Origin of the sequence: Oleomonas cavernae, from assembly GCF_003590945.1 — a bacterium.
Classification (GTDB): Bacteria; Pseudomonadota; Alphaproteobacteria; order Zavarziniales; family Zavarziniaceae; genus Zavarzinia; species Zavarzinia cavernae.
This window is the reverse complement of the sequence record NZ_QYUK01000016.1, coordinates 112,848-225,028: the sequence shown is the minus strand read 5'-3', so window position 1 is coordinate 225,028 and position 112,181 is coordinate 112,848. Positions and strand designations below refer to the sequence as shown.

Genomic DNA, 112,181 nt, shown 5'->3' with positions numbered 1-112,181 from the left:
ACCAGCCCAGGGGGATGAGCAGTGCCAGGGAGACGGCCAGGGCACCAAGGAAATCGGTCCAGTCTTCCGAGCCGCTCAGGAGCAGCAAGAGGGTCATGCCGGTGCAGAACAGGGCCATGGCGCCAAAGGCGCCGATGACCAGGATGGGGGTGAAATAGCCGTCCCCGGTCTCGATCGCCAGGTCCGGACGGGCGGCAAACAGGGCGGCGGCCAGGGCGTGGGCGAAGGCATAATAGGGCTGCCGCCCGTAGCCGCCGCCGAGCTCCAGGGGCCTGTCCTGGCCCGACAGCCAGAGGCGGACGAAGGGATAGGTGCCCGACTTGCCCTCCACGAAACCGAAGCGGGCCCTGGTCAGGCTCGCGAAAGCGATGCGGGCGGTGCTGCCGGCCTCGCCGGTCAGCAGGATCTCGCGCTCGCCCAGGGTCACCGTTACCTGGCGACCGGCAAGGCCCAGCCGGCGCAGGCGCCGGTCGTTGCGGTCGACGAATTGTGGCGGCTGCGGCATGGAAATCTCCCTCGGCCCCTGGACGATAGCCTGTCCAAGGTTTGCCACCAGCACGGACATCCATGGTATGACAGCGGCGATTGAGCAGTACTGCAGGTGGGCATGACTACGCGATACGATCTGGTGGTGATCGGCGGCGGCATCAACGGGGCGGCGGTGGCGCGCGATGCCGTCGGGCGCGGGCTGAAGGTCTTCCTGGCGGAAGCCAATGACTATGCCTCGGCCACCTCCTCGGCCTCGTCCAAGCTGATCCACGGCGGCATCCGCTATCTCGAGCAGTATGAATTCCGCCTGGTGCGCGAGTCGCTGCGCGAGCGCGAGACCCTGATGAAGCTCGCCCCCACTTGGTCTTCCCGCTGCAGTTCCTGGTCCCGGTGACCAAGACCCAGCCGCGCCCGGCCTGGGTGGTGCGCCTGGGGCTCATCCTTTACGACCTGCTCTCGGGCCGGCAATTGCTGGCCAAGACCGGTCGCCTGACCAAGGCCGAGGCGGCGGCCGTGCCCCGCCTGAAGCCGGACGGCGTGCGCGCCATCCTGCACTATCCCGACTGCTGGACCGACGATGCCCGCCTGACCCTGGAGACCCTGCTGGATGCCCGGGCACGGGGCGCCGACATCGGCAACTATCGCCCGGTGACCAGGATCGAGCCGATCGCCGACGGTTACCGCGTCACCGTGCGCGAGGACGGCCAGCCCCGGCAGGTCGAGGCGCGCTTCGTGGTCAATGCCGGCGGCCCCTGGGCCAACGACGTGCTGACCAAGATGGCCGGCGCGGCGCCGAGCCAGAAGCGCCTGCGCCTGGTGCGCGGCAGCCACATCGTGATCCCGATGCCCGAGCCGAAAGAGACCCGGGCCTTCACCCTGCAGAACAATGACAAGCGGGTGGTCTTCGTCATTCCCTGGCTGGAGAAGTTCCTCATCATCGGCACCACCGACGTGCCCCACGACGGCGACCCGGCCAGGCCGCAATGTTCCGATGCCGAGCGCGACTATCTGCTCGACTGCTACCGCCGCAATTTCAATCACGAGGTGAGTGCTAAAGACGTGGTCTGGACCTGGTCGGGCGTGCGCCCCCTGGTCGACGACGGGGCCGACAATCCCTCCAAGGTCACCCGCGAATACGAGCTGGTCTCGACCCGCCAGGGGACCGGCGCCATGGTCTCGATCTATGGCGGCAAGATCACCACGCACCGCAAGCTGGGCGAGCTGGTCATGGCCGAACTGGCCGGCCTGGGCGCCAAGCTGGGGCCGAGCTGGACCACCACCAAGCCGATCCATGGCGGGGCCCTGGGCCGCGACGACCTGGCCCGCCTGGCCCGAAGTGGCCCGGAAGCGGTGGCGCCGGCGGTGGCCAGGCGCTGGGCCTTCACCTATGGCGCCGAGATCGAGAGCCTCTATGGCATGGTGCGGCAGGATCCGGCACTCGCCCGCGAAATCGCCCCCGGGATCCCCGAGGCGGAATTGCTTCACGCGGTAACGGTCGAGGACGCCCGTACCGCCGAGGACTTCCTCTATCGCCGGACCAAGACCTTCATCCTGCTGGACGATGCCGGGCGCGACGCGGTCGGCCGCTGGTTTGCCCAGCGCAGCGCCGTGGCGGCCCAGGCGTGATTGCCCCCATTTTATCATCCCGGCGAAGGCCGGGATGATGCTGTGGAGCGGGCGATGAAACCCCTGTCTGAATTCACTGAGTCCGACCGGGCGGCGGTCGAGGTCGTACTCACCGATATCGATGACACCCTGACCCACGAGGGGCGCCTGCCGGCCGTGGCCTACGGCGCCATGGAGCGGTTGCGCGACGCGGGCGTTACCGTGGTGCCGATCACCGGCCGGCCCGCCGGCTGGTGCGACCTGATCGCCCGGCAATGGCCGGTCGACGGCGTGGTGGGCGAGAACGGCGCCTTCTACTACCGCTATGACGACCAGGCCCGGCGCATGACCCGGCGCTACTGGAAATCCGCGCAGGAACGGGCCGCCGACCGCGCCCGGCTGGACCGGTTGCGCGACGTGATCCTGGCCCAGGTCCCGGGCGCCGCGGTCGCCAGCGACCAGTTCAGCCGCGAGGCCGATCTCGCGATCGATTTCTGCGAAGACGTGCCGCCGCTGCCGCCCCGCGAGGTCGACCGTATCATCGCCCTGTTCGAGGCGGCGGGCGCGGTCGCCAAGGTCAGCTCGATCCATGTCAACGGCTGGTTCGGCGCCTACGACAAGCTGGCCATGACCCGGCATTTCTTCGCCGAAGTGCTGGGCCGCGATCTCGATGCGGTGAAGGCGCGCGTGGTCTTCGCCGGGGACAGCCCCAATGACGCGCCGATGTTCGGCTTCTTTCCCCATGCCGTCGGGGTGGCCAATGTCGCGGCCTTCAAGGACCGCATGACGGCCCTGCCGGCCTATGTGACGCCCGGCGGCGGGGGGCGGGCTTTGCCGAACTGGCGGACGCCCTGCTGGCCGCCCGCCCAGGCTGATCAGGGGGCTGATCAGGCGGCGATGGTGTGCTGCGCCTGCGCCGGTTGGGCCTTTTCGCGGGCCACGGCCGGCGCCGGCGCGGCGTCCATGGCGACCATGGCCCGGACCAGTTCCGACAGGCGCACGCGCTGGGCCTCGGGCAGGCGCATGAAGTAGTGCGCGAATTCGGCCGCCTCCCGGCTCATCGCGGTATCGGTGCCCTGTGCTGCGGCATCACCCTCGTAGAAATAGGAAACCGATACTTCCAGGGCCCGGGCGATCAGCAACAGCCGGCTGGCCGACACCTTGGAGCCGGCGGTCTCGTACTTCTGCACCTGCTGGAATTTGAGCCCCACCCGTCGCGCCAGCTTTTCCTGCGAGAGCCCGAGCAGCCATCGGCGTTCGCGAATACGGCGACCGATCTGGATATCCATCGGGCTCATCGGCATGGCGATGCCTCCAATACGGGAAAAAGACGACCCATATTGGCAGCATTTCGACGCAACGCCAGAATTTTGTCGGCGGATAGTTGTCGCGACTACCTGTCTGTAGCCCTCTCCGCCGCTTGGCGGGGGAGAGGGAGGGGACCCGTCGCGTCAGCGATGGGGAGGGTGAGGTGGTGGGTCGGGCAAGAGCGCGCTCTGTGCCATCGACCCACCTCACCCAACCCTCTCCCCCTGAAGGGCGGAGAGGGCTCTAAGTCGATCAGGCGCTTTCGGCGGCGCGGGACTGGCGCTTGCGCTGGTTGGGGTCGAGGTAGCGCTTGCGCAGGCGGATCGACTTGGGCGTGATCTCCACCAGCTCGTCGTCGCCCAGATAGGCGATGGCCTGTTCCAGGCTCATCTTGCGCGGCGGCGTCAGGCGCACGGCCTCGTCCTTGGAGGTGGTGCGGATGTTGGTGAGCTGCTTGCCCTTGAGCGGGTTGACCTCGAGGTCGTTGTCGCGGGTGTGCTCGCCGATGATCATGCCCTCGTAGACCTTGACGCCGGGGTCGATGAACATCGGCCCGCGGTCTTCCAGGTTCCACAAGGCATAGGCCACCGACTCGCCCGAGGCATTGGAGATCAGCACGCCGTTGCGCCGGCCCGGGATCGCGCCCTTGTAGGGGGCGTAATCGTGGAACAGGCGGTTCATCATGCCGGTGCCGCGGGTATCGGTGAGGAATTCGCCGTGATAGCCGATCAGCCCGCGCGAGGGCGAATGGAACACCAGGCGGGTCTTGCCGCCGCCCGACGGGCGCATCTCTTTCAGCTCGCCCTTGCGCACCGACATCTTCTCGACCACCACGCCGGTGAATTCGTCGTCGACGTCGATGACCACTTCCTCGATCGGCTCCAGGCGCTGGCCGCCTTCTTCCTTGAACAGCACGCGCGGCCGGCTGATCGACAGCTCGAAGCCCTCGCGGCGCATCTGCTCGATCAGGATGCCCAGCTGCAACTCGCCGCGGCCAGCGACCTCGAAGCTGTCGCCGCCCGGGGCATCGGTGATGCGGATGGCGACGTTGCCCTCGCCCTCGCGCATCAGACGCTCGCGGATGACGCGGCTCTGCACCTTGCTGCCCTCGGTGCCGGCCAGCGGCGAATCGTTGATCGAGAAGGTCATGGCCAGGGTCGGCGGGTCGATCGGCTGGGCGTGCAGCGGCTCGGTCACTTCGAGCGCGCAGATCGTGTCGGCGACGGTGGTGCCCATCAGGCCGGCAATGGCGACGATGTCGCCGGCCTGCGCCTCTTCCACCGGCACCCGCTCGATGCCGCGGAAGGCCAGCAGCTTGGACAGGCGGCCCTGTTCCAGGACCTCGCCGCTCACCGACAGCGACTTGACCGCCATGTTCTGGCGCGCCATGCCCGATTCGATGCGGCCGGTCAGGATGCGGCCCAGATAGGGGTCGCTCTCCAGCGTGGTCGCCAGCATGGTGAAGGGGGCGTCGATATTCTTGATCACGGCCGGCGGCGGCACGTGGCCACGACCAGATCGAACAGCGGGCCCAGGGTTTCGCGCGGGTCGTCGATATTGGTGACCGCCCAGCCCTGCTTGCCCGAGGCGTAGAGCACGGGGAAGTCGAGCTGCTTGTCGTCGGCGTCGAGATTGCCGAACAGGTCGAAGACCTCGTTCAGCACTTCGTCGGCGCGGGCATCGGGCCGGTCGATCTTGTTGATCAGGACGATCGGACGCAAGCCTAGGCGCAGGGCCTTGCCGGTGACGAACTTGGTCTGGGGCAGCGGCCCCTCCGCGGCATCGACCAGGACCACGACACCGTCGACCATCGACAGGATACGCTCGACCTCGCCGCCGAAGTCGGCGTGGCCCGGCGTGTCGACGATATTGATGCGCACGTCCTTCCAGAACACCGAGGTGCACTTGGCCAGGATCGTGATGCCACGCTCTTTTTCAAGATCGTTGGAATCCATGATCCGTTCGGCCACTTGCTGGTTGGCGCGGAAGGTGCCCGACTGGCGCAGCAACTGATCGACGAGAGTCGTCTTGCCGTGGTCGACGTGGGCGATGATGGCGATATTGCGGATCTGCATGAAACGGCGCCTTCCGGGGCACTGGCAAACAGCCCGACCCCGGCGCCTAGCGGCAGAGCCCAGGGGAAGCAGGCCAAATCTCTGTGAAAGCCGCCCCAAAGGCGGCGGCGGAGTATAGCGTCAGTTTACGGCACCGCAATATGTCAGGCCATGCGATCCGCACATGGCGCCGGGGCCTGGGGCAATATCGTGCGTCCTTCGAGACGCCGCCTCCGGCGGCTCCTCAGGATGAGGTAAGTCTTTTTGCCATAAAGGTTTTCCTCATCCTGAGGAGGGCGCGCAGCGACCGTCTCGAAGGACGCAGGATGCCGATGCCCGCCTTCATGACAGATAAGCGACGCCGGTCAATTTCTCCGATTCCTGCCACAGGCGGGCGGCCTTGGCCGGATCGAGGGCACGCTTGGGGACGCCGACCTTGCCCGGGCTCCGCGCATTTCCAGGGCGCCTTTGGGGCCGCAATAGTCCCCGCCGGCGACGTCGGGTGCGGTGGCGGCATAGAGCGTGGGCAGGGCGCCGCTGGCGGCGTCCTGGGCGAAGACCGCGTTGGCGAAGCGGGCGCCGATGTCGCCCAGCGCCCGCACCAGGGCGCTGCCGCTCATGGCCGGGCCGGCGCCCTGCAGGTTGGTGGCGGCATAGCCGGGGTGGGCGGCCAGGCTGATCGTCTCCTTGCCGGCCTGGCCCAAGCGGCGCTGCAATTCCAGGGCAAAGACCAGGTTGGCCAGCTTGGCATTGGCATAGGCACGGTAGCGGGAGTAGCCCCGGGTGCTGTTCAAGTCGTCGAGCGGTAGTTGCCCGAAATTGGCAAAGCCGCTGCTCAAGGTGACGATGCGGCTGCCGGGCGTGGCGGCGATGATGTCCAGCAACCGCCCGGTCAGGGCGAAATGGCCCAGGTGGTTGGTGCCCATCTGCATCTCGAAGCCGTCGGCGGTCTCGCGGAACGGCAGGAACATGACGCCGGCATTGTTGCACAGGATGTCCAGGCGCGGATGGGCCCGCTTGAAGCTCTCGGCAAAGCTGCCGATCGAGGCCAGGTTGGCCAGGTCCAGGGCCATGAACTCCAGGCTGGCCTCCGGGGTTATGGCCTTGATGCCGGCGATGGCGGCTTGCGTCTTGACCTTGTCGCGGCAGGCCAGGACGACATGGGCGCCCCTGGCGGCGAGGCCGGCGGCGGTGTGCCAGCCCAGGCCGCTGTTGGCCCCGGTGACCACGGCGACCTTGCCCGCAAGATCCGGAATGTCCTTCACGCCCCAGCCTGCCATGACCTTCTCCCCATCGGTTGCGGTATACTTAGGTCAGGTGATAAAGATTTTAAAGGCGTCAATCGGGCGGCAGCGGAATGAATTCGGTCTCGCCCGGCACCTGGGGGAAGCGCTGGGCACGCCAGTCTTCCTTGGCGGTCTCGATCCGCGCCTTGTCCGACGAGACGAAATTCCAATAGATGTGGCGCGGCCCGTCCAGCGGCGCCCCGCCCAGCAGCATGACGATGGCCCGCGTCTCGGCCTTCAGGGTCACGGCCTTGGCCGTCTCGAACACGGCCAGGCTGCCCTCGCCGAATTCGGTCCCGTCGCTGGTGACGCAGCCTTCGACCACATAGGCGGCGCGCTCGGCATGGGTATCGGGCAGGGCGATGGTAGCGCCCGGCTCCAGCCTGGCTTCGAGGTAGAACAGGGGCGAAGGCACGGCCATGGGTGCCACCCGGCCATAGGCGCTGCCGGCGATCAGGGTCAGGCGGGCGCCTTCTTCCTCGATCACCGGCATCTCGCTGGCCGGCACATGGGTGAAGGAGGGCTCGCCTTCTTCCAGGTCATGGGGCAGGGCGACCCAGGCCTGGACGCCGTGCAGGTGCACCACCGGCTTGTCCTCGGGCATGCGTTCGGAATGGGTGATGGCGCGGCCGGCGCTCATCCAGTTCAACTCGCCCGGCCGGATCGGCTGGACAAACCCTAAGCTGTCCCGGTGGACGATCTCGCCCGAGAACAGCCAGGTGACGGTGGCCAAGCCGATGTGGGGATGCGGGCGGACATCGGCCTGGCCGTGCGGGCCGGCATCGACCGGCCCCATGTGATCGAGGAAGACGAAGGGCCCCACGCTGCGGCGCTGGGCATAGGGCAGGATCCGGCGCACCGCAAAGCCCGGCACGATCTCGCGCCGGCGCGCCTCGATCATCAACTCGACTGCACTCATTTGATTCTCGCTCCTCGTCATGGCCGGGCTTGTCCCGGCCATCCACGTCAGGCCGCTTCGACCTGATCCCGACCAGCTTACGTTGTCTCGACGTGGATGCCCGGGACAAGCCCGGGCATGACGGAAAAGAGAGATTTTACTGCCCGACGAAGGTGGTGAATTCTTCGAGCGGCGCGCGTTCGCTGCGCAGGGAATTCATCGGATGGTCGGGGTCGCGGTAGCCGATCCCCATGCCGCAGAACAGCATCAGGTTGTCGGGGATCTTCAGGAAGGCACCGATGGTCTTGTACCAGATCGCCCAGGCCTCCTGCGGGCAGGTGTCCAGCCCGTGTTCGCGGGCCAGCAGCATGATCGATTGCATGAACATGCCCAGGTCCGCCCACTGGCCTTCCTGCATCTGGCGGTCGATGGCGAAGAACAGGCCGGTCCTGGCGCCGAACATGTCGAAGTTGCGGGCGAACTGCATCAGGCGGCCGAACTTGTCCTCGCGCGCCACGCCGACGGTTGCGAACATCTGCTCGCCGATGCGGAAGCGGCGGGTGCGGTAGGGCTCCGACAGGTTGGGCGGGTAGATGTGGTACTCGGTGCCTTCGCCCGTGGGATGGTCGCCGATGCGGGCCTGGACCTGGGCCTTCAAGTCCACCAGGGCATCGCCCGAGACGACATAGACATGCCAGGGCTGAAGATTACCGCCCGAGGGCGCGCGCTTGGCGGTTTCCAGAATGCTGCGCACCGTGTCGGCCGGGACCGGCCTGTCCAGGAAGCCGCGCACGGTCAGCCGGGTCTCCAAGGCCTCTGAGACGTTCATTGATTCCTCCCTTGACGCTTACGTCAACGTCATGGCCGAAGACCTAGCAGATCAGCGCCCGTCAGAGAAGGTGCATCCCGCCATCGATGGTCAGCGTGAGGCCGGTCAGGGCCGGGCTGTCGATGATGAAATCGAGGGCCCGGGCCAGGTCCTCGATCGTGGAACCTGTCCCCAAGGGGGCGGCCCGGAAGGCCTTGTCGAATTTCTCGCGGGTCTGCTTGCCGCCGGGCAGGGTGAAGCCCGGGGCGATGGCGGCGACGCGGATACGCGGGGCCAGGGCGACGGCCAGCAGGTCGGTCAGGGCGCCCAGGCCGGCCTTGGCGACGGTATAGGACAGGAAGGCGGGATCGGGGCGGCCGGTCACCTTGAAATCCGTCAGGTTGACGATCACGCCCCGCTCGACCTGGGCGGCAAAGGCCTGGGCCAGGAAGGCGGGCGCCGTCAGGTTGACCGCCAGATGGGCATCCCAGTTGGCCCGGGTCAGGGTTTCCACCCGGTCGTGAACGAAGCGCGCGGCATTGTTGACCAGCAGCGAGAGGCCCGGTTCCAGGGCGATGGCCCGGGGCACGAGGGTCTCGACCGCGGCGGCATCGGCCAGGTCGGCGGCCAGCAGATGGCAGGTGCCGCCGCCGGCGCGAATCGCCGCGGCGGTCGCCTGCGCCTCCTCGACACTGCCGTGATGATGCAGGACGACGGCAAAGCCCCGCCCGCCCAAATGACGGGCAAGGCCGGCGCCGATCCGGCGCGCCCCGCCGGTGACCAGGGCCGCAGGCCGCGATCCGCTCATCTGCTCTCCTTCGTGCTTTTGTACTGGGCGTTCCAAGGTTACCTTGGGCGCCGCCTGCATCCTTCAGGGGGGACACCATGCACAAGTTCATGAGCCGCGTCATCGTCGCCGGCGCCATCGCCTTTGCGCCGGCCCTGGCCTTGGCCGAAGCCTCGCCCGTCGGCAGCTACAAGGTCGTCGGCACCAATCCCGGCGGCGGCGGCGCCTACAAGGGGACGGTGACCGTGACCGAAACCGGCGACACCTACCAGGTCGAATGGGTCGTGGCCGGCCAGACCACCACGGGCACCGGCGTGTTCTATCAGGATGTGCTGTCGGTCGCCGGGTCGCTGGGCAAGGACCAGTTCGTCTTCATCATGAAGCCCGATGGCAAGGGCCTCTCCGGCCTGTGGGCCACGGTCGGCGCCAAGACCACCGGCACCGAGACCTGGGAACCGCAATAAGGCGGATCAGTGAAGCTCCACGCCGTCGATCAATGACCAGACGGGGGCCGGCAGCGCTGCCGGCCCCTCGAGGGTCGAGGTGCGGGTGGTGCCGTCGTCCAGGGTGACGGTGAAGCTGTTGGGGCCGGTCATGGCGACCTCGGTCGGGACCGGGCGGCCGCGGCTGCGCAGGATGGTGCGGGTGGTGACCTTCTCGCCCTCGATCAGGGCGACCGAGACGTCGTAGGTCCGGTCCGGCGCCGAACCGCAGTCGACCATCTTGATCGCCATGGCGACGCGGCCGTCCTGGGCCAGGTGCTCGGCCAGGAGGCTCTCCTGGCATTTGCCGTAATAGTAGATGGTGACGCCCAGGCCGGCGATCACCAGGCCCAAGGCCGGCAGGCCCAGGGCCATGAAGACATAGCGATTCCAGGGCGCCGGCAGCATGGCCCGCGCCAGGAAGGCGACGAGAAGCGCAAAGCCGAGGCCGACGAGCGCCGCCATCAACATCGGTCGAGCCTGTTCGCGGTTTGAAGGTGTCGGATCAGCCGAGCTGGAACGACATCGCCCGGACCCGGTTGCGATCGGCCTGGACGGCACAGTCGCGGAAGATCTGGACGATCTCGGCATCGGCGATGTGGGGCAGGGCTTCGCGCAGGGTGGCGACCAGCCAGGCCTGGCCCCGGACGAAGAAGGCGACCCGGTCGGCCTTTTCGGGCAGGTCCATGGCGCGGTCGAAGAAGCCGTTGGTGGCGGCCGAAGGTTCGATGCCACGGGTCTTGAGGATGCGCGCCAGCGACTGGATGGTCTTGGAGGCATCGGCCTGGATATCCAGGTACATGCCGCGCTTTTCCTGGCACTGGGCGCGGCAGGCGAAGACGGCGGCAACCTTGGCCCCGGCGCGTGTCGCCTCGATCAGCAGGTTGAGCAGGCCATCGAGCTCGGAGTCGGTCAGCGGGCCGTCGAAACGGGCGGGGGTGAGTTCGCTACCGGCCTCGAGCGCGAAGCCCGGGAGCGAAGCCGACGCCGTGGCGTGGTTGGGGTCAACAACGGTCACTTGGCTCGATGTCCTGCCTTGATACACATTGGATTTAGGGTGGCGTCGGGTGTTCACGTCGTCCACGACAGCACCCCGCTCATTCACTGCACTAAAGCACGAACGAGGGCGGTATCGAAGGGCGATAGCCATGCCCTCACCGAAGACCGCTTATGCACGGCATCCATGCACGGTGCAGGGACTTTTTAGGGAGCACAATGCCGTGCGGCGCGCCGTCGCAGCGGCCGCGCGGCGGGCTTGACGCGGCACCGGGCGAAGGGTCACTTGGGCGCCATGCGCTGGAAAATCCCCACCCTGATCATCATCATCCTGGCGGCCATCGCGGTGGTCGCCTGGTTCGAGTGGCCGGCCTTGCGCGGCCAGGATACGTCGGTCGCCACGGGCGGCCTGCCGCCGGACCACGAACTGGCGGATGCCGTGGGCGGCCCGTTCAACCTGGTGGACCAGGACGACAAGCCGGTGAACGAGAAGAGCTGGCCCGGCAAGTATCTGCTGGTGTTCTTCGGCTTCACCTATTGCCCGGACGTCTGCCCCACCACCCTGGCGCAACTGGCCGGCGTGATGAAGGACCTGGGGCCGACGGCGGACAGGATCCAGCCGCTGTTCGTCTCGGTCGATCCCGGGCGCGACAATCCGGCCGCGCTCAAGAGCTATACCTCGACCTTCGATCCCCGGATCATCGGCCTGACCGGTTCCCAGGCCGCGATCGATGCCATGCTGAAGACCTACCGGGTCTATGCCGCGCGCCGGGGCGAGGGCGAGGACTACACGATGGATCACTCCTCGCTGATCTATCTGATGGGCCGGACGGCCGCCTGAAGCAGGTCCTCACCCCCGACATGGATCCCAAGGTGATGGTGCAGACCCTCGCCAAGCTGATCGGCCCCTGAACCCTCAGGGCATGCCGTGCGCCCGGCATTGGGCGCCGATGACCTCGACCAGGAAATCGACGAAGACCCGCACCTTGGGGCTCAGGTGCCGGCCGGGCGGGTAGAGCACGAAGATCGAATGATCGGCCGAGCGGAAGCCGTCGAGGTCGAGCACCACCAGGCGGCCCGCATCGATATCCGCCTGGGCCAGGAAATCCGGCGTGCGCCAGATGCCGTGCCCGGCCACCGCGGCGTTGCGCAGCACGTCGCCGTTGTTCGCGGCCATGCGGCCGCGGATGCGCACCCGGCGTTCCTCGCCCTTGTCGTTGGTGAAGGGCCATTCGTCGCCGGTCGAGTTCAGCGAATAGTGAAAGCAGTCGTGGTCGAGCAGGTCGTCCGGGCTGTGCGGCGTGCCGCGCCGCTGCAGGTACTGCGGCGCCGCCACCACCAGCGGCCTGACCCCGCCGATGCGCCGGCCGATCAGGCTGGTATCGCCCAACTCGCTGCGGATGCGGATGCCGACGTCGAAGCCTTCCTCGACCAGGTCGACCACCCGGTCGTTCATCACCAGGTCGATGGTGATGTCGGGGTAGCGGTCCAGGAAGATCGGCAGGGTCTGGCCCAGCACCATCAGGCCGAAGGACATGGGGGCGTTCAGGCGCAGCCGGCCCCTGGGCCGCGCCTCCATCTGGCCGACCGCCTGTTCCAGGTCCGCCATGTCGTCGAGCAGGCGCACGGCCCGGTCATAGGCGGCTTGGCCCGCCTCGGTGAGGGACAGGCGCCTGGTGGTGCGGTTGAGGAGCTGCGCGCCCAGGTGCCCCTCCAGGGCCGCGACATGCTTGCTGACCGCGGCGTTGGACAGGTTAAGATCGCGCGCGGCGGCGGCGAAGGCGCCCAGTTCCACCACCCGCCGAAACACGGCCATCGCTCCCAAGCGGTCCATCGGCGCCCCAAGATCATTTCCGGATCGGAAACGATTATGTTCGAAGCCGGCGGATTATCAAAGGATTGCTGCGGCCCTACCTTCTGTTCACGAATTTCAACCCAAAAGGACTGAAGATCATGACCAAGGTGCTGGTGCTGTATCATTCGAGCTATGGCCACATCGAGACGCTGTCCAAGGCGGTCGCCGAAGGCGCCGCCTCCGTCGATGGCGTCGAGGTCAGCGTGAAGCGCGTGCCCGAGCTGATGAATGCCGATCTGATGAAGCAGTTCGGCATGAAGCCGGACCAGGAAGCCCCGATCGCCACGGTCGACGAGCTGGCCGACTATGACGCGATCATCTTCGGCACGCCCACCCGCTTCGGCATGATGACGGCCCAGATGCGCAACTTCCTCGACCAGACCGGCGGGCTGTGGATGAAGGGGGGCCTGATCGGCAAGGTGGGCAGCGTGTTCGTCTCGACCGCGTCCCAGCACGGCGGCCAGGAGACCACCATCACCTCATTCCACACCACCCTGCTGCACCACGGCATGGTGATCGTGGGCGTGCCTTACGCCGAGCCGGGCCTGACCATCCTGAGCGAAGTCTCGGGCGGCACGCCCTACGGCGCCTCGACCATCGCCGGCGGCGACGGCAGCCGCCAGCCGTCGGAAAACGAGCTGAAGATCGCCCGCTACCAGGGCGCCCACGTGGCGAAGATCGCGGCCAAGCTGAAGGCCTGATCCGCCGAGAATAAGCCCTCTCCGCCCTTTAGGGGGGAGAGGGTTGGGCGCCGTCCCCTATGCCGTCATCCCGGCGAAGGCCGGGATCCATTCTGGGGCAGCGCGCGACGTCTCAATGGATCCCGGCCTTCGCCGGGATGACGATAGAGATTACGTTTATTTCCTCAGGCCGAGGAGGCTTGAAGGGCCGCCTCGAAGCACGCAAGGTCGATGGCCTGGGCGGCGGCGAAGGCGTTGCCGATGCCGATCAGCAGGGGGTGTTCCAGGCCAAGGCCGGCCACGCCCTGGGCCAGATCGGCCAGCGTGCCGTGCCAGCGCTTTTCGTCCGGCCGGGTCACTGCACGCACGGCGATGGCCGGGGTCGCCAGGCTCAAGCCGGCGGCGGTCAGTTTGGCGACGAGATCGCCCGCGGTGCGCCCGCCCATGTAGATGACCAGGCTGGTGCGGGCATCGGCCAGGCCCTGCCAGTCGAGATTGTCGGGCAGGGTGCCGTGGCGCGAATGGCCGGTGACGAAGCGCACCGATTGCGCGTGATCGCGGTGGGTCAGCGAGACCTTGCAGGCGGCGGCCATCGCCGATGCCGAGGTGATGCCGGGGATCACCTCTACGGCAATGCCTTCGGCCTGAAGCCGGGCGATTTCCTCGCCGGCGCGGCCGAAGATCATCGGGTCGCCGCATTTCAGGCGCACCACCCGTTTGCCGGCCTTGGCGAAGCGCACCATCAGGTCGTTGATGTCGCCCTGGGCGCAGCTCTCGCGCCCGCCGCGCTTGCCCACGGCCAGGCAACGCGCCTGGGCGTGCACCAGGTCCAGCACTTCCTGGGCCACCAGATCGTCGAACAGCACCACTTCGGCCGCTTGCAGCGCTTTCAGCGCCTTGATGGTCAGCAGCTCGGCATCGCCCGGGCCGGCACCCACCAGGGTGACGCTGCCGGGCCCGCGGGCAGGCATCTCCTGCCCGGCAGGGATCCCGCCGGCGATGAGGCGAACCTCAACCGGCTTTCGCGACGGCGTGGGCATCGATCAGCCTCCCGATTTCCATGCGGCACGAGCCGCAGTTGGTTCCCGCCTTCAGGCAGGCGCCGACCGCCTCGACACTGGTGGCCTGGCCGCCGCGGATGACGGCGGTAATCTGGTTGATCCCGACCGAGAAGCACGAGCAGATCGTGGCCCCGGGATCGGCCCCGGCCTCGCCGCCGCGCCCGGCCAGGATGCGGAAGCGGGCGGCAGCATCGATCGTCGCGCCCAGTTGCCCCACCACCCAACCGCGGGAAATCTCCACCGGCTCGGGCGAGACGAACAGGGCGCCGACCAGGCTCTCGCCCTCGAAGGCGGCAAAGCGATAGCGGCCGTGGGCCTCGTCGTGATAGGCCAGAACCTCCACCGTCTCGCTCAGGCCCATCAGGCGGCGCACCCAGTCGCCCCAATCCGCCGGTACCTCGTGGCCGGCCAGCTCCAGGCGGAAGCCGCCCAGCGCCGGCGCCAGGGCCCAGTATTCGGTCTCGCCCACCGCGGGGCGATTGGCGCTGACGGCAAAGCCGTACCAGGCGGCGGCGAAGGGCGCCACCGAAACCGGGGTGAACTTGGCCTCGGGCTGGCCCGAGAGCGGATCGACATGGGCGGCGACGAGGGCATCGACCCGCGCCTTGGCGGCCTGCTGGTCGGTCCAGTGGATCGGCGCGAAGACCGAACCGACACGCTGCCGGTCGGTGATCAGCACCCGCAGCAGGGCCTCGCCATGGTCGCTGGCCACGACCGCCAGGGTCGCGGGGCGCAGGCCCAGGCGGTCGGCGTCGGCGGGGTTGATTTCGACGAAGGGCTCGGCCAGGTGGCTGGTCAGGCGCGGGGTCTTGCCCGTGCGCGTCATGGTATGCCACTGGTCACGCACGCGGCCGGTGTTGAGGATCAGCGGGCGTTGGGCGCTGGTCCGGCTCATGGGGGTACGGGGCGGGGTGGGGACGAAACGTGCCTTGCCGTCGGCGGTATAGAAATTGCCGTCGGCGAAGAAGCGGGCGCGGCTCGCGCCCCCGGCCGGCAGGGGCCACTGGAACGGTTCCAGCGCGTCATAGGCGGCCGCGTCGATGGCACCGTGGGCGCCCAGGTCGAAATCGCGGCTGCCGTCGTTGCCGTGGGCGGAAAGGGCGGCATGTTCGCGGTAGACGGCGGCGGGGCCGTCGTAGTCGAAGCCGGCAAAGCCCATGCGGCCCGCCACCTGCGCCATCGCCCACCAGTCGGGCCGGGTTTCGCCGGGGGATCGAGGAAGGGGCGCTGGCGCGAGATGCGGCGTTCGGAATTGGTCACCGTGCCGTCCTTCTCGCCCCAGGCCGTGGCGGGCAGGAGAACGTGGCCGTAGGCCGTGGTGTCGGTCTTGCCGATCACGTCCGAGACCACGACGAAGGGGCAGCGCCGCAGGGCCTCGGCCACCCGATCCGCCTGGGGCAGGCTGTCGACCGGGTTGGTGGCCATGATCCACAGCGCCTTGACGCGGCCGTCATGGACCGCCTCGAACAGGTCGACGGCCTTCAGGCCCGGCTTGTCGGCGATCGTGGGGCTGGCCCAGAACGCCTGCACCAGGGCGCGGTGCTCGGGCACGCCCAGTTCCAGATGGGCGGCGAGCTGGTTGGCGAGGCCGCCGACTTCGCGCCCGCCCATGGCGTTGGGCTGGCCGGTGACCGAGAACGGCCCCATGCCCGGCCGGCCGATGCGGCCGGTGAGCAGGTGGCAATTGATGATGGCATTGACCTTGTCGGTGCCGGCGCTCGACTGGTTCACGCCCTGGCTATAGACCGTCACCACCTTTTCGTGGCGGGCGAACAGGCGGTAGAAGCGGGTGAGCTGCTCGGGTGTCAGCCCGGTCGCCGCCTGGGCGCCCTTGATGCCGGTCGACTCGGCCACCGCCAGGGTCTCGACGATGCCGGTGGTGTGTTCGGCGATGAAGGTCTGGTCGGCCAGGCCGGCCTGCACCAGATGGTCGAGCAGGCCGTTGAACAGCGCGACGTCCGAGCCCGGCTCTAGCCCCAAATGCAGGTCGGCCAGTTCGCTGGTGGCGGTGCGGCGCGGGTCGATGGTAACCACCTGGATGCCGCGTGCCGCCTTGGCTGCGGCCAGGCGCTGGAACAGCACCGGGTGGCACCAGGCCAGGTTGGAGCCGACCAGGACCACCAGGTCGGCCTCTTCCAGGTCCTCGTAGCAGCCGGGCACCGTGTCGGTGCCGAAGGCGCGCTTGTGCCCGGCCACCGAGGAGGCCATGCACAGCCGGCTGTTGGTGTCGATGTTGGCCGAGCCGATGAAGCCCTTCATCAGCTTGTTGGCGACGTAGTAATCCTCGGTCAGCAACTGCCCCGAGACGTAGAAGGCAACCGAGTCCGGGCCATGCTCGGCAATCGTCTCCTGGAAGCGGCGGGCGACAAGGCCGAGGGCCTGGGACCATGTCGCCCGCTCTCCCTCGACGACCGGCATCAGCAGCCGATCGTCGAGACTCAGGGTTTCGCCGAGCGCAGATCCCTTGGAGCACAGCCGGCCGAAATTGGCCGGGTGATCGGGGTCGCCCTTGATGGCGACGCTGCCGTCGGCTTGGGGCGTGGCGAGCACGCCGCAGCCCACCCCGCAATAGGGGCAGGTGGTGCGGACGGTCTCGCACGCGCCCATCAGGCGACGCGCCCGGCCAGGGCGGCAACGCCCAGATGGATGCGGCCGCGCTCGGCCCGCACCGGGATGACGCCGGTGCAGCCGACATCGGCGCCGCGTGCCTGGCCGGTGGCGAGGTCGATCACCCAGTTGTGCAAGGGGCAGGTGACGCCGTCGTCGTGGACGATGCCCTGGCTCAGGGGGCCGTTCTTGTGGGGGCAGCGGTCGCGCAGGGCGAAGATCTTGCCTTCGCCGGTGCGGAACACCGCGATATCGCCGCTGGCGGTGTGGACGACACGGGCGCCGCGCAGGGGCACGTCCTCGACCGCGCCGACATCGATCCAGTCGTGAGGGGTATAGGCGGTCATTCTGCGGCCTCCCGGGGTTCGAAGTGTGCCATGGGGCGGAACTCGTGCGCCTCGGCGCCGGCCACCCGCTCGGCCCAGGGGTCGACCTGGGCGAACTTCTGCGAATAGACGAAGCGGTCGAACAGGGCCTGGCGGCGTTCCAGGTCGTCGACCACGGCGGCGCGGATCGACTCGATCCCCACCCGCTTGGTCCACTTGTAGATACGCTCGAGGTAGCGTGCCTGCTCGCGGTAGAGCTGGGTCAGGGCCACGATGACGGCCAGCGCCTCGTCTTCCGTGTCGACATGGGTCAGCACTTCCGTGCCCTTGATGTCGAGGCCCGCGGCCCCGGCAAAGTGGATGTCGTAACCGGAATCGACGCAGATCACGCCGACATCCTTGCAGGTCGCCTCGGCGCAATTGCGCGGGCAGCCCGAGACCGCCATCTTCACCTTGGCCGGGGTCCACGAGCCCCACATGAATTTCTCGATGCGGATGCCAAGGCCGGTCGAATCCTGGGTGCCGAAGCGGCACCAGTCGGTGCCCACGCAGGTCTTCACCGTGCGCAGGGCCTTGCCATAGGCATGGCCCGAGACCATGCCGGCGGCGTTGAGATCGGCCCAGACGGCAGGCAGGTCCTGCTTCTTCACGCCCAGGAGGTCGATGCGCTGGCCCCCGGTGACCTTCACCGTGGGGATGGCGAATTTGTCGGCGACATCGGCAATGGCCCGCAGTTCGCGCGGGTTGGTGATGCCGCCCCACATGCGCGGTACGACGGAATAGGTGCCGTCCTTCTGGATATTGGCGTGGACCCGCTCGTTGATGAAGCGCGACTGGTTGTCGTCGACATACTCGCCCGGCCAGGCGGCGAGCAGGTAGTAGTTCAGCGCCGGCCGGCACTTGGCACAGCCGCACGAGGTCTTCCACTCCAATTCCTGCATCACCGCCGGGATCGTCTTCAGATCCTTGGCGATGATCAGGCGGCGGACGTCGTCATGGCCGAGCTCGGTGCAGGCGCACATCGGCTGCACCGCCGCGCGGTTGAACTGGTCGCCCAGGGTGAGCGACATCAATTGTTCCACCAGGCCGGTGCATGAGCCGCATGAGGCGGAGGCCTTGGTGTGGGCGCGCACGCCGTCCAGCGTGGTCAGGCCCTTGGCGGTGATGGTCGAAGTGATCTTGCCCTTGCATACGCCGTTGCAACCGCAGATCTCTGCCTCATCCGGCAAGGCTGCAACGGCCGCCATAGGGTCCAGGGCGGCACCGCCCACGTACCCTTGGCCGAAGATCAGGGTGTCGCGCATGTCGGCGATGCAGGTCGCCTTGCGCAGCAGGTCGAGGAACCAGCCGCCATCCGCGGTCTCGCCGTACATCACCGCGCCGATGATGCGGTCGTCCTGCAGCACCAGGCGCTTGTAGATGCCCCGCGCCGCGTCGCGCAGCACGATCTCCTCCCGGTCCTCGCCCTCGGCGAAATCGCCGGCCGAGAACAGGTCGACCCCGGTCACCTTCAGCTTGGTCGAGGTGACCGAGCCGGTGTAGGCGGCGCTGGTATCGCCGTTGAGCTGGGCGGCGACCACCTTGGCCATTTCGAACAGGGGCGCCACCAGGCCGTAGCACTGGCCGCGATGTTCGGCGCATTCGCCCACCGCCAGCACGTCTGGGTCCGAGGTCACCATGTGGTCGTCGACCTTCAGCCCGCGGCCGACCTCCAGGCCCGCCGCTTTGGCCAGGCCCGAATTGGGGCGGATGCCCACGGCCATGACCACGATGTCGGCCGGGATTTCCGTGCCGTCGTCGAGGCGCACCGCCTCGACCTTGCCGTCGCCGACGATGGCGTGGGTATTGGCCTTGGTGATGACGCGGATGCCCCGCGCCTCCATGGCCTTCTTCAGCAGGTGGCCGGCGGCCGGATCGAGCTGGCGCTCCATCAGGGTCGGCATCAGGTGCAGCACGGTCACGTCCATGCCGCGCATCTTCAGGCCTGCCGCGGCCTCCAGGCCCAGCAGGCCGCCGCCGACGACGACGGCGCTGCCGCCGTGCTGCGCCGCGGCCAGCATGGTGTTGACATCGTCGAGGTCGCGGTAGGCGACCACGCCGGGCAGGTCCTTGCCCGGCACGGGGACGATGAAGGGCAGGCTGCCGGTCGCCACCAGCAGCTTGTCGTAAGGCGTTACGCTCCCGTCCTTGGCCTGCACGGTCTTTGCCGCACGGTCGATCGCAACGATCTCCTTGCCCTTCAGCAAGTCGATACTGCGCGCCGCATACCAGGCATCGTCATGGGTGACGATCTCGTCGAATGTCTTCTCGCCCGACAGCACGGGCGAGAGCAGGATCCGGTTGTAGTTCACCCGCGGTTCGGCGCCGAACACGGTGATCTGGTAGGCCTCGGGCGCATCGTCGGTCAGGTGCTCCAGCACCCGGCCGGCCGCCATGCCGTTGCCGATGACGACAAGTTTCGGGCTCATCTCAGGCGGCCTCCACCTTGTTCATGGCGTGGCGGGCATAGAGGAATTCCATCACCCCGGCGCGGGCGGCGATATAGGTCGGGTTGCCGGCCAGGGCCAGGCGGTTGCGCGGCCGGGGCAGGTCCACCGTCAGCACTTCGCCGATGGTGGCGGCCGGGCCGTTGGTCATCATGACGATGCGATCGGCCAGCAGGACCGCCTCGTCGACGTCGTGGGTGATCATCAGCACGGTATTGTTCAGCCGCGTCTGGATCTCCATCACCTTGTCCTGGAGCTGGGCGCGGGTCAGCGCGTCGAGCGCGCCGAAAGGCTCGTCCAGCAACAACACTTTGGGTTCCATGGCCAGGGCCCGGGCGATGCCCACGCGCTGCTTCATGCCGCCCGAAATCTCGTTCGGGTGGCGCTGGGCGGCGTGATCCATGCCGACCAGCTTCAGGTTTTCCATGGTCCAGGCATGGCGTTCCGCCTTGTTCTTGGTCTTGCCATGCACCTTGTCCACGGCGAGGCGGACATTGTCGTAAACGGTCAGCCAGGGCAGCAGCGAGTGGTTCTGGAACACCACGGCGCGGTCGGGGCCGGGCTGCGAGACTTCCTTGTCGTCCAGCAGGATGGCGCCGGTGGTAACCTGCAGCAAGCCGGCGACGAGGTTCAGCAAGGTCGACTTGCCGCAGCCCGAGTGGCCGATGATGGCGATGTATTCACCCTGGGCGACCTTGAGGTCGACATCGCGCAGGGCGACATAGGATCCGCGCTCGGTCTTGAAGGTGACGCCGACCTGCTCGATCGAAAGATGGCTTGCCATGACGCTACTCCTTACCGTTGGCTGTAGCTGCCGCCGAGGCGGTTGCCCAAGGCCCCGATCAGCCGGTCCAGCACGAAGCCGACCAGGCCGACCGCGATCAGGGCGATGATGATTTCGCTGATCAGCGAGGAATTCCAGGCATCCCAGATGAAGAAGCCGATGCCGACGCCGCCGATCAGCATTTCCGCCGCGACGATGGCCAGCCACGACAGGCCGATGCCGATGCGCAGGCCGGTGAACATGAAGGGCACGGTCGCCGGCAGCATGATCTTGAAGAAGAATTCCGGGCCCGACAGGCGCAGCACCTTGGCGACGTTGCGATAGTCCTGCGGGATGTTGCGGATACCGACCGCGGTGTTGAGGATGATCGGCCACACCGACGTGATGGCGATGACGAAGATGGCCGAGGGATTGGCCGACTGGAAGGCGGCCAGCGACAAGGGCAGCCAAGCCAGCGGCGGCACCGTGCGCAGGACCTGGAAGATCGGGTCGAGGCCACGGAAGGCCAGCGACGACTGGCCGATCAGCACCCCCAGCAGGATGCCGGCGACGGCCGAGATCGCGAAACCCTCCGCGACCCGGGTGAGGCTGGCGGCGATCTGCCAGAACAGCCCGACGTCGGTGCCGCCGTTGTCGTAGAACGGATCGATGATCAGTTCCCAGGTATCGGCGATGACCTTGGAGGGGGGCGGCAGGGGGGCACCGGCCCCCGGCACAGAATCTCCCACAGGCCGAACAGCAGGATCAGCATCACGACCGGCGGGGCCAGGTTGATGGCCTTGCGCTTCAGCCATGCCCCCGCCTTGGCGAGGAGCGCTGCATCGATCAGCGGCTTGCGCACCGGCTCCTCGAGGAGTTTGGCAAGCTGGTCACTATGGACGGTCATGGGTAAGCCTTCCAACTGGTCTGATTACACGGCCTTGATGGCCAGGCTGGCGAGATAGGCGGCCGGATCGGCCGGGTCGAAGGTCTTGCCGTCGAAGAAGGTCTCGACTCCGCGTGACTTGGAGGTCGGGATTTCCGCCGCCGGCGCCCCGATGGCCGCCGCCGCGTCACGCCACAGATCCTCACGGTTCACCTTGGCCACCAGGGCCTTGGTGTCCAGGTCGGCCGGCAGGTAACCCCAGCGGATATCCTCGGTCAGGAACCACAGGTCGTGGCTGGGCCAGGGATAGGAGGCGAAGTCGTTCCAGTACTTCATGATGTGCGGGCTGTCGGTCACCTTGCGGCCGTCGCCGTAATCGATCTCGCCCTTGGCGCGGCCCAGAATGTCCTCGACCGGCACCTTGAAATAGTCACGGCCGCCGACGATGGAGCACATCTCTTCCTTGTTCTCGGGCTTGTCGCACCATTGCGCGGCTTCCTGGACGGCCATCAGCAGGGCCTTGGCCGCCTTGGGGTTGGCGTCGACCCAGTCGGCCCGCATGGCGAAGGCCTTTTCGGGGTGATTGCCCCACAGCTCGCCGGTGGTCAGGGCGGAAAAGCCGATGCCCTGGTTGACGAGCTGGGCGTTCCACGGCTCGCCCACGCAGAAGGCTTCCATGGTGTTGACCTTCATGTTGGCCACCATCTGGGGCGGCGGCACGACGATGGTCGAGACATCCTTGTTGGGATCGATGCCATTGGCCGCCAGCCAGTAGCGCATCCACAGGTCGTGGGTGCCGCCGGGGAAGGTAACCGCGCACTTAACTTCCTTGCCTTCGGCCTTGGCCTTGGCGAAGGCATCCTTCAGCGCGGCCGCCTGGGTGCCGATGCCAAGGCCCTTGTAGGCGCCGGCGACCGAGATGCACTGGCCGTTGATGTTGAGGCGCGAGAGCAGGTACATGGGCAGGGGCGCGTTGCCCTTGGTGATCTTGCCGGTCGAAATCAGGTAGGGCATGGGCGACAGGATATGGGCGCCGTCGATGCCGCCGCCGGCCGAGCCCAGCTCGAGGTTGTCGCGGGTGGCGCCCCACGAGGCCTGCTTGCCCACGGTGACCTCGGTCATGCCGTATTTGGCGTAGAGGCCTTTTTCCTTGGCGATGATCAGCGGCGCGCTGTCGGTCAGGGCGATGAAGCCCAGCGTCGCCTTGGGGGTCTCGGGGCCTGCGCCCTCGGCAAAGACGCCGCGCGGGAAGGCCGCGCCGACGGCGCCCAGCAGGGCGGCGGTGCTCGAGACCTTGAGGAGGTCGCGGCGATTGATGCTGCGTGTAACGATCTTGCTCACTGCCCGTTCCTTCTCGAAGCCCCGCCTGCGCAAAACAGGCATAAAAAAAGCGCCGCACGACTGAAAACCGGAACCGATTTGGTAATCGGTACAGTTCCGTCGGCAGCGCTGCCACGTGCCCAACTCTGGGCCAGATGTTCTAAAGTCGGTGCCCGGAAGGGCGATCGCCGGTCTGCCGCCATTGGCCTGACCGGGAGGTTGAGCCATCGTTGGCTCGCACCCTATTCACTGCACACAGCGTGCCAAGTGGGCGACGATCGGGTTTTTCGTTCGATATCAGGGGGTTAGGCAGCGGGTGCCGGGGCGCAGCAGTTGCCGCCTCGCGGCGCAGTGATGCCTTATTGGCCAGCGGGCTGCTAAAAAATTGTGCAGCGCGTCATTTCTGAGCGAACTATAAGAATGCCTCACCCGCTCTATCGTCATTCCGGCGAAGGCCGGAATCCATCGTAGTGCGAGACGAGACCTTGCCGGACAGATCTCGCCTGCCCCTGCCATGGATTCCGGCCTTCGCCGGAATGACGACAGGGGCCATCAGTCGCTGATCGCGCTCGGCCCGCGGATGGCAAAGGCGGCGACATAGTCCTCGATCCGGTCGGGGTCGAAGACCAGGCCGTCGAAGAAGCCGTCAGGCCCCAGGAACAGCCGGCCGTTGGCCGTGGCCACCGGCGTCTCCATGGTCAGCGCCCCTTCGACTTTCGAGCTGGCGTTGGGCAGGGCGACGCCCAACGGCCCCAGGGCCTTGCGGTACAGGTCCGGGCGAATGCAGCGGCGCACGGTCTCGAGCGTGGCCGGCGTCAGCTCGAGCTGGCCCCAGCGCACCATCTGGCTGAAGAACCACAGGCCGTGGCTGATCCAGGGGAAGGTGGCGGCGCGGCGCGCGAAGGAACGGAACTCGGGCACCAGTTGCGGCTGCCCGGCGCCCAGGGCGATCCGCCCGGTCAGGCCGGCCATGAGCGTCGACTGGGCGACATCGAGGTAGCTGGGCGTCGACAGCAACTCGACCATTTCCTGGGTGTTCTTGGGCGAGTCGCACCACAGCGAGGCCCGGTGCATGGCCCGCAGCAGGGCGGCGGCGGCTTCCGGGTTCTGGTCGGCCCAATCGCTGCGCATGCCCAGCACCTTCTCGGGGCTGGAGCGCCAGATGGCCGTGGTGGTGGTGACGATGTGGCCGACGCCGGCCACCACGGCGGCGCTGTTCCACGGCTCGCCCACGCAATAGCCGTCGATGTGGCCGCCGGCCAGGGCATCGGCCATGTAGGGCGGCGGCACCACGGTCAGCCCGATATCGACGCGCGGGTCGATCCCGGCCGCCGCCAGCCAGTAGCGCAGTTCATAATTGTGGCTGGAATAGGGGTGGACCACGGCGAAGGTCAGCGGCGGCTTGGCCGAAGCCTTGCGGCTTTCCACCACGCTGCGCAGGGCCACGGCCATGGTCATGGGGTCGCCGCTGTTGTCGGCACCGGCCATGTTCATGCCGTGCCAGACCGCGTTGGAGACCGTGACCGCGTTGCCGCCCAGCCCCATGCACATGGGCGTGATCACCGAGCCGCCGAACGGGGTCAGGCCCAGGGAGGCGGCGATCGGCATCGGCGCCAGCATATGGGCGACGTCGAAATGGCCCAGCGCCAGCCGGTCCCTGATGCTGGCCCACGAGGCTTCGCGGATCAGGGTGAGTTCGATGCCCTCCTCCTCGGCGAAGCCGCGGATCTTGGCGATGATCAGGATGGCGGCGTCCAGCAGCGGGATGAAGCCGGCCCGGATGGCAAAGGGTTTCTCGGGTTCACCCATCACTTGTCCCCCGACAACAGTGTCGACGCGGTCAAAATACTCTGCGCCACCTCGGCGATCCGTCGGTTCTCGTTCATCGCCGTGCGCCGCAGCAGGCCATAGGCTTCATCCTCGCCGATCCCTTTGAGCTTCATCAGCACGCCCTTCGCCCGGTCGACCAGCTTGCGGTCGTCCAGGGCCTTGCGCGTCCGGTACAATTCGTCGCGCATGCGGCTGAAGGCGTTGAAGCGGCTGATCGCCATGTCCAGGATCGGTTTCAGCCGTTCCTTCTTCAAGCCGTTGACGATATAGGCGGAAACCCCGGCCTCGATCGCCGCCTCGATCATCGCCTTGTCCGAGCGGTCGACGAACATGGCGACGGGCCGGCTGATGGCGCGGCTGACCTGGAACATGTGCTCGAGCACGTCGCGCTGGGGATGTTCCAGGTCGATGAAGACCACGTCCGGGTCGGCCTCGACGATGCTGCGCACCAGGGGCAGGCGCTCGACGATCACCGTGACGTGGGCATAGCCCGCCTCGCGCAGCCCCTCCTCGATGATCGAGGCGCGGATGCGGTTGTCGTCGATGACCAGGATCTTGGTTTCGGAATCGCGCTCGGCCATGCCCCAAGCATCAATGGCCCGGGCGGGACGCGCAACGTCCGTGAACGTCGCAGGCCCAAACAAAAAGGGCGGCACCGCGCGGTGCCGCCCTTGGTGTGTGCGCGCAAGCGCTCAGTAGCGGTAGTGTTCCGGCTTGTAGGGGCCGTCGACCTTGGCGCCGATGTACTCGGCCTGGACCGGCGACAGCTTGGTCAGCTTCACGCCCAGCTTGGCCAGGTGCAGCGAGGCGACCTTCTCGTCCAGGTGCTTGGGCAGCATGTAGACCTTGCGGTCGTACTTCGCGTGGTGCTGGTAGAGCTCGATCTGGGCGATCACCTGGTTCGAGAACGAGGCGCTCATGACGAAGCTGGGGTGGCCGGTGGCACAGCCCAGGTTCACCAGGCGGCCTTCAGCCAGCACGATCAGGCGCTTGCCGTCGGGGAACACGACCTCGTCGACCTGCGGCTTGACGTTGTCCCACTTGTAGTTACGCAACGAGGCGATCTGGATCTCGCTGTCGAAGTGGCCGATGTTGCAGACGATCGCCCGGTCCTTCATCTCGCGCATGTGGTCCAGCGTGATGACGTCCAGGTTGCCGGTGCAGGTGACGAAGATGTCGCCCAGCGGGGCGGCCTCTTCCATGGTGGTGACCTGGTAGCCTTCCATCGCCGCCTGCAGGGCGCAGATGGGGTCGATCTCGGTGACCATGACGCGGGCGCCCTGGCTGCGCAGCGAGGCGGCCGAGCCCTTGCCCACGTCGCCATAGCCGGCGACCACGGCGACCTTGCCGGCCAGCATGACGTCGGTGGCGCGCTTGATGCCGTCGACCAGCGACTCGCGACAGCCATAGAGGTTGTCGAACTTCGACTTGGTCACGCTGTCGTTCACGTTGATGGCGGGAACCTTGAGCGTCCCGGCCTTGTGCATCTCGTAGAGGCGGTGGACCCCGGTGGTGGTCTCTTCCGAGAGGCCGTACACGCCGTCCATCAGCTCGGGATATTCATTGTGCATGAGGACGGTCAGGTCGCCGCCGTCGTCCAGGATCATGTTGGGGGTCCAGCCGTCCGGGCCCTTCACCGTCTGGTGGATGCACCACCAGAATTCCTCCTCCGACATGCCCTTCCAGGCGAAGACCGGGATGCCGGCCGCGGCGATCGCCGCCGCCGCCTGGTCCTGGGTCGAGAAGATGTTGCAGGAGGACCAGCGGATGGTGGCGCCCAGGGCGATCAAGGTCTCGATCAGCACCGCGGTCTGGATCGTCATGTGCAGGCAGCCGGCGATGCGGGCGCCCTTCAGCGGCTGCGAGGCGCCGTATTCCGCGCGCAAGGCCATCAAGCCCGGCATTTCGGTCTCGGCAATGTTGATTTCCTTGCGGCCCCATTCGGCGAGCGAGAAATCCTTGACCTTGAAGTCGGCGAACGTGGCCATGGGGTATCCTTGAGGGCTTAGGCGATGGCTATCCTATTACCAGCGTGGCGGCGGCGACGCAAGCGGGCAGATAAAGATATCTTTATGTCTTGATCTCCCCCCGGCGGCCGCGCCCGCCATGGCGATTCGGCCGCGGGCAGGCTAGATTGGCGCCATGATCGACAAGCTCTGGGCCATCGGCTTCACCCCGCTCGACTTCGTCGCCCTGGTGCTGTTCGGGGCGGTCTGGTTCGGTTACGAGCGGCTGCTGCACTTGATCGGCCGGCGCTACCGCACGATCAATTTCACCATGCGCCTGGTGCGCCGCCACTGGATGGAGGCGATGGTCCGGCGCGAGGTGCGCATCGGCGACGCCGCCCTGCTGGGCCATGTGATGAATTCGACCGCCTTCTTCGCCTCGACCACGGTGCTGGTGGCGGCCGCCATGGTGGGCGCCCTGGCCAGCCTGGACACGATGCAGCCGGCCATCGAGGGCCTGGATTTCACCGCCAAGACCTCCCGCGCGCTGTTCGAACTCAAGGTGCTGCTGCCGCTGATCGTCTTTGTCGGCGGCTTCTTCCGTTTCACCTGGTCGCTGCGCCAGTTCAACTACGCCATCGCCCTGATCGGCGCGACGCCGGCCCCGGGCGACACGCAGGGCAGCGACGGCATCGCCATGGCCGACCAGACCGCGGAAGTGATGACCTCGGCGGCGGAGGCCTTCAACGGCGGCATCCGCTCGTATTATTTCGCGCTCGCGTGCCTGTTCTGGTTCGGCGGCCCGCTCGCCTTCATCGTGGCGACCCTGGCCATGGTCTGGACCTTGCTGCGGCGCCAGATCAGCTCGCCGGCGGCGGTGGCGATCCGGGTCGAGGCGCGCAAGCTAACCAAGTACTGAAAAAGCAACGGGGTCGCACGACCGGCATCGTGCAACCCCGTTTTGGGGGCGCGAGGCCCCTAGCTGTCGGGTGAGGTTCAGGCGGCGGCGGTCAGCGTATGGCGGGCATGGATGGCGCCGGCCAGGGTCTTCAGCGCCAGCTCGATCTTGCCATGCACGGAAAGTTCGGCGGCCTTGCGCTCGGCCCACTTCAGGTGACGGGCCTCGAAGGCCTCGGTGGCGGAGACCACGTCGGTGGCCAGGACACGGTCGTTCTGCTTCAGCTCGATAATCATGTGACTCTCGATTCCCTAATCCTGACGGAACTGCCGACAACGGGGCCGGCACCCCCGGCGCCAGACAGGACAGAAAATCTGACCTATTCCGTCGCCATACCCCAAGAAACCCGGGCCGATGATCCCGGTTCCCGATGAATCTCGCACGCGCAATATTGCAGTGCAATATAAGGTGGCGATGAAGGCCGCTTTGGCGGCGGGGTGTGGCCGATTCAGCGCACCGGGTTACCGTTGCGCGACAGATCGTTGCGCGCCGGCCCGCAGCGCGAGAGGGCGAGGGGCGGCCGGGTCTTGCCCCGGCCGCGACGGCCTCCCCCAAGACCATCACGCGCCAACATAGGTTCGCGCGCCCGCTGCCGATCATTCACACCCGGCGTTAAAAGGCCCTTGACCTGAATCAAGGCGACCGCCGTCCAACGGCGCGACCTTGGATCCCATGCCACAGACCGCCCTTGCCCATCGCTATCCCCGCTACACGAGCTTCCCGACGGCGCCGCATTTCCATGCCGCCGTCGCGGCAGACACCTACGCCGGCTGGCTTGAGGCGCTGCCCGCGGACGAGGCCCTGTCGCTCTACGTCCATGTGCCCTACTGCGAATCGCTGTGCTTCTTCTGCGGCTGCCACATGAAGGTGACCAACCGGTTGAGCCATGTGCAGCGTTATGTCGCGGCCTTGAGTGCCGAGGCGGCGCAGGTCGGCGCGGCGCTGGGATCCAAGCGGCGGCTGGCCCATCTGCATTTCGGCGGCGGCAGCCCGACCATCCTGCCGCCCGAGGAGATCGAGCGTCTGATGGCGGCCCTGCGCGCCCTGTTCGTCATCGACGAGACCTGCGAGATCGCGGTCGAGATCGATCCCCGCGGGGTCGACGAGGCCAAGCTGGATGCCTGGGCCGCCGCCGGCATGACCCGCGCCAGCCTGGGCGTGCAGGACCTGGACCCCAAGGTGCAGCAGGCGATCAACCGGGTGCAGCCGTTCGAAACGGTAGCGGCCGTGGTCGAAGGCCTGTGCCGGCGCGGTGTCGGCTCGATCAACATCGACCTGGTGCATGGCCTGCCCTATCAGACCGTCGACGGCGTGCGGCAAACGATCCGCCAGGTGCTGAGCCTCAAGCCCGATCGCCTGGCCCTGTTCGGCTATGCCCATGTGCCGGCCATGAAGCCGCACCAGCGGCTGATCCCCGAGGCGGCCCTGCCCGGGCCGGCGGAACGCCATGCCCAGCTTCAGGCGGCCTGCGACGAATTGAGCGCCGCGGGCTACGAAGCCATCGGCCTCGACCATTTTGCCCGGCCCGACGATGCCCTGGCCCAGGCGGCGCGGGCCGGGCGCCTGCACCGCAATTTCCAGGGCTATACCACCGACGACGCGGCAATCCTGATCGGCCTGGGGCCGTCGTCGATCAGCGAACTGCCCCAGGGCTATGCCCAGAACCAGGTCGACATTTCCCTGTGGGCACAGACCGTCGAGGCCGGCCGCCTGGCGACCCGGCGCGGCATCGCGCTGCGCCCGACCGATCACCTGCGGCGCGCCGTGATCGAACGGCTGATGTGCGACTATGCCGCCGACATCGGCCGCCTGGCCGTGGCCCACAAGCTGGATCCCCGCGCGATCGAGGATGCCTGGCCCCGGCTGGCGCCGCTGGAAGCCGCCGGCGTCGTCACCCGGGTGGGCCTGCACATCGCCATTCCCTTTGCCGCGCGCCACCAGGTACAACGGGTCGCCGCCTGTTTCGACGACCGCTTCACCGGGCCCGAGGTGATGCCTGGGCCGCAGCCGCAGGCTGCCTGCGCGTAAGCGCAAGTGGACCGAGGCTGCGCCTAGGGGCGGATCCGCCGGGTCGTCGCCAGCGTCCGCCGCCATTTGGCGCGCAAGGCCTGGGGCCGTTCGGGATAGCGTTCGTCCAGGAAGGCGGCATCGGCCACCCGGTCGGTGCGGAAGTGGCGGAAATCCTGGCGCAGCTCGCACCAGGCGGCGATCAGGCGGACCGTATCGTAATAGCCGACCGCGACCGGCCAGATCACCCGCTCGCTGGCCCGGCCCTGCTCGTCGCGATAGGACAGTTGCACCTTGCGCCCGCCGTGGATGGCGGCCCGCACCGCCCCCATGTCGATCGCATCGGCCACGGCCCGGTGCGAGGGTGTCGCCATGGTCGCGGAATCGAGCACGAAGGGGCGCAGGCGTTCGGGGACCGAAGCGCCGATCTTGGCCACCAGGTCGAGCGCCGCCCGGGCCAGCGCCGGATCGCCGCGCCCGGCCACCCATTGGGCGCCCAGCACCGCCGCCTCGATCTCGTCCTGGGTCAGCATCAGGGGCGGCAGGTCGAAGCCGCCGTCCAGGACATAGCCGACGCCGGCCTCGCCCCGGATCGGCACGCGCTGGCCGATCAGGGTGGCGATGTCGCGGTAGACCGAGCGCTTGGAGGTTTCCAGTTCGAGCGCAATGGCATCGGCCGTGGTGGGCCGGTGGCTGCGCCGCAGGATCTGGATGATCTGGAATAATCTGTCTGCCCGTCTCATGGGATCGAAACTCTCGCGCCACCATGCTGACAGCATGCTGTCAGCAGCTTGGCAGTATGCCTGTGGTCGTCAACCCCGCCCGCAGGAGCAAGCCATGATCAAGCGTTCCCCCACGCATAGCCCGATCACTCTGTATGGCTTCGGTCCCGGCTTCGGCCTGCCCGAGGTGAGCCCCTATGTGATGAAGACCGAGATCCAGTTGAAGCTGGCGGGCCTCGCCTACGTGAAGGACCTGAGCGGTTTCGACGCGGCGCCCAAGGGTAAGCTGCCCTATATCCGCGACGCGGAGGCCGTGGTCGCCGATTCGACCTTCATCCGCGCTCACTTGGAGCGTCGCTACGACCTCGACCTCGATGCCGGCCTGTGTACCACTGAGCGTTCCATCGCCTGGATGGTCGAGCGCATGCTGGAAGACCACCTGGCCTGGACCTCGGGCTATTTCCGCTGGCTGGTGCCGGAGAATTTCGCCAAGGGCCCGGCGCATTTCTTCGACGATGCGCCCGAGGAGATCCGTCCCCACCTGCTGGTCCAGGTCCAGGAGGAGGTGCGCGGCACCTACTATGCCCAGGGTGTCGCCCGCCACACCCCGGCCGAGATCGCCGAGCTGGGCGCACGCTCGCTGAAATCCCTGGCCATGCTGCTGGGCGACAAGCCCTATGTGATGGGCGAGCGGCCCAGCAGCGTCGACGCCATTACCTTAGGGATACTGGCCGGCATCCTGGCGCCGTTCTTCGACACCCCCCTGCGCCGGGCGGCCGAGGGCTTCGACAACCTGCGCGATTACGTCGACCGCCTGATGGCGCAGTTCTATCCCGAGCACGCCTGGGCCCCGGTCGCCCGCCCTGCCGCCGCCCGCCGCCCCCACTTCGCCATCACCCCCCTCGTGCGGGTGCTGTCGGCCTGAACCTTAAAAGCCCTCTCCGCCGCTTGCGGGGGAGAGGGAGGGGACCCGTCGCGTGAGCGACGGGGAGGGTGAGGTGGTGGAGCGGGCAAGGGCGCGCTCTATGCCGCCGACCCACCTCACCCCACCCTCTCCCCCCTGAAGGGCGGAGAGGGCTTTTTGTGACGCATCCGCCCATGCCGATTATCCGTTTGCCCGTTCCAGGCCCCAGCGGGCATAATGCGGGCTCATCCGTTCAATCGGCAAATCGGCCAAAGGCCCGGGGCACAGGCGTCGCACGGCCGCGCTGCGCCCGGCAGGACTGAAATACCATGCGACAGCTTTCCCCGCCGGCCGCCAGGCCGTCGACGACATCGCCCAGCGCCACGGCTTCAGCGCCGACGCGGTGCTTTCCATGCTCGACAGCGTGATCAACGGCAACGGCGCCATGGCCCAGTTCAACCACCCGGAATTCGCCGGCTCGGGCCAATGGATGCGCGGCGGCATGATCATGCTCTCCGACATGTTCAACAATTACCTCAAAGGCCGGGTCGACGGCCTGTGCAGCGAGCTCTCCAACCTCGTCGCCAACCAGCCCGACCTGGTGCGCAGCGGCAGCTTCCAGTCGCAGAGCCAGGGCAACCAGTTCCAGGGCGGCCAATACCAGACCAATGCGGGCTACGGCCAGCAACAGCAGCAGGACGGCAACGGCCCCCAAGGCCCGGTCAGCCTGTTCGTGCCGCCGGCACCCGGCACCTCGGGCAACTGGTGGCCGGACGGCATCGGCTGGCCCAATTCGACCGGTGCCCAGAACAATGTCCGCTATGCCTACTTCGCCGATGCCCGCCGCCTGGCGATCGACGTCAACGGCCTGGTGACCGTCTACGACACGCTGGACCACAACATCGGCGGCTTCTCGCAGCAGCAGTCCTATGGCGGCTCGCTCACCTTCTCCAGCCAGTACGGCCTGGTCGCGGTGTCCAGCCTGCCGGTGATCAGCGTCGGCGGCCAGGCGCCCCAGGCCCCGCCGCCCCAGCCGGCCTATGTCGAGCCGTCGGCGCCCTCGGTGCCCCAGCCGGCCTTCACCCTGCAGGCCGGGGGCGGCGAGGCCGACATCTTCGCCACCATCGAAAAACTGGCCGGCCTGAAGGCCAAGGGCATCCTCTCGGACGAGGAATTCGCCGCCAAGAAGGCCGAGCTGCTCGCCAGGCTCTAGGTCCCGCGCCGGCAGCCATGAGCTTCGAGTTCCAGTGCCATCGCTGTGGCCAGGTGCACAAGGGCATGCCGCGCCTGGGGCCAGACGTGCCCGACAGCTATCACGAAGTCTCCGCGGCCGAGCAGGCGGCCCGCTGCACCCTGAGCGCGGACGACTGCGTCATCGACCGCACCTGGTTCTTCGTGCGCGGGGCGCTCGAAATTCCCGTCGCCTTCGAGGACGAGGCCTTTGCCTGGCTGGTCTGGGTCTCGCTCAATGAGTCCGACTACAAGGCCTGGCGCGCGGCCCGCGACCTGCCCCGGCGGGCGCCGCCGGGCCCGTTCCGGGGCTGGCTCAACACCCGCCTGCCCGGCTATCCCGACACCTTGAACCTGGAGACCCGCCTCCACCTGCGCGACCGCGGGCGACGGCCCCTGGTGGAGGTGGCGCCGACCGGCCACCCGCTGGCCCTCGAACAGCAGGACGGCATCGCGGCCGGCCGCGTGGTGCAGCTCTATACGCTCACGGTGCACGGCGCGCCTTGAGCGGCCGGGAAGCGCGCGCCCATCTCCTCCCGTTCAAGGCCCAGCCCGCCCACCAGATAGGCGACGGTACGGTAGAAGCCCGCCAGCAGCAGCACCTCGACCACCTGGGCCTCGTCGTAATGCGCGCGCAAGGCGGCGAATTCCGCGTCCGACAGGGAGGCGCGCGCGTGCAGGGCATCGACCGCGGCGATCAGCGCCTGCTCCGCCGCCGACCAGCAGGGTGCATCACTGCGGCCCGTCACCGTCGCCGCCACTTGTTCAGGCGTGAGCTTCGCAGCCCCGGCGAAGGCCGTGACATGCACGCCCCATTCGTATTCGCAAGCCGTCAAGGCGCAGGTCCGGTCGATCACGATCTCGCGCTCACGTAAGGAGAGCGGCCCGCGATCGAGCAGCGAGCCGGCGCGGAACTTGCCCCAGGCCCGCTCGAACTTCGCCAGGGTGCGGAACAGCAGCAGGGGCGGCGCCCCGCGCATGACCTGATCGAAGTGCCCCTGGATTTCCGGGGCGTAAGGCGGGGACAGTGGGGTGACGCGGGGCATGGGCGGGTCTCACGCTATGGAAAATATAGCGATGCTATCCTTTCCGTAGCGAAAGGCAAGCCCGGACAACGCCCCACCGGCGTCATCCCGGCGAAGGCCGGGATCCATCGGCGGCGCAAGGGAGATCCGGGGAATCGGGCACGGTGCGATCTCGCGTGCCCCCAGAATGGATCCCGGCCTTCGCCGGGATGACGCCGGTGGGGAGAGGCGGCCCCCACGCCGCCGTGGCTTGCGCTTGTGCAGCCTTGTCTGCGTTATGTTAAACTCCAACTGAACCGCCAAATTCGAGAGATCGCGCCATGGCTCGTCTGGAAGTGGTCAAGCCCGGGCGAGGCTTCGCCTCCGCCGAGGATCAAAGCACGCACAGCCCGCCGACCCCGGCGCCCCCGGGCAGCCGGGATATCCTGACGCTGGGGGTGGGCGAGACCGTCGAGCTGGATCTCGTGCAGGGGCAGGACATCGACATTACCCTGGTGCCGCCGGGCGAGCAGGCGGTCGACCTGACCGGCCCGCTCCCGGCCAGCAACGGCGCCGTCTACCGCCGCTTCAAGCTGACCGGCAAGAAGGCCAATGAAACCGCCGTGCTGCGCGGCATCCTCAACCGCGACTTGGCCCCCTGGCCCAAGGGCGGGGACTTCATCCGGCCGCTGGAAATCCGCGTCTATGGCGAGAAGAATTCCGGCAACCGCCAGAGCCTGGGCGGCATCAACATGCACCCAAAGTTTATGGAGGAATTGAAGAAGCTGCCCTGGCGCGACGCCGTGCTGCGGGTCGCCGTCGACCAGATGCAGGGCAAGAACGGCACCGGGTCGGGGGACGAGTCGGGCAAGACCTATGACAGCTCGGGCGCCAGTTGGTGCGGTTCCTTCGTGGCCTGGTGCTATGGCGTGGTCGCAGCGGCCCATGGCATCAAGAGCCCGATGGCCATGAACGGCGTGTACAACGAACTGCGCTCAGGCATCCAGGCGCTGGACTGGGGCCTGAAGCGCCAGGCCCAGGGACAGTGCACCGTCTATAATTACGAAGGCGGCCCGCGCTATGGCCAGCATTTCGGCGGCGGTGCGTTCAGCGGTGACGAGGCCAAGTCCTTCGCGACCAGGCTGAACAAGGTCGCCGCCGGCTCGATCGCCCGGGGCGACGTCGTGCTGGTCCGGGCCGAGGATCATCACGGCGAGTTCAACCATGTCTGCATGGTCTACGAGCCGCCCAAAGGGCCGACGGACCCCTTCGTGGTGATGAACGGCAACGCCGGCGACGCGCCGCCGGGCGACGGCGCCGGCGGGCCGATCTCGCTCTCCTACCCCAAGAACGCCGGCCAGACCTGGGTTCTGACCAACGACAAGGCCAAGTGGACCGACAAGAAGGGCAACGAGCACACCTCGAGCGACGCCGTGGGCAGTACGATCTACCGCTATGTCTTCCTGCACCTCGACTGGCCGGAGGCGAACAAGACGACGTAGAAAAGGCCCGGACCGCGCCACGTGCGGAATTTTTTCCGCACGGCTACGTTGACCATCCCGGCGCGAGGGGACATTTTGTCCCTATGGCTACGAGCAGAACGCATATTCGGGCAGGCGGCGCCGCTTCCAGCAAAGGGCGCCTGTCCATCGACCGAAAGACCGGCACGGCCGTCTTCTCGGCAAAGGAAAAACCTGCCGACGCCGCCGCCCGCCTCCCGACCGGCCGGCGCCCCACCCAGAAAGTCTTTCTGGCTGAGGACAAGCCGTCGCGGACCCGGCAGGCAATGGCGAAGCTGCTCAAAGACCTGGGCGGCTGATCTTGCCGCTGCCGGCGCGGCCGCAACCGGGCATGGTGGTTTCCTATGATTTCGTCTGGCACCACGAGCACGCCAAGGGCCGGCTCGAGGGCGTGAAGTTTGACCGGATAAGCCCTATCAGTGTGAGGGATAGAATGTGTTTCTATAACTCACAAGTTCGCCATATTATGAGCGATAGAAAGGAATTCTATCGCTCATGCCGACCTGGAACTGGCAGCAGGCCGACTGGCCCCACTTCACCTACGACGCGGCGGCGCTGGCGCCCCTGGAGCAGCAGTTCCTGCGCCTGACGGGTGAATTCGTCGGCGTCTTCCGGCACCTGCGCGCCGATGACCGGGACAGCCTGAAGATCGACCTGATCAGCGACGAGGCCCTGCAAACCTCGGCGATCGAGGGCGAGTTCCTCAACCGCGACAGCCTGCAAGCCTCCCTGCGTCAGCAATTCGGCTTGGACGCGGAGGCCCGGCGCATCCTCCCGGCCGAGCGCGGCATCGCCGAAATGATGGTGGACGTCTACCGCCACTTCGCCGCCCCGCTTGGCCACGCCACGCTCCACGCCTGGCACGGCATGGTGATGGCCGGGCATCGCGGCATCGAGGTGGTCGGCCAATACCGCAAGCACGCCGAGCCCATGCAGGTCGTCTCCGGCAGCGTCAGTGCGCCCACCGTGCATTTCCAGGCCCCGCCCTCGGCCCGTGTGGCGGCGGAAATGGACGGCTTCATCGCCTGGTTCAACGACACGGCGCCGGAAAGCCAAGCCCCCTGCCGCCGCTTACCCGCGCCGGCCTCGCCCATCTCTATTTCGAGAGCATCCATCCCTTCGAGGACGGCAATGGCCGCATCGGCCGCGCCCTCTCTGAAAAGGTGCTGGCGCAGGCGCTGGGCGCGCCCAGCCTGATCGCCCTGGCCCACACGATCGAGCGCCACCGCAAGGCCTATTACGATGCGCTGGAAGCCAGCAACAAGGCGAACGCGGTCACCGCCTGGCTCGACTATTTCGGCCGGACGATCCTGCAAGCCCAGCGCAATACCCTGGCCCGCGTCGACTTCCTGATCGCCAAGGCCAGGTTCTACGACCGCCTGCGCGGCCGCCTGAACCCGCGCCAGGAGAAGGTCGTCGCGCGCCTGTTTGCGGCCGGCATCGACGGCTTCAAGGGCGGCCTGAGTGCGGAGAACTACGCAAGCATCGCCAAGGCCTCGCCCGCGACGGTGACCAGGGACTTGCAGGATCTCGTCGAGAAGGGTGCGCTGACGCGGACGGGGGAGCGGCGGTATGCGCGGTATTATCTGCGGCTGGAAGGTGGCGGGTGAGGGGAGGCCGATCGAGACTGAGTGCCCATGGATTCTGGGGGCTTGATGGAAAGGCAATGATACTTTCCCCTATGGTTTCTTGGGGTTCATGCCATGAGCGTACTCACCATCACTGCAAAGGGTCGGATCACGTTGCCCGCGGATATCCTTGAACATCTGGGGATTCAGGCTGGCGAGAAAATCACCTTGGAGAAATTGCCAGGCGGACGCATCGAGGTTCGGGCGGCACGGCCGGCCACCTCAATCTCCGCGGTCTTCGGCCTTCTGAGGCGCGACGGCGGCCCAACCCTATCGATCGAGGAAATGAATGAGATCGCCAAGCGTGGGCCAGCCAGCGAGCAGTCAATGGCGTCGTCTAAGAAACCTTAAATGATTTATGTACAGCATCACTGAGGGTTCAGTATTCGGAAAACATGTTAAACCCCCTTAATGTCTTCATCAGCGCCATAACAGCCAAATTTTCATTGTATGATTTACGTCTTCTCTCCGAATTAGCCTTTGAAGACATGAGTACATTCCGTGTTTCGTCATAGAAGACAATTTTTCGATCAAGAAGCGGCTTAAAAAAAGGCCTACTAAGTAACTTATTTGGATCAGAAAGCCATCCTCTCCTCATGCCCTCATATGCCAAAAGCCAAATGCAATCACTTTTTATGGTTTCATCGTCGATGGACGACTGCCAGCGAGAAATCGGTAATTTTCCGAGAAACGTCCCATTATTCTTCATTTCCAGTAAAATAAGAGGTATTACGCTTCCACTATATAGGTCCAATGATTCCGTTAACACCTTAGAATCAAAAGTTTTCTTGAGTCCTCGGATTGTAAACAGTAGCCAAATGACTTCATAAGTGTTGCCATTTTGCATATTTATATCGATCAGTGATCTAAATCTATTGACTATTCTTCTTTTAGATATTGTTTTTGTATAGTTGTTTATATTTAGAATTACTCTGCATATCTTATCTAAAGATATCGGCGATATAGCGGCAGCTTTAAGCAAAAATGATTCCAATATTTCAGCGTCTGAATCATTGTAACGCTGCCCTTCAATGACAGACATGGCATAGTTAATAACTGGATCATTGGGTGTTTTGGATTGAAGGTTTAAACCCATATCGAGAAATTCTTTAAGTCTACCTGATCGTAGTGGGCCGCTCTTGTGGGAGAGAAATGATGCAAGTTCCGAGCGCCAACCAGCGAATGGGGCGGCGATCATCCTATCAATAGAAGTTTTTCCACCATTTATCTCAAGGCCGTAATCCCGATATACGTGCGTTATCGCTGATATTATATTTTCAGCTTCGCTAAAATTCTCTGCTCCTGCGAACCAATCATCCTGCAGCCTATCTACGCTATCCACTTTTATCGAAGGCATTCGCTGAGAGAAATTCAAATCAATACGAGACGAAATTATTTCCGATAGAATTCTTGAGGTTTCTGGACCAATAGGAATCCCAATTGTCTGATTTCTATTGCATGCTCTAACTAATATATCTAGTCTATCCCCCAAAGACCCCTTGTACAAATTTAAATTGCCCTTCACCTTTTGCTTTCCGTATGCGGCCCACGGAATGGAGTGGGTATAAATAGAGGGGTAAAATCGGCTAATATCCGTCTGTACTATCCAATTTGCAGAAGCTTCAATAAAATTTTTCTTTGCACCATGGACCCGAAAATTGATATCTTTTATAGATCTCTCGAAATTTTCCGATATTTCCAATTTATCTATAGTAAATTTGCTTTTTGCCGTCCATTTACAGATGGTCCTCCAATTCTCTATCAATTCTCTTGACAAAAGAGCTTGTGGCAGAGGGTGGGTAATATGAATATTTCTTCGTTCGTACCCTCTCTTTGGCTTTGAAATAATTTCAATTTCTGCCTCCGGAATTTTGTATGTATATGACGACGACAATTTAATCCTATTTCCAGATTTCTTGTAGTTTACTTTGTCTGTCGTAAATATTTTTGCTTTCTCCCAGTCGGCGATTACTCCACCAACGCGCTCTCCGAAATCTGTGGTGGTGAATGTCGCTGGAAGCTCCCGTGGGAAATAGCCGCGAGAAACCAGAGCTGTAAGTAACCTCTTGGAAAACAATTTTAGCCCCAATTTCGCTGCACATTAGCTGAGACGTTACGGGAAATTTTACTTTGGCTCAACGCAAACGCGAGTGGCGGTCATTCCACCCAACCCTTGACGCCCCCTCCCTCCCGCCCTATGCTCCGCTTCCCGTGGGATTTGAGCCGGTCGGCTTGCGGCCACGTTAAAAACCGCTAAAAGGCCGGGGGATTCCACCCGGCCGTCGGCCGGGTTTTTTTATGGGCCCAGGGACCCTTGGTGATCATGGCACGGCGTACGCCCCGCAACGTTGCGGACAAGTGGAAACTCTCGACCAAGCTGGTGCGCGGCGGCACCAATCGCTCCGATTTCGGCGAAACCGGCGAGGCGATCTTCATGACCTCCGGCTTCCGCTACGATAGCGCCGAAGTCGCCGAGGCCCGCTTCAAGGGCGAGGCCGAGGGCTTTACCTATTCGCGCCTGGGCAATCCCACCACGGCCATGTTCGAGGAACGCATGGCGATCCTGGAAGGGGCACCGCTGGCCCGCGCCACCGCGTCGGGCATGGCCGCGGTCCATGCCGCGCTGATGTGCCAACTCAAGACCGGCGACCGGGTGGTATCCAGCCGGGCGCTGTTCGGCTCGTGTCGCTATATCCTCGACGACATCCTGCCGCGCTTCGGCGTCTCCGTGACCTATGTCGATGGCGGCGACCTCAACCAGTGGGAAGATGCCCTGCGCGCGCCCGCCAACGTGGTGTTCCTGGAAACCCCGGCCAACCCGACGCTGGACGTGATCGACCTGAAGGCGGTGACGGACCTCGCCCACAAGGCCGGGGCCTGCGTGGTCATCGACAATGTCTTCGCCACGCCCATCCTGCAGCGGCCGATGGAATACGGCTGCGACGTGGTGGTCTATTCCGCCACCAAGCATATCGATGGGCAGGGCCGGTGCCTGGGCGGCGCTGTGCTGTGCGGCCAGGATTTCTTCGACAGGCACTTGAACCAGTACCTGCGCCACACCGGGCCGTCGCTGTCGCCGTTCAATGCCTGGCTGCTGCTGAAAGGCCTGGAGACGCTGGAGCTGCGGGTCACGCGGCATTGCGAGAATGCGGCCAAGGTGGCGGGCTTCCTCGACGGCGCCAAGGGCCAGGGCCGGCTGAAGGCCGCGTCCTATCCCGGCCTGCCGTCGCATCCCCAGCACAACCTGGCGCTGGCCCAGATGTCGGGCCAGGGCGGCTCGGTCGTCACGCTGGAGGTCGAGGGCGGGCGCGCGGGCGCGTTCAAGCTGATGAACCGGCTGGAACTGATCGACATCTCCAACAACCTGGGCGATTCCAAGAGCCTGGTCACCCATCCCTCGTCGACCACGCACCAGCGGCTGCCGGCGCCGGAGCGCGAGCGGGTGGGGATCACCGAGGGCTTCATGCGCCTTTCGGTGGGCCTGGAGGATGCGGGCGACCTGATCGCCGATCTGGATCAGGCGATCGGGTAGGGTTGGTATCCGCCCCCGTTGTCGTCACCCCGGCGCAGGCCGGGAATGACGGCTGCTAACCCATCGCCCCATCGTCGTGGGTGCGGATGAGGTCCAGGAACGGCGCGGCGTAGCGGTCCAGCTTGGCCTGGCCGACACCCGGCACCTGGGCGAAGTCGCCGCGGTCCTGGGGGCGGCGGCGGGCCAGTTCGATCAGGGTCGTGTCGTGGAAGATCACATAGGGCGGCACGCCCTGTTCCTTGGCCAGGGCCAGGCGCAGCGCGCGCAGGGCGGAGAACAGGGCACCTTCGGCGCCATCGCTGGGGCGGGCGGTGGGCGTGCCGTTCGACCGGCTGCGCTTGGGCGCAATGGCGGGCGGCGGATCCTCGCGCAGTTCGACCCGGCGCTCGCCGCGCAGCACCTCGCGCGAGCCCTGGCCCAGCACCAGGGCACCGTGCCGCTCCAGGTCGACTTCGACCAGGCCTAACGCGGCCAATTGCCGGATGGTGCCGCGCCAGGCGTCGCGGCTGCGCTCCTTGCCCACACCGAAGGTCTTGATCTGGTCGTGGCCGAAGCTCTTCACCTTCTCGGTCTCGTGGCCGATCAGCACATCGATGACATGGACGGCGCCGAAACGCTCCCCGGTGCGATAGATGCACGACAGCGCCATCTGCGCCTCGATCGTGCCGTCGCGGGTCTTCACCGGGTTGAGGCAGATATCGCAATTGCCGCAGGGCTTCTCCAGGGTCTCGCCGAAATAGCCGAGCAGCACCTGGCGGCGGCAGCGGGCACTTTCGCAAAAGCCGAGCAGCGCTTCGAGCTTGGCCTTCTCCACCCGCTTGTGGGTCTCGGCGGCTTCGGATCCGGCCATGAGCTGGCGCAGGCGGGCGACATCCTCCAGGCCGTAGAACAGCAGGGCTTCCGAGGGCAGGCCGTCCCGCCCGGCGCGGCCGGTTTCCTGGTAGTAGGACTCGATGGTCTTGGGCAGGTCGAGGTGGACGACGAAGCGCACGTCGGGCTTGTCGATCCCCATGCCGAAGGCGATGGTTGCCACCATCACCACGCCGTCCTCCTTCAGGAAGCGGTCGTGGTTGCAGGCACGCACCTCGCGGTCCAGCCCGGCGTGATAGGGCAGGGCGGGCACGCCCTGGGCCACGCACCATTCCGCCATGGTCTCGACCTTGGCGCGGCTCATGCAATAGATGATGCCGGCCTCGCCCTTGCGCCCGTCCAGGAAGCGCTTCAGGCCGACCCGGGGTTCGAGCTTGGGCACCACGGTGTAGCGGATATTAGGCCGGTCGAAGCCGGCCATGAACAACGGCGCCTCGTCCAGCCCCAGGCGCTTGGCGATGTCGGCGCGGGTCGGGCCATCGGCGGTGGCGGTCAGGCCGATGCGCGGGACAGTGGGATAGCGCCGGTGCAGGACCTCCAGTTGCAAATATTCCGGCCGGAAATCATGGCCCCATTGGGAGACGCAATGGGCTTCGTCGATCGCGAACAGGGCGATGGGCGCCTCGTCCAGCAGGTCGAGGAAGCGGTCGGTCAGCAGCCGTTCGGGCGCCACATAGACCAGGTCGAGATCGCCCTTCACCAGGGCCCGTTCGACCGCCCGCGCCTCGTTGGCATCCAGCGCCGAATTGAGCGCGGCGGCGCGCACGCCGACCTGGCGCAGCGCCTCCACCTGGTCCTGCATCAGGGCGATCAGGGGCGAGACCACCACGCCCACGCCGGTCCGGCACAGGGCGGGGATCTGGTAGCACAGCGACTTGCCGCCGCCGGTGGGCATCACCACCAGGCAATCGCCGCCGCCGATCACATGGTCGACGATCGCGGCCTGTTGCCCGCGAAAGGCATCAAAGCCGAACACATCACGCAGAACGGCCAGGGGTTGGGGCAGTGGGGGACTCATGCCCCGCTTATAGGGGCTGCGGGTTGACGGGGGAAGGGGGCCGGCAGCGCCAAGCACGCGCTGCCGGCAATCCTGCTAGCGATCGGTGAGCGGCAGGTGGTGCTTGGCCCGAAGCCGGGCGATCGCTTCGGGGCTGACGGCGAGATAGCGGCCGATCCCTTCATCCGACATGCCCAGGTCGACCAGGGCGGAGAGCGAGGACACCGGCACCGGCCACAGGGCCCGGCGGCGGGGTACTTGGTGGGACAGGTGGTCGCCTGCGGTGTTGGGGCGATACGAAGATCCTGGCATGTTTACCTCCCTGGCTAAGGTGTCCCTGGCGCCCCTGGCGAGCGACGGGGACCGGTGGTCAGGTTTGGGGTGGTACGGGTGTGCTTTGCCGGGCGGCATCCAGCCATGACGCCATGCCGTCGCGCGCGGCCGCCATGCCGATGTCCATCAGCTTGGTGCTTTCTTCGAGATAGGCCTCGGCCGCCGCCTTGGCCCAGTCGCGCTGGACACTGATCATGGTCGTCGGGTTGTCGCAATCGGCGAGCGAGGCTTGCAGTTCCTGGTCCGCTTTCAACCGTGCGGCGATGAATGACGAGAATTCGCTCTGCCATTGGGCGCAGGCCTGGGCGAAAACCTCGCCGCTGTGAGCGAAGGCCGTCATCAAGGCGCCGTTCAGGGGGCCGCCAACGGCATGAGGGCCGCCGCCGTCGTGGCGCTGGAGCCATTGGTCGATGCCTGTTTTGCCATGGGGATTTCTCCTTTCATGTCGACGTCGGGTTCGTTTTGAAAACGAGGGGGCATAGCGCCCCGTGGTGCATGCACCGGCACAAAAATCGGTTCTCGATGCTTGTTCCAGGCTGACCTGGATGCTCAACGATGCCGTTTGCTTGCCACTCTGGTTGCTTGCCAATCTGGCTTCGGGCGATCCGCTGATTATCTGTTACGAACAGAACCTGCGAAGGATTCGGGGCCGGTCCGGGCGAGGGGGTTTCCCTCGAAGCAATAAGGCATATGCGGATGCCAAAGGCACCCTAGCATCGATCCCGCGCCAGCGGAACCCTTGGGGGAAATTAATCGATGGGCGGGGTCGGTCCCCGGCCTGTCACAGCAGTTTGGCGACCTCGTCCAGCATGACGGCCGAGGCGCCGCCACCCAGCGAATGGGGCCTGGTGTCGCGCCAGATGCGCTCGATCTCGGCCTCGCGCATGTAACCCATGCCGCCATGAAGCTGCACGCATTTGTCGACCGCGCGCTTCAGCAATTCAGGCACCAGCGCCTTGACCATGGTCGCTTCCATGCGGGCGCTCTCGCCCCGGCTCTTCTTCGCCGCGGCGTGATAGACCAGCAGCTTGGCGGCGGCCAGTTCGCTGCTCATCTGGGCCATGTCGTGGCGGATCGATTGCAGGTCCCACAGCATGCCGCGATAGGCCGGCCGCTCTTTCAGCCAGCGCAGGGTGATCTCGATCGCCCGCTCGGCCAACCCTAAGCACTGGCTGCCGATGCTCAGGCGCTCGTGCTCGATGCCCTGCATCATCAAATAGAAGCCCCTGTGCTCCTCGCCCAGCAGGTTGGCGGCGGGCACGCGGCAATCGGTGAAGAACAGGTCGCTCATATCGGCGCATTGCCAGCCGGTCTTCTCGAACCTGGCGCCGATGCTGAAGCCCGGCGTGCCCTTCTCGACCAGGAAGATCGAGAAGCCGGTGGCGCCCTTGGCCTCCGGGTCGGTGCGGGCGACCACCACGAACAGGTCGCCGCAGTAGGCATTGGTGATGAAGGTCTTCTGGCCGTTCAGGATGTAGCTGTCGCCATCCTTGCGCGCACTGGTCTTCATGCGGATCAGGTCCGAGCCGCCGCCGGGCTCGGTCACGCCCAGGGCGCAGATGCGCTCGCCGGCGATGATGCCGGGCAGGTAGCGGGCACATTGCTCGGCACTGCCGTTGCGCCGGATCATGGGGGCCGCGATATCGGCGTGATCGGTGACCGAGGCGCCGAAGCCGCCGAAACCCGAACGGCCCAGTTCCTCGCCGAAGACCACCGAGCCCAGGGTATCGAAGCCCGAACCGCCGTATTCGACCGGCATGGAAAGGCCCAGGAAGCCCAGCTCGCCCATGCGCCGGAAGGCCTCCGCCGGGATCTGTCCGGCCTTTTCCCAGGCCTTGGCGGCGGGCATCACCTCGGTCTCGACAAAGCGGCGCAACTGGCCCCGCAGCATGCGGTGCTCTTCGGTCAGGAAGGTGCTGTCGAGATCGATCATGCGCGTTTGAACCTCCGGTATCGCGGCCGATTAGGCGGCGGGCAGCGGGCCGGCGCCCCCACCTTTGGACGGGGCAGCCTGGCCGGGGCCGGGATCATGGTGGGGCCACGCTGAAGGGATGGCCCGTGATGAAGGTGCTGATCGTCTATGCCCATATGGAGCCGCAGTCGTTCAACGCGGCGCTGCTGGCGCAGGCACGCGCAAGCTTTGCCGCCCGCGGCTGGCCGGTCCAGGTCAGCGACCTCTATGCCATGAACTTCGATCCGGTGGCGCGGCCGGGCGACTTCAAGAGCCGCGCCAACCCCGATTTCATGTCCTACGACAAGGAACAGCGCGCGGCCTGGGCCGCGAAGAGCTTCGCCGACGATATCGCGGCCGAGATCGAGAAGCTGATCTGGTGCGACCTGCTGATCCTGCAATTTCCCCTGTGGTGGTTTTCCGTGCCGGCGATCCTCAAAGGCTGGATCGACCGGGTCTTCGCCCTCGATTTCGCCTATGGCGGCGGGCGCTGGTACGACAAGGGCGGCCTGGCCGGGCGCCGGGCAATGCTCTCGACCACCATGGCAGCCTTCCCCCAGATGATGGCGCCCGACGGCATCAACGGCGACACCGACGTCAACCTGTGGCCGCTGCAGAACGGCGTGCTCGCCTTCTGCGGCTTCGACGTGCTCAATCCTTTCGTCGCCAATGCCGTCACCTATGTCGACGACGGCGCCCGCAAGGATATGCTGGAAGCCTATGGGCGGCGGCTGGCCGCGATCGATGCCGAGACACCGCGCCAGTTCCATCGGCGCGACGAGTTCGATCGCCAATGGCGGCTGAAGGGGGTGGTCCCCGCACGGTCGGCCACTTCTTCGCCGGCCAGGCGCCCGAGGTGCTGGCCGGTTTGAAGAAATAAGACGCTAGGATCAGCGCAGTGCGTCCTTCGAGACGCCACCTTCGGTGGCTCCTCAGGATGAGGAGAATCTTTGTGCCACTACAGATCCCCTCATCCTGAGGAGGCCCGCAGGGCCGTCTCGAAGGACGCAATCTGTTACCGCCACTCACCGGCCCTGGAACGCCGGCTTGCGCCTAGCCAGTACCGCGGCGATGCCTTCCTTCACGTCGGCGCTGCGGCAGGCATCGGAGAGGTAGCGGGCTTCCTGTTCCAGGTGGCCTTCGAAGCCGGCATTGAAGGTGCCCAGCAGCAATTGGCGGATGGCGCCGAAGGCCTGGGTCGGCCCTTCGGCCAGGCGCCGGGCCGTCGCTTCCGCTTCGGCCGGCAGTTGCTCGTCGTCGACCACGCGGGTGACCAGGCCGATGCTCGCCGCCTCGGCCGCATCGATGCGGCGGTTGGTCAGGGCCAGTTCCTGGAACCGGCGCAGGCCGATCAGGCGGGGCAGGGTATAGGTGGTGCCGCCGTCGGGCGAGAAGCCGATGCCGGTATAGGCGATGGTGTAATGCGAGGCGCGCGCGGCGATGACGATGTCGCCCAGTGCCGCCAGGGCGACGCCGGCCCCCGCCGCCGCCCCTTGTACCGCGACCACCAGGGGCGCCCGCATGCGGGCAAGCTTGGACAGGGCAGCGTGGAACTCGATGGTCAGTTCCTTGACCGCCAGCGGCAGGTTGTCCGACTTGACGAAGGTGCCCAGGTCGCCGCCGACGCAGAAATTCTTGCCGTCAGCCTTCAGCAATACGGCGCGGACCTCGGGATTCTCGTCGCAGGCCAGGGCGACGTCGCGCAGGGCCCGGGCATTGTCATAGCCCAGGGCGTTGCCCTTGTCGGGCCGCGCCAGGGTAATGGTGGCAAGGCCGTTGTCGACCGCGAGGGTGACCGATGGGATATCTTCGCTCATGATGCTCTCCAATTCAGCGTAAGGCGGCGGCCGGGATCCAGCGGGTGTGGAAACCTGCCGGCACGCGCTGGGGCAATTTGATCCGGGCGACCGGGCCCTTGGTGAAATCCTGGGCCGCCTCGATCCACAGTTCGCTGGTGGCCTCGGCCTCGTTGCTGACGAAGCTCAGGACATAGCCGTCGTCTTCACTGGTCGAAGCGTCGGCCGCGGCAAAGCACGGCTCGTTGCTGAAATGCCCCCGGGGCAGGCGCAACTGCTCGCGCCGGCCGGTCTTCAGGTCGAACTTGGCCAGGCCCTCGGCCTTCAGGGTGCGGGCGCTCATCTGGATCGCCCCGGCATAGCCGAAGCGGGCGCCCGAACAGATGAAGGCGTCGTTGACGCGGGGGAATTCGATGTAGAGGTCGTCGACCACGCCCTCGCGCACCGTGCCGTCGCGCGTGTTCAGGCGCCATTGGTAGAGCTGCGAGTCGAAGCGATGCTCGCCGTCGACCATGGGCCGGTCGTCATGGACCTGGCCGCGGGCATCGACGCGGGTGGCACCGTCCAGGCGGGCGCCCAGCAGGACGAAATCATCCCCCTCGTCCCAGGCACACATCAGGTGCCACATGAAGCAGGGCTTGATCTCGAACCAGCGCACTGGCGCGCTCTCGTCGCGGCGGTCGACCAGGCCGATCCGTGCCGGCTTGGCATCGTTCAGCACGAAACCCAGGGCCTCGGCCCGGTTCATGTCGATCATCAGGGGGAAATCGAAGACGCCGACATAGCGATTGCTCAGCGCCACGTCGTGCTGCACCCGCGGGCCGGGCAGCTCGACCGGGGTAACCCTGGCGATCCTGCCGGTGGCATCGGCGACACCCACGGAAAGGTAGGGCCGCCTGGTGCCCCAGGAAATGAAATGCAGCTCGCCCGTCGCCGGGTCGAGCTTCACATGCGAGGTCATGCCGATGTTCAGCGTGCCGTTGTAGTCATAGGTGCCGATGGTCTTCAGGTCCGGCAGGCTCAGCTCATAGGGCTCGCCGCCCTCCCACCACAGGGCCAGCAGGCGGCCGTTGTGATGGACCAGATCGGTATTGGCCACGTTCTTGTGGCGTGGCCCCTGGCCGGGCAGGGCCAGCGAACCGCTGTAGCTGGCCTTGCCGGCGGCGATATCGTCGTCCAGGCCCTTGGTGCGGACATAGCGGTTGCGATAGGTCGCCTTGCCGTCCTCGAACTGCACGCCGTGGACCATGCCGTCGCCGTCGAACCAGGAATGGCCGGGGTTGGGCGCGAAGGCCGGGTTGGGCGTGTTCTGGACGAAGATGCCGTTCAGATTGCGCGGAATCTCGCCGATCACCGCCACCGGCGGGCCGGTGACCTCGCGGTTGACCGGGGCATAGAGGCCGCTGGTAAAGGCGGCGACCCAGTCGCTGGGCGAGTGTTTTTGCGCAATCGACATCGCTATTCCCCACGGATCGGTTCGCCGCCATTCTTGGCTCGCCGCCGTCCCGGCAACCTGATCAAAGGTTGGGGTCGGTCGAGGGAGAGGGCGCGATAGCGTGCGCCAGAACAAGAAAGAGTGCCGATGACCACGCTTGCTCAATTCGAAACCGTCACCGTCCGCCTCGATGGCCATGTCGCGACCATCGAGCTCAACCGGCCCGACAAGCTGAACGCCTTCAACGCCCAGATGCGCTACGACATCACCGATGCCTTCGATGTGACCGACGGCAACCCGGATGTCCGCGCGGTGATCATGACCGGGGCCGGCCGGGCCTATTGTGCCGGGGCGGACTTGAGCGCCGGCGGTGCCACCTTCGACTACGACAATCCGCAGTCGCGCCCGCGCCATCCGCGCCTGACCGACGCGGAAATCGGCCGCGACGGCGGCGGCATGGTCACCTTGCGCATCTTCGAAAGCCTGAAGCCCGTGATCGGGGCGATCAACGGCCCGGCGGTGGGCATCGGCGTCACCATGACCCTGCCCATGGATATCCGCCTGGCCTCGACCACGGCCCGGTTCGGCTTCGTCTTTGCCCGGCGTGGCATCGTGCCGGAAGCGGCTTCGAGCTGGTTCCTGCCCCGGGTGGTGGGGGTCTCGACCGCGCTGGAATGGTGCTATTCCGGCCGCGTCTTCCCGGCCGCCGAGGCGCTGTCACGCGGCCTGGTCCGCTCGGTCCACGAGCCCGACGACCTGCTGCCCGCGGCCATGGCCATTGCCACCGAGATCGCCGAACAGTCGGCCCCCGTCTCGGTCAGCCTCACGCGCCAGATGATGTGGCGCATGCTGACCGCCGATCACCCGATGGAGGCGCACAAGGTCGACAGCCGCCTGGTCAAGGCCCGCGGCAAGACGGCGGATGCCAAGGAAGGCGTCATGTCCTTCATCGAGAAGCGCGCACCCAACTATCCCGACCGGGTACCGGCCGATATGCCGGCCGAGTTTCCGTGGTGGACGGACCGGCCGTGGGAGTAATCACATCCATCCCTCTCCGCCGCAGGCGGGGGAGAGGGAAGGGGCCCATCGCGTCAGCGATGGGAAGGGTGAGGTGGTGGGTCGGGACAGATCACGCTTCACGCCATCCACCCACCTCACCCCACCCTCTCCCCCCTGAAGGGCGGAGAGGGCTACCAAGACCCGGCAGCCGTCATCCCGGCGAAGGCCGGGATCCATTTTGATGCAGCGCGCGCCATCACCGCGATCACGCCTGACCTCATGATGGATTCCGGCCTTCGCCGGAATGACGACAGTGAGTTTCCCTCTCCGCCGCTTGCGGGGGAGAGGGAAGGGGCCCATCGCGTCAGCGATGGGAAGGGTGAGGTGGTGGGATGGGACAGATCACGCCTTACGCCGCCGACCCACCTCACCCTCTCCCCCCTGAAGGGCGGAGAGGGCTTTTTTACATCAGCACGCCCATCTGGCGGCCGCGGGCGATGGCGGCGGTGCGGGTCTTTACGCCAAGCTTGTTGAAGACGTTGTGCAGGTGCCATTTGATGGTGGGCACGGCGACCAGGGTCTGCTGCGCGATCTGGGCGTTGGTCAGGCCGCTGGCGGCGAGCGAGAGGACCTTGATCTCGCCGGCCGTCAAGGGTTCCAGCGGCAGGTCGTCGTCGTCGCCATGGACTTCGGCCTGGTGCAACGAGACGTCGCAGGCCCGGGCGATCGCCTCGGCCAGGGTGACGCAGGCCGGCTCGATCCGGCCCGACAGCCGCCGGGCGTGGTCGAGCAGCGCCGGGGCCAGGCCGCGCAGCAGGGCGGCATCGTCGACGAAGGTGCGGTTGAGGCCCAGGGGGGCCGCGCGTTCGATCGCGGCCCACAGGGTCTTCAGGGCGCCGGCCATGTCGCCGTCCGCGGCTTGCGCGGCGGCCTTCAGCACGCAAGCCTCGGCCCATATCCGCAGGCGCCGGCCGGTCGCCGCCGGCGACATGAGGGTGGACAGGGTGGCCAGGGCCGGCCTGGTGGCGCCGTCGGCGATGTGGCGCCGGGCGGTGACCAGGCGTACCCGCTCGGCGATGGCGGGGCAGTGGCGGGTGGCGCTGTCGACCAGCACGTCGAGATCGGTCAGGTCGCTTTCGAAGCGGTGCGAGCGGCGCTCGTCGGGCTGGCGCAGGATCGCTTCGATCCTTGCCAGGCGCAGCAGGCTGCGGCAGCGCTTGCCGAAACGCCGTTCGGTGGTGTGTTCGGCGTCGCGGGCAAAGCGCAGCGCGGCCTCCAGCCCCTGGTCGATCTCGCACAGGCGGATGGCGGTGCGCAGGCCGGCAAAGGCGGTCTCGGTGATGCCATGGCGCAGACCGTCCAGCAGGTTGCGGTCAAGGATCGCGCGGGCCGCGTCGAGATCGCCCATCTCGTAGAGGCAGGCGGCGCGGACCAGTTCGCAGGTGCGCTTGATGGCGCCGCGGCAGGCGCTTTGCGCCAGCGCCCGCTCCACCTCGCTCAAGGCCAGCGCCGGATTGCCGCCATCGATCGCCTGCAGGGCGGCGGCGATGGTGATCCAGGTCTGGAGATAGGCGCTGTCGGTGCGGCTGGCGTCGGACCGTGCCGTGTCCAGGGCGACTGCCGCCTTGATCGGGTCCAGGGTCGCGGCGCAGGAGAGCGACAGCATGATCGACACGGTTACCCGGTCGACCAGCGGTGCGCCCTGTGCTTCCGACAGCCAGCGCGTGGCCTCGCTGCGGACCAGGTCGAAGTCATCGAAGCCGTAGGCGACCAGCAGGCGCAGCAGCTTCATGCGCCCCGGCCCGTCGCCATTGGCGGCGGCCACGGTCTGGGCCTGCTCGATCAGGCGGGCGGTGTGGGCGAAGTCGCCCTTGAAGGCGGCACTGCGGCCGATCCAGAAGGTATTCTCGGGCGATAGTTTCACCGCCTTGGGCAGGCCTTCGACCAGCGGCAGCACGTCGTGCACCTCGCCGTCGCGGGCGAAGATGTCGTCGGCGTGCAGGCCCAGCAGCACGGCGGCATCCTCGGCCCGGCCGGCACGCAACTGGTAGTTCGCGGCGATCACCCATTGGGCCCGCGCCTCGTACCAGTCGGCCGCCTTGCGCAGGATGTCGTCCAGCCGGGCGGGCGCCTGGCGGGCGAGGCGGGCGCCGAGATAGTCACGCCACAGGCCATGCAGCCGCAGCGAGCGTTCCTCGCGGTCGCCGTAAGCCGCGAAGGGGCAGGCTTCGGTGGCGCGGGCCATCAAGTCATCCGGGTTGTCGCCCAGGATGACCCGCAACAGCTCGGCCGGCGCCGTGTCCAGCGGGGCGACGGTGTGCAGGAAATCCGCCAGGTCCGCCGGCAGGGCGGCCAGGAGATCGTCGAAGAACGAGGCAAATTCCCGGTTGGCGCTGGAAAAATCACGGGCGATCTCGGCCAGGTCCTCGCCGCGGGCAAGGCGGCGTTCGACGATCCTCAGCGCCGCCGGCCAGCCTTCGGTGCGGCGGATCAAGGTCTCGAGCGCGCGCTCCTCGCCGGGCGACAGCCGGCTGTGGAACAGCGCACGGGCTTCCTCGGGCGAGAAGACCAGGTCGGCCATGCCGAATTCTTCCAGCTTGCTGTCCAGCAGCAGGCTGCCCAGGCCGCAACGGAAGCGGTGGTGCGAGGCGGCGACGATGCGAATGTCGCCATAGCCATGGTGGAACAGGCTGACCACGAACGCCCGTTGCGGCTGATCGTCGGCGTGGTGGAAATCGTCGATGAAGACGCAGACCGGGTTGCCCGCCCGGGCGGCGAGGTTCAGCAGCAGGGCCGCGGCCGCCTTGGCATCGGCGATGGGCTCGTTGGGCAGGGTGCCGCCATGCTGGCGCACGGTCTGGCCGATCGCCTCGACCAGGCGAGCGGTGAAGACCTTGCCGTCGCTGTCGGCCGGGGTGCAGGGCAGCGAGACGCAAGGCGTGCCGGCCTGATTGAACTGGCGCATCGCGGCGGCCATGGCCACGGTCTTGCCGGTGCCGGGCGGGCCCAGCAACACGGTCACCAGATTGCGGGCGACGCTGCCGCCGATCAGGCGGGTGATCCGCGGCCGCTCCATCTCGGCCCCGGGCAGCGGCAGCCGTTCCAGGATCGCGGTGCCATGGTCGCGCAGTACGCGCGTGGACCGTAAATCCGGGGCGAGATTGCTTCCCGCTGATGGCGTCATGAGCTGCCCTCCCGATGCAGGCCCTGGCCCCTCTCGAGAGGGATCGCACGGCCCCGTTCTTTTTCTTGTTGGTGGCGCTGGCGTCAGGCGCCGGCTCCCCTTGCCCAACTTTAGTTCAGAGGGGTGGGAGCAAGAATGTCTGCTCGAGACAATAAAATTGACCATTTCTGACAAATGAGCGATTTTTCGGCGATTGGAGACGCGGAGATCGCCCATGTCGCCCGGCCGCCAGGGACACGAAGAGGGCGCCGCCCCCGCGCCAAGGCACCCCTCGATCTCGCCCCGCATCTTCGAGGGCCTGGTCGCTGCCGCCCATGAATTCCGGCCGCACCGCACGGCCGATCCGGCGGCCGGGGCCCCGGGCCCGCCCACCGGCCTTGACGAGCGGATGACGTTTCGCGACTTCGCCCGGCAACTCACCCAATACGGCCGCGGCCTGGGCGACGAGAGCCTGGGCCTGATGAACGAGCCGCTGGCCCTGGGCAGCTTTCACATGACCACCCAGGCGGTGATCGGTGAGGCGGATCTTCATCGCGTGTGGCGCAAGTACGCGCGCTTCAACAGCCTGGTCACCCACGCCTACCCGATCGCCGTGGCGGACACCGTCGACCGCGTGCTGGTCCGCTGGGAGGCGGTCGACACCACCCGCTGCCACCCCCTGTTCCTCTATGTGCAAGTGCTGTTCCTGCAGCGGCTTTCGGCCTGGATGGTGGGGCGGCCGGCGATCGATGGAACCTTGCACGTCAATGCCCAGACCGCCCCCTATCTGGACGACTGGGCGCCGGCGATCTGGGGCCGGCCGGCGCCTGCCGATTTCTTCGGCTTCTCCATCCCCAAGGAAACCGCGCTGCTGCCCAACGTCCGCGATCACCAGGCGCTGAGCGCGATCATGCGGCGGCCGGCGGAATACATGCTGTTCGTCGAGGAGACCCCGCGGCTGAGCGAGCGGGTGCGCCGCATCCTGACCCTGCGGCCGGGCGAGATCGTCTCGCTCGAGGAGGTGTGCTGCGTCCTCAACATGCATTCGCGCACGCTCATGCGCCGGCTGGCCGATGAAGAGATCCGGTTTGTCGAATTGCGCGCGCAAGTGAAGTGCGAGGCGGCGGCGCGCCTCCTGACCAAGAGCACCCTGCCGATCGCCGAGATCGCCGCCCAACTGGGCTTTGCGGAACCGGCCAGCTTCATCCGCCTGTTCAAGCGCCAGATGGGCATGGCGCCCAGCGCCTTCCGCCGCCAGGCCGCCGCCACGGGGCACTGGTAGGCCCATCCAAGGTTGGGTGCGGACGATGTCCGCGCCGGGTTCCATCGTCGCCTCATGGCTGAAGATGGAACGCATATGCCCTCCGATCATCTCTCTCCCCGTCGCGTCGCCCTGGTCAGCGGGGCCGGTCGCGGCATTGGCGCCTCGATTGCCGCGGCCCTGGCCAAGGGCGGTGCAGACATCGCCCTCAACTACAATCGCGACGAAGCCGCGGCCCAGGAAACCGCGGCCCGCCTGACGGCGCTGGGTGCCCGGGTACGGCTCTATCAAGGTTCAGTCGGCGAGGCCGCCGACTGCGCGGCGATCGTCGAGGCGGCGGTCCGCGACTTCGGCCGCCTGGATATCCTGGTCCACAATGCCGGTATCGCCAGCCGCGGCCTGCCGGTGGCCAAGACCGCGCCCGAAGAGGTCGAGAAGCTGATGCGGGTGCATGCCTTCGGCGCCTTCTACCTGGCGCATTATGCCTTGCCCCATCTGCTGGCGGCGCCGCGCGGCGATATCGTCATGCTGTCCAGCATCGCAACGGCGGCCACCCCGGCCGGCGGCGCGCCCTATACCATGGCCAAGGCCGCGATCGAGGCACTGGCCAGAACCCTGGCCAAGGAGGTCAACCGTTCGGGGATCCGGGTCAACGTGGTGGCCCCGGCCTGACCGCGACCGAGATGGGTGGCCGCCTGGCCAAGGCGGTGACCGGGGTCGAGCGTATCGGCGATCTCGATGCCGTCTATCCCTTCGGCCATGTCTGCACGCCGCAGGAGGTGGCCGATGTCGTCGCCTTCCTGTGCTCGCCCGGCAACGGCTATGTCTCGGGCCAGGTGATCTATGTCGAAGGCGGCCAGGGCGGCGGCTTTCCGGCACCGCCCAAGCCTGCCCGGGTTGTCGACAAGGTGCCGGCATAAGGGGCGGGGAGCGGGATGTATCGCCGCACGGTACAGCGCTTCGTCGCCGGCGAGGTTGTGCCCTATCGCGAACAGATGCTGGTTTCAATCATTCCCATTATGGGCTGAATACTGCCGCTTACGACCAGCCCAACCCATCCTTGGTTGGGCTGGTTGCGGCGGCCCCGCCTCTAGAGTCCGCTGAAACGTGGAACACACACGTTCGCACGCCAGGACAAGAAAGAGGGGGAGGAATGACAAAGTCGTCCATCGCAGCCGCCGGGATGGTGCTGGCCATGCTGGCCGCATCGCCCGCGCTGGCCAAGGTGCCGCAAGCCCAGGCCGACCGGCTGGGCAAGGACCTGAGCCTGATCGGTGCGACCAAGGCGGGCAATGCCGACGGTTCCATCCCGGCCTATGACGGCGGCATCACCCGGCCGCCGGCCGGCTATACCCCCGGCATGCACCACGTCAGCCCCTTCGCCGCGGACCCGGTCAAGGCGACCATCACCGGGCAGAACATGGGCCAGTACGCGGGCAAGCTCAGCGTGGGCCAGCAAGCCATGCTGAAGACCTACCCGACCTACAAATTGCCGGTCTACCAGACCCGGCGTTCCTGCTCCCTGCCCGAGCGGGTCTATGAGGCGAGCAAGCGCAACGCCGTCACCGCGACCATGACCGAAGACCAGAACGGCCTCAACGACGCGATCCTGGGCGTTCCCTTCCCGATCCCGCAGAACGGGGTCGAGGCGATCTGGAACCACCGCCTGCGCTATCGCGGCTTCAAGTTCCGCCGCTGGTTCGCCTCGGCCGCGGTCAACCGCGACGGCTCCTTCGGCATGTTCAAGAACCAGGACGAAGGCATCATCCACTATTCCGGCCCCGGCCTCGCCACCATCGGCGATGTCACCGACATCAAGCAGCTCAACAATATCGGCATTTCGTACCTCAACATCACCACGGCGCCGGCCCGTGTCGCCGGCTCGATCGTGCTGGTGCTCGACACGATCAACGCCAAGGAGCTGCCGCGCCAGGCCTGGCAGTACAACCCGGGCACCCGGCGGGTGCTGCGCGCGCCCGAACTGTCCTACGACAACCCGCTGTTCAACACCGACGGCCTGGCCACAACCGACCAGTTCGACGTCTATAACGGCGCCACCGACCGCTACAATTTCGAACTGAAACCGTCCCAGGAAATGTACATCGGCTACAACGCCTACGAGCTGATGTCGGACAAGCACAAGTACAAGGAACTGCTGTCGCCCCTGCACCTCAACCAGGACTTCAGCCGTTACGAGCTGCACCGGGTCTGGGTGGTCGATTCCAAGCTGAAGGAGGGCACCCGCCACGTCTACGGCCGGCGCACCTTCTACCTCGACGAAGACAGTTGGAATATCGCCGCGGTCGATGCCTTCGATACCCGCGGTCAGCTCTGGCGGGTGCAGGATGCGCCGCAGGTCAACTACTATGACCTGCCGCTGTGCTCCTCGGCGCTGGAGGCCAATTACGACCTGCAGTCGGGGCGCTATGTCGTCTTCGGCCTGAAGAACGAGGAGAAGATGCTGGACTGGAATGTCCAGGATATCGACCCCTCGAAATTCTCGCCCGACGCCATCCGCCGCATGGGCACCCGCTGAGACCTGAAGAAACCAACGACAGACGTGGCCGTGTCGCCCCCGGGGTGGCCGGCCGCGAAGGGGGAGGGGACATGAACGCCAAGACCTTCAAGTGGCGCCCGGTACTGATGATGACCGCCGCCTGCGCCCTGGGCCTTTCGGCCACGGCACTCGCCTATGATTTCGAGCTGGGCGAGGAGGTAACCGGTACGGTCATCGTCTCGCTGTCGACCGGCGCCCAGATGCGCATGGCCGATCGCGACCCGCGCAACTACGGCTACTACTACGGCGGCAAGCTGATCTCGGCCGGCAATGACGACGGCAATCTCAATTTCGACAAATACGACATCATCAGCCAGACCTCGACCGCGCGGGCCGAGCTGTCGCTGAAATGGCAGAACTACCTGCTCTATGTCCGGGGCGCCGCCTTCTACGATTCGATCGCCGCCAACAACGACCTGGCGGATTTCCAGCCCGAGCTGCGCCCCTATACCAGCGGCCGCTATCATGACGGCGCCGACAACAAGGCGGATTGGGATGCCTATCTGCTCGACTACTATGTCCGCGGCAATTACACGGTGTTCGACCGGCCGCTGACCGTCACCGTGGGCAGCCAGATCCTGAACTGGGGCGAGGCGCTGTTCACCATCAACGGCATCTCGGTGATCAATCCGATCGACGTCGGCAAGATCCGCGTGCCGGGCGCCGAGCTCAAGGACGCCCTGATGCCGGTGCCGATGATCTCGGCCAGCATGGAACTGGCCAGCGGCCTGTCGGTCGAAGCCTTCTACCAGCTCGACTTCGAGCCCTTCAAGCTCGATACCTGCGGCAGCTTCTTCTCCTTCACCGACAATTTCTGCGACGGCGTGAAATACGCCACCACCTTCACCGATCCCTTCGATCCGCGGTCCTACACCGCCGGCACCGGCCTGAACCCGGCGGATTACGACGATCCCAACAGCGTCGCCATCGCGGTCAACGCCCCGCTGCACACGGAAGACGACCCGGACGAGACCGAATGGGGCGTGTCGCTGCGCTATTTCTCGCCCGACCTCAACAATACCGAATTCCAGCTCTACTACGTCAACTACACCTCGCGCCTGCCGTCGATCTATGCCCAGTCGCCGCAGCAGTTCGCGGCCGGCACGGGCCAATTGAATCTGGCCAGCGTGCCGCTGCCGGTGCTCCAGGGCCTGCTCGACCAGCTCGACGTCGATGAGCTCAATTCCCTGACCTCGGCGCTGTCCGGCGTGCTCGGCGGGCCGGTGACCGATCTGTTGGGCGCGCTCACCAACCCGGCCAGCAGTGCCCTGATCCAGCCGCCCTTCGGCACGGCGCCGCGCTCGACCGTGCTCGAGAATTTCGAGAACAGCCGGCTCAGCATCTACTACCCGACCGGGCTGGAGATGATCGGCTTTGCCTTCAACACGACCTACGATCCCTTGGCGGTGGCGATCAATGCCGAGGTCAGCTGGAAGCACAATGTGCCGATCTGGATCTCGGAGCCGGCCTTCATCGGCACCGCCTATAACGCGGCCGGTGGCGCACCGATCGACCAGGCGACCCGGGCGCTGACCCCGATCTGCGTCGCGGCCATCTGCGTGCCCAATCCCGGTGTCGCGCCGATCCTGGAGACCGGCTTCACCCCGGCCGACGACCAGTATATTCCCGGCCGGCGCTTCTACCTTGACGAACGCCACGATGTCTGGCAGGCGGCGGTGCGCTTCACCCAGATCCTGGGCGGCACCAATTGGGTCACCTCGCTGCTGGGTGCCAACCAGTTGATCGGCCTGGTCGAGTTCGGCGCCCTCTACATCGACCTGAACGAGGGCACGCAATATGCCGCCTACGGCCAGAACGGCTTCTCGGGCTTCCATACCCGGCCCTTGAATGTCGGTCCGGCCATGGTCGCCGACGAGATCCAGGCGACCTCGCTGGGCCCCGCCTTCCCGCCGACCTGGAAGCCGCCGACCGAATTCTCGGGCGGTGTCCAGGGCCTGTTCTTCTGGGACTATCCCAACGTCATGGACGGCGTCACCATGACCCCGTCGATCGGCTTCTCCCACGGCCTGTTCGGCTCGACGCCGGCGCCCAACCCCGGCTTCACCAAGAGCGTCACCTCGCTCAATTTCGGGCTGAAGTTCGACTACCTCGACAACTGGTCGCTCAGCGTCAACTACTTCAAGAGCTTCGGCGGCGGCGGCGGCCTGGGTGGTTCACGCAACCCCTACGTCGACCGCGACTTCGTCGGCGTCAACATCTCCTACATCTTCTGACGCCCAAGTTTTACCCGCGTATCCGGCACTTCCCTCCACGATGCCGGTACGCCACTCATCCCGGAATGCCTCATGTCTCCTCGGCATTCCGGGATTTTTTTTGGCCTTAAGCCTCAGAACGTGACGACGGCGCGGATTGACTTGCCGTGGTGCATGAGGTCGAAGGCGTCGTTGATCTGCTCGAGCGGCAGGACATGGGTGATCATCGGGTCGATCTGGATCTTGCCGTCCATGTACCAGTCGACGATCTTCGGCACATCGGTACGGCCGCGCGCGCCGCCGAAGGCGGTGCCGCGCCAGACCCGCCCGGTGACGAGCTGAAACGGCCGGGTCGAGATCTCCTGGCCGGCCCCGGCGACGCCGATGATGACGCTCTCGCCCCAGCCCTTGTGGGCGCATTCCAGCGCCTGGCGCATCACCGTGGTGTTGCCGGTGCAGTCGAAGGAATAGTCGGCCCCGCCCTTGGTCAGTTCCACCAGGTGGGCGACGATGTCGCCGCTGACCTTTTTCGGGTTCACGAAATGGGTCATGCCGAACTGGCGGCCCCAGGCTTCCTTGTCGTCGTTGAGGTCGACGCCGACGATCATGTTGGCACCGACGAGCTGCAAGCCCTGGATCACGTTGAGGCCGATGCCGCCCAGACCGAAGACCACGGCATTGCAGCCCGCCGTCGCCTTGGCGGTGTTGATCACCGCGCCGATGCCGGTGGTGACGCCGCAGCCGATGTAGCAGACCTTGTCGAAGGGCGCGTCGGTGCGGATCTTGGCCAGGGCGATCTCAGGCACCACGGTGTAGTTGGCGAAGGTCGAGGTGCCCATGTAGTGCAGCACCGGCTTGCCCTTGTAGGAGAAGCGCGAGGTGCCGTCGGGCATCTGGCCGCGGCCCTGCGTGATGCGGATCTTCTGGCACAGGTTGGTCTTGCGGCTGAGGCAGTAGTCGCACTGCCGGCATTCCGGGGTATAGAGCGGGATGACATGGTCGCCGGGCTTGAGCGTGGTCACCCCCGGGCCGACCTCGACCACCACGCCGGCGCCCTCGTGGCCCAGGATCGCGGGGAACAGGCCCTCGGGGTCGCTCCCTGAGAGGGTGAAGGCATCGGTGTGGCAGATGCCGGTGGCCTTGATCTCGACCAGCACCTCGCCCTCGCGCGGGCCTTCCAGTTGCACGGTGGTGACCTCGAGCGGCTTGCCGGCCTCGAAGGCGACGGCGGCGCGAACGTCCATGACAGCTATTCCTTATGGCAAAGCCGGCCGGGCGCGCGGCCCGGCCGGTTGTGTGCAAGTTCGGTGATCAGGCCGCCAGGGCGCCCGAGGCCTTGGCGACATGGGTGGCGATGGCATCCATCAGGGCCGGCGAGAGCGCGTCATAGGGCTCCAGCCCCAACTCGCGCAGGCGCCCGCGGATGGCGCCCATCTGTTCCGGCCGGACGCCGGATTCGATGACCGAGGAGACGAAGGCGGCGAATTCGGGCGCCGACCAGCCGCTCTGGGGCGAGAGTTCGGTGTGGATGAAGTCGAGGCCGTAGAAGGGATGGTTGGTGTTCTCGATGCGGCCGTACATGTGCACGCCGCAGCCCTTGCAGGCATGGCGCTGGATCGGCGCATCCTTGTTGACCACGGCCAGCTTGTCGGCGTTCTCGGTGACGCTCACCTTGTCGCGCGAGACCACGGCGACGACCGAGAAGATGGCGCCCTTGGGCTTCCAGCACTTGGTGCAGCCGCAGGCGTGGTTGTGCGCGGTCTGCGCGCCCACGCTCACCTTGACCGGCCGGTCGGCGCATTTGCACACCAAGGTGCCGCCGGCGAAATCCTTCGAGCCTGGCGCAATGCCGTTGTCGATGGACGGATGCAGGGATATCGATGCCATGGTTACTTCCTCCCAGTGTCGAGCTTGTGGTGGGTGAACGCTTTACCGAGTGTAACGTGCCTGTGCTTACCGGATGAATTGACCGAAGGCACGCGGGCCATCCCCAACGGCCACTTCACCCACGACCGTCATTGTTCCGGTATCGATGGCGGTCAGGGTGTTGGAGAACCAGTTGGCGACATAGACCCGGGCGCCATCCCGGCTGGCCGCGATGCCTTCGGGATATTCCCCGACGGGAACCCGGCCCAGGGTGGCCAGCGTCTGCGTGTCGAAAACGCTGACGGTGCCGCCATATTGATTGGTCACGAAGGCGCGGCCGCGGGCCAGGGCGACGGCATAGGGGCGATCGCCGACCTTCACGGTTCCCGCCACCTGCCGGGTGCCAAGATCGATGACCGAGACATCGTTGGAGCCGACATTCGCGGTATAGGCCCGGCGCCCCGCCGCATCCACGGTAACCCCGAACGGCCGCGTGCCCACGGTCACCACGGCGACACGCTCGAGGCTCGCCGTGTCGACGATGGAAACCGCGTTGTCGTCGCGGTCGGCGGTGAGCACGAACTTGCCGTCCGGGGTCACGGCCACGCCCGAGGGCGAGGTGCCGACGGTGACGGTGCGCAACGGGGCCTGGCCCCGCGGATCGACCACCCACAGGCGCCTGGCATACCAGTCGGCGACATAGACCGGCTGGCCGGCGGGATGGACGGCGATGCCCAGCGGCCCGCCGTCCAGCGCGATCTGCCGGATGACCTGACGCGCCGCGGTATCGATGACGCTGACGAACTTGCCTTCCGGGCTGGTGACGAAGGCACGGGTGCCGTCAGGGCTCACAGCGATCCCCGCCGGCTCGCCCGCTACCGGGATGCTGGCGACCGCGACCATGCGGTCGAGATCGACCACCGAGACCTGTTCGCCCGGCTGGTCCGTCACGAAGGCCTCGGCGGCGAGGGGCGCCGGGCAATAGGCGGCGAGCAGCAGCGAGGCTGCGCCAAAGGCATGGCTGGCCGCCCTCATGACCCCTTCTCGAGCGTTGCCTTCAACGCATCGAGCCCCGTGCGGTAAAGCGTGGTGACCGCGGTCACGGCCGCTTCGTCGTTGAGTTCTGGCGGCGGGTCGTTGTTGGGATAGCCGCGGTAGAAGGCGCCGCGCCATTCTACCGTGCTGGTGCCGTTCTCGCCCGGCAGGACGGTAATGGTCGAGGCGTAGTTGGTGACCGGCAGCACTTTCACGTCCACCGCGGTGATGCGGTAGGAATAGCTCATCTTGTCGGCCTGATATTTGTACAGGACCTCGTCGATGGTGGCGCCGTTGGCCAGGGTCAGGCGGCGGGTGGGGTTCCTGGTGTCGTCGTCGGGATCGACCACCTCGTTGCCGCCCTTGCCCTCGGTCTTGGCGACGCCCGGCAGCCAGCCCATGTCCTGGAAGTTGCCGATGGCCGCCCATACCTTTTCAGCCGGCAGGTTGATCTGGACGCTCTCGGTGATTTTCTTGCGCACCGGGCCGTGCGCCTGGGCGACGAACGGCATCAGGGCGACCAGACAGGCGGCGAAGACGAATCGGGCGAACTTCATCGAGGCGTTATCCCTTGACTGTCGGTCCCGAATTCGAGCGGGACCTTTATTGCTTGGTTATTTGGTTGGTTGAGGTGTCTTACGATTTCTTGGGCGGATCCGCGGCGAGTTGGTCGAACAGGAAGGCCGTGGCCCGCTGCCAGGATTGGTCGGTATCACCGCGGAAACTGAGCTGGTTGTAGAAGACGCGCTTGCCGTTGCCCGCATCGAAGGCGCCGACCCAGAGCTGCGTCGCCATGGTGCTGACCTTCTGTACCGCACCGGTCAGGATCAGGTCGGCGCCGGCCCGGCGGGCCAGGCCCAGAACGCAATCATTGTCGCCGGCCGGGCAGGGCGGTGCATCGGCCGGTGCCACGACGACCTCGAACAGGCCCTGCGCCTCGATTTTCGCGGCCAGATCGCTGGTGATGGCCGCCAGTCGCCGGGCATGGTCCGCCGATTGGTCGCGCGGCTCGCCCGAGGTGTCGAAGAAGCTGAACGGCAGCAGCAGGATTTTCAGCGGCTCGGCATAGGCGGTGCCCGACAGGGCCGTGAGGCCGACGAACAGGCCGGCGATGGCAGTTTTTCGAAGCGTTCTCATGGCGCCTCCACAAAAGGCCAGGTGCGCAAGGCCAAGTAAAGAAGTCGCGCCGCCGCTGACTATAAGCAAACCATAAGAAGCCGTGGCGCCGGGTAGAAAACTAAGGAATTCATAAGAACTTAAGAACAATCTCGCGCATTGGCGAGTTAAGTCCGATGATCCTGCACCCACTTACTGGGAAAGATCATCTATTTTTTTGAATAATAAGGCAAATTTCAGAAATTCTACCATAATTGGCCGTGCCAATTGCGCCGCCACACTGGTATAGTGAGCCTGTCGAAAGGCGAAAACCGCCCACAACCAAGGGAGAACGACATGAAGAAATGGTCGAAGCCACGGATCAGCGAAATCCGCGTCGGCATGGAAATCAACGCCTACGCCTGCGCCGAGCGCTGATCTGACGGGCTGCCGTCGGTAGCACTGTGTCGAGGCCCCATGCGCATCTTGCTCCTCGGCACCGCGGCCGGCGGCGGTTTTCCACAGTGGAACTGTCGCGCCCCAACCTCGCTCAAGGCTTGGCAGGGTGATCCGGCGGCGCCCCAGCGCACCCAGGCCTCGATCGCGGTCAGCCGCGACGGTGCCGCCTGGACCTTGATCAACGCCTCCCCGGACCTGCGGGCACAGATCATGGCCAATCCGGCCCTGTGGCCGGCGCAGGCTTGGCCGGGGGAGGGGTTGCGCCATTCGCCGATCGCCGATGTGGTGCTGACCGGCGGCGAGATCGATTTCATCACCGGTCTGCTCAGCCTGCGCGAAGGCCACCGGTTTGCCCTGCACGGCACCGCGGAAACCCTGGGCACCATCGATGCCAACCCGATTTTCGGCGCCTTGCCGGCCGAACGGGTGCCGCGCCGGCCGATCGCTCTCGATGTTCCCTTCGAGGTCGCCGGCGGGGTGACGGTCACCGCCTTCGATGTTGCCGGCAAGGTGCCGCTCTACCTCGAAGGGGCCGGGAACGACCTGACCGGGCGAAAGGGCACCACGATCGGCCTGGAGATCACCGATGACACCCGCCGGGTTGTGTTCGTGCCGGGCTGCGCGGCGATCGACGAGGCCTTGCGCCGGCGTATCGATGGCGCCGATCTGCTGCTGTTCGACGGCACGCTGTGGCAGGATGACGAGATGATCCTGCTCGGGGCCTCGGCCAAGACCGGCTACCGGATGGGGCATGTCAGCATGTCCGGGCCCGATGGCACGATGGCCCGCCTGGCCGACTTGTCGATCGGCCGGCGGATCTTTATCCATATCAATACGACCAACCCGGCGCTCGTCGACGGGACGTCGCAACGCGCTGCCGCGACAGCAGCGGGCTGGCACGTACCCGTGGATGGGGAGGAAATTCACCTGTGAACGCGATCATGACCCCTGAGGAGCTCGAGGCCGCGCTGCGCGCCGTCGGCGCCGCGCGCTATCACGACAAACACCCCTTCCACGCCCTGCTGCATGGCGGCAAGCTGACGATCGACCAGGTTCGCGCCTGGGCACTGAACCGCTATTACTACCAAAGCCGGATTCCCCTGAAGGACGCGGCCTTGCTGGCGCGGCTGGAAGATCCGGCCCTGCGCCGAAGCTGGCGCCAGCGCATCATCGATCACGACGGCGAGCGCGAGGGCGACGGCGGGATCGAGCGCTGGCTGCGGCTGACCGATTCCCTGGGCTTCGACCGGGCCTATGTCGCCTCCGCCCGCGGGGTCCTGCCGGCCACGCGCTTCGCGGTCGACGCCTACGTCCATTTCGTGGCCGAGCGGCCGTTGCTGGAAGCCATCGCCTCGTCGCTGACTGAGTTGTTTGCGCCCGGCATCATCGCCAACCGGGTGGCCGGGATGCTGGCCAATTACGACTTCGTCTCGAAGGAGGCCCTGGCCTATTTCGACAAGCGCCTGACCCAGGCCCCGCGCGACGCCGATTTCGCCCTGGACTATGTCAAGCGCGAGGCGCGCCGGCCCGACCAGCAACAGGCGGTGATTGCGGCCCTGACCTTCAAATGCGATGTGCTCTGGGCGCAGCTCGATGCCCTGCACTTCGCCTATGTCGAGCCGGGCCTGGTGACACCGGGCGCGTGGCAACCATGATCGACGCCCCCCTGGCCCTGCTGGCGGAGGTGACGCATCGCTGCCCGTTGCAGTGTCCCTATTGTTCCAACCCGATCGAATTGGCGCGGGTGGCCGACGAACTGGACACCGGGGAGTGGCTGCGCCTGATCGACGAGGCGGCGGCGCTGGGCATTCTGCAAATCCACTTCTCGGGCGGCGAGCCCCTGGTGCGGCGCGACCTGCCCCAGCTTGTCGGCCACGCCCGCGCGGCCGGGCTGTACAGCAACCTGATCACCTCGGGCGTGCTGCTGGACCGTGAGAAGCTCGAGGTTCTGGTCGAGGCCGGCCTCGACCATGTGCAGATTTCGATTCAGGACACCGACCCCGCCAATGCCGACAAGATCAGTGCCTATCCCGGCGGGTTACAGAAGAAACGCGCGGCGGCGCAGGAGGTGCACCAGGCGGGCCTGGCCCTGACCATCAATGCGGTGGTGCATCGCCAGAACCTGGATCGCCTGGACGAGATGATCGCCTTTGCCGAGGATGTGGGGGCCGAGCGCATCGAGATCGCCCATGTCCAGTATTACGGCTGGGCGCTGAAGAACCGCGACTACCTGATGCCGACGCTGGACCAGCTCGATGCCGCCACCGCCCTGGTCGAGGCGGAGCGGTTGCGCCTGGGCGGGCGGCTGCTGATCGATTACGTGATCCCCGATTACTATGCCCGGCGGCCCAAGGCCTGCATGGGCGGCTGGGGCCGGCGCTTCGTCAATGTCTCGCCCACCGGCAACATCCTGCCCTGCCACGCGGCCGAGACCATTCCGGGCCTCAGCTTCGCCAACATCCGGGGCCGCCGGCTCGCCGACATCTGGGCCAACGACCCGGCCTTCGCGGCCTTTCGCGGGACGGACTGGATGCCCGAGCCGTGCCAAAGCTGCGAGCGCAAGGAGATCGACTGGGGCGGCTGCCGCTGCCAGGCCCTGGCCCTGACCGGCACCGCGGCGGCGACCGATCCGGCCTGCCAATTGTCGCCGGCCCATGCGCAATTGTTCGATCTGGCCCGGCAGGCGGCGGCCGGGCCAGCGGTGATCAACACCTATCGCCGGATCGGCGGCGCGTAACCCGTCACAGCCGCTGCTGGATGCGGCGGGCAATCTCGAAGACCCGCTGTTCCAGCAGGACCGGCGTCTCGCAGACATAGGTCAGGGACCGGCGGCGTTCCTCGAAGATCCGGGTATCCCACTGCAACTGGTTTTCCAGTTCCAGGGTTTCCTTGGATTCCGCGGCCATCGGTGAATCCTTGGCTTCGCCCACCTTGTCGCTCGCTTCCCGGATCCGGTCGGCGAGCTTGTGCTGGCCGCGGGCATAGCGGGTGATGCCGTTCAGGATGCGGTCCCGCTCGGTGTTGGTCAGCTCCAGCACGCCGGCAAAGACCCGGGTCAGGCGCACGCTCTTCTCAGGCCCGGCGGCCTGGGCGAAGGCCTCGATCAGGCCGTCGACCTCGGCCATCGGCGTGCGCCGCGAAGCAAGCTTCTGCGCCAGGGCCGCGGCGTCGAAATCCTTGTCCCACGGCCCGGCGCTGGCAAGGTCGGGACCGCTCCAGACGGTGCCGGCGCTGATCGTGCCGACCTTGCGCTGAATGCACGGCCAGTCCGGGTCGGCCGGAGCCTGGGCCTGGGCCGGGGCGGCCAGGATCAGGCACAGGGCGGCAAGGATGCGGGGCCTCATGGTGCTTCTCCTCTGGGCCCGCCGCGACGGGCCATCAACCCCCGCACGGGATCGTAGGCCACGGCGGCGGCAACGAAGAATGCGGCGGTCGTGCCGGCGACCACGGCAAGGGATACGGGCTCGAAGGCGCCGTACAGGGCAAAGCGGATCAGTTCCACGGCATGGCTGAACGGGTTGGCCAGGCAGATGACATAGAGTGTTTCACTCGCCTCGCGGATCCGCCACAGCGGATAGAGCGCCGACGAGGCGAAGAACATCGGGAAGATCACGAAATTCATCACGCTGGCGAAGTTTTCCAACTGCTTGATCAGCGACGACAGGAACAGCCCGATTGCGCCCAGCATCAGGCCGGTCAGCACGAAGGCGGGCAGGGCCAGGAGATAACCCAGCGCCGGCGCGTCGACCTCCCAGAACAAGGCTATCCCAAGAACACATAGACCTGGGCGACGGAGACCAGCACGCTGGCCAGGAGCTTGGCCAGCAGCAGGGACCAGCGCGGGAACGGGCTGCTGAGCAGCACGCGCATGGAGCCGACCTCGCGGTCATAGACCATCGAGAGCGACGACTGCATGCCGTAGAAAAGCTGGATCATCACGGCCAGCCCCGGCACGACGTAGACCTCGTAGAGAATATAGGTCTCGTAGGGCGGCTGGATCGAGACGCCGAGCACGCTGCGAAAGCCGGCGGCGAAGATGAACAGCCAGATCAGGGGCCGTACCAGGGCGGACAGAAAGCGCTCGCGCTGGTTGACGAAGCGCAACAGCTCGCGCCGGGTGATGCCGCCCAGGCAAACCAGGTAGCCGGCAAGGCCGAGGCGCGAGGGTGCGGCGGGCGTCATCGGGCCTGCTCCGTCAGCTTGCGGAACGCGGTCGCCAGGGTCGACCCGCTTTCCTCGGCCAGCGAGGCGGCCGTGCCCGCGGCCACGATATTGCCCTCGTGCAGCACGTAGACGGCATCCTCGGGCGCGATTTCCTCGAAGATATGGGTCGCCCACAGGACCGAGATGCCGTCGTCGCGGACCAGTTGGCGCACGCTGTCGACAATGCCGGCGCGGGCTGCGAGGTCGAGGCCGACGGTCGGCTCGTCGAGCAGCAGCAGGCGCGGCGCGTGGACCAGGGCGCGCGCGATCTCGACCCGGCGCGCCTGGCCGCCCGAGAGGATCCGCACCTTGTCGTCGATCTTCTCGCCCAGGCCGGCGCGGATCAGCAGATGCTCGATGCGCGCCCGCACGGCCCGGCCGGCCAGGCCGTGCAGGGCGGCGTGATAGGCCAGGTTCTGGCGCACCGTTAGGTCGGGGTCGAGGGTGCGGCTTTGGAACACGACGCCGAGTTCGGCCAGGGCGCGGGAGGGGGCCCGGCGCAGGTCGTGCCCGAAGACCGAAATGACCCCCGACTGATTGTTGTAGAGGCGGGTGACGACCGAAAACAACGTGGTCTTGCCGGCCCCGTTGGGGCCCAGCAGGGCAACGAAGCGCCCGGCCGGCACCTCGAGCGAGATGCCGGCCAAAGCCTCCCTTGCACCGAAGCGATGGCCGAGGCCGTTGATCGACAAGGCCGGCAGGGATTCTGGTGGTGCCACAATCATGTCCCGGGCTGTGACCGCATGGGAGGAGGATACCGATCGGGCACCCGGCCCGCCATCACTTACCCGCCATCACTTGCCCTTGAGCGTGTTCTTCAGCGCGAGCAGGCCGGCGACATAGATATCGGCGACGACCTTGCGCGCATCGGTCTCGGAAACCCCCTTGGGCTCGAAGCTCGACGACCAGATGATTGCCACCTTGCCCGGCTCGTCGTCCTCCTCGACCTTCAGGGTCGAGACATACTTCTCGACCGGCAGCGGACTCTCCAGGATCGCGTAGGTGTAGGACCTGCCCGCATCATCCCACTTGACCAGCTTCTCGACGAATTTGGCGCCGTCCTTTGCCGTCAGCGTCCTGATCTTGGCACCATCCATTTCCGACAATTCGCAGGTCGCGATGGCAGGGTGCCAATTCTTGATGCCGCAGAAATCGCCGATCAGCGCCCAGGCCTGGTCAGGCGTCGCCTTGGCTTCGACCCGGTTGCTGTTCTCGGCCGCCAGGGCCTGGCCGCCGACGAGTAGCGCGAGCGCCGCGCCGGCACAAAGGGACAGGTTTCGCATGATGGGTATCCTCTCGATTTTCTTGTTGATTGACGGGGCAGGGCCGATCACCGGGGCGAGACCACCACGCCCCAGGGCGCTTCACCGACGGCGATCGTCTTCACCACCTTCAACTCGGCGACGTCGATGATCGAAACGTCGTTGGAATTGCCGTTGGTGGCGTAGAGGAATTTCTGGTCCGGGGTGAAGGCCAGTTGCCAGACCCGCTGGCCGACCAGCAGGTATTTCTCGACCTCCAGCGTTTCGCCGTTGATGACGGCGACGCGGTTGGCGGGGCCCAGGGCGGCAAAGGCATACTTGCCGTCGCTGGTGACGCGCACGCCCACCGGCTGGATCGCTTCCCGGGTCACGCCGGGAATTTCGAACTCGATCGTCTTGATGATCTGCCGCGTCTTCGGGTCGATGACGGCAATGCTGCCGCCGACTTCGGAACTGACCCACAGCCTGCTGCCGTCTCTGTTGAATTCGGCGAAGCGGGGCCTTGAATCGACCAGGACGCTGTCGATCACCTGGAAGGTCGTGGTATCGATGAAGTGGGCCATGTTGGTGGTTTCGGAGGTGTTGACCAGCATCTTGCCGTCCGGGCTGATGCCCATGCCCTCGGGCTCCACCCCCACCGGCACCTGCGCCAGGATCTGGTTTTTTTCCACGTCCACCACGGTTACGAGGGCATCGTCTTCGTTGGCGATGTAGAGCGGGTTGCCGGACGGGTGAAGAATGAACAGTTCGGGGTCCGGGCCCGATTGCAGGGTGCGCACCACTTTCATCGTGGCGGTATCGATCACCTGCACGCCGTCTTCGTCGCTGGCAGCGAGAAACAGGAACTTGCCGTCGTTGCTGATGGTGATGCCGCGCGGCCGCCGGCCGACCGCAACGGTATTCGTTACCGCCATGGTCACGGAATCGATCACGCTGATCGAGTTGCCCTTCTCGTTCGAGACATAGACGGTGTAGGCGGCGGCCGGGATGGCAATCCCGACACCTGTAACCAGTATCATGCCAAGCAAGATCGGGCGCCACATTCCACATTCCTCCCAAACGGCGCGGTTGATCCGCCCCTTCCTGTCATGGCAAGCGGCAGGTGCTTTCCGGTTGATCGAAGCCCAGCGTGTCGAGCGGCGTGCGCTGGTGCAGGAAGCCTGCCTGCGGCGAAACCGTCACGATTGCCATGGCCTGCGCGATCAGCAGCGGCTGACGCAACTGGTGGTCCCAGGGCCGGAAGCTGACCGGAACGCCCTTGAAGGCTGCGATCTGGAAATCCGGGTCGACCATGAAGCCGGCAACCGCCTGCGGGTCGGCCGATTTGAGGCGCGTAACCGCTTCGCCGATCGCGCGCACGGCAACCCAGGCCTGATAGTCGACCGGCCGCATGGTGCGCCCGGCCGCCTTGTAGAAACGGCTTTGTAGTTGCGCCGAACCCCAGGCGTCCTGGGCGCGGTGCCAGGGGGTGGCGACCAGGCCCTGGGTGCCCGCCACCAGTTTGGGATCCCAGGTGTGGTAGGAAATATAGTCGCCGAAATCGGCTGCTTCGTCGGCCACGATCATGATGTCGTAGTCGACCCCGCGGGTGAAGACCAGGGCTTCCGCCTGGGTGACGCTGTCGCCGCGGGCGCGGGCGAGCGCGCCGAAGTCCCAGTTCTTTTCCGCCACGATCTTCAAGCCGAATTTCTTCGCGGAACGCCGCACCGCCTCGGCGTAGAGCTGGTCCTCGGGCCGGGGCCGACGATCAGGAACAGATCGGCCCAGCGCTTCGCGGTCATGACCTGGGCCAGGGCGTCGGTGACCATGGCGCGGCTGGGCGCGATGTGAAAGAGATTGGCGCGGCAGTCGGCATTGCGCAGCCGGTCGTCTTGCGCCTGGGCATTGAACAGGATGACGTTCCGCGCCGCCAACGCATCGGCCACGCCGAGCAACTCGTCGGCCGGCAGGTCCAGGATCAGGAAGCCGGCGCCGCCGTCGACCAGCCGCGTTGCTGCCTCGACGGCGGATTGCCCGGCAGCCAGTGTCGCCTCGTCGAGGGCGTAGCGCTGATGGGTGAACTTGCCGGTGGTATTGTTGTCTTCGATGGCAAGCCGGGCCCCCGCCGCGCCTTCGTCCGGCGGTGTCGGGTCGAGCTCGTAGAGCGCCGGCGGCTGGCTCTTGTGGCCGACAAGGCCGATGCGAACCTCGATCGATGGGGGCGTCGCCTGAGCCCGGCTCGAGCCGGGCCAGGCGGTGGTAACCGCCATCGTCAAACCGACAAGCGCCGTTCCAATGATCGGTAATGCACGCCGTCTATTGTTCATGGCCCCGATTATTCAGGGGCCTGTTTCTCAGTCAAGGTATTAGATGTAAGTTGAAAATAATAAAATTCATAAGCCGATAGTATTTGATGGCCTGCGTGATCGATCAAGTTCACCGATCGACAATCAAGAGAACAATGCTGGTTTCAGCGCTTGCCGCGATGGGCAGGGCCGCGGCGATGCTATCGGACCTGTTGCATGCCATGTGGCCGCGCCAAGGCCCGGTGCCGGCGATAATCCGCGCAATCTTCGCGCTTTTTCAGGTGCGCGAAGCATGCCAGATTGCCGCGATGGCGGCCGTAGAAACGCTGTGGAGGAAGCTCGGCTTCAGGCAGGCATGGGATCGATCAGGGCCAGGCTTCTGTTTCTCGTCGGCGGTGTGGCCATGCTCACCGTCCTGGCAGCCGCGGGTATTTTCTTTGCCGTGCAGGTGTCGGATCGGGCGCTGGAGCGGTTGATGGCGTCGCAGCATCGGCTCGACCTGCTGGCCGAGATTTCCGGGCGGCTGACCGACTATGCGCTGGCCTCGATCGACAGCACCAACGCCACCTCGCCCAGCCGCACGCGCCTGGCAGACTTGCGCGCGCAGACCGAGGAAGCCCTGGTCGCCTTCGATGCGGCGCAGGGGCAAGCCGATCCGGGCGCGGGCGGCGGCCGGGTGTCGGCCCATCTTCGTGCCGACTTCCGGACGCTGGACGCATCGGTCGGCCGAGCCCTGGACGAGCCCGGCACGCTGAGCCGCGGGGATGCCATTCGCGGGGCGCTCAACGTTTTTGCCTTGTCGGCCGGGCCGGCCCTGTCGTCGCTGGTCGAGGCCGAGCGCCGGGCCGTGGCGGCCGGGCGCGATTCCTTGCGACAAACCTCGCGCCGGCTGGTCGAGGGGGCGCTGGCCGCCGCGCTGCTGGCGCTGGTCGCCGCCGTTTTGTTGCACCGCCGGATCACGCTGCCCCTGTTGCAGCGCATCGTCTCCATCGAGCATGCCGCCAAGGCCGTGGCGCGGGGTGACCTGGAGACCCGCCTGCCGATCGGTGCGCGCGACGAACTGGGGCTGGTGGTGGCGCGGTTCAACCGCATGGCGTCGATGCTGGCCCAGCGCGAACGGCGCCTGTCGGAGGACCGGGCCAATCTGGAACGGACAGTCGCCGAGCGGACGGCGGACCTGACCAAGGCCAATGAACAGCTCGGCGCGATCGATCGCTCGCGCCGACGGTTCTTTGCCGATGTCAGCCACGAACTGCGCACGCCGCTGACCGTGGTGCTGGGCGAGTGCGACGTGGCCTTGCGGGCGACCTCGATCCCGGCCGAAACGGTCAGGCCCATCCTGACCACCATCCGCCAGCGCGCCCTGCGCCTGCATCGCCGGGTGGAGGATCTGCTGCGCGTCGCCCGCTCGGAAAGCGGCGAGATCGACCTGGATTTTCGGCAGGCGGCGCTGCAATCGGTGCTGAGCGATGCGGTCGAGTCTTTTGCGATCTCGGCGCGGCGGCAGGGGCTCGAACTGCGGCTGGACCTGCCGGACACCCCGGTCGAGGCCAGGGCCGACGCCGAATGGCTGCGCCAGGTGGTCGAAGGCCTGATCGACAACGCGATTCGGCACGCGACGGGGGCAACGGCCATCGTGGTCTCGCTGTCGGCGGGGGCGGCGGGGGCTTCCATTACCGTGGCCGACGATGGCTGCGGCATCCCCCCGGAGGCGCGCGAACAGGTGTTCCAGCGCTTTGCCCGCCGCAATTCAGCCGAGAAATCGGGCTTTGGCATTGGCCTGGCCCTGGCCCGCTGGATCATTGCGCGACATGACGGCAGCATCCTTATATCATCGGATGAGGACTCCAGGCGCGGCACCAGGGTGACCATCGTTCTGCCCACCGCCGCCAGCGGGAACTGAAGCGCAGGGTAACGACGCGATGAACGTACTTCTTGTCGAGGACGACGCCGATATCGGTTCCTTCTTGATCCGCGGCCTGAAGGCCGACGGCTTCGACGTGACCGTGGTCGACCGGGCCGACAAGGCGCTGGGCGCCGCCAAGGAGATCAACCCCTGCGCCGTGCTGCTCGACATGGTGCTGCCGGACGGCTCGGGCCTCGATGTCTGCCGTTCGCTGCGCGAATACGGCCATACCGGCCCGATCCTGTTTCTCAGTGCCAAGGATGAAGTCAGCGACCGGGCCGATGGCCTGATGGCCGGGGCCGACGACTATATCGTCAAGCCCTTCCAGTTCGACGAACTGGTGGCGCGCCTGCGGGCCCACCTGCTGCACCGCTCGGTCGGCATGGACGAGCGTACCCGACTGATCGCCGGGCGCCTGATCCTCGACCTGGAGACGCGCCAGGCGCATTTCGGCACCGTGCACATCAAGCTGACCCAGCGCGAGGCCGAGCTTCTGGCCCTGCTGATGCACAGTGCCAACCATCCGGTGTCGCGCAGCGACATCTTCGACCGCCTGTGGGCAACCCAGGGCGGGGTCTCCCTCAACGTCGTCGACGTCTATGTCGGCTATCTGCGCGGGAAGTTCACCGATATCACGCGGGTCGGGGGCCCCTCGATCGGCACCGTGCGCGGCCGTGGCTTCATGCTCAACATGGCCGGCAACAGCGCGCTGTCACGCTGAGCATCAGCGGGCGCGGGCTTTTTCCTTGCCGTATAGAGCAAGGCAGCGGACAGTAATGATCGCCGTTTCTTCTGATAAAGGGAAATGCAGATCTTATAATCCTCTTAAAAACAATTGACGGGCGGCGATTAGCGGCCCGGCGCCAGGGAGAATGCGTGTGAGGAGTCCGTGGTTTTTGTTTGCCGTGGCCATTGCGGCGGCGGGGGCTACCGTCCACGGTGGTCTGGCGCGGGCCGGGGAGGTGCCGCCCGATGCCGGGACCCTGCTGTTTGAAGAGCCGCAGCTCGACAACACGCATCCCGGCGATGTCCTGACCTATGCCTACAGCCGCCGGACCGCCGATGACGCGGTGCTGGGCCCGTCGTTCAGCGACCGGGTTCGCCTCTCCATCACGCCGGGCAGCCGGGCCGAGACCCGCACGGTGGCGGTTGAATTGTTCACCGGCGAACACCGGCGCGCCGCGGGCCCGTTCGAGGACATGACAGGCAACCCGATGGTCAGCCTGTTCCTGGAGAATCACATCGGCGTGCTGTCGACCCAGCTTCATGTCAACCCGCGCTACCTGAAGAATGCGATCCGCGGCAGCCTGCGCGACAAGGCCACGGTCGAGGCGGGGCCGGTCGAGGCCGGCGGCCGCACGCTGCCCGGTTGGCGTGTGCGCATCACTCCCTTCAAGGATGATCCCAACAAGGATCGCATGCTGGGCCTCGACACCATGACCTATGACTTTACCGTAACCAAAGAGATCCCGGGCGAGGTTGTCGAAATCCACGTGGCTGCCGACAACGGGCAGGGGGCATCGCTGCTTGACGAGAAGATTGTCTATGATGCCAAGGCCGATTGAAGCGATCGTGGCGGCATTGCTCGCCTTTTGCCCGCCGACCCTGGCGGCGGCGGCCGCGCCGGCCTTCGAGAACGACTACCCGACCGAGGCCCGCGTCGACTATGTCTTCGGTTGCATGGCGGCGAACGGCCAGACCCATGATGCCATGCAGCGGTGCTCCTGCTCGATCGACGTCATCGCCTCGATCCTGCCCTATGACCGCTATGTCGAAGCCGAAACGATCCTGTCGATGCGCCAGGGCATCGGGCTGCAGGCCAATGTGTTCCGCAGTACCAAGCAGTTCGACGACATCGTCGCCGACTTGCGGCGAACCCAGGCGGAAGCCGAGATCCGCTGCTTCAAGTAGCGGCTGGCGGCCGTAAGCTTTCCCTCCACCGTCATTCCGGCGAAGGCCGGAATCCATTGCGACATCTCGTGCTGGCCCAGGATGGATCCCGGCCTTCGCCGGGATGACGGCAACGATTACATGGCCCGCCTTGGCTGCAGGGCTACAGGTCAGGTGCCGCCATCGCCGGTAAAGCCCTGGCGGAAGACGTGGCCCTCGGTGTCCTTGGCCTCCACCGTGACGGGGCGGCCGTCGGCGCGATAGCTGAAGCGGAAGGTGGGATCCTCGCTGATCGAAATGCCGCCTTCCATGGTGAACAGGATGGTCTCGCCCTGGGTGACCGACAGGGTCTGGACGAACCATGCCGGCGTATAGAGGCGGGTCACCTGATCCATCTGCAGGCCGGAATAGTTGGGATGGCGGATCTGGACCTGCGCTTCGTCCCGCCCGGTTCCGGCAAAGACGCGGAAGCGCATCTTGCCCAGGTTGGCCTTGGCCTCCGCCGGGTCCTTGACCGCGGGCGACGAGCAGCCGCCCGAGGCCTTGACGAAGGCCCGCGCCATGTAGAGCGTGCCGTCGCTGGTCTGCGCCACGGCGCGAACATAGGAATAGGCGTTCACGCGCACCCGCGTCGACAGGTCGAAGTGCCGGGTCGCCTCGCCCAGGGTGAAGGTCGCGACCACGGGAGAGGGATTCTCGTCGACCACCAGGGTTACCACGACGACGGCGCGATGGTCGGCCTCAGGGATCGCGATATGGATGTCGATCGGCACCAGGGCCGCATCCTCGGCCCGGTCCGGCGCATCGAGCGAGATGACCCCGGCATCGGCGGCGATGGCGCGTTCGCCGAAGATGTCGGGCTTGATCGAGGTCCAGGTGGCCTCGTCCTCGGCGGCCCGGGCGGCCGCCGTGGCGCCCAGGATCATCGCGGCCGCAGCCACCTGGATGGCGAGATGGCGCATACGGGACAACATGGGTCACCTCCGAGGCGGCCCGCCTATGGCCGCGGTTCCAGCGGGGCGAGCGGCAGGGCGGCGGCGGCCCAGCCGTCGACACCATCCGGGTACCAGTAGATATGACGATAGCCATAGCCGAGCGCACGCTTGGCCGCGTTCCACGACATCCAGCAATCCTTTTTGCAGAAGAGGACCAGCGGCTTGTCGCGATCATCTGCCGTCAGGCTCGCCAGGTTGCGCTTGAAATAGGCCTCGGTCTCGGCCGCCAGCGCGCCGTGCCCGACATCGGGCAGCCAGGCCGCGCCGGGGATGCTGTCGTGCGGCTTGTCCCGCCAGATCGTGCCGGCGGGCAGGTTGGCGGGCCTGGGCGCGTGGGGCAGGACATCGACGAACAGGGCGCTTTGGGCCTGCCACAGGGCCTGTGCGTCCGGAGTCGTCAGCACGGTGGCGCCGCGCAGGGTTGCCGGCGTGGCGGCCCGGTAGTCCTCCAGGCGATAGCCGTCAGGCTCGGCCGGCGCCTCTGCCAGGGCGGGCGCGGCCGACAGGACGGCCAAGGCGAGGGCCAGCGGCGCGAGGTGCCGGCATGGCTTCATTGCAGGTTGCCCTCCGCGCCCGGGCTGCCGTCATCGGCCACCAGGGGCACGCCGTAATCGGCCAGAACCCGGTCGATATCACCCTTGCGCTTGCGGATGACGTCGTTGAGGCGATGTTTCCAGTCGAGTTCGTCGGGCCGGATGCCGAAGGTGATGCGGAAACTGAGCGCCGGACGTTCCACCTCCTTCACCAGCGGGATCACCTTGAGCGGCACCGCCGCCTGCTTGGCGAAGTAGCCGCCGATCGGCCCCCACAGCAGGGCGCCGTCGATGACACCCGACGCCAGGTCTGCCAGGGCCTCCTCCGCCGGCGAGGCATAGCGGCGGTCCACCAGCAGGGAATAGGTTTTCGCGTCCTTAAGCAGGCCCAGGCGCAACAGGTGGTCGGCCGGCGGGGTGGCGGCGATGATGCCGAGCCTGCGGCCCTTGAGGCGCTCGTCCTCGAGACGCTCGACGCCATCCAGCGGGCCGCCGGCCTTGACGACCAGGACATAGGTGGAGCGGTAGTAGGGATTGGTGTGCTGGACGATGTCGGCACCGGAGGCATAGCCGATGATCACGTCGCAAAGGCCGGTGGCCAGCGTGTTGCGGACGAAGCCCGGCCCCTGCGGCAGCCAGAAGTATCGCACGGGTACCTTCAACTCGTCGGCGACGATCTCGGCGATCTTGTTCTCGAAGCCGGCCTTGTCGCGGTTGGAGAAGGGCAGGTTCGACGGGTCGGCGCAGACCCGCAACTTGTCCGTGGCCACCAGGTCCGGCCCCTGTTGGGCCAACGCGCCGTTGCCGGCAAGGCAGGCGCCGAGCGCGACGGCGCCGGCGACGAGCGCCGCCGGCACCGTCTGCCGCCACTCAATTGCCCATGCAGGCAGCTTCGGCACTTTTGGCGCTCTCCGGCTTGGGGTCGTGTGCTTCGGGCCGTACCCGGCCAAGGGCGCCGTCGCCCCTTGCGCGCAGGTAGACGTAGATGTCGTCGAGATAACACATGACGTTGCGGTTCTCGCCGAAGCTCGGCATCACCTTCTGGTTGCCGGCGCCCACGTTCGTTCGCCCCTGGACGACGATGGTCATGAACTGCTCGTAGTTGAGGGTCTTCATGGAATCCGCCAGCGCCGGCGCATAGGTCGAACCGGCACCGTCCGGGCCGTGGCAGACGTGGCATTCGGAATGATACCGGCGGTAACCCGAGAAGGTATACCAGTCCAGCTTGCCGTCGGGCGCGATGTTGTAGGTGGGGCTGCCTTCGGCATCCACGTACTTGCCGTCTTCGCTGCCGACTGCCGTGCCGGGCGCCGCCGATGCCGCCGCCCCGAGGCCGGCCGTGGCACAGAGCAGAAGTGCGGCGAGGTGCCAGCCCCGGTGTTTCCGGCCGAAGGCGGGTAATTTGCGGTCACGATCAGATGGAAACAAGGCCTGCACTCCCGTTCAAGTCCTGGAACGCCATGGGCCGAGGCGACGAGGCGCCTCGCACGCCAACGCTCCGCTAGGTTTCTGCCCAGATGGGAGAGGCTGGCGTGATGCCCAAAGGGGCAGCGCCAGCCTCCATTACCGTTGTGGTTACGCTGTCGTCGAACCGATCAGGGGACCGCGAACACCGTCAGCTGACCGCCCAGGGCGGTATAGCTGTTCAGTGCCGCATAGCCACCGACCGCACCCAGGCCGGCGTTGGGGTCGGTGAGGCCGGCCGCCAGGCCGATACCCGCCCAGCCGCCGACGCCCGAGAGCACCGCCACATACTGCTTGCCCTTGTGGGTGTAGGTCATGACGTTGCCGATGATGCCGGACGGGGTCTTGAACTTGTAGAGTTCCTTGCCCGTCTTGGCGTCGACCGCCTTCAGGTAACCTTCGAGCGTGCCGTAGAAGACGACATCGCCGGCGGTTGCCAGGGCGCCCGACCAGACCGAGAACTGCTCGGGCAGCGACCAGACGATCTTGCCCTTGGTGGCATCCCAGGCGATGAAGTTACCCATGCCGCCATGGCTGTTGGGGGCGGGGTACATCGACAGGGTGGCGCCAACATAGGGCTGGCCCGGGGTATAGCTCACCTTGAACGGCTCGTAGTCCATGCAGACATGGTTGGTCGGCACGTAGAACAAGCCGGTACGCGGCGAGAAGGCGGAAGGCTGCTGGTCCTTGGTGCCGAGGGCGGCCGGGCAGATGCCCTTGGAGTTCACGTCCTCGCCATTCTGTTCGGTCGAGTACTGGGCCACGACCAGGGGGCGACCGTAGGTGGCGCTTTTCGGGTCCATGTCGATCTTGGAGGCCCAGTTCACCGCCGGATCGTACTTCTCGGCGACAAGCAGTTCGCCGGTCTTGCGGTCCAGGGTGTAGCCGAAGCCGTTACGATCGAAGTGGACGAGAAGGTTGCGATCCTTGCCGTCGATCTTCTGGTCGACCAGCACCATTTCGTTGATGCCGTCATAGTCCCATTCGTCGTGCGGGGTCATCTGATAGACCCACTTGGCGACCCCGGTATCGGCGTCACGGGCGAAGATGGTCATGGACCACTTGTTGTCACCCGGGCGCTGCTTCGGATTCCAGGTCGAAGGGTTGCCGGAGCCGTAGTAGACGAGGTTGGTGGCGGGGTCGTAGGAGTACCAGCCCCAGGTGCAGCCGCCGCCCGTCTTCCATTGATCGCCCTGCCAGGTCTTCAGGCTGGAGTCCGCGCCGACCGGCTTGCCGAGCGCGGTGGTCTTCACCGGGTCGAACAGGATCTGGTCGTCGGGGCCTTCGGAATAGGCACGCCACGCGAGCTTGCCCGTCTTCAGGTCGTAGGCGGTGACATGGCACTGGACGCCGAACTCGCCGCCGGAAATGCCGACGAGGACCTTGTCCTTGACCGGCATGACCGTTGCCGTGTTGGTGGCGCCGGCCTTCGGGTCGCCGTTGACGACCGACCAGACGACCTTGCCGGTCTTGGCATCGAGTGCCACCACCGTGGTATCGGCCTGGTGCAGGAACACCTTGCCGTCGGCATAGGCGAGGCCGCGGTTGACCGTATCGCAGCACATTACAGGAATGACGTTGGGATCCTGCTTGGGCTCGTACTTCCAGATGATCTTCCCGTCATCGTTCAGGTCCAGGGCGAAGACCGTGTTGGGGAAGGGGGAGTGGACATACATGATGTCCCCGACCACGATCGGCGCGCCTTCATGGCCACGCAGCACACCGGTCGAAAAGGTCCAGGCGACCTGGAGCTTGTTGACGTTGCCGGCGTTGATCTGGTCGAGCTTGGAGTAACGTGTGTTGGCATAGTCGCCGGTCTGCAGGACCCATTGGTTGGGGTCCTGGGTGAGCTTCTGTACCTCGTCGTTCGCGTTGGCGGCAGCGCCGAACAACAGCGAACATGCCAATCCTGTCCACAAGATGAGTTTTTTCATGAGCGTCCTCCGAGTGATTATGGGTCACGATGCCTTGGTCGACAGCGCGCCGGTTGGGCGGTGCTCTTAACGCCTTAATGTTACACTCTACTCTTCGACAGCGCGCACGGCTGGCGTATCGCCCGCCAAGAAGTCATGCGGCGACAGGCAGTCCTGCACGCTCTCGAACTGACGCTGTGATCCTCATCGCAGTGCCGTTGGAAGTCGAAGATGGACAAATTCTAATCGCGCGACGATCGCCGACGCAATACTGCAAGGGCCAAAGTCATCATTATTTTTAACTTATTAAGTTACGTTTATTATGCTGCGTTGCGCCAGGGGAAGCAATGCGCCGCACAACTGGATTGTGCCGCAGGCGCCGACAGTTGCTCGCACACTACTCCCATTCCAGCTCATGAAAAGCGCTAGTCGCGTTGCGCCCGTTAAATTCGTCGAAGAGCGTCCACTGCTCCCGCTCCGCCTGAGCGGCCTGGGCCGCGGCGTCGCGCATCGTCCGCCCCTGCGCGATCAGGCGTCGGATGTCGCCCGCCAACTGCTGGAGATAGCGCCGCGTTGGCACCGCTGCCTGCGGCCAGGGCATTGTCGCCGGGCCGTGGCCGGGGACGATGCGCCCGGCGGGTCTCGCGGCGATCGCCTCGAGCACGGACAGCCAGCCCCGGAGGCTGCCGTCGAGTGCCGGGACATGGCCCGAAAACACCAGATCGCCGAGAAACCAGGTGCCGGTCTTCTCGTCGAACACGGTGAGATCGGTGTTGCTGTGGGCGGTCGGCCAGGCCTCGAGGAGGATGGTGCGATCGCCGAGGTCGAGCGTCAGCCGGTCTGCCACCAGCAGATCGGGTGGTATCGCCTGGGTTCCAGCGAAGGCGGCGTCGCCGATCAGCCGGGCGGTCGCGGCGAGATAGCTTAGGCCCCGGTCGGCGAGGGCCTGGGGCAGGTTGGCGTGCCCGACAAAATGAGCGTCCAGGCCCAGAAAGGCGGCGTTGCCCAGGACGTGGTCGGGGTGGACATGGGTGTTGACGACATAGCGGACCGGGCGCTCGGTCTGCGCCCGGACCGCGGCCAGAAGGCGCTGGCCCACGGCATAGGAGCCGCCGGTGTCGATCACCGCGACCGCGTCGGCACCGACGATGAAGCCGAGGTTGCCGATCCCGTCGGCATTCTCAGGCGTCGCCAGTTCGTAGGGCGCGGCATAGACATAGATCCCGTCCGCAATCCGGGTCATCGGCAGGGGGGCTACATCGCCCGCCCTGGCGGCGGCCGCGACGAGCCAGATGACAATAACCAGGAGCGCCCGCGGCATGCCCGCCTCCCTCCCTTGCGCGGTCACGTCATGACGGTTTGAAAGCTTGCGGCAAGCTTGTGGTGCTGCTGTTCGATCCAGGGCCCGGTGCGGACCAGCCTGGGCGCGTCCAGCACGACCTCGCCCAGGACATGGGCCGGGCGCGGGCTCAGCAGCACCAGGCGATCGGCGAGCCACAGCGCCTCGCGAATATTGTGCGTCACCATCAGCACGCTCATGCCGTGGTCTTGCGCGGCGGCGAGCACCAATGCGCGCAGTTCGCCCGCCGCCCGGTCGTCGAGCGAGACGAAGGGCTCGTCCAGGACCAGCAGCGGCGGATCGTCGGCCAGGGCCCGGGCCAGCGACACCCGACGGGCGAGGCCCAGCGACAAGGCGCCGGGATAGCGGGCCCGCCACGCGACAAGCCCGAAATCCGCCAGCAGATGATCGAGATTGCGCTGCCGCCGGCCGGCCGGCAGGGCGAGGCGGATGTTCTGCTCGACCGTGCGCCAGGGCAGCAGGCGCGGCTCCTGGAAGGCCACGCCGATGGCCAGGTCACGGGGGTCCGGCGTCACCTGGCCCTCGAAGTCGCGGTCGAGCCCCAGCAGGATGCGCAGGGTGGTCGTCTTGCCGCAGCCCGAGGGGCCGATCAGGCAGACGAACTCGCCCGGGGCGATGGTCAGGGACAGGTTCCCCACCGCTTCCACCGTGCCGCCGGGCCCGTGGTAGCACTTGCGCGTGATCCGCGCCTCAAGCAGGGGAGGGCCGCCAACGTCGGGCATGGGACTCGAGGGGCTGGAGGACGACGAATTCGGCGGCCAGCATGACGATGATGAAGGCCAGGGCATAGCCGAGCACGCCGCGCACGTCGAAGAGCTGGAAGTGGACCGAGATGGCGTAACCAACCCCGTCCGAACGCCCCAGCAGTTCGACCACCAGCACGATCTTCCACACCAGCGCCAGGCCCGAGCGCGCAGCCGCGGCCAGGTAGGGGGTCAGTTGGGGCATCAGGACATGGCGCAACCAGGTTGCGCTCGAAAAGCGATAGGCCCGGCTCATCTCGTCGAGCTCGCGATCGATGGAGCGGGTGCCCTCGCGCAGGATGACGATGACGTTGGGGATCTTGTTCAGCGCCACCGCGGTGATCGCCGCCGCCTCGGTCAGGCCCAGCCAGATGTAGCACAGGATGGCGATCACCAGCGCCGGCAGGTTCAGCAGGACCAGCAGCCAGGTGTCGAAAACCGCGTTCACGCGCTGCCACAGGCCAAGGGCAATGCCCGCCGCGGTGCCGATCGCCATGGCGATGGTGAAGGACGCGGCCACGCGCCACAGCGTCAGTCCCAGGTTGGACATCAGGTCGCCGTGCAGGGCCTCCTCGATCATGAAGCTGAAGACGGCGCCGGGTGAGGGCAACGACCGGCTTGCGGCAAGGTCGGCGGCAACCTGCCAAAGCACCAGCAGGGACAGCAGGGACAGGCCGCGCAGGGCGATGCCGGCGACCTTGACGCGCCCGTCCCGCCTCATGTCCCGGTCCAGTACAGCCCGTCGGGCAGGGTCTTGGCCGCGCCCACCAGCTTCTCGCCGCCCAGCTCGGCCAGGAGGGCATAGAGCTGGGCGGCGTCGGCCTGCTCGTCGCCGATGGCACGCCCGGGGATGCCTTCGACGAAGCGCCGTTTCAGGGTCTGGTAGGTTGCCTCGTCGTCAGCCTGCATCAGCGGGCGGAGGGCGGTCCAGGCCTCGTCCTGCGACGCCAGCACCTGCTTGGCTTGGCGCGAGGCGGCGGCAAAGGCGCGGATGGCGTCCGGCCGGCCGGCGACGACGCGCTCGGCGAAGGCATAGCCGATGAAGGCGATAGGGCCGGCAATGCCGAACGACCGGGTGATCTCGTCGGCCCCGATGATCCGCCGGTAGCCCTTCGCCTCGAGCCGGGCGCAGAAGTTCCAGTAGAGGAGGGCCGCGTCCAACTCGCCATCCTCGAGCTTCTGGCTCAGCAGGGGCGGCGCGCCGAAAGCCGGCCGTGCCGCCCGGGCCAGATCGAGATCGGCCTTCCGGCGGGCATAGGCCTGCAGCAGCAGCCAGTTCTTGTCCAGCGCCCCGCCCGCGACGCCCACCGCCTTGGCCGCGAGATCGGCCACGCCTGCAATGGCCGAGGCCGGCGGCACCATCAAGGCGCCCTCCGTGGCCGAGAAGGGCAGGAAGACCAGGTTGCGGCCTTCGGCCCGCATCCGCGCGGCCCACAGCAGGTCGGTCACGATGACGTCGACGCCGCCGCCCAGGAAGGCGATCCGGGCGGCATCGTTGGAGGCCAGCCTGGTCGCGGTAACTTGCACCCCGGCCGCCGTGTCCAGGCCGAGGCGGCGGATGGTCTCGATTTCCCAGCCGACGGTGCCGAATTCGAGAACGCCGACGTTCAGCGGCGGATGCTGGCCGGCGTGCAGCGCGCGCGGTATCGCCAAGGCGGCGCCCGCCAGCAGCAGGAGGCTGCGCCGTGTCGGTTTCGCGGCTTCGCGTTGCATGGTCATGCCCGCTTCGCCATGGATGCGTCCATCCGTCGCGGCAGGGCCCGCGACCTTGCGCAGGGGCCTTGGCGGCAGCGGCATGGCGGGGTCCGATGACGGCGAGACGACACTCCGCGGCGCTCCCTTGCGCAAATTTATTTTAATCTATTCTTGACGGGGAGTGTGATCAGCATTCTTCATACTGTCTATTGCTTTTTTTGGGCGCTGTCGCCATGGGCAGTCGTCGGTCAAGCACAAACACAGAAGCCGGAAGATGGGAAAGAAATCTTTTGGCTAATTCGATGGTTAGAATCTCGGGAGGTTAGAAAAAATGCGGCCTATACTTGCAGCACTGCTGGCACTGGTGATCGTCCCCTCGGCGGCCTTTGCCGAAGACGCCGCCCTCGGGGAGAAAGTATTCGTCAAGTGCAAGGTATGTCACCAATTGGGCGAAACCGCGAAAAATGGCGTCGGTCCGACATTGAACGGAGTGGTCGGGCGTAAATCTGCGTCGGTCGATGGGTTTAATTATTCCGCAGCGATGAAGAACTCGGGTCTAACCTGGACCGAGGATCAACTCTCAGAATATCTTAAGAATCCTAAACTGAAGGTGCCGGGCAACAAAATGGCCTTTGTCGGCCTGCCAAAACCGGAAGACATCGTCAACGTCATCGCCTACCTTAAGTCATTCACCGCAGACGGTAAGAAGACGCAATGACCAACCGTCCCATCGACTAACTGGGGTTCCGCGCCCGGCGGCCGGAACGGCCGCTGTGCTAAGGAGTACCCAATGGCGTCCTTCGTGGCGATTGTGTTGGTTTGCCTCAAGCCGGTATCACCGGAGGCCTGTGACGAGAAGACAGCGGTCGATTACATGTCGACCACTGTCTCATCGGAATTGCATTGCACCATGGGCTGGCAGGAAGCCATTGCCGGCACCACCCTGCGCCAGGGCATCGGCGAGACGACCTACCTGAAAACGATCTGCCGACCCGTGCGGGCGCGGGCGCAGGCGACGACCGTGGACTGATCGCCGGTCAGTCGCGGAAGGCGCGGTCGAGGTTGCGCGCCTGATCGATGCCGACCGCCTGGTCGAGGCCGACCAGGCCGCGGAGCTTCGTCGACGTTACATCGGCGTCATGGAAATCGGCACCTGCCACCATGGCGCCGGTCAGGTCGGCGCCGCCGAGCATGGCGCCGTGAAGATCGGCCCGGCGCAGATCGGCCCCGCGCAGATCGGCGAATTCCAGATCGACCCGGGACAGGTCAGCGCCCGACAGGTTCGCCGCTTCGAGGTCGGCGGATTTCAGGACGGCGCGCATCAGGCCCATGGACTGGTTGCGCATGTCGGCACCCAGCCTGGCGCCCTGCAGGATCGTGCCGCGCAGGCTGGCACCGGACAGGTCGCCGGCGACCCTGGCACCGGAGAGGTCGGCACCGTCGAACACGGCGCCGATCGCCTGGCTGCCGAACAGGCTGGCGCCTCGCAGATCGGCCCGCGAGAAATCGGCCTTCAGCGCCCAGGCCTGGTCCAGCACGGCCCCCGCCATGTTGGCCCCGACCAGCCTGGTGCCGTTCAGGATGGCGGTACGCAGATTGGCGTTGGTGAAATCCAGGCCCGACAGGTCGAGGCCCGACAGCCGCCGGCCTGACAGATCGGCCCCGGCGGGGCCGGCGGCGGCCAGCAGGCGTTCGACGTCGGCGCGCGTCATTTCCGCCTGCGTCATCGCCGGCGAGGTCAGGTCGAGATGGCGCATCATGTCCTGGGCCCGGCCGGGCGAGGCCGGCGCGTACAGGGCGATGGCAAGGACGGTGATGAGGAGACGGCGATAGGCGCGTCCCTCGGCCGTGGCGGTCATTTTCGACTCTCCTTGCGACGGGGCTGCCGCGACGATAGCACACCCCGCCCATGGGCAAGTCTAAGGATGCGACGGCTGTTCGGCAGCCTGGCGAAGCGCCTGGATGTTCTGCTGATAGGCCTGGGCCGTGCCGCGGAACAGGGCCGAGCCGGCGACCAGGGTATCGGCACCGGCCTGGACCACGGCGGCGGCGGTCTCGTTGTTGACGCCGCCATCGACCTCGAGGCGGATCGGCCGGTCGCCGATCATGGCCCGCAACTGGCGTATCTTGGCCAGTTGCGCGGCGATGAAGCGCTGGCCGCCGAAGCCGGGGTTGACGGTCATGACCAGCACCAGATCGACCCGGTCCAGGACATGGGCCACCGCCTCGGCCGGGGTGGCGGGGCACAGCGCCACGCCGGCCTTGCGGTCCAGGCCGCGAATGGCCTGCAACGTCCGGTCGAGGTGCGGCCCGGCCTCGGCATGGACGGTGATGAGATCGGCGCCGGCCTTGGCAAAGGCCTCCAGGTGCAGGTCGACCGGGGCGACCATCAGGTGGACGTCGAACAGGTGGTTGCTGTGGGGGCGCATGCAGCGCACCAGGTCCGGGCCGAAGGTCAGGTTGGGCACGAAATGCCCGTCCATCACGTCGACATGGATCCAGTCGGCACCGGCCGCCGTCATCGCGGCGACCTCTTCCCCTAAGCGGGCGAAATCGGCCGACAGGATCGAGGGGGCAATGACCAGCGATTCAGCCATGGGGGCCCTCCGCCTTGGCAAGGAAGACCCGGCTGGCCTGGATATCCTCGGCCTCAATGGTCATCAGGTCGGTGGCGGTGAGATCGCGGCGCTGCTGGGCGAACAGGCGGGTGGCCTGGCGCAGGCGCGCGCGATCGAGGGCATTGCGCAGCGAGCGGGCGTTGGCGAAATGCGGCTGGGCGCGGCGCAGGGCAATGTAGCGCGCCAGGGCGGCCTTGGCGCCCTCGCTCAGGCGATAGTTCTGCTTGGCCAGCGTCAACTCGGCGATCGACATCAATTGCTGGTCGCCATAGTCGGGGAAATCGACATGGTGGGCGATGCGCGAGCGGAAGCCCGGATTGCTGGCAAAGAACCGGTCCATGCGGTCGGCGTAACCAGCCAGGATCACCACCAGGTCCTCGCGCTTGTTCTCCATGACCTGGAGCAGGATCTCGATCGATTCCTGGCCGTAGTCGCGCTCGTTCTCGGGCCGGTAGAGGTAGTAGGCCTCGTCGATGAACAGCACGCCGCCCATGGCCCGCTTCAGCACTTCCTTGGTCTTGGGCGCGGTGTGGCCGATGTACTGGCCGACCAGGTCGTCGCGCGTCACCGAGACCAGGTGGCCTTTGCGCACGAAGCCCAGCTTGTGCAGGATATCGGCCATGCGCATGGCCACCGTGGTCTTGCCGGTGCCGGGGTTGCCGGTGAAGGACATGTGCAAGGAGGGCGGCTCGGCCGCCAGGCCCAGGCGCTTGCGCACCCGCTCGACCACCAGCAGGGCGGCGATCTGGCGGATGCGCAGTTTCACCGGCTCGAGGCCGATCAACTCGGCGTCGAGCGTCTCGAGCACCTCGCGGGCGCCCGAGGCGTCGAGTTCGGCCGCCAGGTCGATCGTGGCCTCGATCGTTGTGGTCACGAGGCACCTGGCCGCTTGTCGGGCACGGTGGCATAGGCGATGCGGCGCCCGCCTTCCTCCCGGCGTTCGAGGTGGAAGCCGGTTTCCACTTCCGGCCGGTTCACGATGAACGAGATCCGCACCGATTCCCAGCCGTGGCTGGCATCGAAGCCGGTCAGGCGGATGTAACGGTCACCGTAGGCCTTGCGGCAGCTCTCCAGTTCCAGCATGACCCCCGCGGCATCGCGGATGTCGAACATCGGCTGGCCCCACATTTCCCAATAGGTGTTGCGGGGATGGGGCTCGTCGGTGAACTCCAGGCCGACGGCGTAGCCCTGGTCGATGCAGTACTGGACCTGCGAGCGGATCTGGGCGTCGCTCAGGTCGGGCAGGAAGGAGAAGCAGCCTTGGGTGATGCGCATTGTGGTGTCTCCCCTTACATCGCGACGCTGGCGGTCGGCACGAAGTCCGGCGCGTCGGTCGAGGTGTAGTTGAACGTGACGTTCTTCCAGGTATCCAGCGCCTGCTGCAGCGGCGTGCAATGCCGGGCCGCGGCCACCAGGATGTCCGGCCCTTCGGCCATGATGTCACGGCCCTCGTTACGGGCCATGATCATGGCCTCCAGCGCCACCCGGTTGGCGGTGGCACCGGCGGCGATGCCCATCGGATGGCCGATGGTGCCGCCGCCGAACTGCAAGACCACGTCCTCGCCCAGCAGGTGGATGAGCTGGTGCATCTGGCCGGCATGAATGCCGCCCGAGGCGACCGGCATCAGCTTGCCCAGGCTGGCCCAGCTCTGGTCGAAGAACAGGCCGTTCTCCAGGCGCATCGGGTTGAAGTCCTCGCGGCAGATGTCGTAGTAGCCGCGCGTGGTGTAGGGGTCGCCTTCCAGCTTGCCCACCACCGTGCCGGCGTGGATGTGATCGACCCCGGCCAGGCGCATCCACTTGGCAATGACGCGGAACGAGACACCGTGCGCCTTCTGGCGGGTGTAGGTGGAGTGGCCGGCACGGTGCAGGTGCAGGATCATGTCGTTGCGCCGCGACCACTTGGCCATCGATTGGATCGCCGTGTAGCCGATCACCAGGTCGATCATGATCACGACCGAGCCCAGCTCCTTGGCGAACTCGGCGCGCTCGTACATGTCCTCCATGGTGGCGGCGGTGACATTGAGATAGGTGCCCTTGATCTCGCCGCTCACGGCCTGGGCCTTGTTCACCGCCTCCATGCAATAGAGGAAGCGCTCGCGCCAGTGCATGAAGGGCTGCGAGTTGATGTTCTCGTCGTCCTTGGTGAAGTCGAGGCCGCCTTTCAGCGCCTCGTAGACCACGCGGCCGTAGTTGCGCCCCGAAAGCCCCAGCTTGGGCTTCACCGTGGCGCCCAGCAGGGGGCGGCCGAACTTGTCCAGCCGCTCGCGCTCGACCACGATGCCCGTCGCCGGGCCCTGGAAGGTCTTCACATAGGCGACCGGCAGGCGCATGTCTTCCAGGCGCAGGGCCTTCAGCGGCTTGAAACCGAAGACGTTGCCGATGATCGAGGCCGAGAGGTTGGCGATCGAGCCCGATTCGAACAGGTCGAGATCGTAGGCGATATAGGCGAAGTATTGCCCCGGCGCATTGGGCACCGGATCGACCCGGTAGCACTTGGCGCGGTACTTTTCGCACGCCGTCAGGCGGTCGGTCCAGACGACAGTCCACGTTGCGGTCGAGGACTCCCCGGCCACCGCCGCCGAGGCCTCGATGGGATCGACGCCGTCCTGCGGCGTGACCCGGAACAAGGCGATGACGTCCGTGTCCTTGGGCTCGTAGTCGGGCTCCCAATAGCCCATTTTCCGGTATTCCATCACCCCGGCGCGGTAGCGGTTCGCGATCTCGGTCATCTTCTTCTCCTTAAGTCTTGCCGCTCAAACCGCGACGGGCAGGATGCTGCGGGGAACCAGGCTGCCGCTTTGGTAGCGGCGCGCCATGGCGGCCAGGGGCAGGGGCTTGATCCGGCTGGCCCGGCCGGCGGTGCCGAAAGCCTCGAAGCGGTTACGGCACAGGGCGCTCAGTGCATCCATCGAGGGTTTCAGGAATTTGCGCGGGTCGAATTCCGCCGGGTTCTGCGTCGCCACCCGGCGGAATTCCACCGCCATGGCGAGCCGGCAGTCGGTATCGATATTGACCTTGCGCACGCCGTATTGGATGCCGCGCTGGATCTCTTCGATCGGCACGCCCCAGGTCGCCGGCATCTTGCCGCCATAGCGGTTGAACAGCGCCTGCAGGTCTTCCGGCACGCTGGACGAGCCGTGCATGACCAGGTGCAGGTCGGGCAGGCGGGCGTTGATCGCCTGGACCACCGACATGGCCAGGATCTCGCCGTCGGGCTGGCGCGAGAACTTGTAGGCGCCGTGCGACGTGCCCATGGCGATGGCCAGGGCATCGACCCCGGTCGCCTCGACGAAGGCCACCGCCTGGTCGGGATCGGTCAGGAGCTGGTCGTGGCTCAAGGTCGCATCGGTGCCGTGGCCGTCCTCGGCCTCGCCCTTGCCGGTCTCCAGGCTGCCCAGCACGCCCAGCTCGCCCTCGACCGAGACCCCCAGCTTGTGCGCGAGGCTCGTCACCCGTGCGGTTACCGCGACGTTGTAGTCGTAGCTGGCCGGCGTCTTGGCGTCGGCCTCCAGCGAGCCGTCCATCATCACGCTGGTAAAGCCCATCTGCACGGCCGAGAAGCAGGTCGCCTCGTCATTGCCGTGGTCCTGATGCAGGCAGATCGGGATGCCGGGATACATCGCCTCGGCCGCCTCGACCATCTTGGCCAGCATGATGTCGCCGGCATAGGAGCGGGCGCCGCGCGAGGCCTGGACGATCACCGGGGCATCGACCGATTGGGCCGCCGCCATGATCGCCAGCAATTGCTCCATATTGTTGATGTTGAAGGCCGGCACGCCGTAGCTGAATTCGGCGGCGTGATCCAGCAGTTGCCGCAGGGTGATACGGGCCATGGCTCATGCTCCTTGGTGATCGGGGGACATCAGGGCTTCGATGCCCGGCAGGGCCTTGCCCTCCAGCCATTCGAGGAAGGCACCGCCCGCCGTCGAACAGAAGGAAAACGCGTGGGCGGCCCGGGCGTGGTTCAGCGCGGCCACGGTATCGCCGCCGCCCGCCACCGACAGCAGAGCCCCGGCCTGTGTCAGTCGCGCAACTTCGCGGGCGGCAGCGATGGTGCCCCGGTCGAAGGGTTCGAGTTCAAAAGCGCCCAGCGGCCCGTTCCAGACCACGGTCCGGGCGGCCGCCAGCAGGCCGGCGATGGCGGCCACCGATTTCGGGCCGACGTCGAGCAGCATGGCGTCGGCGGGCACGTCGTCGATATCGACCACCCGATGGTCGGCCAGGGCCTCGAATTTCCAGGCGGCGACGGCGTCGACGGGCAGCACGATGCGCGTCCCCGCGGCCGGCGCCCTGGCTAGGATTTCGCGCGCGACATCGGCCAGGTCACGCTCGGCCAGGCTTTTGCCGATGGCCTTGCCCTGGGCGTGCAGGAAGGTGTTGGCCATCCCGCCGCCGATCACCAGGACATCGACCTTGCCCACCAGGTTGCCCAGGACATCCAGCTTGCTGGAAACCTTGGCCCCGCCGATGACGGCCACGACCGGGCGCTGCGGGGCGCCCAGCGCCGCCTCCAGCGCGTCGAGTTCCGCCTTCATGGCAAGGCCCGCGGCGCAGGGCAGCAGGCCGGCCAGGCCGACAGTCGAGGCGTGAGCGCGATGGGCGCAGGAGAAGGCATCGTTCACATAGGCATCGCCCAGCGCGGCGAGCGCCCGGACAAAGGCCGGGTCGTTGCGTTCCTCGCCCGGATGGAAGCGGGTGTTCTCCAGGACCAGGACATCCCCCGGCGCGAGGGCAACAACCGCCTCGGCGGCATCGCTGCCGATGCAGTCGCCGGCGAAGCCCACGGGACGCTCCAGGACGGTTTCCAACGCGCTGGCCACCGGCAGCAGGGAAAGGCCCTGGTCGCGGCCGCTGGGCCGGCCGAAGTGGGACAGGACCACCACCCGCGCGCCCTTGGCGTTCAGCGCCCGGATGCTGGGGGTGATGGCATCGAGACGGGTGGCATCGGTAACCTTGCCGTTCCTGACGGGAACGTTGAGGTCGGCCCGCAGCAGGACCCGGCGGCCGGCGAGGTCGCCCAGGTCGTCGATGCCGGGAAACCGGCGGGCACGGGCGGCTGGTGCGATGGCGGGGGTGTGAAGCGTCATGGTCGCGCGCCCCGTCACGGCTGCTGGATCAGGCGGCGGGCCGCCGCGGCCACGGCCTCGGCAGTGATGCCGAATTCGCGGTACAGCGCATCGATCGGAGCCGAGGCGCCAAAGCCGGTCATGCCGATGAAGGTGCCGCCATCGCCCAGCCAGCGGGCCCAGTCACCCTCGACCGCAGCCTCGATGCCGATGCGCGGGGCCGTCCCCAGGACGCTGCGGCGATAGGCTTCCGGCTGTTCCCGGAACAATTCAAAACAGGGCGCCGACACCACCGCCGCGTGGTGACCTTCGGCTTCCAGCAGGCGGGCTGCCGCCAGGGCAACGCCCACCTCGGAACCCGTTGCGATCAAGGTGACATCGCGCGGCCCGGCCGTCTCGCGCACGACATAGGCCCCCAGGGCCGACAGGCCGGTGGCGGCCCGGTTCTCGTCCTGCCGGGGCAGGGCGGCCAGGCCCTGGCGGCTGAGGCACAGCACCGACGGCCGCCGGCGCTGCTCCAGGGCCAAGGCCCAGGCCTCCAGCGTCTCGACCGCATCGGCCGGGCGGAAGACCAGCAGGTTGGGCATGGCGCGCAGGCTGGCCAGGTGTTCGACCGGCTGATGGGTCGGGCCATCCTCGCCCAAGCCGATCGAGTCATGGGTCATGACCAGGACGATGCGCAGGCCCATCAGGGCGGCCAGCCGGATAGCCGGGCGGCAATAGTCGGAGAAGACCAGGAACGTCCCGCCATAGGGCACGAAGCCGCCGTGCAGGGCGAGACCGTTGAGGGCCGAGACCATGGCGTGTTCGCGGATGCCGAAATGGATGTAGGAACCGGCAAAGTTGCCGGCGGCGACGGGTGCCTGGTCCTTGCCCATGGTCAGGTTCGAATGGGTGAGGTCGGCCGAGCCGCCGACCAGGGTCGGCATCGCCGGGAGGAGCTGGATCAGCACCTGCTGCGATGCCTGCCGGCTCGCCAGGGTGGGGCGCCTGGACAGGAAATCCCGCCGGATCTCCGCCAAGGCCTGCCTTGCCGTCTCGGGCAGGTCGCCGGCCTGGCTTGCCAGGAAGGCGGTGTGCTGGGCGGGGGCCGCCGCGGCCAGGCGCTGGCGCCAGGCCCGGTGGGCGGCCTTGCCGCGCTGGGCCGCCAGGGCCCAGGCGTCGCGAATGGCTTGCGGCACGGTGAAGGGCGGTGCCGTCCAATCCAGCGCGGCGCGGGTCGCGGCGACTTCCGCCTCGCCCAGGGGGGCGCCATGGGTTCCGGCACTGCCGGCCTTGGTGGGCGCGCCGCGCCCGATGACCGTGCGGCAGGCGATGAGCGAGGGCCGGTCGGCGGCGCGGGCGATTTCGATCGCGGCCTCGATCGCTTCGAAATCGTGGCCGTCGATGCGCTGTACCGTCCAGCCGCTGGCGGCGAAGCGGCCGAGCTGGTCGTCCGAACAGGACAGCGAAACCGAGCCGTCGATCGAAATGCCGTTGTCGTCGAACAGCACGATCAGCTTGCCCAGCCGCAGGTGGCCGGCCAGCGAGATCGCCTCGTGGCTGATGCCCTCCATCAGGCAGCCGTCGCCGGCGATGACATAGGTATGGTGATCGACCAGATCGGTCCCGAAGCGTGCGGCGGCCATCGCCTCGGCCAGCGCCATGCCGACGGCGGTGGCGATGCCGGCCCCCAGCGGCCCCGTGGTGGTTTCGACGCCCGGCGTGTGGCCGTACTCGGGATGACCCGGCGTCAGCGCGTCCCATTGGCGGAAGCGGGCGAGTTCGGCCGCCGTCATGCCGGGGTAACCGGTCAGGTGCAGCAGGCCGTAGAGCAGCATCGAGCCGTGGCCGGCCGACAGCACGAAGCGGTCGCGGTCGGCCCAGTCGGGCGCGTCGGGATCGAAGTTGAGGAAGCGCTGAAACAGAACGGTGGCGACATCGGCCATGCCCATGGGCATGCCGGGGTGGCCGGATTTGGCCTTCTCGACCGCATCCATGGCCAGCACGCGCAAGGCATTGGCCATTTGCGGCAGGGTGGCGGCCGCGGCTGCCGCCGCCTGGGTGGGGGCCTGGCTGGTCCTGGTCATGCTGCCCTCTGCTTGCGCTGCATCAGCTGAAGGATCACCGGCGTCAGGATGAGCTGCATCGCCAGGTCGAGCTTGTTGCCCGGGATGACGATCGAATTGGCGCGCGACATGAAGCTGCCGTTCATCATCGCCAGCAGGTAGGGGAAATCGATGCCGCGCGGGCTCTTGAAGCGGATCACCACCATCGATTCATCGGGCGTCGGGATCCAGCGGGCCACGAACGGGTTGGACGTATCGACGGTCGGCACCCGCTGGAAATTGATGTCGGTCTGGGTGAACTGCGGGCAGATGTAACGGATATAGTCCGGCATCCGGCGCAGGATCGTGTCCGTCACCGCCTCGGTCGAGTAACCGCGTGCGGCGCGGTCACGGTGGATCTTCTGGATCCATTCCAGGTTGATCACCGGCACGACGCCGATCTTGAGATCGGCATGGCTGGCGAGGTCGATCCCGTCGTCGACCACCACCCCGTGCAGCCCCTCGTAGAACAGCAGGTCGCTGTCGTTGGGGAACGGGGCCCAATCGGTGAAGGTGCCGGGCGGCGCGCCGTACTGCGCTTCCTCGTTGGTGTCGTGCACATAGTGCCGGGTGCGGCCGGTGCCGTGCGCGCCATATTCGGCGAAGACGGTCTCGAGTTCCGCCAGCAGGTTGGCCTCGGGGCCGAAGTGGCTGAAGTGGGGATTGCCGGCCGCCGCCGCCGCCGCCATCTGCTTGCGCATGTCCAGCCGGTCGTAGCGATGAAAGGCATCGCCCTCGATCCAGGCGGCGGTGATGCCTTCGCGCCGGAAGATCTGTTCGAAGGTGTTGCGCACCGAGGTGGTGCCCGCGCCCGACGAACCGGTGACCGAGATGATGGGGTGCCTGGTCGACATCGCGGTTCCCCCTCAGGCCCGAAACAGGCTGCGGGTGCCAAACAGCGGCGATTCCTCGCCGCCCGCATAGGCATTGGTCTGGTAGTGCCCCAGGTGCAGCACCTCCTCGGCCGAGCCGAAGACGAGGGGGGTGCGCTGGTGCAGGCTGGTGGGCTCGATCTCCAGGATGCGCCGGACGCCGTCGGTGGCGCCCCCGCCGGCCTGCTCGATCAGGAAGGCGATGGGGTTGGCCTCGTAGATCAGGCGCAGGCGCCCCTCGTGGTAGCCGGGGCGGGCATCGCCGGGATAAAGATAGACCCCGCCGCGGACCAGGATGCGGAAGGCATCGGCCACCATCGAGGCGACCCAGCGGGTGTTGAAGTCGGTCCCCCGGGGGCCTTCGGCACCCTTGACCAGGTCGGCGACATAGCGCCGGATGCCATCGTCCCAATGGCGGGCGTTGGAGCTGTTGACCGCATATTCACGGCAGCGCGGCGGAATGGCGGCGCGGGCCTGGGTCAGGCTGAACTGGCCGGTGCGGGGGTCGAGCGTGAACAGGGCCGTGCCGTCGCCGACGGTCAGCATCAGGCCGGTCTGCGGACCGTAGATGATTACGCCGGCGGCAAGCTGCTGCGTGCCGCGCTGCAGCAAGGCCGCGGTCCCGCCGCCCGCCGGATAGATCGAGAAGATCGTGCCGACCGAGGCATTGGTATCGATGTTCGAGGAACCGTCCAGCGGATCGATCGCCACCACCAGCGGGGCATCGGCGTTCAGCAGTTCGGCCTCGTCCGCCTCCTCCGAGCCGACGAGGGCGACGGGGGCCGCGGCGAGGTGATCGATGACGATGGCATGGGCGCGGAAATCGAGTTCCTTCTGGCTGTCGCCGAAGCGGTCGTCGTGGCGCTTGGCCGCCATCGCGCCGGCGAGCGGGCCCAAGGCGATCAGGGATGCCAGTTGCTGGCCGGCGTCGGCGAGGGCGCCGATCGTCGCGGCCACGGCTTTTGCCAAGGGCGTCTCGCTCATCTCGTAAGCGCCCAGATATTGACCAAGGGTCATCGGCTGATGGGCCTGCACGTCGGGCATGGTGCTTCCTTTTTTGCGCTGCCGGGCCGGGCCGGCACACGCATCCCTGTCGCTTTATTTCCCGGTCGCTGGTTGATCGCGACCCGAGGCAAATTTCCGCTATTGAAGAAAGTTAGGGAATTTTTTAGTTTTTACTTAGGTCTTCAGATTTTCTGAATTCCGTGGAAATCTGCCGCGATGAGCCTGCTCAACGTCAGCCTGCGACAATTACGCGCGTTCCAGGCGGTGATCCGCACCGGGTCGGTCACACGGGCGGCCGGGGAACTGCATGTGACGCCGCCTGCGGTCACCATGCAGTTGCAGCAATTGCAGGAATTGGCCGGCCAGCCGCTGCTGGAGCGTCACGGCAATGAGACTGTCGCCACCGACGCCGGCCGCGAGATCCTGACCGCGGCGGAGCGGATCGAAGCGGCCATCGCCGATTGCTCGGCCATGCTGTCCAGTCTTGCGGGGGCGGAAAAGGGCACGGTCTCGATCGGCGTGGTCTCGACGGCCAAATACTTCGCGCCCCAGGCCCTGGCCGCCTTTCGCCGGCTTCACCCCGGCATCTCGCTGCGCCTCACCGTCGGCAACCGGGCCGAGATCCTGAAGGGCTTGCAGCATTTCGCCATCGATGTGGCGATCATGGGGCGGCCGCCGCTCGAACTCGATGTCGAGGCCGAGGTGATCGGGGATCATCCGCATCTCATCGTCGCCCCGCCCGACCACCCCCTGGCCGGCCAGCGCGACATTCCGGCCAGGCTGCTGGCCGAGGAAACCTTCCTGGTGCGCGAACCGGGCAGCGGCACCCGTGGCCTGATGGAGCGCTTCTTCGCCAAGATGCGCATTGATCCGCCGATCGCGATGCAGATCGACAGCAACGAGACGATCAAGCAGGCGGTCATCGCCTGCCTGGGCATCTCGTTCATTTCAGGTCACACGGTGGGGGCGGAATTGGCCGACGGGCGCATGGTGGCCCTGGATGTCAAGGGCCTGCCGATCGTGCGGCAATGGTATGTCGTCCATCTCGCCCAGCGCCGGCCAGTACCGGCCGTGCGCGCCATCATCGACTTCCTGCTCGAGCGCGGCGGCAGCTTCCTGCCCAGTATCGGCCAGGCGCCGCACGGCGCCTGATCGGTTGGCGTTACCGACCACAGCCATGGTCGTGAGGCGAGGGCATGGCTGTGATCGGGCGTTTCAGGGCCGGCCGGGAGGAGGCTTGGGCCCTGAAATCGGGCAAGGTCAGAAGAACAGGATCGCCCCCAGGGCGACGGCGTCTTCCTCGGCGCTGGCGCCGTCATGGGCGGTCGATTCCGTGTGGACGTACTCGCCCACCAGGGTTGCCCACTTGCGCAGGGAATAGCGGCCCTGGACGGCCATCGACTCGTTGCTCTCGACCAGCAGGGACGAGGCCTCGCCCTCGGCCAGGTCAAGGTAGCTGGCGCCGTAACTTGCCCCGATCATGAACTTGTCGAAGCTATAGGTCGCCTGGACCAGGAAACCCTCGGAATCGCGGGCCTCGCCGTTGGCCGCGACCGAGCCGATGAACAGGCCCGTCGTGCCCAGCCCCTTGCCGGTGTAGTAGTAGCCGAGCACGCTGGCCCCGCCGTAGCTGAGCTTGGCACCCAGGTCGATGCCATAGGCGGTGGTGTCGGCGCTGCCCGGCTCCCCCGGGACATCGATGTTGGCGGACAGTTCCTGGACCACGCCGCCGGCAAACAGCCGGGCCGCGAAATCGCCGTCCTTGTAGTCGTAGGTCACCTTGCCCTGGGCGCCGGGGGTTTCGTGGCCGGTCAGCGACGTGCCCAGGACAGGGACCGTGTCGAGCGGCTGGAACAGGCCGACCGTGGCCTTGAGGCCGCTGAAATCGGGCGTCGTATAGGTCAACTGGGGCATGAAGTCGGCATAGATGTAACCGGTACCGATGTGGCCCAGCGAGGTGTTCGACGGCCCCACGTTGCCGCCCGGCGCACCGACGCCCAGCAGCAGCATGTCGTTGAGGATCGCCTCGGAGCCGAACAGGCCGATATCCCGGCCGGCCTTGAATTCGCCGAAGGAGGGCGAGGCCACGGTCATGTAGACTTGGCGGAAGTCGATGCCAGAGGTGCCGAGCGCGGTGGGATTGCCGGCCGAATTGGCGCCGCCGACGTTGGAGACGCTGTTGATCCCGGGATAGAAGCCGAAGTGGCCGCCGTATTCGATGCCGTCCTGCAAGGTGGTGACATCGATCTTGAAGAATCCGGGCAGCAGGCCGTTGCGCACGGCCACCGAATCCTGCCGGCCGCCGACGGCGCCCAGCGCCACCGGCTGGTTGTCGTTGTCCTTGCTGCTGGAGACGAAGAAGGCATTGACCGAGCCCGACAGGGTGATGTCCACCGGCCCCACGGTCAGGCCGATGCCCTTCGACGGATCCTTGACCTTCACGTAGAGGCTGTCGTCCGCCGGGGCCGGTGCCGCCGCCGCGGTCGCCTCGGCCTGCTTGCTGCCCGATAGTTCACGATATTCCTGCTCGGTCAGAATGCCCTTGGCACGCAGCCGACGCAGCAGGTCCTCTGTCGCATCCGCGCGGGCAGCCCCCGCCGCCGTAACTGCCAAGATTGCTGTTGCACAAGTAAACCCGACCAGCCTGTTGATCCCCGACATGGTGTCCCTCCAAATGATCTCATGGACTGGACTCGGGGCGATCATTTCCGGCTCGACACCGACAACCACCGACCAAAAACCCAGCGGGTCGCAGCATCGGTATCGGGCGCCTCGATTTAAATTCTACTTGCTGCGTAATACGATCGACGAAGGCTGCTTCTAATACTTTGGTGGCGGACAATATACTTTGGGGGCATGCGGTCTAACCGTTTTGGGGGCAAGCGGTCTCGGGTGCATCGTCGCCCAGCGTGTCGAGTGGTGTCACCTGATGGAGAAAGCCGTCCTCGGGCGCGACCGACACCAGGACACGAGGGGTCGCCAGCAGAACCGGCTGGCGCATCTGACGATCCCAGGGGCGGAACGAGACTGGTGTCCCCTTGAACGCCGCCATGGCAAAGCCCGGGTCGAGCAGGGCGGCACGGACCCCGGCGGCGTCGGCCGATCCGGCCTTGGTGACAGCCTCGGCAATGGCACGCAGGGCCAGCCAGTTGGCGTAGTCGCGCGCCGTCATCGGCCGCCCGGCCTGTTTCTCGAAGCGGCGCTGCAACTGGGTGGCGCCCCATTGCTCGTTGGCCCTGCTCCAGGCGACGGGTACCAGGCCGTGGGTGCCGGCGACCGGGCGGGCCAGGACCGTCCGATAAGGCAGATACTCGCCGAAGTCATCGGCTTCGTCGGCCACGATCAGGACATCGTAGTCGTCGGCCCTGGTCAGCGGGCGGATCTCCTCGCGCGCATTGCTCACCCCGCTGTCGGTGCGGCGGTGGCCGACCTCGTAGGTCCAGGGCTTCTCGAGCACGATCTCGGCACCGAAACGGGCAGCACTGCGCCTGACGGCATCGGCAAGGGCGTGATCCGCCTCGCCGGGGCCCACCACCAGAAACCAGCGCTTCCAGTCCTGGCGTACCAGATACTGGGCCAGGGCATCGGCCCGCATGGCCCGGCTGATCATGGTGTGGAACAGATTGGCACGGCAGCCATCGCGGCGCAGGCGGTCGTCGGTGGTGCGGGCGTTGAAGACCAGGGCCTGGTCGGCACCGGGCAGGGCCAGTAACGCCTCGAGATCGGCGGTCTCGACGTCGGCGACGATCAGGCGCCCCGGGCCGGCGATGGCCTGGGCAAGGTCGGGCGCCCCGGCCACGGGGGCGTCGCGCGGAATGGTGATCTCGCGCAGGCGATAGGCCTGCCCCCGGAAGCGGCCGCCGGCATTGTCGTCGGCCAGGCCCAGGCGGGCGCCCTGCAGTCCTTCGCCTTGCGGCACCGGTTCCGTGAACGAAAACGGCGTGGCCGGCGGCTCGTCGCGGGTCACATGGACGATCTCGATCTCGATGCCGGGGCCGGCCACGGCCGGCCCCGCCACGACGAGCATCAGTGCCACAAGATATCGGAACATCGTCGTCGCTTTCGCCTACCGCGTGCCGGCCAGGAAGCCGGCCGGGGAATCACTGCTCAGGCCCCCGCCGGCCTGGCCCGGCCCAGGATGCCCCGCTGTGGATCATAGGCCAGGCGGGCCAGCACGAAACCGGCCAGCGCCGTGCCCAGCACCACGGCCAGCGCCAGGGGCGCCAGCCTGCCATGGGCGGCGAAGCGCACCAGTTCGACCGCGTAGGTGAAGGGGTTGGCCAGGCACAGGTAATAGACCGGCGCGGCGGCGGCCTCGTGGATCTTCCACAGCGGGTAGAGGGCGCTGGAGAGGAAGAACATCGGGAAAATGACGAAGTTCATCGCCCCGGCGAAATTCTCGAGCTGGCGGATGGTCGCGGACAGCAACAGCCCGATCGCCCCCAGCATCAGCGCGGTCGCGCCCAGGGCGGGCAGGATCGTCAGGTATCCCAGGGCCGGCAGGCGCACGCCCGCCAGGGCGGCGATCCCCAGGAAGGCATAGACCTGGACCAGGGACAGCGCCGCGCCGGCCAACAGCTTCGCCAGGAGCAGCCACCAGCGCGGCAGCGGTGCCGTCAGCAGCAGCCGGATCATGCCCATCTCGCGGTCATAGACCAGGGACAGGGACGACTGCATGCCGTTGAACAGCAGCACCATGCACGCCAGCCCCGGCACGACATAGATCTGATAGGTTACATAACTCTGATAGGGCGGGATGATCGCGACGCCGAAGACGTTCTGGAACCCGGCCGCGAACACCATCAGCCACAGCAAGGGCCGGACCAGGGCCGAGGCGAGGCGGCTGCGCTGTTCGACGAAGCGCCGCAACTCGCGGCGCTGGATGGCGCCGGCCGCCGCCATCATGTGGCCGATGCCGCTCATGAGGCCGCCGCGCCGGTCAGGGCCAGGAAGGCGTCGGTCAGGCTGTTGCCGCCGTGAGCGGCGATGATCGCCGCCGGGATTCCCTCGGCCACGATCGCGCCGCGGTCGAGGATCACCACCCTGTCGGCGGTGGCCACCTCGTCCACCAGGTGCGTGGCCCACAGCACACCGCAACCCGTCAGGCGGCGCAGGCGATCGACTTCCGCGCGCAGCGACCGGCGGCTGGCGGGATCCAGCGCATCGGTCGGCTCGTCGAGCAGCAGCAGGGACGGCCCGCCGATCAAGGCCCGCGCCAGTTCTGCGCGCCGGCGCAGGCCGCCGCTCAACTCCCGAGCCCGCGACGCGGCACGATCGGCGAGGCCCAGCCGTTCCAGGCTGGTCTCGACCGCGCCGGCCCGCTCACGGCGGGGCACCCCGCGCAGGGCGGCATAGTAGGCGAGGTTCTCGGCGACCGTCAGGTCGAGGTCCAGGGTCGCTTCCTGAAACACGATCCCCAGGCTGGCAAGCGCCGCGGCCGGTGCGCGCGAGACATCGTGGCCGGCCGCCATGACCCGGCCGCCATCGGCCGGCACCAGGCCCTCGATGATGCGGAACAGGGTGGTCTTGCCCGCGCCGTTGGGCCCCAGCAGGGCCACGATCTCGCCGCGCCCGACGGTCAGGCTGACCTCTGCCAGGGCGTCTCGCGCGCCGTAGCGCTTTGCCACCCGGTCGACCGTCAGCACGGGCATCGGGTTGCGGCGCGCGGTCAGCGAGACGAGATCGCCCACGCCAGCCGCCTATTTCAGGGTCCGCAGATAGTCGATCACGGCGGCCCGATCCTCGGGCTTCTTCAGGCCCATGAAGCTCATCTTGGTACCCGGCACTTCCTTGCCCGGGTTGGTCAGGTAGGTATCCAGCGCCTCGGCCGTCCAGGCACCGCCCTTGGCCTTCATCGCGTCCGAGTAGTGGTAGCCCTCGATCGAGGCGACCGGGCGGCCGACGATCCCGAACAGCGTGGGGCCGATCTTGTTTTCGCCCGCGGCCACGCTGTGGCAGGCGGCGCATTTCTTGAAGACCTTCTCGCCCGCGGCGGTATCCTCTGCCCACGCGGCGGCAGGCAGGAACGACAGGGCGGCGGTGACGAGCAGGCGGTTGACGGCGGACAAGACAATCCCTCCCGGTGGTATATGTTTCCTGCGACGCTAGCCACGGCGGGCGGGGCCGCCAATTGCACTTTCGATCAGTAGACTTGGCGGCTGGGCGCGCGCCATCATCGAGTCACAATCACAAAGGCAGGGCGGTCGCCGCGAGCCGCCGAACGGGGAGCATGATGCAGGCGAGCGCTTCGGCAGGCTTACGACCGATCCGCCGGGCGACCAGCGACGCGGCTTCCACCGAGATCGCGGTCAGCGAAATCCTGTCCCAGATCGGTGCCCTGCCGATCGCGCTGCTGCTGCTGTTCTGCTCGCCCAGTCACGATTTGTCAGCGGTCGCCGCCGGCCTGGAGGAAGGGATTCCGGGCCTGTGCGTGGCCGGTTGCACCACCGCCGGCGAAATCACGCCCTTCGGCTACCGCACGGGAACGGTGACGGCGATCGCCTTTTCGGCCGGCCATTTCACCGCCACGCCGCGCCTGATCGAGCGCCTGTCCGAGTTTCGCTTCGAAGACGGCCACGCGCTGGTGCGCGAAATGCGCCGGGTCCATGGCGAGGCGGGCGGCGCCTTCGCCCTGGTGATCAGCGACGGGCTCTCGATGAGCGAGGAAATGCTGGCCTCGATCCTGGGCGATGCCTTCGACGAGATTCCCCTGGTCGGCGGCTCGGCCGGGGACGACCTGATGTTCCGCGAAACCCGGGTGCTGCTGGATGGGGCGGTGCATCGCGATGCCGCCATCGTCACCCTGATCAGCACCGACCTGCCGTTCCAGGTCTTCCAGACCCAGCATTTCGTGTCGTCCAGCGAGAAGATGGTGGTGACCAGGGCGGACCCGTCCCTGCGGCTGGTGACCGAAATCAATGCCGAGCCGGCGGCGCTTGAATATGCCCGGGTGATCGGCCTCCAAGTCGCCGACCTGTCGCCCGCGGTCTTCGCCGCCCACCCCCTGGTGGTGCGCGCCGGCGGGCGCGATTATGTCCGCTCGATCCAGCGGGTCCACGACGACGGCAGCCTGTCGTTCTTTTGCGCCATCGACGAGGGTATCGTGCTCACCGTCGCGCGCAGCGTCGACATGATCGCCAATCTGGTCGACACCTTCGACAGCCTGAAGCGCAGCGTCGGGCGGATCGAGGCGATCCTGGGCTTTGATTGCGTCTTCCGCTACCTCGAAATGGAACAGCGCCAGATCCTGGGCGAGGTATCGCGCCTGCTGGCCGAGAACAACGTCATCGGCTTTTCCACCTATGGCGAGCAGTTCGGTATGATGCACGTGAACCAGACCTTCACCGGCATCGCTTTCGGTCGGGATGCCCGCGCATGAACGCCAAGAGTTCCAACGGGGCCGGCCGGCCGCCGGCCGTCGACCTCGAGCGCCAGGTCGCCAAGCTGACTGAAATCAACCGCGCCCTGATGGGCCGGGTGGAGCGCAGCCTGGATTTCCACGGCAATGCCTTCACCCTGTTCGAGGCCGCGATCTTTCTGGACCGCAAGGTCAACGACCGCACCCGCGAACTGACCGAGGCGATGCGTTCGCTCGAGCATACCAACAACGAGCTGAACGCCGCGATCATCGCCAGCCACACGGCGCAGAACCGGCTGCACGATTCGATCAACAGCATGTCCGAAGGCTTTGCCCTGTTCGACCGGGACGACCGCCTGATCCTGTTCAACCAGAAATTCCTCGACTATTGGCCGGCACTGCGTGACCGAGTGCGTGCCGGGATCACCTATCACGAGCTGCTGGCCCAGGCTTTCCGTCACGGCGAGATCGCGATGGCCGAGGGCTTGACCGCCGACTGGATCAAGGGCCGGCTGGCCGAACGGGCCAATGCCCGGCGCGGCCAGCCGGCGCGCAGCATCTATGCCCTGCGCGACGGGCGCTGGGTGCAGATGAACGACCGGCTTTCGGCCGAAGGCGGCATTGCCTCGGTCCTGACCGACATCACCGACCTGAAGCGGGCCGAGCACGAGGAGCGTGAACAGGCGCTGGCCGAGCGCTCCGCCCATTTGCAGGCCACCATCGAGAGCATGTCGCTGGGCGTCGCCGTGTTCGACCAGGCGGGCCTGCTGGTCCATGCCAACGAGCGGTTCTGGCGCCTGCTGGACCTGCCGCCGGTCTTTGCCATGCCCGGCACCACCTGGGAGGAATTCTGCGCCTACAACCGGCGCCGCGGCGCCCACGCCCTGGTCCTGGAGGGCGACCGCCGCACCGGCACCCAGGACGAGCGGGAATGGATGGGGCGCTGGTATTCGCTCAAGCGCGACCAGATGCCCGACGGCGGCTTCGTCTGCACCTTCGCCGATGTGACCGAACGCAAGCAGGCCGAGGTTGCCCTGCGTGACAGCGAGCGGCGCATCCGCCTGGTGACCGACGCCATGCCGGCGATGATCTGCTATGTCGATGCCGGCGAGGTCTACCGATTCACCAACCGACCCTACCGCGAGGCCTTCGGCCACGGCCAGGACCCGGTGGGCCTGCACGTGTCGCAGATCCTGGCGCCCGTCGACTATGCCGCGCGGCGCCCCCATATGGATCAGGCGCTGAGCGGCCGGTCCACCACCTTCGAGCTGAACCTGCCGGCCGGGCCGGGCGGCGCGCGCTTCGGCATCGCGACCTATGTCCCGCATATCTCGGACGAGGGCGGCGTCATCGGCTTCTTCACGCTGATCCAGGACATCACCGAGCGGCGGCGGTCGGAGCGCCTGCTGGCCGAGGCCAACGAAATGCTGGAACGCCGCGTGGCCGAGCGCACCGCGACTCTGGTAACCTTGAACGATACGCTGCGCAAGGAGATCGCCGAGCGTGAGCGCGTCTCCAACGAGCTCAAGCAGGCCAAGCTCGAGGCCGAACAGGCCAACCTGTCGAAGACCAAGTTCCTGGCCGACGCCAGCCATGACCTGTTGCAGCCGCTGAACGCCGCCCGGCTGTTCGTGTCGTCGCTGACCGACCAGGCACTGCCGGCGGCGAGTGCGGCCTTGACCCGCAAGCTGGACAATTCCCTGACCGCGGTCGAGGAGCTGCTGGGCACCCTGCTCGACATCTCGAAATTCGATGCGGGCCGGGTCACCATCGACGAGCAGGTGGTCGGCCTGTCGACGATCCTGAGCGGCCTGGTCGAAGAGATGATGCCGGTTGCGCGCGCCAAGGGGCTGGAGCTTCGGGCCGTGCCGGCGGCCTTGTCGGTGCGGACCGATCCGCGCCTGTTCCGCCGGATCCTGCAGAACCTCCTGTCGAATGCCATCCGTTACACGCCCAAGGGGCGCATCCTGCTGGGCTGCCGCCGCACCCGGCATCATGTGAAGGTCTATGTGATCGACACCGGCGTCGGCATACCGGGCGACCGGATGGAGGAAATCTTCGAGGAGTTCCGCCGCCTGGACCAGCCCGACGGGACCGAGAACGGCTTCGGCCTGGGGCTGGCGATCGTGCGCCGGATCGCCCGCCTGCTGGGTCATCGCATCAAGGTGAATTCCCGCTTCGGGCGCGGCTCCACCTTCTGTGTCGAGTTGCCGATCGCCACCGCCCGGCCGGTGGAGATCGCGGCAGCACCCCCGCCCGCGGTGGCACCGGTGGCACGCCTGGGCACCAGGGTCCTGGTGATCGACAACGAGCAGGCGATCCTCGACGGCATGCGCTCCCTGCTGGAGGGCTGGAGCTGCGAAGTCTCGGTCGCCCGCGGCGCCGGCGATGCCATGGCCGCGATCGCCCGGCATACCCCGGACATCATCCTGGCGGACTATCACCTCGACCGCGGCGAAACCGGCATCGAGGTGATCGCTGCCCTGCGCCGGCGGCTGGGCGCCAACCTGCCGGCCGCCCTGCTGACCGCCGACCGCAGCGCCGAACTGCAGCGCCGCCTCGCCACCATGGAACGCTGCTCGCTCCTCTACAAGCCGATCAAGCCGGCCAAGCTGCGCGCCCTGATGACCGCGCTGCTGGATAGTTAGGGGCCGGAGCCGATTCCCAAAAGAATCATGGTCATCCCAGCGAATGCTGGGATCCATTGGCGTGGCAAACCGGAAACGCCAATTCCCTGCACCGCCATGGATCCCAGCGTTCGCTGGGATGACGAAATTCAATCAATCAGAGCGCGGTGTCCTGGAGTTCCTTCATGCGGCGCAGGGCGAGGACCGCCTGGGTGCGGCTGGCGACGCCCAGCTTGTGCAGCACGGCCGAGACATGTGCCTTCACCGTCGTCTCGGAAACGCTGAGGAGATAGCTGATCTCCTTGTTCAGGCGGCCTTCCCCATCAGTTCCAAGACCCGCATCTGCTGCGGCGTCAGGCTGCCGATCTTGGCGAAGGGCTCGGTCTGGTGGCGGCCTTTGGGAACCGGGCGGGTCGAGGCGGCGACGTGGGCTGAATCGGGGGTGAAGATACCGCCGGCCAGCACCTGCTCGACGGCGGCACGGATGCAGTCGCGGTCCAGCGATTTCGGGATGTAACCGGCGGCGCCGCAGGCCATGCAGCGGTCGACGGTATCCTGGTCGGCCAGGGCCGTAACGATCACCACCGGCAGGTCGGGCTTGACCTTGCGCAGGGTGACGAGGCCGGCCAGGCCGTCCATCCCGGGCATGCGCAGGTCGAGCAGGGCAAGGTCCAGGTCGTCGTCTCCCTCGACCAGTTCGAGGACCCCGGCCAGATTGGCCGCCTCGACCACCAGGGCATCGGCCCGCACCGCCATGACGGCGCCGCGCAAGGCCTCGCGAAACAGCGGATGGTCATCCGCGATCAGCACCTTCAACATCCGCGTTCCCCCGGCCACCCGGTTCGTGCCGGCTGGTCATTGTCCTGTACTCTGTTCGTCGCCGTGATCGTCGCACAGATGTCACGGATTGCAACGTGACCAAAAGCAATGACCGGGGCGGCAGGGCCGCCCCGGTCATCTGTCTCAAGCAGGGTTGATCAGGCCTTCTTGGGCAGTTTGAACACCCACATCATGCCGCCCTGGTTGAAGCTCTTCACATAGTCGGCGACATCGCCGCCCCACAGCGGCACCGCGCCGCCCCAGCCCGAGACCACGGCGACATACTGCTCGCCGTCCATTTCCCAGGTGATCGGGCTCCCCACCACACCCGAACCGGTGTTGAAGCTCCACAGTTCCTTGCCGGTTTCGTCGTCCAGGGCCTTGAGGTAGCCCTCGGGGGTACCGAAGAACACCAGGCCCCCGGCGGTGGTCATGACCCCGCCCCACAGCGGCGCACGGTTCTTGTACTCCCACTTGATCTTGCCGGTGGCAGGGTCCATCGCCCGCAGGGCGCCGATGTGATCCTCGTAGAGCGGCTTGATGGTGAAGCCGGCGCCCAGGTAGGCGGCGCCCTTCTTGTAGGTGATCGGCTCGTTCCAGATATCCATGCCCCATTCATTGGACGGGATGTAGAACAGGCCGGTCTTCTGGCTGTAGGCCATCGGCATCCAGTTCTTGCCGCCCAGGAACGAGGGGGCGGCGAACACCGACTTGCCCTTGCCGTCCGCACCGCCGCCGTCCGCCGGGTTGCCCGGGCGGAAGTCGGGGTTGTAGATCGGGCGGCCCTTGTCGTCGAAGCCGGTCGCCCAGTCGTGGCGCGACACGAAGGGGTTGGCGCTGATGAACTTGCCGTTGGTGCGGTCCAGCACGAAGAAGAAGCCGTTGCGGTCGGCGGTGGCGACTGCCTGGACAACCTTGCCGTCAGCCCCCTTCAGGTCGAAGGGGATCGCCTCGTTCACGCCGTCGAAATCCCAGCCGTCGTGCGGGGTGGTCTGGTAGGACCACTTGATCTCGCCGGTCTTGGGGTCGATCGCCAGGCGCGACGAGGAGTAGAGGTTGTCGCCCGGGCGCAGGTGGGAATTCCACGGTGCCGGGTTGCCCGAACCGAAGTAGAGCAGGCCCGTACCCGGATCATAGGTGCCGCCCAGCCAAGTGCCGCCGCCGCCGGTCTGCCACTGGTCGCCTTGCCAGCTCGCGTTCTTGGTACCGGTCATGGTCGACGGCTTGCCGTCCAGCGTGCCGACATTGCCCTCGATCACCGGGCGGATCCACTTCATCTCGCCGGTCTCGGCGTCGAGCGCATAGACCTTGCCGACGACGCCGAACTCGCCGCCGCCGATGCCGGAGATGATCAGGCCATCGACCACCAGCGGCGCGCTGGTGATGGCATAGCCGGCCTTGTAGTCCTCGAGCGCCTTGGACCAGACCACCTTGCCGGTTTCCTTGTTCAAGGCGACGATTTTGGCATCCAGCGTGCCGAAATAGACCTTGTCGCCGTGGATCGCGGCGCCGCGGTTGACCACGTCGCAGCACGGCATGATGCCGTCGGGCAGGCGATGGTTATATTCCCACAGCTCCTTGCCGGTGCGGGCGTCGACCGCCCACAGACGGCTGTACGAGCCGGTGACGTACATCACGCCGTCGGCCACCAGCGGCTGGCTTTCCTGGCCGCGCTGCTTCTCGCCGCCGAAGGAGAAGGCCCAGGCCGGGACCAGGCCCTTCACCGTATCGCGGTTGAGCGCGGTCAGCGGGCTGAAGCGCTGGGCCTGAGGCCCCATGCCGTAGCTCAGCACGTCGCCCGTGCTGGTGGCGTCGTTCAGAATTTCCTGATCCGTCACCGGTTTGGCCAGACCTGCAGCGGCCCAGCCCATGGTCGCGAGTGCGAGCGTCACCGCCGCAAGCGACCGATTGATCGTCATTGCCATCCCTGTCTCCCTGAATCGTGGGGTCCTGCCGGACCACGCCCACCCACGCGGAAGTTCCTCCCACCTCTTCGTGGATGGCGCGATAGTGATGTAACCCGGAAAATCCGGCCATTGTCCTTAAGTACGACACGCTACTAATTACTGCTGCGCCATCGGCGAGAAGGCCGCGGCGGCTGATCATCGCGCCGGCGCCAGCCAGGTCACCCCGGCCTTGGCGAAGATCGCCGCCATGCTGCCGTCGGCGGCCATCGCCGCCAGTGCGTCGCCGACCTCGTAGACCAGGGGCCGGCAGCTCTCGCGGATGGCGCAGCCGACGGTCCAGCGCGAATGGAACAGGCCGCCCATGACGAAGGGCCTGACGATCGCCTGCGGTGCCAGCCTGGGCGCGAAGGCCTCGACCTGGGCCGCTTGCAGGATGACGGCATCCACCGCCCCGTCGCGCAGGGCGGCCAGCGCCTCCACGGGCTTGGCGAAATGCACGGCCGCGGCGCGCAAGGCCCCGTTGTTGGCGCTGGTCAGGTAGAAGTCGGGCAGGGTGTCGATTTCCACCCCGATCCGCTTGTCGCCGTCCGCCTCGGGGTCGAAGCCGCCCGGCATTGCCTGCTCGCTGTAGGCGATGGCAAAGCCCTCTTCGAAATAGGGCGCGAACAGCACCACCTGGTCGTTGTTGATCTGGATCTGCCGGTCGTAGGGAATGTGGAACATCAGATCGCCGACGCTGCGATCGATCAGATTGCCGCGCCAGATCCCGTTGCGCAGGTCGTCGTCGACCTTTTCGCCCGCCACCAAGGCATAGAAGCGTGGCCTCAGGCCGATGCGCCCGGCAACCTCGCGGGCGATGTCGATATCGATCCCGGCCGGCCCGTCCGCGGTGGTCGTCGAATAGGGCGCGAAATCCTCGTAGTAGGGTATCCGCAAGACCCCGCGCGCGCGGATCGTGTCGTAGTTGACCGTGCCGACCAGGTCTTCATCGGCCCGGGCGCCGCGCCCGCCCAGGGCAAGCGCGGCCCCCAGCGCACCGGCAAGGCCCAGCAAGTCCCGGCGGCTGGGCATGGTCAATCCTCATGTACGCTTTCGAGGTAGCTGCGGATGGCCCACATGCCTTCCTGGCTCAATATGCCGTCGAAGACCGGCATGTAGACCTTGCCGTCGCGCACCGCGCCATGCTTCATCCGCTCGACGAACCAGGCGTCGCCGTCGGGGCCGAGGTCGAGCAGCCGAAGATCGGGGGCGATGCCGCCGGACTTGGCTTGCAGGCCGTGGCAGCGGGCGCAATTCTGGTTGTAGCCCGAGGCGCCGATCTCGATGGCGCGGGCGTTGCCGCTGTAGGGATTGGTTTCGCGCCACTCGGGCCCCAGGGCCTCGAGGCCGGTGGTGTCGATTGGTTGCGGTGTAACATCACCATGACCATAGGCGGCATGGCCGACGCCGATGGCCATGGCCAAAGCCGTCATCGCGGAAAAAACGAGGGTGCGGGCGACGCGCCGATCATCGGCCATTAGCTTTATCCTCCCAGGGGCTCACGTTATGGCCAGAAATTAGCGGCGGATGGCGCTGGCGCACCATTGTACTTTGGTTCGACACTTGCCGGCGCTCGTCCGAAAGTGTCATGGCCCCGTGGCGGCCGTTCCGATTAAGCTCTCCCCAGAATGAAAAACAGGGAGGGGAGGGCGATGCCGGCACTCGACGGGCGCTTCATCTTCATCGCGTGCCTGGCAGCGGCGACGCCGGCCTTCGCCGACACGGTCTATGTCTCCAACGAGCGCGACAATTCGCTGACCGTCATCGATTCCGAAACCTTGGCCGTTACCGGCACGATCGCCGTCGGCCAACGGCCCCGCGGCATCCTCGCCGACAGCAAGTTCACCCGCCTCTATATCTGCGCCAGCGACGACGATGCGGTTCAGGTGCTGGATCTCGCCACCGGCAAGATCATCGGCGCGCTGCCGTCGGGCGCCGATCCCGAGCAATTCGCCCTGCACCCCGACGATCGCCACCTCTATATCTCCAACGAGGACGACAACATCGCCACCGTGGTCGATGTCGAGAGCCGGACGGTGGTGGCCCAGATCGAGGTGGGCGTCGAGCCCGAAGGCATGGCGGTCAGCCCCGACGGCAAATGGGCGGTCAACACCTCCGAGACCACCAACATGGTCCACTGGATCGACACCGCGAGCCAGGCGCTGGCCGACAACACGCCCGTAGGCCAGCGGCCGCGCCATGCTGAATTCAGCCGCGACGGCAAGGAACTTTGGGTGTCGTCGGAAATCGGCGGCACGGTCACGGTGATCGACGTCGCCACGCGGCGCGAAAAGAAAACCCTTTCCTTCGCCGTCAAGGGCATGCCTGCCGACCAGATTCAGCCCGTGGGCGTCGCCCTCACCCGGGACGGCGCGCTTGCCTTCGTGGCGCTGGGTCCGGCCAATCGCGTCGCCGTGGTCGACGCCCGGACCCTGGAGGTCGAACGCTACCTGCTGGTGGGGCGGCGGGTCTGGCACCTGGCCTTCAGCCCCGACGAAAGCAAGCTGTTCACCACCAACGGCATCAGCAACGATGTCTCGGTCATCGATGTGAAGGCCATGGAGGTGGTGAAGTCGATCCCGGTCGGCCGCGCCCCCTGGGGTGTCGTCGTGGTGCCGTCGAAGCCTTGAAGCTCTTGTCAGGGCCGGCGATAGGCACTGACCAGATTACTGCCGGCCGCCGCCCGGGCGGCCAGGTCGAACACCTCGAGATGCCGGGGCGAGCGGTCGCAGGCGGGGTCGATCGCCGCCGCGTCGCCGGTCAGGGCCAGGGCCTGGCAGCGGCAGCCGCCCCAATCGATTTCCCGCCGTGCGCAGTCCTGGCAGGGGGCGGGCATCCAGGCGGTGCCCCGGAACGCCGCGAAAGCCGGGTCGTTGGCCCAGATGTCGGCCAGCGCACGCTCGCGGATATTGGCAAAGGCTAGGCCCGGGATGGTCTCGGCGGCATGGCACGGCAGCACGGCGCCGGTGGGCGAGACATTGATGAAGTGCTGCGCCCAGCCGCCCATGCAGGCCTTGGGACGCCGGGCGTAGTAGTCGGGGATGACATAGTCGATGACCAGCCGGCCCTGTAACTGCCGGCGGACGGTGTCCACCAAGGCCGTCGCCGCGTCGAGCTGGTCGATGGTCGGCATCAGGTAGTCGCGGTTCTTCAAGGCCCAGCCATAGTATTGGACATGGGCGACCTCAAGCCGCTCGGCCCCGACCGCGCAGGCGAAGTCGATCATCTCGCCCAGGCGGTCGAGGTTCTGGCGATGCACCACCGCGTTGATCGTCAGCGCCACCCCGGCCCGATGCACCCGCTGCGCGGCAGCGCGCTTCTTGGGCAGGCCGCCGGCATAGGCGCTGATCGTGTCGGCACTGGCCGGATCGGTGTCCTGGATCGAGATCTGGACATGATCGATCCCGGCCGTCAGCAAGGCATCCAGGCGGGCGTCATCGAGCAGCACGCCCGAGGTGATGAGATTGCTGTAGAGGCCGCAGGCCCGGGCATGGGCGACGAGCACGGCCAGGTCCCGCCGCACCATCGGCTCGCCGCCCGAGAAATGGATCTGCAGCACCCCCAGGTCCGCCGCCTCGTCGATCACCCGCTTCCAGGTTGCCGTGTCGAGTTCGTCGGCCAGGCGGGCCAGCTCCACCGGGTTCGAGCAGTAGGGGCATTGCAGCGGACAGCGGTGGGTGATCTCGGCCAACAGGGCCAGCGGCGGGCTGACCGCGGTCAAGGCTGCCAGGCCCCCGGCGGGATGTGGCCCGGCTCGACATAGGCGTGATGCAGGGCATCGAGCTGGGCCCACAAGGTGTCGCACTTGAAGGTCAGCGCCGCGATCACCGCCTGCTGCTGCTCCGGCCGGCGGGCCTCGCGCTTGACATAGTCGAGGGCGAAGTCGGCATCGCGCGGGGCCTGGGTCAGGCGCTTGTCGAAATAGGCCAGGGCTTCTTTCGAGACGAAGTCGTAATTGGCCAGCATCCCGGCCACCCGGTTCTTGATGGCGCCGGGCGAGAACATCTCGGTGAGCGACGAGGCCACCGCTTCGAGCAGGCTGCGCTCGCGCACAAAGTGGACATAGGCGTCGACGGCATAGCGGGTGCCGGGCAGGATGTGGTGCGCGGCGATCACATAGTCGCGGGCAAAGCCCAGCGCGTCGGTCAGGCGCAGCCAGCGTTCGATGCCGCCGTCACCCTCGGTCTCGCCGTCGTGGTCGACGATGCGCTGGCGCCAGGCACGGCGCAGGGCGGGGTCTTCGAGCCTGGCGAGCAGGGCGGCATCCTTCAGGGGAATCCGGCTCTGGTAGTAGTAGCGGTTGAGCGCCCAGGCACGCACCTGGTCACGGTTCAGGTCGCCCGCGTTGAGCCGCACCTGGAAGGGATGCTTGTCGTGGTAACGCGCGGCGCCCACGGCCCGCAGGGCCGCTTCGAGCTGGTCCGGGCTCATCATCTCGGTCATAGTGTCAGTTCCTCCCCGTCTGTCGGGATGTGCCACCCTGATCTGTTGGCCGCCGCCCGTTCGGGCGTGCCGGCGACCAGCGTCGGGTTGGTCGTGTTGATGTGGATGAAGATGCGCCGGCCGATCGGCAAATCGGCCAGGCGGGCGATGGTGCCGTGCGCCCCGCTCATGCTGACATGACCCATGCGCCGGCCGCTCTTGGGCGAGACGCCCAGGGCGATCAGCTCGTCGTCCTGCCACAGGGTGCCGTCGAACAGCAGCAGGTCGGCCCCGGCCAGGCGATGGCGCAGGACGTCGTCGATCTCGGCGCAGCCCGGCACGAAGACGAGCCGCCGGTGCCCGTCGGTGATGTCGAGGCCGACCGTGGTGCCCGGCGCGCCGCTGAGGCTGCCGACCCCTTCGAGATAGAGCGGCACCTTGCCGGCGACGGCAAAGGCTTCGACATGCAAGGCCCCTGCCGCACCGAAGTCGATCGCGAAGCTTTGGTCCAGGGCCATTTCGCACCGCGGCACCCGGTCGGGCGGCAGGGCCCGGAAAATCGGGTTGGCGTCGACCGCGGCCAGGGTCGGCGCCGTGGCCCGCAGGTTGAAGCGATGCCCCTCGCGCAGGGTGAGCAGCCCGGCGACGAAATCGATGTCGCCGCCGGTCAGGATGACGTCGCTGATCGGCGAATGGCGCAGCCCTTGCGTCGGCTGCAGTTGCCGGTTGGCCAGGATCTGGCTGCGCAGGTCGGGCGAGGCATTGACCAGTACCCAGCGCCGGCCGTCCAGGCTCAAGGCGATCGAGCTCTGGCTGCGGGCCGGGGCCTCCGCGGCACCGGCCCAGGCTTTCAGCGAGGTGGGGGTGCGGCAGTTCCACTGGGGAAACCCGCCGCCCGCCGCAGTACCGACAAGAAGGATGCGCATCATCGCTTCGGCCCGTCAGCCATCCCGGCGCGGCGTGGGGCCCCGCCGGGATGAGCCTCGAGGTATTACCGCTCGGCGCAGGCGTAGGCGTTGATTTCCATGCCGACGCGAATTTCGGCAATGCGCGGCTTTGACCATTTCTTCATGTGATATCTCCCTGGTTTCGGTTCTGTCGC

The 112,181-nt window shown here is 66.7% G+C and carries 109 protein-coding genes, 5 pseudogenes and 1 riboswitch (1 of these 115 only partly in view); of the genes and pseudogenes, 36 read left to right on the top strand and 78 right to left on the bottom strand.

All coding sequences use genetic code 11. The features are described from left to right. A protein-coding gene (locus D3874_RS26305; protein WP_119782678.1) for a hypothetical protein crosses the window boundary here: on the bottom strand, window positions 1-505 show its 5' portion. It extends 83 nt beyond the left edge of the window; only the first 505 of its 588 coding nucleotides appear in the window; its start codon is at window positions 503-505; its stop codon lies beyond the left edge, outside the window. A gap of 102 nt (window positions 506-607) precedes the next feature. Here D3874_RS26305 and glpD point away from each other — a divergent pair. Both glpD and D3874_RS30920 read left to right on the top strand, forming a co-directional pair. Next, window positions 608-2,115, top strand: a pseudogene (glpD, locus tag D3874_RS26295) (glycerol-3-phosphate dehydrogenase). A 54-nt stretch (window positions 2,116-2,169) separates the two neighbouring features. Beyond that, a pseudogene (locus D3874_RS30920) lies at window positions 2,170-2,790 on the top strand (HAD family hydrolase); the annotation flags it as partial. Between the two features lie 191 nt (window positions 2,791-2,981). Here the strand turns inward: D3874_RS30920 and D3874_RS30915 are convergent. The 6 genes and pseudogenes from D3874_RS30915 to D3874_RS26260 form a co-directional block, all read right to left on the bottom strand. Beyond that, on the bottom strand, window positions 2,982-3,398 hold the full coding sequence (locus D3874_RS30915; protein WP_233560388.1) for a helix-turn-helix domain-containing protein: 417 nt from the start codon (window positions 3,396-3,398) through the stop codon (window positions 2,982-2,984). Between the two features lie 256 nt (window positions 3,399-3,654). Then, a pseudogene (gene typA / locus D3874_RS26280) lies at window positions 3,655-5,477 on the bottom strand (translational GTPase TypA). Between the two features lie 344 nt (window positions 5,478-5,821). Beyond that, window positions 5,822-6,736: an oxidoreductase gene (locus tag D3874_RS26275; RefSeq protein ID WP_199699373.1), complete on the bottom strand. Its 915-nt coding sequence runs from the start codon at window positions 6,734-6,736 to the stop codon at window positions 5,822-5,824. 58 nt (window positions 6,737-6,794) lie between these two features. Continuing rightward, complete coding sequence (locus D3874_RS26270) at window positions 6,795-7,661, bottom strand: pirin family protein (protein WP_119782675.1); 867 nt, start codon at window positions 7,659-7,661, stop codon at window positions 6,795-6,797. Window positions 7,662-7,797: 136 nt separating this feature from the next. Next, window positions 7,798-8,469 (bottom strand): nitroreductase, encoded by a 672-nt coding sequence (locus D3874_RS26265; RefSeq protein WP_119782674.1) that lies wholly within the window; start codon window positions 8,467-8,469, stop codon window positions 7,798-7,800. A 61-nt stretch (window positions 8,470-8,530) separates the two neighbouring features. After that, window positions 8,531-9,256, bottom strand: coding sequence for an SDR family oxidoreductase (locus D3874_RS26260; RefSeq protein WP_119782673.1), 726 nt, complete (start codon window positions 9,254-9,256; stop codon window positions 8,531-8,533). Between the two features lie 77 nt (window positions 9,257-9,333). Between D3874_RS26260 and D3874_RS26255 the strand changes: the two genes are divergently transcribed. Next, window positions 9,334-9,699, top strand: a complete 366-nt coding sequence (locus tag D3874_RS26255; RefSeq protein ID WP_119782672.1) for a fibronectin-binding protein — start codon at window positions 9,334-9,336, stop codon at window positions 9,697-9,699. Between the two features lie 6 nt (window positions 9,700-9,705). On the opposite strand, the gene D3874_RS26250 is transcribed toward D3874_RS26255, so the two are convergent. Further along, complete coding sequence (locus tag D3874_RS26250; RefSeq protein ID WP_147385875.1) at window positions 9,706-10,182, bottom strand: hypothetical protein; 477 nt, start codon at window positions 10,180-10,182, stop codon at window positions 9,706-9,708. 40 nt (window positions 10,183-10,222) lie between these two features. Next, window positions 10,223-10,735, bottom strand: a complete 513-nt coding sequence (locus tag D3874_RS26245) for a DUF6306 domain-containing protein (RefSeq protein ID WP_119782670.1) — start codon at window positions 10,733-10,735, stop codon at window positions 10,223-10,225. Window positions 10,736-11,008: 273 nt separating this feature from the next. Here D3874_RS26245 and D3874_RS26240 point away from each other — a divergent pair, with 273 nt between their 5' ends. Continuing rightward, on the top strand, window positions 11,009-11,554 hold the full coding sequence (locus D3874_RS26240) for an SCO family protein (RefSeq protein ID WP_119782669.1): 546 nt from the start codon (window positions 11,009-11,011) through the stop codon (window positions 11,552-11,554). 75 nt (window positions 11,555-11,629) lie between these two features. Here D3874_RS26240 and D3874_RS26235 read toward each other — a convergent pair whose 3' ends face one another. Then, window positions 11,630-12,529, bottom strand: a complete 900-nt coding sequence (locus D3874_RS26235; protein WP_233560386.1) for a LysR family transcriptional regulator — start codon at window positions 12,527-12,529, stop codon at window positions 11,630-11,632. 137 nt (window positions 12,530-12,666) lie between these two features. Between D3874_RS26235 and wrbA the strand changes: the two genes are divergently transcribed. Further along, window positions 12,667-13,269 (top strand): NAD(P)H:quinone oxidoreductase, encoded by a 603-nt coding sequence (wrbA, locus tag D3874_RS26230; RefSeq protein ID WP_119782882.1) that lies wholly within the window; start codon window positions 12,667-12,669, stop codon window positions 13,267-13,269. A gap of 164 nt (window positions 13,270-13,433) precedes the next feature. Here wrbA and cobA read toward each other — a convergent pair whose 3' ends face one another. The 12 genes from cobA to ahcY all read right to left on the bottom strand — a co-directional run bounded on the left by cobA (window position 13,434) and on the right by ahcY (window position 26,515). Then, window positions 13,434-14,288: a uroporphyrinogen-III C-methyltransferase gene (gene cobA, locus D3874_RS26225; RefSeq protein ID WP_119782667.1), complete on the bottom strand. Its 855-nt coding sequence runs from the start codon at window positions 14,286-14,288 to the stop codon at window positions 13,434-13,436. Continuing rightward, a complete protein-coding gene (locus D3874_RS31740) occupies window positions 14,260-15,204 on the bottom strand; it encodes a molybdopterin dinucleotide binding domain-containing protein (protein WP_338016774.1) in 945 nt (314 codons plus the stop codon). Before D3874_RS31740 ends, cobA begins: the two co-directional genes overlap by 29 nt. Further along, window positions 15,201-16,916 (bottom strand): molybdopterin-dependent oxidoreductase, encoded by a 1,716-nt coding sequence (locus D3874_RS31735; protein WP_338016773.1) that lies wholly within the window; start codon window positions 16,914-16,916, stop codon window positions 15,201-15,203. Before D3874_RS31735 ends, D3874_RS31740 begins: the two co-directional genes overlap by 4 nt. Beyond that, the gene (gene nirD, locus D3874_RS26215) at window positions 16,916-17,263 is read right to left on the bottom strand and encodes a nitrite reductase small subunit NirD (RefSeq protein ID WP_119782666.1); all 348 of its coding nucleotides are present in this window, start codon (window positions 17,261-17,263) and stop codon (window positions 16,916-16,918) included. Before nirD ends, D3874_RS31735 begins: the two co-directional genes overlap by 1 nt. Next, the gene (gene nirB / locus D3874_RS26210) at window positions 17,260-19,710 is read right to left on the bottom strand and encodes a nitrite reductase large subunit NirB (protein ID WP_119782665.1); all 2,451 of its coding nucleotides are present in this window, start codon (window positions 19,708-19,710) and stop codon (window positions 17,260-17,262) included. The genes nirD and nirB overlap by 4 nt, the downstream gene beginning before the upstream one ends. 1 nt (window position 19,711) lies before the next feature. Beyond that, window positions 19,712-20,512, bottom strand: a complete 801-nt coding sequence (locus D3874_RS26205) for an ABC transporter ATP-binding protein (RefSeq protein WP_119782664.1) — start codon at window positions 20,510-20,512, stop codon at window positions 19,712-19,714. Between the two features lie 11 nt (window positions 20,513-20,523). Next, window positions 20,524-21,228, bottom strand: coding sequence for a nitrate ABC transporter permease (gene ntrB / locus D3874_RS26200; protein ID WP_199699372.1), 705 nt, complete (start codon window positions 21,226-21,228; stop codon window positions 20,524-20,526). Further along, window positions 21,165-21,398, bottom strand: coding sequence for a hypothetical protein (locus tag D3874_RS29710; RefSeq protein ID WP_199699371.1), 234 nt, complete (start codon window positions 21,396-21,398; stop codon window positions 21,165-21,167). The genes ntrB and D3874_RS29710 overlap by 64 nt, the downstream gene beginning before the upstream one ends. Window positions 21,399-21,422: 24 nt before the next feature. Next, window positions 21,423-22,718: a CmpA/NrtA family ABC transporter substrate-binding protein gene (locus tag D3874_RS26195; protein WP_233560384.1), complete on the bottom strand. Its 1,296-nt coding sequence runs from the start codon at window positions 22,716-22,718 to the stop codon at window positions 21,423-21,425. Between the two features lie 531 nt (window positions 22,719-23,249). Continuing rightward, complete coding sequence (locus tag D3874_RS26190) at window positions 23,250-24,506, bottom strand: CmpA/NrtA family ABC transporter substrate-binding protein (RefSeq protein ID WP_119782662.1); 1,257 nt, start codon at window positions 24,504-24,506, stop codon at window positions 23,250-23,252. Beyond that, window positions 24,506-25,108, bottom strand: coding sequence for an ANTAR domain-containing response regulator (locus D3874_RS26185; protein ID WP_119782661.1), 603 nt, complete (start codon window positions 25,106-25,108; stop codon window positions 24,506-24,508). The genes D3874_RS26190 and D3874_RS26185 overlap by 1 nt, the downstream gene beginning before the upstream one ends. 111 nt (window positions 25,109-25,219) lie before the next feature. Next, window positions 25,220-26,515: an adenosylhomocysteinase gene (ahcY, locus tag D3874_RS26180; RefSeq protein WP_119782660.1), complete on the bottom strand. Its 1,296-nt coding sequence runs from the start codon at window positions 26,513-26,515 to the stop codon at window positions 25,220-25,222. Window positions 26,516-26,669: 154 nt separating this feature from the next. Here ahcY and D3874_RS26175 point away from each other — a divergent pair, with 154 nt between their 5' ends. Next, window positions 26,670-27,392, top strand: coding sequence for a DUF599 domain-containing protein (locus D3874_RS26175; protein ID WP_119782659.1), 723 nt, complete (start codon window positions 26,670-26,672; stop codon window positions 27,390-27,392). 77 nt (window positions 27,393-27,469) lie between these two features. Here the strand turns inward: D3874_RS26175 and D3874_RS26170 are convergent, their stop codons facing one another. Continuing rightward, entirely contained in the window at window positions 27,470-27,667 is a 198-nt protein-coding gene (locus D3874_RS26170) for a hypothetical protein (protein ID WP_119782658.1), read from the bottom strand. A gap of 436 nt (window positions 27,668-28,103) precedes the next feature. Here D3874_RS26170 and hemN point away from each other — a divergent pair, with 436 nt between their 5' ends. Beyond that, the gene (hemN, locus tag D3874_RS26165; protein ID WP_119782657.1) at window positions 28,104-29,459 is read left to right on the top strand and encodes an oxygen-independent coproporphyrinogen III oxidase; all 1,356 of its coding nucleotides are present in this window, start codon (window positions 28,104-28,106) and stop codon (window positions 29,457-29,459) included. Window positions 29,460-29,482: 23 nt separating this feature from the next. On the opposite strand, the gene D3874_RS26160 is transcribed toward hemN, so the two are convergent. Beyond that, window positions 29,483-30,181, bottom strand: coding sequence for a helix-turn-helix transcriptional regulator (locus D3874_RS26160; RefSeq protein ID WP_119782656.1), 699 nt, complete (start codon window positions 30,179-30,181; stop codon window positions 29,483-29,485). Window positions 30,182-30,275: 94 nt separating this feature from the next. On the opposite strand from D3874_RS26160, the gene D3874_RS26155 reads away from it, so the two are divergent. The 3 genes from D3874_RS26155 (at window position 30,276) to D3874_RS26145 (ending at window position 32,801) form a co-directional block, all read left to right on the top strand. Then, entirely contained in the window at window positions 30,276-31,085 is an 810-nt protein-coding gene (locus tag D3874_RS26155) for a glutathione S-transferase family protein (protein ID WP_199699370.1), read from the top strand. Window positions 31,086-31,476: 391 nt separating this feature from the next. Then, on the top strand, window positions 31,477-32,277 hold the full coding sequence (locus tag D3874_RS26150) for an SHOCT domain-containing protein (protein ID WP_119782654.1): 801 nt from the start codon (window positions 31,477-31,479) through the stop codon (window positions 32,275-32,277). Between the two features lie 17 nt (window positions 32,278-32,294). After that, the gene (locus D3874_RS26145) at window positions 32,295-32,801 is read left to right on the top strand and encodes a DUF2199 domain-containing protein (RefSeq protein WP_119782653.1); all 507 of its coding nucleotides are present in this window, start codon (window positions 32,295-32,297) and stop codon (window positions 32,799-32,801) included. Here D3874_RS26145 and D3874_RS26140 read toward each other — a convergent pair. Beyond that, a complete protein-coding gene (locus D3874_RS26140; RefSeq protein ID WP_119782652.1) occupies window positions 32,771-33,340 on the bottom strand; it encodes a carboxymuconolactone decarboxylase family protein in 570 nt (189 codons plus the stop codon). The genes D3874_RS26145 and D3874_RS26140 overlap by 31 nt on opposite strands. A gap of 299 nt (window positions 33,341-33,639) precedes the next feature. Between D3874_RS26140 and D3874_RS26135 the strand changes: the two genes are divergently transcribed. From D3874_RS26135 to D3874_RS26120, 5 genes are all read left to right on the top strand, one after another. Then, complete coding sequence (locus D3874_RS26135; RefSeq protein WP_147385874.1) at window positions 33,640-34,800, top strand: hypothetical protein; 1,161 nt, start codon at window positions 33,640-33,642, stop codon at window positions 34,798-34,800. Between the two features lie 83 nt (window positions 34,801-34,883). Then, entirely contained in the window at window positions 34,884-35,117 is a 234-nt protein-coding gene (locus tag D3874_RS26130) for a hypothetical protein (RefSeq protein ID WP_119782650.1), read from the top strand. Between the two features lie 196 nt (window positions 35,118-35,313). Next, a complete protein-coding gene (locus D3874_RS31730) occupies window positions 35,314-36,015 on the top strand; it encodes a Fic family protein (protein WP_338016772.1) in 702 nt (233 codons plus the stop codon). Then, complete coding sequence (locus tag D3874_RS30900; protein WP_338016779.1) at window positions 35,928-36,428, top strand: Fic family protein; 501 nt, start codon at window positions 35,928-35,930, stop codon at window positions 36,426-36,428. The genes D3874_RS31730 and D3874_RS30900 overlap by 88 nt, the downstream gene beginning before the upstream one ends. A 93-nt stretch (window positions 36,429-36,521) precedes the next feature. Then, window positions 36,522-36,797, top strand: a complete 276-nt coding sequence (locus tag D3874_RS26120) for an AbrB/MazE/SpoVT family DNA-binding domain-containing protein (protein WP_119782649.1) — start codon at window positions 36,522-36,524, stop codon at window positions 36,795-36,797. Between the two features lie 28 nt (window positions 36,798-36,825). On the opposite strand, the gene D3874_RS26115 is transcribed toward D3874_RS26120, so the two are convergent. Further along, complete coding sequence (locus tag D3874_RS26115) at window positions 36,826-38,523, bottom strand: RNA-directed DNA polymerase (protein ID WP_119782881.1); 1,698 nt, start codon at window positions 38,521-38,523, stop codon at window positions 36,826-36,828. 124 nt (window positions 38,524-38,647) lie between these two features. Then, window positions 38,648-38,723, top strand: a riboswitch (SAM riboswitch). A 46-nt stretch (window positions 38,724-38,769) separates the two neighbouring features. Between D3874_RS26115 and metZ the strand changes: the two genes are divergently transcribed. Then, a complete protein-coding gene (metZ, locus tag D3874_RS26110) occupies window positions 38,770-39,978 on the top strand; it encodes an O-succinylhomoserine sulfhydrylase (RefSeq protein WP_119782880.1) in 1,209 nt (402 codons plus the stop codon). A 55-nt stretch (window positions 39,979-40,033) separates the two neighbouring features. On the opposite strand, the gene recQ is transcribed toward metZ, so the two are convergent. The 4 genes from recQ to D3874_RS26095 all read right to left on the bottom strand — a co-directional run bounded on the left by recQ (window position 40,034) and on the right by D3874_RS26095 (window position 44,111). Beyond that, complete coding sequence (recQ, locus tag D3874_RS26105) at window positions 40,034-41,866, bottom strand: DNA helicase RecQ (RefSeq protein ID WP_119782648.1); 1,833 nt, start codon at window positions 41,864-41,866, stop codon at window positions 40,034-40,036. A gap of 75 nt (window positions 41,867-41,941) precedes the next feature. Further along, a complete protein-coding gene (locus tag D3874_RS28230; protein ID WP_147385873.1) occupies window positions 41,942-42,157 on the bottom strand; it encodes a hypothetical protein in 216 nt (71 codons plus the stop codon). A 58-nt stretch (window positions 42,158-42,215) separates the two neighbouring features. Further along, window positions 42,216-42,767: a phasin family protein gene (locus D3874_RS28855; RefSeq protein ID WP_158596229.1), complete on the bottom strand. Its 552-nt coding sequence runs from the start codon at window positions 42,765-42,767 to the stop codon at window positions 42,216-42,218. 192 nt (window positions 42,768-42,959) lie between these two features. Beyond that, a complete protein-coding gene (locus tag D3874_RS26095; protein WP_119782646.1) occupies window positions 42,960-44,111 on the bottom strand; it encodes an acyl-CoA dehydrogenase family protein in 1,152 nt (383 codons plus the stop codon). Between the two features lie 128 nt (window positions 44,112-44,239). Between D3874_RS26095 and D3874_RS26090 the strand changes: the two genes are divergently transcribed. Beyond that, window positions 44,240-45,001, top strand: coding sequence for an NAD(P)H-dependent oxidoreductase (locus D3874_RS26090; protein WP_119782645.1), 762 nt, complete (start codon window positions 44,240-44,242; stop codon window positions 44,999-45,001). A gap of 153 nt (window positions 45,002-45,154) precedes the next feature. Here D3874_RS26090 and D3874_RS26085 read toward each other — a convergent pair whose 3' ends face one another. Together D3874_RS26085 and D3874_RS26080 are read right to left on the bottom strand one after the other, a co-directional pair. Next, window positions 45,155-45,946, bottom strand: coding sequence for an enoyl-CoA hydratase/isomerase family protein (locus D3874_RS26085; protein ID WP_119782879.1), 792 nt, complete (start codon window positions 45,944-45,946; stop codon window positions 45,155-45,157). Window positions 45,947-45,959: 13 nt separating this feature from the next. Beyond that, the gene (locus D3874_RS26080) at window positions 45,960-47,381 is read right to left on the bottom strand and encodes a carotenoid oxygenase family protein (protein ID WP_158596228.1); all 1,422 of its coding nucleotides are present in this window, start codon (window positions 47,379-47,381) and stop codon (window positions 45,960-45,962) included. A 126-nt stretch (window positions 47,382-47,507) separates the two neighbouring features. Between D3874_RS26080 and D3874_RS26075 the strand changes: the two genes are divergently transcribed. Continuing rightward, a complete protein-coding gene (locus D3874_RS26075) occupies window positions 47,508-48,398 on the top strand; it encodes a crotonase/enoyl-CoA hydratase family protein (RefSeq protein ID WP_119782878.1) in 891 nt (296 codons plus the stop codon). A 424-nt stretch (window positions 48,399-48,822) separates the two neighbouring features. Here the strand turns inward: D3874_RS26075 and D3874_RS26070 are convergent, their stop codons facing one another. Further along, window positions 48,823-51,543, bottom strand: a complete 2,721-nt coding sequence (locus D3874_RS26070; RefSeq protein WP_158596227.1) for a LuxR C-terminal-related transcriptional regulator — start codon at window positions 51,541-51,543, stop codon at window positions 48,823-48,825. A 214-nt stretch (window positions 51,544-51,757) separates the two neighbouring features. Between D3874_RS26070 and D3874_RS26065 the strand changes: the two genes are divergently transcribed. The 4 genes and pseudogenes from D3874_RS26065 to D3874_RS26050 all read left to right on the top strand — a co-directional run bounded on the left by D3874_RS26065 (window position 51,758) and on the right by D3874_RS26050 (window position 57,574). Continuing rightward, entirely contained in the window at window positions 51,758-52,804 is a 1,047-nt protein-coding gene (locus D3874_RS26065; RefSeq protein WP_119782642.1) for a helix-turn-helix domain-containing protein, read from the top strand. A gap of 54 nt (window positions 52,805-52,858) precedes the next feature. Next, window positions 52,859-53,703: pseudogene (locus tag D3874_RS26060) on the top strand (SDR family NAD(P)-dependent oxidoreductase). 233 nt (window positions 53,704-53,936) lie between these two features. After that, window positions 53,937-55,319 carry a DUF1329 domain-containing protein gene (locus tag D3874_RS26055; protein ID WP_119782641.1) on the top strand — a complete coding sequence of 461 codons (1,383 nt, stop codon included), beginning with the start codon at window positions 53,937-53,939 and terminating at the stop codon, window positions 55,317-55,319. Between the two features lie 71 nt (window positions 55,320-55,390). Further along, on the top strand, window positions 55,391-57,574 hold the full coding sequence (locus D3874_RS26050; protein ID WP_119782640.1) for a DUF1302 domain-containing protein: 2,184 nt from the start codon (window positions 55,391-55,393) through the stop codon (window positions 57,572-57,574). 113 nt (window positions 57,575-57,687) lie between these two features. On the opposite strand, the gene D3874_RS26045 is transcribed toward D3874_RS26050, so the two are convergent. From D3874_RS26045 to D3874_RS26025, 5 genes are all read right to left on the bottom strand, one after another. Continuing rightward, window positions 57,688-58,797: an S-(hydroxymethyl)glutathione dehydrogenase/class III alcohol dehydrogenase gene (locus D3874_RS26045; RefSeq protein WP_119782639.1), complete on the bottom strand. Its 1,110-nt coding sequence runs from the start codon at window positions 58,795-58,797 to the stop codon at window positions 57,688-57,690. Window positions 58,798-58,864: 67 nt separating this feature from the next. Beyond that, the gene (gfa, locus tag D3874_RS26040; RefSeq protein WP_119782638.1) at window positions 58,865-59,440 is read right to left on the bottom strand and encodes an S-(hydroxymethyl)glutathione synthase; all 576 of its coding nucleotides are present in this window, start codon (window positions 59,438-59,440) and stop codon (window positions 58,865-58,867) included. A 66-nt stretch (window positions 59,441-59,506) separates the two neighbouring features. Next, a complete protein-coding gene (locus tag D3874_RS26035; RefSeq protein ID WP_119782637.1) occupies window positions 59,507-60,454 on the bottom strand; it encodes a YVTN family beta-propeller repeat protein in 948 nt (315 codons plus the stop codon). Next, complete coding sequence (locus D3874_RS26030; RefSeq protein ID WP_119782636.1) at window positions 60,451-61,011, bottom strand: SRPBCC family protein; 561 nt, start codon at window positions 61,009-61,011, stop codon at window positions 60,451-60,453. Before D3874_RS26030 ends, D3874_RS26035 begins: the two co-directional genes overlap by 4 nt. Before the next feature lie 79 nt (window positions 61,012-61,090). After that, window positions 61,091-61,591 (bottom strand): DUF2380 domain-containing protein, encoded by a 501-nt coding sequence (locus D3874_RS26025; RefSeq protein WP_119782635.1) that lies wholly within the window; start codon window positions 61,589-61,591, stop codon window positions 61,091-61,093. A 267-nt stretch (window positions 61,592-61,858) separates the two neighbouring features. Here D3874_RS26025 and pqqA (D3874_RS29700) point away from each other — a divergent pair, with 267 nt between their 5' ends. The 4 genes from pqqA (D3874_RS29700) to pqqE (D3874_RS26005) are packed head-to-tail and all read left to right on the top strand — an operon-like array spanning window position 61,859 to window position 64,745. Continuing rightward, window positions 61,859-61,987 (top strand): pyrroloquinoline quinone precursor peptide PqqA, encoded by a 129-nt coding sequence (gene pqqA, locus D3874_RS29700; protein ID WP_199699367.1) that lies wholly within the window; start codon window positions 61,859-61,861, stop codon window positions 61,985-61,987. Between the two features lie 39 nt (window positions 61,988-62,026). Then, window positions 62,027-62,941, top strand: a complete 915-nt coding sequence (gene pqqB, locus D3874_RS26015; protein WP_119782634.1) for a pyrroloquinoline quinone biosynthesis protein PqqB — start codon at window positions 62,027-62,029, stop codon at window positions 62,939-62,941. Between the two features lie 8 nt (window positions 62,942-62,949). Further along, window positions 62,950-63,663, top strand: a complete 714-nt coding sequence (gene pqqC, locus D3874_RS26010; RefSeq protein ID WP_408900002.1) for a pyrroloquinoline-quinone synthase PqqC — start codon at window positions 62,950-62,952, stop codon at window positions 63,661-63,663. Continuing rightward, window positions 63,660-64,745, top strand: coding sequence for a pyrroloquinoline quinone biosynthesis protein PqqE (pqqE, locus tag D3874_RS26005; protein WP_119782632.1), 1,086 nt, complete (start codon window positions 63,660-63,662; stop codon window positions 64,743-64,745). Before pqqC (D3874_RS26010) ends, pqqE (D3874_RS26005) begins: the two co-directional genes overlap by 4 nt. Before the next feature lie 4 nt (window positions 64,746-64,749). Here the strand turns inward: pqqE (D3874_RS26005) and D3874_RS26000 are convergent, their stop codons facing one another. The 7 genes and pseudogenes from D3874_RS26000 to D3874_RS29690 all read right to left on the bottom strand — a co-directional run bounded on the left by D3874_RS26000 (window position 64,750) and on the right by D3874_RS29690 (window position 69,722). Further along, window positions 64,750-65,352, bottom strand: a complete 603-nt coding sequence (locus D3874_RS26000; protein WP_119782631.1) for a hypothetical protein — start codon at window positions 65,350-65,352, stop codon at window positions 64,750-64,752. Beyond that, window positions 65,349-66,190, bottom strand: a pseudogene (locus D3874_RS25995) (ABC transporter permease). The gene D3874_RS26000 and the pseudogene D3874_RS25995 overlap by 4 nt, the downstream one beginning before the upstream one ends. Further along, window positions 66,187-66,930, bottom strand: coding sequence for an ABC transporter ATP-binding protein (locus tag D3874_RS25990; protein ID WP_233560380.1), 744 nt, complete (start codon window positions 66,928-66,930; stop codon window positions 66,187-66,189). The pseudogene D3874_RS25995 and the gene D3874_RS25990 overlap by 4 nt, the downstream one beginning before the upstream one ends. 75 nt (window positions 66,931-67,005) lie before the next feature. Continuing rightward, the gene (locus D3874_RS25985; RefSeq protein ID WP_119782629.1) at window positions 67,006-67,494 is read right to left on the bottom strand and encodes an SRPBCC family protein; all 489 of its coding nucleotides are present in this window, start codon (window positions 67,492-67,494) and stop codon (window positions 67,006-67,008) included. Window positions 67,495-67,541: 47 nt separating this feature from the next. Then, on the bottom strand, window positions 67,542-68,516 hold the full coding sequence (locus tag D3874_RS25980) for a YVTN family beta-propeller repeat protein (RefSeq protein WP_119782628.1): 975 nt from the start codon (window positions 68,514-68,516) through the stop codon (window positions 67,542-67,544). A 43-nt stretch (window positions 68,517-68,559) separates the two neighbouring features. Then, complete coding sequence (locus tag D3874_RS29695; RefSeq protein ID WP_199699366.1) at window positions 68,560-69,153, bottom strand: type 1 periplasmic-binding domain-containing protein; 594 nt, start codon at window positions 69,151-69,153, stop codon at window positions 68,560-68,562. Beyond that, the gene (locus D3874_RS29690; protein ID WP_199699365.1) at window positions 69,150-69,722 is read right to left on the bottom strand and encodes an ABC transporter substrate-binding protein; all 573 of its coding nucleotides are present in this window, start codon (window positions 69,720-69,722) and stop codon (window positions 69,150-69,152) included. Before D3874_RS29690 ends, D3874_RS29695 begins: the two co-directional genes overlap by 4 nt. Before the next feature lie 391 nt (window positions 69,723-70,113). Here D3874_RS29690 and D3874_RS25970 point away from each other — a divergent pair, with 391 nt between their 5' ends. The 4 genes from D3874_RS25970 (at window position 70,114) to D3874_RS25955 (ending at window position 73,575) form a co-directional block, all read left to right on the top strand. Then, entirely contained in the window at window positions 70,114-71,661 is a 1,548-nt protein-coding gene (locus D3874_RS25970) for a sensor histidine kinase (RefSeq protein ID WP_119782627.1), read from the top strand. Window positions 71,662-71,680: 19 nt separating this feature from the next. Further along, the gene (locus tag D3874_RS25965) at window positions 71,681-72,385 is read left to right on the top strand and encodes a response regulator transcription factor (RefSeq protein ID WP_119782626.1); all 705 of its coding nucleotides are present in this window, start codon (window positions 71,681-71,683) and stop codon (window positions 72,383-72,385) included. Window positions 72,386-72,560: 175 nt separating this feature from the next. Then, entirely contained in the window at window positions 72,561-73,229 is a 669-nt protein-coding gene (locus tag D3874_RS25960) for a hypothetical protein (RefSeq protein ID WP_147385872.1), read from the top strand. A 7-nt stretch (window positions 73,230-73,236) separates the two neighbouring features. Next, a complete protein-coding gene (locus D3874_RS25955) occupies window positions 73,237-73,575 on the top strand; it encodes a hypothetical protein (RefSeq protein ID WP_199699364.1) in 339 nt (112 codons plus the stop codon). Window positions 73,576-73,724: 149 nt separating this feature from the next. Here D3874_RS25955 and D3874_RS25950 read toward each other — a convergent pair whose 3' ends face one another. From D3874_RS25950 to D3874_RS25910, 9 genes are all read right to left on the bottom strand, one after another. Beyond that, window positions 73,725-74,528 (bottom strand): quinoprotein dehydrogenase-associated SoxYZ-like carrier, encoded by an 804-nt coding sequence (locus D3874_RS25950; RefSeq protein ID WP_119782624.1) that lies wholly within the window; start codon window positions 74,526-74,528, stop codon window positions 73,725-73,727. Between the two features lie 23 nt (window positions 74,529-74,551). Further along, entirely contained in the window at window positions 74,552-75,103 is a 552-nt protein-coding gene (locus D3874_RS25945) for a PQQ-dependent catabolism-associated CXXCW motif protein (RefSeq protein WP_119782623.1), read from the bottom strand. Continuing rightward, a complete protein-coding gene (locus D3874_RS25940; RefSeq protein ID WP_199699363.1) occupies window positions 75,100-75,939 on the bottom strand; it encodes a substrate-binding domain-containing protein in 840 nt (279 codons plus the stop codon). Before D3874_RS25940 ends, D3874_RS25945 begins: the two co-directional genes overlap by 4 nt. Window positions 75,940-75,952: 13 nt before the next feature. Next, a complete protein-coding gene (locus D3874_RS25935; protein WP_274380648.1) occupies window positions 75,953-76,510 on the bottom strand; it encodes a c-type cytochrome, methanol metabolism-related in 558 nt (185 codons plus the stop codon). A 167-nt stretch (window positions 76,511-76,677) separates the two neighbouring features. Further along, entirely contained in the window at window positions 76,678-78,480 is a 1,803-nt protein-coding gene (gene xoxF5 / locus D3874_RS25930; protein WP_119782620.1) for a lanthanide-dependent methanol dehydrogenase XoxF5, read from the bottom strand. 376 nt (window positions 78,481-78,856) lie between these two features. Continuing rightward, window positions 78,857-79,780: a quinoprotein relay system zinc metallohydrolase 2 gene (locus D3874_RS25925; RefSeq protein ID WP_119782619.1), complete on the bottom strand. Its 924-nt coding sequence runs from the start codon at window positions 79,778-79,780 to the stop codon at window positions 78,857-78,859. A gap of 23 nt (window positions 79,781-79,803) precedes the next feature. Continuing rightward, complete coding sequence (locus D3874_RS25920; protein ID WP_119782618.1) at window positions 79,804-80,541, bottom strand: ABC transporter ATP-binding protein; 738 nt, start codon at window positions 80,539-80,541, stop codon at window positions 79,804-79,806. Next, a complete protein-coding gene (locus D3874_RS25915) occupies window positions 80,510-81,283 on the bottom strand; it encodes an ABC transporter permease (RefSeq protein WP_119782617.1) in 774 nt (257 codons plus the stop codon). Before D3874_RS25915 ends, D3874_RS25920 begins: the two co-directional genes overlap by 32 nt. After that, window positions 81,280-82,281 (bottom strand): ABC transporter substrate-binding protein, encoded by a 1,002-nt coding sequence (locus D3874_RS25910; RefSeq protein WP_233560378.1) that lies wholly within the window; start codon window positions 82,279-82,281, stop codon window positions 81,280-81,282. The genes D3874_RS25915 and D3874_RS25910 overlap by 4 nt, the downstream gene beginning before the upstream one ends. Before the next feature lie 307 nt (window positions 82,282-82,588). Here D3874_RS25910 and D3874_RS25905 point away from each other — a divergent pair, with 307 nt between their 5' ends. Both D3874_RS25905 and D3874_RS28225 read left to right on the top strand, forming a co-directional pair. Beyond that, window positions 82,589-82,975, top strand: a complete 387-nt coding sequence (locus D3874_RS25905; RefSeq protein WP_119782616.1) for a c-type cytochrome — start codon at window positions 82,589-82,591, stop codon at window positions 82,973-82,975. Between the two features lie 72 nt (window positions 82,976-83,047). Beyond that, window positions 83,048-83,287, top strand: a complete 240-nt coding sequence (locus D3874_RS28225) for a hypothetical protein (RefSeq protein WP_147385871.1) — start codon at window positions 83,048-83,050, stop codon at window positions 83,285-83,287. Window positions 83,288-83,294: 7 nt separating this feature from the next. Here D3874_RS28225 and D3874_RS25900 read toward each other — a convergent pair whose 3' ends face one another. The 10 genes from D3874_RS25900 to D3874_RS25855 are packed head-to-tail and all read right to left on the bottom strand — an operon-like array spanning window position 83,295 to window position 93,947. After that, window positions 83,295-84,116, bottom strand: coding sequence for a pentapeptide repeat-containing protein (locus tag D3874_RS25900; protein WP_119782615.1), 822 nt, complete (start codon window positions 84,114-84,116; stop codon window positions 83,295-83,297). 60 nt (window positions 84,117-84,176) lie between these two features. Then, complete coding sequence (gene rpe / locus D3874_RS25895; RefSeq protein ID WP_119782614.1) at window positions 84,177-84,854, bottom strand: ribulose-phosphate 3-epimerase; 678 nt, start codon at window positions 84,852-84,854, stop codon at window positions 84,177-84,179. Further along, on the bottom strand, window positions 84,847-85,749 hold the full coding sequence (cbbX, locus tag D3874_RS25890) for a CbbX protein (protein WP_119782613.1): 903 nt from the start codon (window positions 85,747-85,749) through the stop codon (window positions 84,847-84,849). Before cbbX ends, rpe begins: the two co-directional genes overlap by 8 nt. After that, a complete protein-coding gene (locus tag D3874_RS25885) occupies window positions 85,746-86,150 on the bottom strand; it encodes a ribulose bisphosphate carboxylase small subunit (RefSeq protein WP_119782612.1) in 405 nt (134 codons plus the stop codon). Before D3874_RS25885 ends, cbbX begins: the two co-directional genes overlap by 4 nt. A gap of 14 nt (window positions 86,151-86,164) precedes the next feature. Beyond that, on the bottom strand, window positions 86,165-87,607 hold the full coding sequence (locus tag D3874_RS25880; protein ID WP_119782611.1) for a form I ribulose bisphosphate carboxylase large subunit: 1,443 nt from the start codon (window positions 87,605-87,607) through the stop codon (window positions 86,165-86,167). A 24-nt stretch (window positions 87,608-87,631) separates the two neighbouring features. Continuing rightward, entirely contained in the window at window positions 87,632-88,711 is a 1,080-nt protein-coding gene (gene fba / locus D3874_RS25875; RefSeq protein ID WP_119782610.1) for a class II fructose-bisphosphate aldolase, read from the bottom strand. Between the two features lie 3 nt (window positions 88,712-88,714). Next, window positions 88,715-89,965 carry a phosphoglycerate kinase gene (locus D3874_RS25870; protein ID WP_119782609.1) on the bottom strand — a complete coding sequence of 417 codons (1,251 nt, stop codon included), beginning with the start codon at window positions 89,963-89,965 and terminating at the stop codon, window positions 88,715-88,717. Window positions 89,966-89,979: 14 nt separating this feature from the next. After that, window positions 89,980-92,013, bottom strand: coding sequence for a transketolase (gene tkt / locus D3874_RS25865; protein WP_119782608.1), 2,034 nt, complete (start codon window positions 92,011-92,013; stop codon window positions 89,980-89,982). Then, window positions 92,010-92,885: a phosphoribulokinase gene (locus D3874_RS25860; RefSeq protein WP_119782607.1), complete on the bottom strand. Its 876-nt coding sequence runs from the start codon at window positions 92,883-92,885 to the stop codon at window positions 92,010-92,012. Before D3874_RS25860 ends, tkt begins: the two co-directional genes overlap by 4 nt. A gap of 12 nt (window positions 92,886-92,897) precedes the next feature. Further along, window positions 92,898-93,947 (bottom strand): class 1 fructose-bisphosphatase, encoded by a 1,050-nt coding sequence (locus D3874_RS25855; protein WP_199699362.1) that lies wholly within the window; start codon window positions 93,945-93,947, stop codon window positions 92,898-92,900. Window positions 93,948-94,124: 177 nt separating this feature from the next. On the opposite strand from D3874_RS25855, the gene D3874_RS25850 reads away from it, so the two are divergent. After that, window positions 94,125-95,060 (top strand): LysR family transcriptional regulator, encoded by a 936-nt coding sequence (locus D3874_RS25850; RefSeq protein WP_233560376.1) that lies wholly within the window; start codon window positions 94,125-94,127, stop codon window positions 95,058-95,060. Window positions 95,061-95,168: 108 nt separating this feature from the next. Here D3874_RS25850 and D3874_RS25845 read toward each other — a convergent pair whose 3' ends face one another. From D3874_RS25845 to D3874_RS25825, 5 genes are all read right to left on the bottom strand, one after another. Then, window positions 95,169-96,521 carry a porin family protein gene (locus tag D3874_RS25845; RefSeq protein WP_199699361.1) on the bottom strand — a complete coding sequence of 451 codons (1,353 nt, stop codon included), beginning with the start codon at window positions 96,519-96,521 and terminating at the stop codon, window positions 95,169-95,171. Between the two features lie 250 nt (window positions 96,522-96,771). Beyond that, on the bottom strand, window positions 96,772-97,959 hold the full coding sequence (locus D3874_RS25840) for an ABC transporter substrate-binding protein (RefSeq protein WP_119782604.1): 1,188 nt from the start codon (window positions 97,957-97,959) through the stop codon (window positions 96,772-96,774). Window positions 97,960-98,015: 56 nt separating this feature from the next. Continuing rightward, window positions 98,016-98,831, bottom strand: coding sequence for an ABC transporter permease (locus D3874_RS25835; RefSeq protein WP_119782603.1), 816 nt, complete (start codon window positions 98,829-98,831; stop codon window positions 98,016-98,018). Beyond that, window positions 98,828-99,598, bottom strand: a complete 771-nt coding sequence (locus tag D3874_RS25830; protein ID WP_199699360.1) for an ATP-binding cassette domain-containing protein — start codon at window positions 99,596-99,598, stop codon at window positions 98,828-98,830. The genes D3874_RS25835 and D3874_RS25830 overlap by 4 nt, the downstream gene beginning before the upstream one ends. A gap of 9 nt (window positions 99,599-99,607) precedes the next feature. After that, window positions 99,608-99,976, bottom strand: coding sequence for a c-type cytochrome (locus tag D3874_RS25825; RefSeq protein WP_233560374.1), 369 nt, complete (start codon window positions 99,974-99,976; stop codon window positions 99,608-99,610). A gap of 161 nt (window positions 99,977-100,137) precedes the next feature. Between D3874_RS25825 and nosP the strand changes: the two genes are divergently transcribed. Together nosP and D3874_RS25815 are read left to right on the top strand one after the other, a co-directional pair. Next, the gene (gene nosP / locus D3874_RS25820; RefSeq protein WP_233560372.1) at window positions 100,138-101,286 is read left to right on the top strand and encodes a nitric oxide-sensing protein NosP; all 1,149 of its coding nucleotides are present in this window, start codon (window positions 100,138-100,140) and stop codon (window positions 101,284-101,286) included. Next, entirely contained in the window at window positions 101,283-103,913 is a 2,631-nt protein-coding gene (locus tag D3874_RS25815; RefSeq protein WP_119782602.1) for a hybrid sensor histidine kinase/response regulator, read from the top strand. The genes nosP and D3874_RS25815 overlap by 4 nt, the downstream gene beginning before the upstream one ends. A 136-nt stretch (window positions 103,914-104,049) precedes the next feature. Here D3874_RS25815 and D3874_RS30895 read toward each other — a convergent pair whose 3' ends face one another. The 5 genes from D3874_RS30895 to pedF form a co-directional block, all read right to left on the bottom strand. Beyond that, window positions 104,050-104,157, bottom strand: coding sequence for a helix-turn-helix domain-containing protein (locus D3874_RS30895; RefSeq protein ID WP_274380647.1), 108 nt, complete (start codon window positions 104,155-104,157; stop codon window positions 104,050-104,052). A gap of 41 nt (window positions 104,158-104,198) precedes the next feature. Next, the gene (locus D3874_RS30890; RefSeq protein ID WP_158596226.1) at window positions 104,199-104,711 is read right to left on the bottom strand and encodes a response regulator; all 513 of its coding nucleotides are present in this window, start codon (window positions 104,709-104,711) and stop codon (window positions 104,199-104,201) included. Between the two features lie 158 nt (window positions 104,712-104,869). Then, window positions 104,870-106,636, bottom strand: coding sequence for a PQQ-dependent methanol/ethanol family dehydrogenase (locus tag D3874_RS25805; protein ID WP_233560370.1), 1,767 nt, complete (start codon window positions 106,634-106,636; stop codon window positions 104,870-104,872). Window positions 106,637-106,813: 177 nt separating this feature from the next. Further along, on the bottom strand, window positions 106,814-107,689 hold the full coding sequence (locus D3874_RS25800) for a substrate-binding periplasmic protein (protein WP_119782600.1): 876 nt from the start codon (window positions 107,687-107,689) through the stop codon (window positions 106,814-106,816). A 2-nt stretch (window positions 107,690-107,691) separates the two neighbouring features. After that, window positions 107,692-108,135, bottom strand: coding sequence for a cytochrome c-550 PedF (gene pedF, locus D3874_RS25795; RefSeq protein ID WP_199699359.1), 444 nt, complete (start codon window positions 108,133-108,135; stop codon window positions 107,692-107,694). 174 nt (window positions 108,136-108,309) lie between these two features. Between pedF and D3874_RS25790 the strand changes: the two genes are divergently transcribed. After that, on the top strand, window positions 108,310-109,287 hold the full coding sequence (locus D3874_RS25790; RefSeq protein WP_119782599.1) for a YVTN family beta-propeller repeat protein: 978 nt from the start codon (window positions 108,310-108,312) through the stop codon (window positions 109,285-109,287). 8 nt (window positions 109,288-109,295) lie between these two features. Here D3874_RS25790 and pqqE (D3874_RS25785) read toward each other — a convergent pair whose 3' ends face one another. The 4 genes from pqqE (D3874_RS25785) to pqqA (D3874_RS32290) form a co-directional block, all read right to left on the bottom strand. Further along, on the bottom strand, window positions 109,296-110,378 hold the full coding sequence (gene pqqE, locus D3874_RS25785; RefSeq protein WP_119782598.1) for a pyrroloquinoline quinone biosynthesis protein PqqE: 1,083 nt from the start codon (window positions 110,376-110,378) through the stop codon (window positions 109,296-109,298). Next, the gene (gene pqqC / locus D3874_RS25780) at window positions 110,375-111,100 is read right to left on the bottom strand and encodes a pyrroloquinoline-quinone synthase PqqC (RefSeq protein WP_119782597.1); all 726 of its coding nucleotides are present in this window, start codon (window positions 111,098-111,100) and stop codon (window positions 110,375-110,377) included. The genes pqqE (D3874_RS25785) and pqqC (D3874_RS25780) overlap by 4 nt, the downstream gene beginning before the upstream one ends. Next, window positions 111,097-112,008 carry a pyrroloquinoline quinone biosynthesis protein PqqB gene (pqqB, locus tag D3874_RS25775; RefSeq protein ID WP_199699358.1) on the bottom strand — a complete coding sequence of 304 codons (912 nt, stop codon included), beginning with the start codon at window positions 112,006-112,008 and terminating at the stop codon, window positions 111,097-111,099. The genes pqqC (D3874_RS25780) and pqqB (D3874_RS25775) overlap by 4 nt, the downstream gene beginning before the upstream one ends. A 62-nt stretch (window positions 112,009-112,070) precedes the next feature. After that, window positions 112,071-112,151: a pyrroloquinoline quinone precursor peptide PqqA gene (gene pqqA / locus D3874_RS32290; RefSeq protein ID WP_119782596.1), complete on the bottom strand. Its 81-nt coding sequence runs from the start codon at window positions 112,149-112,151 to the stop codon at window positions 112,071-112,073. Window positions 112,152-112,181 lie beyond the last annotated feature (30 nt).

Coding starts and splice junctions, on each gene's coding strand:
- D3874_RS30915 (WP_233560388.1), bottom strand. CDS start 3,398: ATGCCGATGAGCCCGATGGATATCCAGATCGGTCGCCGTATTCGCGAA.
- D3874_RS26275 (WP_199699373.1), bottom strand. CDS start 6,736: ATGGCAGGCTGGGGCGTGAAGGACATTCCGGATCTTGCGGGCAAGGTC.
- D3874_RS26270 (WP_119782675.1), bottom strand. CDS start 7,661: ATGAGTGCAGTCGAGTTGATGATCGAGGCGCGCCGGCGCGAGATCGTG.
- D3874_RS26265 (WP_119782674.1), bottom strand. CDS start 8,469: ATGAACGTCTCAGAGGCCTTGGAGACCCGGCTGACCGTGCGCGGCTTC.
- D3874_RS26260 (WP_119782673.1), bottom strand. CDS start 9,256: ATGAGCGGATCGCGGCCTGCGGCCCTGGTCACCGGCGGGGCGCGCCGG.
- D3874_RS26255 (WP_119782672.1), top strand. CDS start 9,334: ATGCACAAGTTCATGAGCCGCGTCATCGTCGCCGGCGCCATCGCCTTT.
- D3874_RS26250 (WP_147385875.1), bottom strand. CDS start 10,182: ATGGCGGCGCTCGTCGGCCTCGGCTTTGCGCTTCTCGTCGCCTTCCTG.
- D3874_RS26240 (WP_119782669.1), top strand. CDS start 11,009: ATGCGCTGGAAAATCCCCACCCTGATCATCATCATCCTGGCGGCCATC.
- D3874_RS26235 (WP_233560386.1), bottom strand. CDS start 12,529: ATGGCCGTGTTTCGGCGGGTGGTGGAACTGGGCGCCTTCGCCGCCGCC.
- wrbA (WP_119782882.1), top strand. CDS start 12,667: ATGACCAAGGTGCTGGTGCTGTATCATTCGAGCTATGGCCACATCGAG.
- cobA (WP_119782667.1), bottom strand. CDS start 14,288: ATGCCCACGCCGTCGCGAAAGCCGGTTGAGGTTCGCCTCATCGCCGGC.
- D3874_RS31740 (WP_338016774.1), bottom strand. CDS start 15,204: ATGAGCCGGACCAGCGCCCAACGCCCGCTGATCCTCAACACCGGCCGC.
- D3874_RS31735 (WP_338016773.1), bottom strand. CDS start 16,916: ATGGGCGCGTGCGAGACCGTCCGCACCACCTGCCCCTATTGCGGGGTG.
- nirD (WP_119782666.1), bottom strand. CDS start 17,263: ATGACCGCCTATACCCCTCACGACTGGATCGATGTCGGCGCGGTCGAG.
- nirB (WP_119782665.1), bottom strand. CDS start 19,710: ATGAGCCCGAAACTTGTCGTCATCGGCAACGGCATGGCGGCCGGCCGG.
- D3874_RS26205 (WP_119782664.1), bottom strand. CDS start 20,512: ATGGCAAGCCATCTTTCGATCGAGCAGGTCGGCGTCACCTTCAAGACC.
- D3874_RS29710 (WP_199699371.1), bottom strand. CDS start 21,398: ATGACCGTCCATAGTGACCAGCTTGCCAAACTCCTCGAGGAGCCGGTG.
- D3874_RS26190 (WP_119782662.1), bottom strand. CDS start 24,506: ATGGGTGAACCCGAGAAACCCTTTGCCATCCGGGCCGGCTTCATCCCG.
- D3874_RS26185 (WP_119782661.1), bottom strand. CDS start 25,108: ATGGCCGAGCGCGATTCCGAAACCAAGATCCTGGTCATCGACGACAAC.
- ahcY (WP_119782660.1), bottom strand. CDS start 26,515: ATGGCCACGTTCGCCGACTTCAAGGTCAAGGATTTCTCGCTCGCCGAA.
- D3874_RS26175 (WP_119782659.1), top strand. CDS start 26,670: ATGATCGACAAGCTCTGGGCCATCGGCTTCACCCCGCTCGACTTCGTC.
- D3874_RS26170 (WP_119782658.1), bottom strand. CDS start 27,667: ATGATTATCGAGCTGAAGCAGAACGACCGTGTCCTGGCCACCGACGTG.
- hemN (WP_119782657.1), top strand. CDS start 28,104: ATGCCACAGACCGCCCTTGCCCATCGCTATCCCCGCTACACGAGCTTC.
- D3874_RS26160 (WP_119782656.1), bottom strand. CDS start 30,181: ATGAGACGGGCAGACAGATTATTCCAGATCATCCAGATCCTGCGGCGC.
- D3874_RS26155 (WP_199699370.1), top strand. CDS start 30,276: ATGATCAAGCGTTCCCCCACGCATAGCCCGATCACTCTGTATGGCTTC.
- D3874_RS26150 (WP_119782654.1), top strand. CDS start 31,477: ATGCTCGACAGCGTGATCAACGGCAACGGCGCCATGGCCCAGTTCAAC.
- D3874_RS26145 (WP_119782653.1), top strand. CDS start 32,295: ATGAGCTTCGAGTTCCAGTGCCATCGCTGTGGCCAGGTGCACAAGGGC.
- D3874_RS26140 (WP_119782652.1), bottom strand. CDS start 33,340: ATGCCCCGCGTCACCCCACTGTCCCCGCCTTACGCCCCGGAAATCCAG.
- D3874_RS26135 (WP_147385874.1), top strand. CDS start 33,640: ATGGCTCGTCTGGAAGTGGTCAAGCCCGGGCGAGGCTTCGCCTCCGCC.
- D3874_RS26130 (WP_119782650.1), top strand. CDS start 34,884: ATGGCTACGAGCAGAACGCATATTCGGGCAGGCGGCGCCGCTTCCAGC.
- D3874_RS31730 (WP_338016772.1), top strand. CDS start 35,314: ATGCCGACCTGGAACTGGCAGCAGGCCGACTGGCCCCACTTCACCTAC.
- D3874_RS26120 (WP_119782649.1), top strand. CDS start 36,522: ATGAGCGTACTCACCATCACTGCAAAGGGTCGGATCACGTTGCCCGCG.
- metZ (WP_119782880.1), top strand. CDS start 38,770: ATGGCACGGCGTACGCCCCGCAACGTTGCGGACAAGTGGAAACTCTCG.
- recQ (WP_119782648.1), bottom strand. CDS start 41,866: ATGAGTCCCCCACTGCCCCAACCCCTGGCCGTTCTGCGTGATGTGTTC.
- D3874_RS28230 (WP_147385873.1), bottom strand. CDS start 42,157: ATGCCAGGATCTTCGTATCGCCCCAACACCGCAGGCGACCACCTGTCC.
- D3874_RS26095 (WP_119782646.1), bottom strand. CDS start 44,111: ATGATCGATCTCGACAGCACCTTCCTGACCGAAGAGCACCGCATGCTG.
- D3874_RS26090 (WP_119782645.1), top strand. CDS start 44,240: ATGAAGGTGCTGATCGTCTATGCCCATATGGAGCCGCAGTCGTTCAAC.
- D3874_RS26085 (WP_119782879.1), bottom strand. CDS start 45,946: ATGAGCGAAGATATCCCATCGGTCACCCTCGCGGTCGACAACGGCCTT.
- D3874_RS26080 (WP_158596228.1), bottom strand. CDS start 47,381: ATGTCGATTGCGCAAAAACACTCGCCCAGCGACTGGGTCGCCGCCTTT.
- D3874_RS26075 (WP_119782878.1), top strand. CDS start 47,508: ATGACCACGCTTGCTCAATTCGAAACCGTCACCGTCCGCCTCGATGGC.
- D3874_RS26070 (WP_158596227.1), bottom strand. CDS start 51,543: ATGACGCCATCAGCGGGAAGCAATCTCGCCCCGGATTTACGGTCCACG.
- D3874_RS26065 (WP_119782642.1), top strand. CDS start 51,758: ATGTCGCCCGGCCGCCAGGGACACGAAGAGGGCGCCGCCCCCGCGCCA.
- D3874_RS26055 (WP_119782641.1), top strand. CDS start 53,937: ATGACAAAGTCGTCCATCGCAGCCGCCGGGATGGTGCTGGCCATGCTG.
- D3874_RS26050 (WP_119782640.1), top strand. CDS start 55,391: ATGAACGCCAAGACCTTCAAGTGGCGCCCGGTACTGATGATGACCGCC.
- D3874_RS26045 (WP_119782639.1), bottom strand. CDS start 58,797: ATGGACGTTCGCGCCGCCGTCGCCTTCGAGGCCGGCAAGCCGCTCGAG.
- gfa (WP_119782638.1), bottom strand. CDS start 59,440: ATGGCATCGATATCCCTGCATCCGTCCATCGACAACGGCATTGCGCCA.
- D3874_RS26035 (WP_119782637.1), bottom strand. CDS start 60,454: ATGAGGGCGGCCAGCCATGCCTTTGGCGCAGCCTCGCTGCTGCTCGCC.
- D3874_RS26030 (WP_119782636.1), bottom strand. CDS start 61,011: ATGAAGTTCGCCCGATTCGTCTTCGCCGCCTGTCTGGTCGCCCTGATG.
- D3874_RS26025 (WP_119782635.1), bottom strand. CDS start 61,591: ATGAGAACGCTTCGAAAAACTGCCATCGCCGGCCTGTTCGTCGGCCTC.
- pqqB (WP_119782634.1), top strand. CDS start 62,027: ATGCGCATCTTGCTCCTCGGCACCGCGGCCGGCGGCGGTTTTCCACAG.
- pqqC (WP_408900002.1), top strand. CDS start 62,950: ATGACCCCTGAGGAGCTCGAGGCCGCGCTGCGCGCCGTCGGCGCCGCG.
- pqqE (WP_119782632.1), top strand. CDS start 63,660: ATGATCGACGCCCCCCTGGCCCTGCTGGCGGAGGTGACGCATCGCTGC.
- D3874_RS26000 (WP_119782631.1), bottom strand. CDS start 65,352: ATGAGGCCCCGCATCCTTGCCGCCCTGTGCCTGATCCTGGCCGCCCCG.
- D3874_RS25985 (WP_119782629.1), bottom strand. CDS start 67,494: ATGCGAAACCTGTCCCTTTGTGCCGGCGCGGCGCTCGCGCTACTCGTC.
- D3874_RS25980 (WP_119782628.1), bottom strand. CDS start 68,516: ATGTGGCGCCCGATCTTGCTTGGCATGATACTGGTTACAGGTGTCGGG.
- D3874_RS29690 (WP_199699365.1), bottom strand. CDS start 69,722: ATGGCGGTTACCACCGCCTGGCCCGGCTCGAGCCGGGCTCAGGCGACG.
- D3874_RS25970 (WP_119782627.1), top strand. CDS start 70,114: ATGGGATCGATCAGGGCCAGGCTTCTGTTTCTCGTCGGCGGTGTGGCC.
- D3874_RS25965 (WP_119782626.1), top strand. CDS start 71,681: ATGAACGTACTTCTTGTCGAGGACGACGCCGATATCGGTTCCTTCTTG.
- D3874_RS25950 (WP_119782624.1), bottom strand. CDS start 74,528: ATGTTGTCCCGTATGCGCCATCTCGCCATCCAGGTGGCTGCGGCCGCG.
- D3874_RS25945 (WP_119782623.1), bottom strand. CDS start 75,103: ATGAAGCCATGCCGGCACCTCGCGCCGCTGGCCCTCGCCTTGGCCGTC.
- xoxF5 (WP_119782620.1), bottom strand. CDS start 78,480: ATGAAAAAACTCATCTTGTGGACAGGATTGGCATGTTCGCTGTTGTTC.
- D3874_RS25925 (WP_119782619.1), bottom strand. CDS start 79,780: ATGCCGCGGGCGCTCCTGGTTATTGTCATCTGGCTCGTCGCGGCCGCC.
- D3874_RS25920 (WP_119782618.1), bottom strand. CDS start 80,541: ATGCCCGACGTTGGCGGCCCTCCCCTGCTTGAGGCGCGGATCACGCGC.
- D3874_RS25915 (WP_119782617.1), bottom strand. CDS start 81,283: ATGAGGCGGGACGGGCGCGTCAAGGTCGCCGGCATCGCCCTGCGCGGC.
- D3874_RS25910 (WP_233560378.1), bottom strand. CDS start 82,281: ATGACCATGCAACGCGAAGCCGCGAAACCGACACGGCGCAGCCTCCTG.
- D3874_RS25905 (WP_119782616.1), top strand. CDS start 82,589: ATGCGGCCTATACTTGCAGCACTGCTGGCACTGGTGATCGTCCCCTCG.
- D3874_RS28225 (WP_147385871.1), top strand. CDS start 83,048: ATGGCGTCCTTCGTGGCGATTGTGTTGGTTTGCCTCAAGCCGGTATCA.
- D3874_RS25900 (WP_119782615.1), bottom strand. CDS start 84,116: ATGACCGCCACGGCCGAGGGACGCGCCTATCGCCGTCTCCTCATCACC.
- rpe (WP_119782614.1), bottom strand. CDS start 84,854: ATGGCTGAATCGCTGGTCATTGCCCCCTCGATCCTGTCGGCCGATTTC.
- D3874_RS25885 (WP_119782612.1), bottom strand. CDS start 86,150: ATGCGCATCACCCAAGGCTGCTTCTCCTTCCTGCCCGACCTGAGCGAC.
- D3874_RS25880 (WP_119782611.1), bottom strand. CDS start 87,607: ATGACCGAGATCGCGAACCGCTACCGCGCCGGGGTGATGGAATACCGG.
- fba (WP_119782610.1), bottom strand. CDS start 88,711: ATGGCCCGTATCACCCTGCGGCAACTGCTGGATCACGCCGCCGAATTC.
- D3874_RS25870 (WP_119782609.1), bottom strand. CDS start 89,965: ATGACGCTTCACACCCCCGCCATCGCACCAGCCGCCCGTGCCCGCCGG.
- tkt (WP_119782608.1), bottom strand. CDS start 92,013: ATGACCAGGACCAGCCAGGCCCCCACCCAGGCGGCGGCAGCCGCGGCC.
- D3874_RS25860 (WP_119782607.1), bottom strand. CDS start 92,885: ATGTCGACCAGGCACCCCATCATCTCGGTCACCGGTTCGTCGGGCGCG.
- D3874_RS25855 (WP_199699362.1), bottom strand. CDS start 93,947: ATGCCCGACGTGCAGGCCCATCAGCCGATGACCCTTGGTCAATATCTG.
- D3874_RS25850 (WP_233560376.1), top strand. CDS start 94,125: ATGAGCCTGCTCAACGTCAGCCTGCGACAATTACGCGCGTTCCAGGCG.
- D3874_RS25840 (WP_119782604.1), bottom strand. CDS start 97,959: ATGTTCCGATATCTTGTGGCACTGATGCTCGTCGTGGCGGGGCCGGCC.
- D3874_RS25835 (WP_119782603.1), bottom strand. CDS start 98,831: ATGAGCGGCATCGGCCACATGATGGCGGCGGCCGGCGCCATCCAGCGC.
- nosP (WP_233560372.1), top strand. CDS start 100,138: ATGATGCAGGCGAGCGCTTCGGCAGGCTTACGACCGATCCGCCGGGCG.
- D3874_RS25815 (WP_119782602.1), top strand. CDS start 101,283: ATGAACGCCAAGAGTTCCAACGGGGCCGGCCGGCCGCCGGCCGTCGAC.
- D3874_RS30890 (WP_158596226.1), bottom strand. CDS start 104,711: ATGTTGAAGGTGCTGATCGCGGATGACCATCCGCTGTTTCGCGAGGCC.
- D3874_RS25805 (WP_233560370.1), bottom strand. CDS start 106,636: ATGGCAATGACGATCAATCGGTCGCTTGCGGCGGTGACGCTCGCACTC.
- D3874_RS25800 (WP_119782600.1), bottom strand. CDS start 107,689: ATGCCCAGCCGCCGGGACTTGCTGGGCCTTGCCGGTGCGCTGGGGGCC.
- pedF (WP_199699359.1), bottom strand. CDS start 108,135: ATGGCCGATGATCGGCGCGTCGCCCGCACCCTCGTTTTTTCCGCGATG.
- D3874_RS25790 (WP_119782599.1), top strand. CDS start 108,310: ATGCCGGCACTCGACGGGCGCTTCATCTTCATCGCGTGCCTGGCAGCG.
- pqqC (WP_119782597.1), bottom strand. CDS start 111,100: ATGACCGAGATGATGAGCCCGGACCAGCTCGAAGCGGCCCTGCGGGCC.
- pqqB (WP_199699358.1), bottom strand. CDS start 112,008: ATGATGCGCATCCTTCTTGTCGGTACTGCGGCGGGCGGCGGGTTTCCC.
- pqqA (WP_119782596.1), bottom strand. CDS start 112,151: ATGAAGAAATGGTCAAAGCCGCGCATTGCCGAAATTCGCGTCGGCATG.